The organism is Burkholderia sp. BCC1985 (assembly GCF_905339915.1).
Classification (GTDB): domain Bacteria; phylum Pseudomonadota; class Gammaproteobacteria; order Burkholderiales; family Burkholderiaceae; genus Burkholderia.
The window spans coordinates 1-113,196 of sequence record NZ_CAJPGY010000024.1 but is presented as its reverse complement, the minus strand read 5'-3'; the positions used below and the strand labels follow the sequence as shown (position 1 = coordinate 113,196).

Below are 113,196 nucleotides of genomic sequence, written 5' to 3'. Positions count from 1 at the left end.
CAGATCGTGTGTCGCGTGTCACCGATGCGAAACAACTTCATGCCGGTAGCCCGTAGAACAGTTTCCAGAGCAACTCTTCAACCCTGCGCGCACCGAGCTCGGTCAGCGCGACGTCGAGCGGCGCCCGTCCCTCAAGTTCAGGATGTGGCGTCGACAAAAATTCCCGCGCGTCCTCTTCGTCGTTCCAGACGTAGGTGGTCGTTGCAACGATCCGGGCCAGACGCTCCGTCTTCTCCGATTCGTCTTGCGTTAGTCGATCGCGGCGGCGCTTGTAGGTCGCTTCGGGGATGATGCGGGCGAGGAGCGCGCGCCGAGCATCGGCGCCTTGCGTCGCGTGTTCGACGCCCGCGCGCAGCGCGGACTTCGGCAAACCGCCGCGCACAAGCGCTTCCAGCTCCGCCAGCGTATGCGGGAGCGGCCGCAGCCCCATGACCGCAGCCACGGCTTCAGGGGTAACGAGTGACATGGCGACTCCCATTCAGTATCATTTGATACTTAATTTTAGCGCAAATGATACCGCCCGCAAGGCGTTCTTGAAAGTTGAGACGCGGAGACGCCTCGCAAGCCGACTGTCGCACAACGTGGCCGATTTTGGTGGATCCTTGCGCAGCGTTAGAATAGCGCCCCTTCTCATGGGAGACGACAATGTCCTGGTTCGTTTATGAAGTGCCCGAATACCACGAAGACGCTGCACGCATCGAACCCTTCAGCGAGCTGCGTAACCGTGTGCTGAAAGTCGGTGGCCCGGCCATGGCTGACGACCTGGAAAGCGTTCGCGAGAACGCCGCAGCAACAGCGGACACGCCAGAACGGCCCCTGCGGACGCCGGAGAATCCGCAGGTCTTTCCGATTCCCTACGCCGACTCCATGATCCTGGTCGGGTTCATCTTCGATCTGAAGCGAGAATTCCGGCAACTGGTCGTATCGCCCGTGGAAATGCCCTGGTTGAACGACGCGTAAACGGCGCGTCCGACCGGAAGCCGACGGGAGAGTTGCTTCTGTTCCGGGGCCGGGTCCGACTATCTACTGCACGCTTTCGGATACACATGCGTGGAGTTGGACCCGCGCCAACGCTTATGCGCCCTCCTTCACCAATGCTTACAACACACGCTTCGCGAAGCCACCGAAGAGCGATTTCAATGCGCATCGGCCGCTGCGGGATGACGAGCATCTGGACACAGTGTTGACCTGGCGTGAAACACGTCGGGTATCGAAATCGCCGGCAGTGCTCCACGATCGAGTGCTTTACTTGCTGGATGACACACCGGTAAACCGGAAGCTGATTCACCGCACCGGCTGCCGTCGCTCTTCCTCGCGCGCGTCGGATGCATGATGAAACTCCCGGGAAAGACTCGATGAGGGCGCACCGAAGGTGCGCCGCCGGCACGCCCGTGCGTGCGATGTACTGCCCGACACGTTCATTCTCACGATTGCGGCGCGCACGGCGCCGACCGGCAGATGACGCATTCGAAATCCGCGGCCGCTTCCTTCGGGCCGCGGATAGCAGTTGAAAATCGGGCTCAGTGATGCTCGTACGGCTGCTCCGTATCGAGCGACGCGAGCGATTGCGCGGTCGTCTCTGCGGCGACGCTCGGCCGTGCAGCCACCGATTGCGATGGCTGCGCGGCGATCTTCGCTTCCGCGGCCTGGATGTCGGCGGGATAGTAAGGATCGCTACCGACCGGCTTATAGCCGGCCTTCTCGACCCGCACGAGATCGGCGCGCACGTCGGCCCGCGTGACCGCATGGTCGGTGGTTTGCGCAAATGCGAAGACCGGTGCGCTCAGCGCACAGGACAGCAGGACCGCACGAATCAGGTTGTTCATGATGTTCACCTCTCAAGATGGCATGTTCGCGTCCGCAGATCAGGCCGGACATCCGCTCCGCATCGATGTGATGAAGAGTTGTGTCCATTCTGCGATTCGCGCGCTTTCCGGAAGGTGAGGCTTCGATTACGGTCTTGTCATCTGATCGCGGCCGCATGTCGGTCACGGGCCGGCCTGTCCGGTCGGACACTGCGCACCTGCGCGCCAGCACAGATAACGGTTTCGTAATCCTCGGGTCAGGGTCGGGTCAACGCCGCGCCGGCAGACTGCACGCTCGCCGCATCGCACGCGGCATCCATGCCCTGCTTCGAGGAGCACCATCATGTGGATCGTCCGGCTGGCGTTACGCAGGCCCTACACGTTCGTCGTACTCGCACTGCTGATCTTCATCGCGGGACCGCTTGCGCTGCTGCGCACGCCGACCGACATCTTCCCGAGCATCGACATTCCGGTCGTCAGCATCGTCTGGTCATACAACGGCTTCTCCGCGGAGGACATGGCCAAGCGGATCACGTCGAACTACGAGCGCGCGCTCACGTCCGACGTCGACGACATCGAGCACATCGAGTCGCAGTCGCTGAACGGCGTGTCGGTCGTGAAGATCTTCTTCCACCCGGGCGCCGACATCAATCGCGCGATCGCGGAAGCCGCGAGCAATGCCGCGTCGATCCTGCGCATCCTGCCGCCCGGCACGTTGCCGCCGAACATCATCACGTACAACGCGTCGACGGTGCCGATCCTGCAGCTCGGGCTGTCGAGCGACACGCTCGCCGAGCAGCAGCTGTACGACCTCGGCAACAGCTTCATCCGCACGCAGCTCGCGACCGTCCAGGGCGCGGCGGTCCCGCTGCCGTTCGGCGGCAAGATCCGCCAGATCGTCGTCGACCTCGATACGCGCGCGCTGCAGGCGAAGGGGCTCGCGCCGATCGACGTCGTGAACGCGATCAACGCGCAGAACCTGATCCTGCCCGGCGGCACCGCGAAGATCGGCACGCACGAATACAACGTGCAGATGAACGGCAGCACGCAGACGGTCGCCGCGCTGAACGATCTGCCGGTGAAGACGATCGGCGGCAATGTCGTGTACGTGCGCGACGTCGCGCACGTTCGCGACGGCTACGCACCGCAGACCAACATCGTGCGGGTGGACGGCAAGCGCGCGGCGCTGCTGACGGTCGAGAAGACCGGCAGCGCGTCGACGCTGACGATCATCGACCAGGTGAAGGCGATGCTGCCGAAGATCGCGGCCGGGCTGCCGAAGGCGCTGCACATTTCGCCGCTCGACGATCAGTCGGTGTTCGTGAAGGCGGCGGTCCAGGGCGTCGTGCGCGAGGCGCTGATCGCCGCGTGCCTGACCGCGCTGATGATCATGCTGTTTCTCGGCAGCTGGCGCGCGACGCTGATCATCGCGATCACGATCCCGCTCGCGGTGCTCACGTCGCTGCTCGCGTTGTCCGCGCTCGGCCAGACCATCAACATCATGACGCTCGGCGGGCTCGCGCTCGCGGTCGGGATCCTCGTCGACGACGCGACCGTCGCGATCGAGAACATCACGCATCATCTCGAGCTCGGCGCGCCGCTCGAGGACGCGATCCTGACCGGCTCGGGAGAAATCGCGGTGCCGACCTTCGTGTCGACGCTGTCGATCTGCATCGTGTTCGTGCCGATGTTCCTGCTCACGGGCGTCGCGCGCTATCTGTTCGTGCCGCTGGCCGAGGCCGTGATCTTCGCGATGATCGCGTCGTACTTCTTCTCGCGCACGCTGGTGCCGACCCTCGCGATGGTGCTGATGCGCGCAAAAGGAAACGGCCGGCCGCCGCGCGGCGTATTCGCGCCGCTCGTGCATTTGGCGCGTTTCCAGGCTGCGTTCGAGCATCGCTTCGAGGCCGTGCGGCTGCGCTATCGCGCGCTGCTCTCGGCGGCGATCGCGCGGCGTCGCCGCTTCGCGGCCGCGTTCCTGCTCGCATGCGTCGCGTCGACGGGCCTCTACGCGTTCGCCGGGCAGGACTTCTTCCCGTCGGTCGACACCGGCGAGATCCGCCTGCATCTGCGCGCGCCGACCGGCACGCGGATCGAGGAAACCGCGCGGCTGACCGACGAGGTCGAAGCGAAGATCCGCAGCGTGATTCCGGCGGGCGAACTCGCTGGCGTGCTCGACAACATCGGCGTGCCGGTGAGCGGGATCAACCTCACGTACGATTCATCGGATCCGATCGGCACCGAGGACGCCGACGTGCTGGTGACGCTGAAGCCGAACCACGCGTCGACCGCCGCATACGTCGCCAGGCTGCGCAACGTGCTCGCGCAGTCGTTCCCCGGCGTGACGTTCGCGTTCCTGCCGGCCGACATCGTCAGCCAGATCCTCAATTTCGGGCTGCCCGCGCCGATCGACATCCAGATCGTCGGCAACAAGCTCGACCAGAACCGCGCGGTCGCGAATACGCTGCTCGCGAAGCTGCGCGGCGTGCGCGGGCTCGTCGACGCGCGTATCCAGCAACCCGGCGACGAACCGGCGATCGACGTGAACGTCGACCGCACGAAGGCGATCCAGGCCGGCCTCGAACAGCGCGATGTCGCGCAAAATCTGCTGATCGCGCTGTCCGGCAGTTCGCAGACGACGCCGAACTTCTGGCTCGATCCGCGCAACGGCGTCAGCTACCCGGTGCTCGTGCAGACGCCGCAATACACGGTGAATTCGCTGCAGTCGCTCGCGAACGTGCCGCTGCCAGCCGGCACCGCGCGCCCGCCGCAGACGCCGGCCGGCGGCCCGGCCGCGGGCGCGCCCGCGCAGAACCTGCTCGGCGCGCTCGGCACGTTCTCGCGCTCGACGCAGCAGGCCGTGGTGTCGCACTACAACGTGCAGCCGGTGCTCGACATCTTCGCGTCGGTGCAGGGGCGCGATCTCGGCGGCGTCACGGCCGACGTGACGAAGCTCGTCGACGCCGCGCGCGCGCAGCTGCCGCCCGGCTCGTCGATCGTGCTGCGCGGCCAGGTGCAGGCGATGCACGAGTCGTTCGCGGGCCTGCTCGGCGGTCTGGTACTCGCGATCTCGCTGGTCTACCTGCTGATGGTCGTGAACTTCCAGTCGTGGCTCGATCCGCTCGTGATCGTCGGCGGCCTGCCGGCATCGCTCGCCGGGATCGCGTGGATGCTGTTCGTCACGCGCACCACGCTGTCGGTGCCCGCGCTGACCGGCACGATCCTGTGCATCGGCATCGCGACCGCGAACAGCATTCTCGTCGTGAACGCGGCGCGCGAGCTGCTCGCGGGCGGTGCGTCGCCGTGGCAGGCGGCGCTCGACGCCGGCTTCAGCCGCTTCCGGCCCGTCGTGATGACCGCGCTCGCGATGCTGATCGGCATGTTGCCGATGGCGCTCGGCCTCGGCGACGGCGGCGAGCAGAACGCACCGCTCGGCCGCGCGGTGATCGGCGGCCTCGCGTTCGGCACGTTCTCGACGCTGCTGTTCGTCCCGGTGCTGTTCGGCTTCGTCCACGCATGGCTCGCGCGGCGCCGCGACGCCTCGGCCGCGCGGCGCACGCAGCACGCGCCCGACACGCCGGCGCTGCGTTGAGCTCGGACGGCCGCCCCTTCTCATCATCCTTCGATTCGCCTGACCCCGGACCCATCATGAACGACTCGATCGAACCCGTCGCCCCGCCGCCCGCCGCCGAATCGGCCACAGCAGCCACCGCCGTGACGTCCGCCGCGCGCGGCGCCGCGCCCGACACCCCGCCGGGCCGCCGCGGCCGCAAGCTGGCCGTGCCCGTCGCGGCCGTCGCGCTGGCCGCCGCGCTGCTCGCGCTCGGCATCGTGCCGCGTATCGATGCACGCGCCGCGCAGCGTGCACAGGTTGCCGCGCAACAGGCGCTGCCGGTGTCGGTCATCGTGCCCGGCACGGCGCCGGCCGACCAGACGCTGACGTTGCCCGGTTCGGTGGCGCCGTATGCAGACGCGTCGATCTACGCGCGCACGAGCGGCTACATCGCGCACTGGAGCGTCGATCTCGGCACGCACGTGAAGGCCGGCCAGACGCTCGCGCAGATCTCGGCGCCCGATCTCGACGCGCAGTTGCGCCAGGCGCGCGCCGACGAAGCGAGCGCGCAGGCGAACTACGACTATGCGAAATCGACCGCGCAGCGGTGGCAGGACATGCTGAAAACGCAATCGGTGTCGCAGCAGGACACCGACACGAAGGTCGCCGACATGAACGCGAAACGCGCGATGCTCGCGTCCGCGCAGGCGAACGTCGCGCACCTTGCCGAACTCGTGTCGTACGAGTCCGTCACCGCGCCGTTCGACGGCGTGATCACCGCGCGCAGCGTCGACGTCGGCACGCTGGTCACCGCGGGCGGCACGCCGGGCAGCCCGGGCCTGTCCGGGGAACTGTTCCATCTCGAACAGACGGACACGCTGCGCGTGTTTGTCGACGTGCCGCAGGACAGCGCGACCGGCGTATCGACCGGCACGCCGGTCTACCTGACGACGCCGCAGTATCCGGGGCGGCGCTTTGCCGCGCGTGTCGCGCGCAGCGCGGGCGCGATCGATCCCGTCACGCGCACGCTGCGCGTCGAGATCGACGTCGACAACCGCGACGGCGCGCTGATGCCCGGTGCGTATGCGCAGGCGCATCTCGTCGTGGCGAGCGCGGCGCCGGCGCTCGACCTGCCGGTCAGTGCGCTGTTGTTCCGCCCGAACGGCGTGACGGTCGCCACCGTCGGTACGAACGGGCGAACCGCGCTGAAGACCGTGCAGATCGGGCGCGATTTCGGCACGCGCGTGGAGATCGTCGCGGGGCTCGCGGCGACCGATCGCGTGATCGACAACCCGGGCGATGCGATCACGGCCGGCGAAGCCGTGAAGATCGTGTCGACCGTGCGCGCCGCGGCTCCGGTGGCCGCTTCGTCCGCTTCTTCCGCTTCGTCCGCGCAGGCCGCGCAAACAGGGGCGGCGGCCATTGCCAGCGACGTGCCGCAGCTGCGCGCGGCCGGCACCGCGCCGGCCGCGTCGACGCCCGCTCCTGCGCCCGCCCGCGGCTGACCCATCGATGACGACTCACGAGATACCTGCCATGCGCCTTCCTCACCCGCTCCCGTTCGCCCGCCACGCCGTCGCGCTCGGCGCCGCCGCGGCATTGGCCACGTTGGCCGCGTGCTCGACGTTGCCACCCTATTCACCGCCCGCCGTCGCGGTACCCGCGCACTACGCGGGCGCACCGGCCGCGCAGGCCGGCTGGCACGTCGCGATGCCGGCCGATGCGGCCGCGCGCGGTGCGTGGTGGACCGTGTTCGGCGACGCCGACCTGAACGCGCTCGAAGCGCGCGTCGACGTGTCGAACCAGACGGTGAAAAAAGCCGTCGCCGATCTGCAACAGGCACGCGCGATGGTCGACTACCAGCACGCCGGGTTTCTGCCGACGATCACGGCGGGTGCCGCGCAGAGCCGCGCGCGCGTGTCGCAGAACCGGCTCGGCTCGTCGCTCGCCGGCAAGACGACACCCGACTATCAGGCCGGCGTCGCCGCGAGCTGGGAACCCGACGTGTTCGGCCGCGTGCGCGACGCGGTGACGGGCGCGCAGGCGAACGCCGCCGCGAGCGCGGCCGACCTGCACGCCGTGAAGCTGTCGGTCACGGCCGAACTCGCGACCGATTATTTCGCGCTGCGCTCGCTCGACACGCAGAAGCAGTTGCTCGATGACACGGTGCATGCATACGCGGACGCGCTGACGCTGCTCAAGCAACAGCTCGCGGCCGGTGCGATCGACGCGTCGGCGGTCGCGCAAGCCGAGACGCAACTCGAATCGACGCGCACGCAGGACACCGACATCGACGCGTCGCGTGCGCAGTTGCAGCACGCGATCGCGACGCTCGTCGGCGAAAGCGCGTCGACGTTCGCGCTGCCGCCGCGCGTGCAGGCGTTCCATGTGCCGGCCATTCCGGCCGGCGTGCCGTCGGAACTGCTCGAACGGCGGCCCGACATCGCGGCCGCCGAGCGCCGTGTGGCGGCCGCGAACGCGCAGATCGGCGAGGCGCGTGCCGCGTTCTTTCCCGATCTCGTGCTGTCGGCGAGCGCCGGCCTCGAGAGTTCGTTCTTCGCGCCGTGGCTCGCCGCGCCGAGCCTGTTCTGGTCGCTCGGCCCGCAACTGGCCGGCACGCTGTTCGACGGCGGTCGCCGCAGCGCGTCGTTGCGCGGCGCGCATGCGCAGTACGACGGCGCGGTCGCGGATTACCGGCAGACCGTACTCGTCGCGTTCCAACAGGTCGAGGATCAGTTGTCGACGATCGATGCGCTCGCGTCCGAAGCCGGCAGCCAGCAGCGCGCGACCGACGCGGCCGACCTGTCGCTGCGGCTGACGACGAATCGCTTCAACGCGGGCGCCGTCAGCTATCTGGACGTGGTGACCGCGCAGACGATCGCGCTGACGAACCGGCGCACGGCCGATCAGATCGACGCGCGCCGGATGGAGGCCGCGGTCGGGTTGTTGAAGGCGCTGGGCGGCGGCTGGCAAGCGAGCGCGGATAAGGAATCGAACACCGGCACGCACGAACGCCCGGTCGCCGCGTTACCCGATCCCGTCGTCACGCAGCCGACGGCCGGTTGAACGTGAGCACGAAGCGCGTGCCGCGCGCGTCGCTTTCGACCTGCGCGGTGCCGCCGTGCAGTTCCATCACCGAGCGCACGATCGCGAGGCCGAGCCCGGCCGTGCCGCCCGGCACCCCGCCGCTGCGGGCGGGATCGCCGCGCACGAACCGGTCGAAGATCCGCGGCAGCAGCGCGGAATCGATCGGCTCGCCCGGATTCGCGACGACGACGCGCACCGCGTCGGCGGCGTCATCGACACTCAGCGTAATGACGCCGCCGGCGGGCGTGTAACGCAGCGCGTTCGCGAGCAGGTTGCCGACGGCGCGACGAAACAGCTCGACGTCGGCGGTCAGTTGCCCCCGCCCTTCGACGCGCAACGTCGAGCCCGCTTCGTCGGCGAGCCCCTCGAAATACTCCGCGATGCGCTCGAGTTCGTCGTGCACGTCGAACGCGCGCTGCCGCGTGACGAAGCTCGGATGCTCGGCGCGCGCGAGAAACAGCACGTTCTCGATCATCCGTGCGAGACGATCGTATTCCTCGAGATTCGATTCGAGCAGCGCCTGGTACTCGTCGGCCGCACGCGGCCGCGCGAGCGCGACTTCAGTGGCGCCGCGCATGTTGTTCAGCGGTGTGCGCAGGTCGTGCGCGAGATCGGCGCTGAATTGCGACAGATGCGCGAACGCTTGCTGCAGGCGGCCGAGCATCGCGTTCTGCGCATCGACGAGCGCGCGCAGCTCGCTCGGTGCACGCGACGCGTCGAGCCGTGTATCGAGCTTGTCGACGGTGATCCGGCCGGTGTTGTCGACGATCTCGCGCAGCGGCGCGAGCGCCGTGCGGATCAGCCAGTAACCGAGCAGCAGCGCGAACAGCGCGCCGAGCCCGCCGGCGATCTCGAGCCGGTCGCGGTAGCCGTCGAGCAGGTCGGCGCGGTCGTGCATGTTGCGCGCGATCGCGATGCGGATCGGCGTGCGGTCGCCGAGCGCGGCCTCGATCACGACGCCACGCATCGGCGTGCCGTTGTCGGCCGTCCACGTGACGAGCCGGTCGGCCGTGATCCGCTCGTCCGCCGGAACCGGCGCCGCATGCGGCGCGAACAGCTGCGCGTCGGCCAGCGGAATCGATGCGGCGGCAGGCGCATCGTCGAGCGCGGCGAGCCGCACGTTGTGGCGCGCGAGCACGTCGCCGCGCGCATCGACGGCGGCCATCGACAGCGCCTCGTTGCCGAGCACCTGGCTCGTCAACCGCTCGGCATGCGTGCGGACTGCATCGAGCGACTCGAGCTCGCCCGCGAGCCGGCGCGTGTGGCGCGCGGCCAGCACGATGTCGAGGTCGTCCTGCGTGTTCACCTGCCGTTCGAGGCCCGCATACACGTATGCGCCGACCAGCGCGAACGCGGCGAGCGTGGTCGCGGCGAACGCGAGCGCGAGCGTCGCGGCGAGCGAGCGCGGCCGCGTCATGCGTCGTCCTTCGGTTCGAGCACATAGCCGACGCCGCGCACGGTATGGATCAGCTTGACCGGAAACGCGTCGTCGATCTTCGCGCGCAGGCGCCGGATCGCGACCTCGACGACGTTGGTGTCGCTGTCGAAATTCATGTCCCATACGTACGATGCGATCTGCGTGCGGCTCAGCACCTCGCCCTGCCGGCGCGCGAGCAGCTGCAGCAGCGAGAATTCGCGCGGCGTGAGGTCGATGCGCGTGGCGCCGCGCTTCACGCGGCGGCGCACCACGTCGATTTCCAGATCGCCGACCGCCAGGTGTTCGGTCTCGCGCGGCGGCCCGCGACGCGCGAGCGTCCGGATGCGGGCAAGCAGCTCGACGAACGCGAACGGCTTCACGAGGTAGTCGTCGGCGCCGAGTTCGAGGCCGTGCACGCGATCCTGCACGTCGTCGCGCGCGGTCAGGAACAGCACCGGCGTCGTATGCGTGTCGCGCAGCCGCTTGAGCACGCCCCAGCCATCGAGCACGGGCAGCATCACGTCGAGCACGATCACGTCGTAACGCTCTTCCTGCGCGAGCGTCAGCCCTTCGCCGCCGTCCTTCGCGAGATCGACGCTGAAGCCCGATTCCTCGAGCCCCTTCTTCAGGTACGCACCCGTCTTCGGTTCGTCTTCGACTATCAGGATACGCATGGCCGGCTCCGTCGCTTTCGTGATGACATCCGGCGATGTTACCGGCAAACGGCGACAAGGGATCGCTGCGTGCGGGCGCAAACGCCTTTGATTACAAAACGGTAATCGGGCGGTCAGCGTAGCGTGCGGTTGCGAAACCGTGCACGGCGGAGTGGGTAACCTGCATAAACCCTCCGCCACATCGCCATTCCAGCCGCTAGAGCGCCGCCTTCCTCTGCGTAAATCTAAGGACCAGATAACGGTATGAGAATTTCTTGGTTCTTGGATGCGTTCCACATCCCGAAAATACGAGCTCCCGACAACCGGGCGCGCGATGCGCCGCCCCGCGTCGCTCAAACAACGTTCCTCTTTCCCATGTTCAGCAGATCGTTTCGCACTACGTCGGGCCACGCGCTGTGCGTCGCCGCCCTCCTTTCCGTTTTTTCCGGCGTCGCCCGCGCGGACAGCACGCTCGATCGCATCCATCAACGTCACACGATCACGATCGGCGTGATCCTGTCGGGCCCGCCGTTCGGCTCGCTCGATCCCGCGACGCAAAAGCCGGTCGGCTTCAACGTCGATCTGGCGAACGACGTCGCGAAACGACTCGGCGTCGACGTCGAGCTGACACCGGTTCAGCCGTCGAACCGCGTGCAGTTCCTGCAGCAGGGCAAGGTCGACGCGCTGATCGCCAACATGGAGCTGACGACGGAGCGCGCGGAGATCCTGTCGTATGCGCCGACGCCGTTCGAATCCATCGGCGGCGCGCTGATCGCGCGCAAGGACAGCGGTATCAAGTCCTGGGCCGACTTGCGCGGCAAGCCGGTCTGCGTGTCGCAAGGCAGCAACTACACGAAGCCGCTCGCGACGGAATACGGCGCGCAGGTGAAGGCCTTCCGCGGCCAGCCGGAATCGCTGCTCGCACTTCGCGGCAACAACTGCGTGGCCGCCGTGCACGTCGCGCCGACGTTGCGCATGCTCGTCGCGCGCAACCCCGACTGGAAGGACTATACGACGCCGCTGTCGACCGACCTGATTCCGTCGCCGGCGGTGATCTGGGTCCGCAAGGGCGAGACCGACACGCAGGGCGCGCTCGACCGGATCGTTCAGGATTGGCACCGCAGCGGCTGGCTGCTCGACGTCGAGCGCAAGAACGGCATGACGCCGTCGCAAGCCGTGCTCGACCTGCACGCGAAGCTCAAGGCGCAGCGCACATGACGGTGGCCGCCGCCGTCGATGCGCTCCGCAAGTTCGGCCTCGATTACAGCTTCGTGCTCGCCCCGGACGAACGCGCGTCGTTCGTGCACGGGATGGGCGTGACGCTCGAACTGTCGATCGCGACCGCGGTCGGCAGCCTCGCCTGCGGCGTCGTGCTCTCCGCGTTGCTGGTGTCGCCGAGCGCGGCGCTCGCGCGCCCCGCGCGCGCATTCGTCGAGGTCACCCGCAACACGCCGACGCTCGTGCAATTGTTCTGCGCATTCCTCGTCGTCAACATGCTGATCAGCGCCGCACTGCGCAATCTGGGCGGCAATCCGCTGACGCCGTTCATCTGGAGCGTGATCGTGATCTCGCTGCACAAGGGCGCGTTCCATGCGGAAGCGCTGCGCGCCGGCCTCGAAGCGGTACCGCGCGCAACGCTCGAGGCCGCGCAGTCGCTCGGCTACAGCCGCCGCCAGCGGCTCTGGCACGTGCAGCTGCCGCTCGCGATACGCTTCGCGCTGCCCGCGCTCGTCAACAACCTGGTCGATCTCGTGAAGATGACGACGGTCGCCTCGGCGATCGCCGTCGGCGACGTCACCTATGCGTCGATCATGATCTGGACGCAACGCGACAACGTGCTCGAGTTGATGATCCTGATCCTGCTCTTCTTCGGCGCGCTCACGTTCACGGTCAACCTCGCGGGACGTTGGCTGGAACACCGCCTGAGGATACCCGGCTATGGCCATTGACATGCACGCGCAGCCCGCGCGCCTCGTGCGATGGCGCGCCGTCGCGGCAACCCTGGCCGCGCTGGCCGTCGTCGCGCTGGCCGTCGCGGGCCGCCGTCACCCGACCCTCGTCGCGCTCGCCACGTGGCTGCCGGCGCTCGGCAAGGCGATGCTGATCAACATCGGCATCAGCGCGATCGCGATCGCGATCGGCACGCTCGCCGGCCTCGTACTCGGCCCGCTGACGCTGTCGCGGCTCGGCATCGCGCGCGTGCTGGCGCGCGCGTACGTGCAGTTGTTCCGCAACGCGCCGCTGCTCGTGCTGATCTATTTTTCGACCTACGTGTTCCCGTTCGAAATCAGGTTCGGCCATGCGTCGCTGCCGTTTCCGGACTGGTTCAAGGTAACGCTCGGCCTCGCGCTGCCCGCGAGCGCGAACTTCGCGGAAATCTTCCGCGGCGCGATCCAGTCGATTCCGCACGCGCAGTGGGACGCCGCACGCTCGCTCGCGTTCAGCCGCGCGCAAGTGTTCCGCTGGATCATCCTGCCGCAATGCGTACGCCGCATGCTGCCGCCGTGGATGAACCTGTATGCGAGCATCGCGATGGCCACCGCGCTCGCGTCGCTGGTCGGCGTGCACGACCTGCTCGACACCGCGCAGGTCGCGAGCAACACCGTCGCGCGAGCCGACTTCACCGTCGTCGTCTATTTCACGGTACTCGGCCTGTTTTTCGCGTACTGCTACCCGATCGCCCGTTTCACCCGCCTTCTCGAAAGACGTCATGCATTCCACTGAAACTCCGCGCGGCGCGGACGAGCCGCTCGTCCGCCTGCGCGACGTGCACCTGTCCTACGGCACGACGCCCGTGCTGCGCGGCATCGATCTCGACGTGCACCGCGGCCAGGCCGTGTCCATCATCGGTCCGTCCGGCTCCGGCAAATCGACGATCCTGCGTTGCATCACCGGGCTGTTGCGGCCGCAGCGAGGCCTGATCGAGGTCGACGGCACGCGCGTCGACCTGCTCGCATCGGAGCGCGACGAAATCGCGCTGCGCAAGCGGGTCGGCTTCGTGTTCCAGCAATACAACCTGTTTCCGCACCTGAGCGTGCTCGACAACCTCGTCGTAGCCCCGGTCCGGATTCTCGGCCGCGATCGCAACGATGCGGTGCGCACCGCACACGCGCTGCTCGAACGCGTGCGTCTCGCGGACAAGGCGCACGCCTACCCCGGCGAGTTGTCGGGCGGCCAGCAGCAGCGCGTCGCGATCGCCCGCGCGCTCGCGATGCAGCCCGACCTGATCCTGTTCGACGAAGTGACGTCCGCGCTCGACCCGGAAACCGTCGGCGACGTGCTGTCGGTGATTCGCGATCTCGTGCGCGACGGCATGACCTGCGTGCTCGTCACGCACGAGATGCGCTTCGCCGAGGAAATCAGCGACGTCGTCTACTTCACCGAGGCGGGCGTGATCGTCGAGCACGGGTCGGCCGCGCAGCTGTTCCGCGCGCCGCAAAGCACGCGCACGCGGGCCTTCCTCGCGCATGCACTCGGCCCGGCCGGCAGCCCGCACGCAAGCCGCGACAGCGCGCCGATCGCACTCGACCTGACGCGCTTCGCGGTCTGATTCAGCGCGCTGCGTAGCGGCTCGGCGGGCGCGCGAGCCCGAGATGGTCGCGCAGCGTCGTGCCCTCGTATTCGGTGCGGAACAGGCCGCGCCGTTGCAGTTCCGGCACGACCTGCGCGACGAAATCGTCGAGTCCGCCCGGGAAATACGGCGGCATGATGTTGAAGCCGTCCGCGGCGCCGCCGTCGAACCATTCCTCGAGCGCGTCGGCGACCTGCGTCGGCGTGCCCCACACGATCCGGTGCCCGCGCGCGCCGGCGACGAGATAGTAGAGTTCGCGCAGCGTGAGGTTCTCGCGGCGCGCGAGATCGGTAAGCAGCTTCGCGCGGCTCTTCAGCTGATCGGATTCGGGCAGGTCGGGCAGCGGGCCGTCGAGCGGATACTTCGACACGTCGTGGCCGAGACGGTCGGACAGCAGCGTCAGCGCGCCCGACGTATCCGTCCATTGCTGGAGCTGCGCATACTTGTCCTTGGCCTCCTGCTCGGTGCGGCCGATCACCGGAAACACGCCCGGCATCACGGCAAGCGCGTCCTCGGCGCGGCCGTATGCCGCGAGCCGACCCTTCAGGTCGCGATAGAAGGCCTGCGCTTCCTCGAGCGTCTGCTGCGCGGTGAACACGACTTCCGCGGTGCGCGCGGCAAGCTCCTGGCCGGGGCCCGACGAGCCGGCCTGAATCACGACCGGATGGCCCTGCGGCGGGCGCGACGCGTTGAGCGGCCCCCTCACGTTGAAGAAGCGTCCGGCGTGATCGAGCGTGTGCACCTTCGCCGGGTCGAAATACACGCCGCGCGACTTGTCCCTGACGAGCGCGTCGTCGTCCCAGCTGTCCCACAGCCCCTTCACGACATCGACGAATTCGCCGGCCATCTCGTAGCGCTGCGCGTGATCCGGATGATTGCCGCGCGTGAAATTCGCGGCGGTGCGGTCATACGAAGTCGTCACGACGTTCCATGCCGCGCGCCCGCCGCTCAGGTGGTCGAGCGATGCGAACACGCGCGCGATATGGTAAGGCTCGCTGTACGTCGTGGACGCGGTCGCCGCAAGGCCGATGTGCCGCGTATGCATCGCGAGCGCCGACAGCAGGCTCATCGGCTCGAAGCGCATCGCCATCGACGGATGCGCGTCGGGGCCGCTCGTCAAGCCGTCGGCCAGGAAGACCATGTCGAACTTCGCGCGCTCGGCGGTCTGCACGACGCGGCGCAGCAGATCGAAGTTCTCGCTGCCGGATTCGGCATCGGGATGGCGCCAGCCGGCGACGTGGTGTCCTGCGCCCTGGAGGAACAACCCGAGGCGCATCTGGCGGCGGGAAGGTGTGCTGCGTTCGGTGCTCATGATTGAAGCGACGTAAAGGTGTGGAAAAGTCGGGCAAGATCGGCCGTGCTTCGCATCGTATCGATCAGTTCCGGGACGAACGCGAGTGCGGGATCGTGGGCGGTCGCGTCCGCGAACTTCGCGGCAAGGTCGTCGGCACCGACGAGGCGTTCGGTGCGTTGCCGAAGCGTGTCGCCGTTGCGCAGCGCAATCTCGACGACCGAGAAACGCGTCGCGGGATCGGTCGACGCGCGCGGCGCCGCGGCATCGTGGCGCCGCGTCACGCGTGCGGCGAGCGCGATCAGGTCGTCGCGCACGGGCACGTCGGCGAACGTCGCGACGCCGGGCGGCCCGTGCGTCAGTGCGGCCGCCACCGCGTATTCCACGCTGAAGCGCGCTTCGAGGCCGGTGGCCGGCAGTCGGTCCGACAGCGGCGTGTCGCCGCCCGGCGGGAACGTGACCACGATGCCCTCGATGTCCGCCCGCGCGATGCGGTGGCGCTCGCGCAGATCGAGCGCGGCCTGCACGGCGTAATGGGTTGCCGTGCAGCACGGCCACGGCTTGAAGTACAGGCCGGGCGACACGATCTGCCACGGCGCGCCCCAGTCGGCCAGCACGCGCGCCGGCTGCGACGCGCCGCCGCCGAACACGGCGAAGAATCCTTCCGGGCCGTCGAGTGCGCCCGGTGCGCCGGTCAGTCCGGCCTCGGCGAGCGCCACGGCGAACAGCCCCGCGCGCGCGGCAAGGCCCGCGTGCAACGGCTTGATCTCGCTGCCGAACTGCAGGCGCAGCCCGGCCGATTGCGTCGCGGCGATGCCGAGCGCGTTTTCGGTGGCCGCCGCATCGAGCCCGGCCAGACGCGCCGCGGCGGCGGCCGCGCCGAGCGTGCCGAGCGTCGCGGTGTTGTGGAAACCGAGTTCGTAGTGGCGGCTGCCGAGCGCGAGACCGATCCGCGCCATCGTCTCGACGCCGACGACGTAGGCGTCGAGCAGTTCGAGCGCGCTGCGTGCGCGCACCTGCGCGAGCGCGAGCAACGCCGGCAGCAGCACGGTGCCGGGATGGCCGCGCACGCTGCTGTGCACGTCGTCGTAATCGAGCGCATGGCCTGCATAGCCGTTGAGCAGCGCGGCATGTTGCGGCGACGCCGGTATCGCGCTGCCGATCACCGCTGCGGCGCCGGCCGAATCCCGACCGCACGCCGCCAGCAGCTTGCGGTAACCGTTGTCGCGAGCGCCGGCGAACGCGGCGGCAAGGAAGTCGAGCAGGCCGCACCGCGCGGCAGCGATGGCGGGCGGATTACGCGCGGGCTCGGCGCACGCGATCGCTGCGGCCAGCCGGCGCGTGACGTCGCCGGCCGTGCCGTCGGGATTCAAGTGGGGAGACATGTCAGCCGTTGGAAAATCGCGAAATGCCGCAACGGGCGGCGCAACCGGGAACCTTCCGGTTCCTGCTCGCATGGGAGCGTTGGATACTAGCGAAGCATCCTTGCGTGCCCAACCAAGTATTCGAGCTTTCGATATCGCGTATTCAGCGTTGCTTGAACGGAGGTCGACGAGTTCGCTGCCATGTGCGGCTCCCGGTAAACAGTGCCGTCGTGTGAGCGAGTTTTCGGCGGACTGACCCGGGCCCGGGCCTACAAAACTGCCGCGGTTGAAAGTGAAAAATTCCGGCATGGCGTTTTTATCAACGACTGGACCGCTGCCGAATTGATGCTAAAATTGATGCATAAAGACATCAACGGAGTCATCATGCGTACTACTGTTACCGTCGACGACGCGCTCTATGCGCGCGCACTCGAACTCGCCGAGCCGGGCACGTCGCCGGCCGACCTGTTCCGGGCTGCACTCGAAACGTTCGTGCGTGTTCAGGCCGGACAACGCTTAGCCGCGCTTGGCGGTCGCGCCCCGGACATGCCGGATGTGCCACGCCGTAACCCGGAGGCGGCTACCCGATGAGCGTTCTGATCGACACATCGGTCTGGGTCGAGCATTTCCGGCGACCGCTACCAGCGCTCATCCAGCTGCTGCGTGTCGATGACGTCTTGACGCATCCATTGGTGATACTCGAGCTGACGTGCGGGACGCCCCCCGAACCGCGGGCCCGAACGCTGGGAGATCTCGCGTTATTGCGCCAAACGCGGCTCGCGACGCCAGCCGAAGTAGCGGACTGGATCGAGCGGGAACGGCTGTATGGGCGCGGATGCGGCGCAGTGGATTGCACGCTGCTGGCGTCGGTGCTGTTGACCCCGAGCACGTGGCTCTGGACGCGCGATCGGCGGCTCGCCCAACTGGCGGAGCAATTCGGGGTTCATTACTTACCGCCTGACCTGCGTTGAGCGAAGCCGGTGCCTATGGCTTCCAGTTCGATGTCTCCCACGTCAGGCTCTATTGCCGCTTCTTGAGTCGCTCCTTCGCATCGCCGAATGATGCCTGTGTCTTGCCGACGATCTGTTCGGCCTTGCCCGTCAATCTGTCTGTTGGACTTCCCACGACCTTGCCAACCAGCTCCTTCAGTTTGCCCTTTGCTTCCCTGAGGCGGCCCTTTACCTGATCTTTGTTCATGAGTTTCTCCTTGAGGCTGACGGGTGCGCGAACTGCGAATGCCGATCCGGCACGCTGAGCGAATCGCGATGAAAACGTCGGTGCAGGCACGGCGCTTGCGACGGCTGAAGCGTTCGCGCTTGTGACCAGCGAGTTGACGGTCGAAAGCTGGACGCTCGCCAGGCTCGCGCGTCGGTAGCGGGTGCCGGAGGCAAGGCAGGCTCTGGCCACTCGTTGCCAATCTTGCGGAGGAAGCATGAATATCGTCACTAGCGCCGGCCCGCTGGTTTCGCTGATCGCCGGCATTCTCATCCTCGTGGTACCGCGCCTGCTGAATTACATCGTTGCGCTCTACCTGATCATCATCGGGCTGCTCGGTTTGTTCGGCGGACGTATCCATTGAATGGACATGAGCACGAGATAGCCGGTTATGGACGCGCATCAGTTCCAGTGAGCGCAACGAGCAACGCCTGTGCCGTCTGCATATGGATGAGTGAGCGGGAGAACGACGACCTCGCGCGTCCTTCCTCGATGCAATCACTCGCCGCCTCTGCGCGGAGAACCTTGATGCCGACAAGTGCGCACGCCCTCTCGCAAGGCCGCGCAGGGGCGGACCCTTCGGATCGAAGCGATATTCGACCCGACAATCGGTATGGCGAGAACCGGGTGATTTTCAGCCCCTCGATCGCAAATTCGATTCCCCCTGGTCAGACTTTTCCCCGTTTCCCTCCATTTCGTTTCAATCCGATGTAAGTGTTCCTTTGTCGGATCGGAACCGAAATGACGAGTGCGCCGTACACCTTGTCCGCGTGTGCGTACGCATCGCGTCATCATGCTCTGCACTCCTTCCCTTTAAGCGTCGCACTGTGCCTCGAAGCGATTGCATGTCAAATCCGCAGCGACGATGACGTCGTGCGTGCCGCCGGATGGGTGCTGGCTGCGAAGCGACGCGGGTGGCGTGGTTGAAATGGCAACGAAGCGCTACCGCCCCGTTTGGGAACGAATCGTGCGCGTTCTCGGGTATTGAATGGAGGACAGCGCTATGAAGCCCATGACCATTGCAAACCGCCGAATTCTGGCGACACTCGTGGCAGGCGGCGCGCTCGTCGCGGCCGGCACGGCCTTCGCGCAAACCTACGTCGTACCGCCACCGAGGTACGAGGAGCCCGCCCCGGCGCCGGGTGTGTCGGTCACGATTGGCATGCACGGCGACCGCTACTGGGACGGCCATCGTTACTGGGAGCACGACGCGTGGATGCATCGTCATCCGCGTGAACGTGATCCGTGGCGCGAACACGAACACGAGCATGAACACATGCACGAACACGAGTATCGTGAATAGCGAAGTGCGGCCACCAGAAACGGCAGAGGCCTCTCCGGCTTGACACGCTCGTTGCTTGCGCACGGACTTGCCTGATCGCTTCGGACCATTTCAGTCCTGGTTCGTGTGCACGGCGACTCGTCATCCGTCGCGTTCGCTGAACGATCCACCGCAGGTCGAGCCACCGGCGCGCGGTCGGCATGCACGAAAGCGCCTGTCTCGCGCGTTTCGCGGCAACCTCGGACCGACGATATTCGATTCTCCGCGGTACGAGCGCCTGCGAATCGCGCGGTCTCAGCCGGATTGGATCCGACGTCGCCCGCCGTTGCGTCACGCACTCACGACGATCGCGTGAAGTAACGCTGTGCCAGGGCGACCCAGTAGCGAACGCCGGCCGGAGTGATGTCGTCGTTGAAATCGTACGTCGGGTGATGCAGCGCCGGCGCGGCCGCTCCCGCCGGCGCGTTGCCGATCAGCACGTACGCGCCCGGGCGCTCCTCCAGCATGAAGCCGAAGTCTTCGGACGTCATGTTCGGCGGCACGTCGGGGTGAAGCCGCTCGTCGCCGAACGTGTCGCGAATCACAGCTTCGCAGAGTGCGGTCTCGGCCGGCGTGTTGACCGTCGCCGGATAGTACTGAAAGAACTCGATGTCGACTTGCGCACCATAAGCCGCGGCCAGCCCTTCGCACACGAGCCGGACGTCGCGCTGCAGTTGTTGCTGCAATGCCGACGACAGCGTGCGGATCGTCCCGCGCAACTCGGCGCTGTCCGGAATGACGTTGTCCGTCGTGCCCGCATGGAACATGCAGACGGAAATGACGGCGGGATCCACCGGATCCTTGTGCCGCGCGGCAATGGTCTGACACTGCAGCACCATCGAACAGGCGAGCGGTACGGGGTCGATGCCCAGGTGCGGCTGCGCCGCATGCGCGCCCTTGCCCGTCACCGTGATCCTGAAGCGGCATCCGGCCGCCATGATGGCGCCGGTGCGCAACCCGAACTGCCCGGCCGGCAAACCGGGCCAGTTGTGCATGCCGAACACGGCTTCCGTCGGACATTGCGCGAACAGCCCGTCGTCGATCATCTTGCGCGCGCCCGCGCCGCCCTCTTCCCCGGGCTGAAACACGAAATGCACGGTGCCCGGCAACTGCGGCAGATCCTTCAGGATGCGCGCGGCGCCGAGCAACATGACGGTATGCCCGTCATGCCCGCAAGCATGCATGACGCCTTGCGCGCCCGATGCGTGCGCGAAGTCGTTGGCCTCCTGGATCGGCAACGCATCCAGGTCCGCGCGGAGCACGATTCCGCGGCCCGGGTCCGCACCCGGCAGACTCGCGACGACGCCCGTGCCGCCCAGCCCGCGCGACACCGCATAGCCGAGATCTTCAAGCTCGCGGGCGACGACGTCGGCCGTCCTGTATTCCTCGAACCGCAACTCGGGATGCGCATGCAGGTCGCGACGCAAGGTCGCCCAGTGCGCGCAATGGGCTTTCAGGGACGTCTCGGGGAAATCGGGATTATCCAATGTCGGCACCTTCGGAAAGTAGACGGCTTCCATTCTGTACTGCCTCTGCACTCGCGCGCAGCGGCTGCGTCAATCGCCAAAACCCACGATCGACTTGACCTCCATGTACTCCTCCATCCCTTCGATCCCGTACTCGCGGCCGTTGCCCGACTGCTTGTACCCGCCGAACGGCGCCTGAGGATCCCACGCCGGGTAGTTCAGATGGACCTGACCCGAGCGCAGGCGCGCGGCCACCGCGCGCACGCGTTCCTTGTCGGTGCCCTGCACATGCGCGCCGAGCCCATAGACCGTGTCGTTCGCGATGGCGACGGCCTCGTCGACGGTATCGTAAGGCAGGATCGCGAGGACCGGACCGAAGATCTCCTGCTGCGCGATCGCCATGTCGGTGCGGACGTCGGAAAACACGGTCGGCCGCGCATAAAAGCCGCGGTCGAATCCCGCCGGCCGCCCGGGACCGCCGGCGATCAGTTTCGCCCGTTCGTCGAGGCCCGCGTCGATCATCTGCGCGACCCGGCCGAACTGCGCGCGATTGGCCAGCGGACCATGCGTCGTCGTGTCGGCGAACGGATCGCCGACGACCAGTTGCTGCGTTGCCGCGACGGCCAGCGCCTCGACGCGGCCCAGCACGCTGCGCGGCACGATCATCCGGGTCGGCGCGCTGCACGACTGGCCCATGTTGCGGAACGCGGCGGCAACGCCCGGCGCGATGGCGCGCGACAGGTCCGCATCGGGCAATACGATGTTCGGCGACTTGCCGCCAAGCTCCTGCGCGACGCGCTTGACGGTCGGCGCCGCGGCCTGCGCGACCAGCACGCCGGCACGCGTCGACCCGGTGATCGACACCATGTCGACCTCCGGGTGCGACGCGAGCGCCGCGCCCACTTCGGTTCCGCTGCCGCTCACCAGGTTGAACACGCCCGCGGGCACGCCCGCATCGGCGATCACTTCGGCAAACAGCAACGCGCTGAGCGGCGACAGCTCGCTGGGTTTCAACACCACCGTGCAGCCTGCCGCGAGCGCCGGGCCGACCTTCGCCGTGATTTGATAGATCGGCCAGTTCCACGGTGTGATCAGCGCACACACGCCGATCGGCTCGCGCACGATCGCGGTCGTCCCGCGCCGTGTCAGGAACGGGTAACTGGCCAGATTGTCGCGAGCGACGCGGATATGTTCGGCCGCGAGCGGCACATGGGCGCCGCGTGCGTAATTGATCGGCGCGCCCATTTCCATCGCGAGCGCGAGCGCGAACCGTTCGGCACGCTCCAGCATCAACGCGTGAACGCGGTCGAGCAGTGTGGCGCGTTGCTGCGGCGAAGTCGCGGCCCAGCGCTCGAAAGCATTGCGCGCGGCCTGCACCGCGCGGTCGGCGTCGCGTGCATTGCCGAGCGGGATCTCGCACAGCGTGTCTTCGGTGGACGGGCTGACGACCGCGAACCGGTCGCCGCCGTCAGGCAAGACCCAGTCGCCGTCGATGAAGAAGCGCTCCAGCCTGCCGGCTTCCGTCAGGTGACGAACCGGTGAATCGATGGGTGAATGCATTGCGGGGGGTCCTTGAATCGATACCATGCGCCGGCGAACGGCGGAAGCCCGGAGGCCGCCACCGTCGTCCGCGAGACGGCCTCACACTAGAAATCGGCAACCTTGCCCCAGGCGGAATCGGCGAACCGGCCCGGCTGATACGGTACCGGGTCCACGATCGGCGGCGCGCCGGTGGCGAGATCCGCGATCAGATGACCGGCGCCGGGGCCGATGCCGAAACCGTGTCCGGAAAAGCCTGCCGCCAGGATCAATCCCGGCACGCCCGGCACTTCGCCGATACCCGGGACGCCGTCCGGCGTGCTGTCGACATACCCGGCCCATGCGTGCGTGATCGTGGCTTCGCGCAGTTCGGGCAGCAGTTCGACGGCACGACGATAGGTTTCGGTGACGGTCGGCATGTCGGGCTTCGGATCGAGGATGCGCACCGCCTCCATCGGGGTCGGCGCATCGAGCCGCCACCGCTTGAGCGTTTCATGGCCGCCGCGCATGCCCTCGAGGCCGCCCGGCAGCAGATTGCGCCAGCGCTTCGCGAACATCGGCACGAACTGCGGGGCGAACCGCAGGAACTGCGGCGTCACGTCCACGCGCGCGCGGCCGCTGATGGCCAGTGCGTAGCGTCCGTCGTCGCGGCGCGTGACGGACACGCCGGAGGTGTACAGCGCATCCGGCAAGCGCTGATCGACGGGCGACACGCTCAGGATCGACTGACGGATCGACGCCTGCGGAAAGCGGATGCCGAGCTGGCGGCAGAACGACGACGCCCACGCGCCGCCGGCGAGCACGACCGTCTTCGTCCTGATGACGCCGGCCTCGGTGACCACGCCGCCGACGCGCCCGCCCTCGAGTTCGATCCCGCGCGCAGCACACTGCTGGTGGACGCTGCCGCCCAGCTTCATCAGTGCAGCCGCCACGGCCGGCGCGGCCTTGCCCGGGTCGGCCGTGCCGTCGGTCGGCGAGAACACGCCGCCCTTCCACTGCCGGCCCGTCACGCGCCCGCGCTCGCCGGCCTGCTTGCTGTCGAGCATGTACGTCGTCACGCCCGCGGTCTTCGCGAAGTCGCCCCAGCTGGCCCAGCGGGACAGCTCGGCCTCGTCATTGCTCAGATACAGCAGCCCGCAGCGATGAAAGCCCGTGTCTTCACCGGATTCGGCGGCGAATCGTTCCCACAGGTCGATGCTTTTGCTCGCCATCGGCAATTCGCGCGCGTCGCGGTTCTGCTGCCGGCACCAGCCCCAGTTACGGCTCGACTGCTCGGCGCCGATGCGGCCCTTCTCGACCAGCGCGACCGACATGCCGCGCCGGGCGAGGTAGTACGCGGTAAAGACGCCGATGATGCCGCCGCCGATCACGACGACGTCGGCCGAGGCCGGCAGCGTGGGCGAGGTTTCGATAAGGCGCAACGGAGGGGACATGGTCAGTCTCGTTCGGTGGATACGTGGACGTTCTGCACGACGTAGAATTTCGCCACGCGCTCGCTGCTTTCCCACCCGATCGACGCGCCGCGCGGCACGAACAGCGCGTCGCCGGCGCCGAGCGACAGCACGCTGCCGTCGGGCGCCGCGAACCGGACGCTGCCGGCCAGCAGGAGCATGAACTCGTTCACGCGATGCGGGCGAACGATCCGGTGATACGGCGTCGAATCCCACGTGCCCGCGCAGTACCCGGCGCCGTCGTCGACGAACACGTTGTCGCTGCGGCATTGCGGCGCGGGGCCGAGCAGTACCTCCGGCGGCAGCGTCGCGGACGGCTTGAAGTCGGCGTCGGCGCGCAGCGCGAACACGCCGCGCTGCGTCGGTGTCGCGCACGCGGCCGCGCAGAACGTGAACAGCACGCGCGATGCCGCGGTGACGCGCAGCGCCGTGCCGCCGCCGATCACGGCCCCTTCTCCCGGGCCCAGCACGAGCGGTGCGGCGCCGGCCGCTTCGAGCGTCAGCTCGCCTTCGATGATCGCGATGGTTTCGATGTGCGGAAAGCTCGCCACGTCGAGTTCGCCGGCGAAGGCGATACGTCCGGCGGCCATCGCGTCGGGCCCTTCCCAGGCGATCTCCCGATGTCGCGCGAACGGATCGTTCGCGCCGAACGCCTGCTGGCGAAACGCGGTTGACGAAGGTGCGCCGTCGGCACGGTGCAACACGAAAGCTGCGGTCATTTCTGCTCCTGTGCAATGCGCGGCGGCCGGGTTGAAAACCGTCGCGCGATATCGGAAAGGGTCGTTCGCCGGCGCGCTCGCCGGCCATCCGTCAGGCGTGCCCGTCGCCGTTGCGCCTACGCGGCGTGACACGACGCTGCGCGGCGCTCGGTGTGCGGACGCATCGAAGACGGCCGCGCAGGCGTGCCCGGCCGCGCGACCACGTAATCGCGCGGCGTGATCCCGAGTACCCGCCTGAAATGCCGGCACAGGTGGCTCTGATCGAAGAAGCCGACCTCGGTCGCGACGACCGACGGCGCGAGGCCGGCGCGCAGCAAGTCCTGCGCACGCCGCACGCGCACGAGGCACAGATACCGGTGCGGCGACAACCCGACTTCGCCGCGAAAGCGTGCGGTGAAACGCGACACGCTCAATCCGGCCACCGCCGCGAGCGTGTCGAGGTTCAGCGGCTGCGCGAATGACGCATCGATCGTGCGCAGCACGTCGCCGATCGCCGGCGATACGGGCTGCGGAACACGCGGTGCGCGAGGCGTCGCGCCTTCGTCCGCGTCGTGGAACAGGGTGACCATACTCGCCGTCCTCATGCGGCCGCCTGCGCGGCAGTGCGCGGCGCGGCGCCGGGCGCGCCCGGCCCGGCCATCGTGTCGCCGCCGGTCCCGTCGCGGCGGCCGTTGCCGGCGGCGAGCGGGCAAACGAATCGTGCGGTCATATCCAATCCTCCGGGGGCAGTCGCTTCAGTGCAGGAAATCCTGGATCCGGTAATACGCGCCGACGATCGGCAGAAACCACGCGTGCCCGAAATGGCCGGGCATCGCCGGCCATTCGAGGTCGCGCCACGGATTCGACGCGGCGGCGCCGTACAGCACGTCGGCCATCACGCGGCCCATGTGCACCGACATCTGCACGCCGTGGCCGCTGTAGCCCATCGAGTAATAGAGCCCGTCGTGCTGGCCCGCGCGCGGCAGCCGGTCGGCGGTGATGTCCACCAGCCCGCCCCAGCAGTAATCGAGCCGCACCTTGGCCAGTTCCGGGAAATACTCGGCCATGCCGGCGCGCAGGATGTCGCCGCTTTTCGCGTCGGAGCGCGGGCTCGACATCGCGAAGCGCGCGCGGCCGCCGAACAGCAGCCGGTTGTCGGGCGTCACGCGGAAGTAGTTGCCGATCTGGCGCGACGTCACGTAGGCGCGGCGCTGCGGGAACAGCCGGTTCAACTGTGCGTCGGGCAGCGGCTCGGTCACGACGATGAAGCTGCCGACCGGCGCGATGCGCCGCCGGAACCAGCCGAACGGGCCGTGCTGCGATGCGCCGGTCGCGACCAGCACGCGATCGGCGACGATCCTGCCGCGCGTGCTGGTGATCGCGTGGCGCTCGCCGTCGAGCCGCTCGAGCTGCGTGACGGCCGCATGCTCGTACACGCGTGCGCCGGCGCGCACGGCTGCCTGCGCAAGCCCGACGCCGAACTTGCCCATGTGCATCTGCGCGCCGTTGCGCTGCAGGAGTCCGCCGTAGAAACCGTCGGAAGCGACTTCGTCGCGAATCCGCGCCGGCTCGATCAGTTCGATGTCCGGATCGACATCGCGGCGTAACGCGTCGAAGGTCTTTTCAAGCCCCGCGAAATGCTGCGGCTTCGCGGCGAGCTTCAGCTTGCCCGCCCGCCGGAAATCGCAGTCGATCGCGTGCTCGACGACGATCGTCTCGACGCTCTTCACCGCGCTTTCGTACGCGCGATAGAACTGCTTCGCCGGCTCCGCGCCGATGCGCGCGGCCAGCGACGCGTAATCCTGCGCGACGCCCGTGTTGCACTGGCCGCCGTTGCGGCCGGACGCTTCGCCCGCGACCTGCGCGGCTTCGAGCACGACCACCGATACGCCGCGCTGCGCGAGCGCCAGCGCCGCCGACAGGCCGGTGAAGCCGCCGCCGATCACGACCACGTCGGCGCGCCCTTCGACGGGCCCTTCGCAGCCGGCGCGAAACGCGGGGCGGGTATCCAGCCAGTACGATTCGAATTTCATCGGATTCTTCTCGAGCATGTCGGCGACGACGATCGGCGGCCGTTCATGGGAAATCATTTAATCACCATCAAAAACCGCAGTTGCCGCGTATTCGCGCGCGGCACGCGCACAAAGCGCCGTTTTGCGCGACCGCCGCAGCAGACTATGCGGTGCGCCGTTCGCCGCTTCACTTGCCACGTCGTGCGCGGCGAACTTCCGGCGTGTCGCGCGCTACAGCTGCACCGGCTGCTCGGGCGCGGCACCCGCCGGCGCCGGCTCCGCCTGGAAGCGCGCGAGGTCTTCCTCGCTGCGATGGCACAGCACCTGCGCGCCGTTGCCGAGCGTGCGCAGCGCCGGTGCCGTCCGGTTGCAGACGCCGTCCACGCGCATCGCGCAGCGCGACAGGAACGGACACAGCTCGGCCTCGTTCTCGCGTTCGCCGATCGGCACCAGCGGCCGGTGGCAACGCTCGGCCGCATCGTCGAGCCAGCCCGCGCGCAGCTCCGGCGCGGACGACACCAGCAGATGCGAATACGGGTGATAAGGCGGCGCGCACAGCGCGTCGCGGCTACCGGTTTCGACACGGCGGCCCGCGTACAGCACGACGATGTCGTCGCTGATCGCGCGCACCTTCGCGATGTCGTGCGTGATGAACACGTACGACACGCCGAGCTTCGCCTGCAGGTCGCGCAGCAGATCCATGATCGCGGCACCGACGACCGTATCGAGCGCCGACGTGACTTCGTCGCACAGGATCAGGTCGGGCTCGGCCGCGAGCGCGCGCGCGAGGTTCACGCGCTGCTTCTGCCCGCCGGACAGCTCGCCGGTACGCCGCGAGGCCACCGCGGGCGGCACCCGCACGAGTTCGAGCAGCTCGGCGACGCGCTGCCGCGCCCGCGCGCCCTTGATCCCGTGATAGAACGCGAGCGGCCGCGCGAGCGTGCGCTCGACGGTATGCACCGGATTGAGCGCGGTATCGGCGTTCTGGAACACGATCTGCACGCGGCGGTGCTGCTCCTTCGTGCGCTTGGCGATATCGAGCGCGAGCGGCTCGCCGTCGAGCAGGATCTTCCCGGCCGCCGCCGGGACCAGGCCCGCGATCACCTTGGCGAGCGTCGTCTTGCCCGAGCCCGATTCGCCGATCACGCCGACCGTCTGCCCGCGCCCGATGCGCAGGTCGACTTCGTGCAGGATCAGCTTCGCGGGCCAGCCCTTTGCCGTCCGGCCGCCGTAACCGGCGACCGCACCGCGCACGTCGAGCAGCGGTGCCGGTTCAGCCGGCGCCGGTTTCTCGTCGCGTTGCGCATCGTTCGGCGTGACCGCCGCGATCAGGCTCTGCGTGTACGGGTGCGTCGGCGCATGCAGGATCTGCCCGGTCGCGCCGGCTTCGCGGATCACGCCGTCACTCAGCACGACGATCCGGTCGGCCATCTGCGCGACCACCGCCAGATCGTGCGACACGTACACCGCGCTCATCCCGTAGCGCCGGATCACGCTCTTGAACGCCTGCAGCACGTCGATCTGCGTGGTCACGTCGAGCGCGGTGGTCGGCTCGTCGAGGATCACGAGCTCCGGATCGGTGATCAGCGCCATCGCGGCCATCAGCCGCTGCAGCTGGCCGCCCGACACCTGGTGCGGATAACGCTTGCCGATCGTCTCGGGCTCCGGCAGCGCGAGCGCGCGGAACAGCTCGACCGCCTTCGCCTGCGCGTCGCGCTTCGTCATCGTCTTGTGGATGAGCGCGCTCTCGATCACCTGGTCGAGAATCGTGCGCGACGGGTTGAATGCGGCGGCCGCGCTCTGTGCGATGTACGCGACCTTCCGACCGCGTAGCGCGGTCAGGCCTTGCGCGGACAGCGTGCAGACGTCCGTTCCACCGAGCTTCACCGAGCCGCCGGCGATCCGGCAGCCGGTGCGCGCATGGCCCATCAGCGACAGCGCGATCGTCGTCTTGCCGGAGCCCGATTCGCCGATCAGCGCGAGCACCTCGCCGCGCGCGATCTCGAAGTCGACGCCGTGGACGATCGTCGTTTCCTCGCCGCCCGGCCGGCCGCCGACCACGCGCAGCCCGCGCACCTCGACGAGCGGAGTCGATTCATCTCGCATCAGTGTTCTCCCGCGGCCGCGGCCGCGCCCTTGCGGCGGCCGCGATGCGGCAGGCCGTCGATCAACAGGTTGACGCCCACCGTCAGGATCGCGATCGCGACCGCGGGCATGATCGCGACGGCCGAGCCGTCGCCGAGGCTCGCGATGTTCTCGCGCACGAGCGAGCCGAGGTCCGCGTACGGCGGCTGCACGCCGAGCCCGAGAAAGCTCAGGCCGCTCAGCAGCAGCACGACGAACGTGAAACGCAGCCCGGTATCGGCGAGCATCGGATGGATCATGTTCGGCAGCATCTCGACACAGGCGATGTACAGCGCGCTCTCGCCGCGCGCCCGCGCCACCTGCACGAATTCGAGCGTGCTGATATTGACCGCCAGCGCGCGTGCGATCCGGTACGAGCCCGGCATGTAGCTGACCGCGGCGGTCAGGACCAGCAGCGGCAGCGACGAGCCGAAGGCCGCGACGAACATCAGCGCGAACATCTTCGACGGAATCGACGTGAGCGCGTCGAGCAGCCGGCTCATCGTCTCGTCGACCGCGCGGCCCGACACGGTCGCGAGCAGCCCGAGCGTCGTGCCGGTCAGCGCGGCGAGCAGCACCGCCGCGAGCGCGAGCAGCACGGTCAGCCGCGTGCCGTACAGGATCCGGCTCAGCATGTCGCGGCCGAGGAAGTCGGCGCCGAACGGCAGCTTCGCGCTGAACGGCGCGAACACGTCCGGCGTGACGATCGCGCCGACGTCGTGCGGCGCGAGCAGCGGCGCGAACACCGCGATGAACAGCATCAGGCCGACCATCGACAGGCCGATGCGGCCGCCGGTCGTCAGTCTGATGCGCGCGGCGCGGCGCTTGCGCGGCTGGTCGGGGGACGGCGCGGCGGGCGGCGTCGCGCCTCCCGACGGCGAGCGCGGTTCGCCTGACGGCGGCAGCGCGCTGCTGCGATGAACGGGTTCGGTCGGGTGCATGGTCGGCATCTCGGAAGGTGGGCGGGACGCTCAGGTCCGCAGTCTCGGGTTCGACACGATCGAGCAGAGGTCGGCGAACAGCACGAGCGTCAGGTAGGCGACGCAGAAGATCAGCGTGCACGCCTGGACCAGCGGGAAATCGCGATTGCCGACCGCATCGACCATCAGGCTCGCGAGGCCCGGATAGTTGAAGATCGTCTCGACGACGATCACGCCGCCGAGCAGGTACGACAGGCTCAGCGCGATCGCATTGGCGATCGGCCCGATCGCGTTCGGCAGCGCATGGCGCAGCACGACACGCGCGGGGCTCGCGCCCTTCAGCACGGCCATCTCGACATACGACGCGCTCAACTGCTCGATCACCGCGGCGCGCGTCATCCGCGCCATCTGCGCGATCACGACCGCGCACAGCGTCAGCACCGGCATCGCGTACGCGCGCAGGAAATCGTGCAGGCTCTCGATCGGGCCGCTGTACGACAGTGCGGACAGCCAGTGCAGCTTCACGGCGAGCACGAGCACGGCGACCGTCGCGATCAGGAACTCCGGCGTCGCGACGAGCGCCAGCGTGCCGAGGCTGATCACGCGGTCGACCACCGACTCGCGCTTGACCGCCGCGAGGATGCCGAGCAGCAGCGCGATCGGCACCGACACGGCGGTCGTGATCGCCGCGAGCGCGAGCGACTTCGGCAGGCGCCCGCCGATCATCGCCGACACCGGCATGTCGCCGGACAGCGAACGGCCGAAATCGCCGTGCAGCAGCCCGGTGAGCCAGTTCAGGTAGCGCACGTGGGCCGGCATGTCGAGGCCGAACTGCTGGCGCAGCGCGGCGACCGTCTCGGGCGTCGCCGACTGGCCGAGCGCGGCCTGCGCGGCATCGCCCGGCAGCAGGTTCGTGATCGTGAAGATGATCGCGGACACGATCAGCAGCGTCAGCGCGGTGACCGCGATGCGCCGGCCGATCAGTCCAAGCAGGATTCGATTCATGAAACTTCACTCCCGTAGAGGCCGCGTGCGGCCGGCGCGGCAATCCGCACCGGCCGCACGGCGGCGGCACGCGCCGGCGTCAGGCGTTCCACCACACGTGCTCGGCGAACATGAAGCCCATCATCCCGCCGGTCGGGATCGAGCCGAGGCCCGCGATCCGCTTGTCGTAGCCGTCGAGGAAGCTGATGAAGGCCGGGATGCCGACCCTGCACTGCTGCGCGACGAGCACCTGCATGTCGCCGTACATCTGCTTGCGCTTCGCGTCGTCGGTTTCCGAGCGCGCGGCGAGCAGCAGCTGGTCGAACTTCGGGTTCTTCCAGCCCGACTCGTTCCACGGCGCGTCCGACTTGAAGAACTGCGTGAACAGCACGTCGGCGCTCGAGCGCGGGTTGATGTTGCCGAAGCCGAGCGGATGCTTCATCCAGTGATTCGACCAGTAGCCGTCCGCCGACACGCGGTTCACCTGCAGGTTCAGCCCGATCTTCTGGCCGGCCTGCTGCAGCAGCACGGCCATCTCGATCGACCCGTTCGCGTCGGAGGTCGCATAGATCGGCGGCAGCGCGGCGCCCAGCGCGCCCGCCTTCTGGAACAGGAACTTCGCCTTGTCCGGATCGTACGGCCGCTGCGGCAGCGACGCGTTGAAGTAGCGATGTCCCGGCGGGATCGGCTGGTCGTTGCCGATCACCGCGTAGCCGCGGAACACCGCCGAGCGGATCTGCTCGCGATTGAACAGGTACTTCATCCCTTCGACGAAATCGGGGTTCGCGACGATCGGGTTGTCGCTGCGCATGATCAGGTCGGTATAGAGCCCCGACTTGGTTTCCTGCAGCGCATAGCCCGGCGTCGACGCGACCCGCTGCGTCGAGCGCGGATCGATCGCGTTGATCAGGTGCACGTCGCCCGACAGCAGCGCGTTCAGGCGCGCGGCGCTGTCGCTGATGCCGATCAGCTCGATCTCGTCGAGGTACGGCATCCCCGGCTTGAAGTAGCTGTCGTTGCGCACGCCGACGGTCGACACGCCCGGCTTGAACGACTTCAGCTTGTACGGGCCGCAACCGATGCCGGTGCTGAAGTCGGTCGTGCCGTCCTTGACGATCACGAGTTGCGGCGTCGCGAGGATCACCGGCAGATCGGCATTCGCGCTCGCGAGCACGAGCGTGACCTCGTCCGGGCCGCTCGCCTTCGCGTCGGCGAACTGATCGGCGAGCGGCTTGACCTTCGACGCGGTGGCCGCGTTCTTGTGGCGCATCAGCGAGTACACCACGTCGGCCGGCGTGACCGGTTTCCCGTCGTGGAACGTGACGCCCTTGCGCAGCTTGATGATCCACGTCTTCGCGTCGGTCGTCTGCAACGACTGGGCGAGATTCATCTGCGGAGTCAGGCTCGCATCGAGCTGCGTGAGGCCACTGTAGAACATGAAGAAACGAATGTAGTCGGCGCCCGTCGAGCCCTTCGCCGGGTCGAGCGTATCGGCCGTCGAGCCCGATTCGTTCGCAACCCGAATCTTGCCGCCGCGCTTGGGCGCGGGTGCCGCAAAGGCAGTCCCGGGTTGCATCAGCAGCCCGCCGGCGCCGGCGGCCATCATGCCGCTCGCCGCCATGACCCGCATCATGTCGCGGCGCGTGAAGCCGCCCTTGCTGCCGTTGTCGATATCGTCGCTCATCCGAACTGCTCCTGACTGTGGAAAGTGGGTCCTGGGGTCCAGCGTGGTTCGAGAATCCCGTCGTGCCCGTGTGCTGGTCTCGGGCGCGACGTCGTGCGCATTGAGTTCATTTAAGCATCGCCAAAATGCGGGTTATCGCGATTCGGGGCGGCTGCACGATACGATTCGACCGTTTTGGACCGCCCGCGCAGCATGATTTGCTGCGTGACCACGCGTACCGCCATCGGCTCGATGCCGCGTCGCGACCACTGCGCGATACGTGCGCGACGAAGGAAATCGTAAAGTGATACGCGCGGCAGATTGCGCCGACAAAATTGGCCGCGCGGCATCCGAAACGCGTTCGACGCACGCAAACCGCATGTTTGTGTGGAATGCGTGCTCGCGGCCCGGGGCGCCCGGTGCGACCGGAACGTCGCGCGCGCATCGGACGGCGGGCGCCGGCCGCGAGGACGGCGGGCGCACGAAAGGTCAGGAGATTGCCGCGACGTCGAAGCGGCTTTGCCGGACGACGGGCGGACAACAGGGATGCGGTCGGATGATCCGACGCCGGGCGCGAACCCGCGGGGGGCCGTCGAGCCGCGACTCCCCGCTGCGACGCGGTCGGCGCCGACAGGTTGGTGAGCACCACGCCGAACACTTGCCGGCGTGGCGTCAGGAAAACGAGGTGATGGCGTTGCCGGCGGGTGCGCACGCGGCGGTCAGCAGTCGGGCGATCAGGCGGTCAGGCAGTCAGGCAGTCAGGCAGTCAGGCAGTCAGGCAGTCAGACGTCGAGCAATCAGGCAGCCGGGCAGCCGGGCAGTCGGTCGGGCGGTCACACGGTCACACGGTCTGTCGGTCTGGCGGTCACGCAGTCACGCAGTCACGCAGTCACGCAGTCACGCAGTCACGCAGTCACGCAGTCACGCAGTCAGACAGTCAGACAGTCAGACAGTCGAGCAATCAAGCCGTCAGCCTGAACACCGATACGGCGGCCCTCAACCGTGCCGCCTGTTCATCCAGCGAGGACGCGGCCGCGGCGGCCTGCTCCACCAGCGCGGCATTCTGCTGGGTCACTTCGTCCATCTGCGCGACCGCCAGGCCGATCTGTTCGATGCCGGTACTTTGCTCGGCGGATGCCGCGGTAATCTCGCCCATGATGTCGGCGACCCGGTCGATCGACCGGACGATCTCCGTCATGCGCGCGCCGGCCGTCTCGACGAGCCGGCTGCCGCTGCCGACCTGCTCGACCGACGCCTCGATCAATCCCTTGATGTCTTTCGCGGCCGCCGCGCTGCGTTGCGCGAGCGAGCGGACCTCCGCGGCCACGACCGCGAACCCGCGCCCTTCCTCGCCGGCCCGCGCGGCTTCGACCGCGGCATTGAGCGCGAGAATGTTGGTCTGGAACGCGATGCTCTCGATCACGACGGTAATGTCGGCGATCCGCACCGATCCGTCCGAAATCTGCCGCATCGTTTCGACGACTTCCCGCACGGCCGCGCCGCCGAGTTCGGTCGCCTCCTTCGCGTGGGTCACGAGCGCGTTCGCCTGACGCGCATTGTCGGCATTCTGTTTGACCGTCGACGTGATCTGTTCCATGCTGGCGGCCGTTTGCTGCAGCGACGCGGCCTGTTCCTCCGTGCGCTGGGACAGGTCCAGGTTGCCTTGCGCGATCTCGCCGGTGCCGACGGCAATCGAGCGGGTCGTGGTCTGGATGTCGGCGATGGTTTCGGTGAGTCGCGCCTTCATGTCGCCGAGCGCGACGAGCAGGCTGCCCGGCGCGGCGTGCGCCGTATCGAACTGCACGTCCAGTTCGCCGGCGGCGATGCGGGCCGCGATCCCGGCCGCCTGCGCGGGCTCGCCGCCCAGCGTCCGCCGGACGCTGCGCAACACCCCCCACGCGATCGCCGCGAGCGCCGCGGCGATGACAAGCGTGATGGCGCCGAGCACCTGCGCGAGCCGCGCAAACGCCGCGTTGATGTCGTCGTAGAAGAATCCGGTGCCGATCCACCAGTCCCAGTCCGGAACGGCGACCACGCCCTGGAGTTTCGGCTCCACGTCCGCGTCCGGGCTGCGCTTGATCAGCACGTCGACGAGCGCGAAATGCGCCTGGGCCATTCCGGCGCGGTACGCCTCGCTGTCGGTCAGGCCGCTGGTCGTGCGGTTGCCCTTCGCGCGGGTGCCGATGAACTTCGCGTTCGGATGCACGAGGTTGACGCCGTCGGACGTCGTCACCCAGTAGTAGCTCTTCGAATTCGCATTGAGCGCGGACAACGCGGCCTTGGCCTGCTGCTGGGCCTGCTCCCGGGTGAGCGTTCCGCTCGCCTGCATCGCGCGATACGAGTCGACCAGATGCTCGGCTTTGGTCAGCAGAATGACGATCTCGTCACGACGGCTGTCGATCAGCGCGTCGCGCAGCGTGTGCAGCGACATCGCGGCGAGCAATGCAACGCCGAGCAGCGCCGCGACGACGAGCATCAGCAGTTTCGTGGACAACTTCATGCGGGGGCCTCGCGATATTAACCGTTCGGTACATATATCGGCTCGAGCGGCCCCGCCTTGAATGGCGCCGTATCGGTAATTACCCTCGGTTCGTGCGGTGAGCACACGCGTAAAGGGGCACGGCGGTCACGCCCCCTTGGCCGCCCCGACAGGCCTGCCGGCACGGCGGCGCGCGCAGGGCACGCAGCCGTCCGCCGGCGCGGCGACGCTTACAGCCCGAGCTGCGTCGCGAGGTGGCCGATGTCCGACACCTCGTAATAGTTGTAGAACGGCGTGCCCGGCTCGTGCCCGCGATTGACGAACGCCTTGTGCTTGATGCCGAGATCCTCGGCCGTCATCAGGTCGTAGCGCAGGCTCGACGACACGTGCAGCACGTCCTCGGGCTTGCAGCCGAGCTTGCCGAACATGTATTCGAAGCCCTGCATGCGCGGCTTGTACGATTGCGCCTGCTGAGCGGTGAACACCGCATGGAACGGCGCGCCGAGCTTGTCGACGTTGCTCATGATCTGCTCGTCCATGGCGTTCGACAGGATCACGAGCTTGTACTTCTGCGCGAGCCGCGACAGGCCGGCCGGCACGTCCGGATGCGGGCCCCACGTCGGCACCGCATGATAGAAGCGCTCGGCCTCGGCTTCGTCGAACGGCGTGCCGATGCGCGCGCAGGTGCGCCGGATCGCGTTCACGACGACGTCGCGGTACGGCTTCCACGCCCCGAGCACCTCGTCGAGCCGATAGGCGGCGAACGCGCGCACGAAATCCTCCATCGCGACCGGCGACAGCCGGTCCGCGTAGATCTCGCGCGCCAGGTCCGCCATCTGGAAGCGGGTCAGCGTGCCGTAGCAGTCGAACGTGATGAACTTCGGTTCAAATTGGATCATGGTGAGGTCCTGTCGGTATGAAACCCCGGCAGGGCCGGGGACGGGCTGGGTTCAATGCAATTGAATCAGGGCAAAAAATCCGTCGCGCATCGTTCGACGCCGGTCGAAACGCAGATTCGCCGCGTGTTGCAGGCCGCGGGCAGCACGATCTGCGGCACGGCCGCGCGCGGCGCCGCGGGCCGCCCGGCATGCTTCGCGCAACCGCGGCGCGCCAACTACCCGGCGGCCCCGGCGCGGCTCGCCCGGGCGGCGCCGCTGCAGTTCCATCGTAGTGTCATTCCCACAGCAGAAGCTGTCGGATTGGCGTGCCGCGCCGGCATGAAGCGCGCGTTCGCGCGCGCCGATCGCGCCGGTTTGCGTCGATCTCGCCCGGCCGCCCGCCGTCGCCGGAAAACAGGCGAATCGTCCTATCCGCGCCGCGGTGTCGCTGGCAGAGTCGATATGTCATTCCTACCCATCCGGAGTCCGGCGTGTCCGATCTCAACCCTTCCAGCACGCTCATCTATCGTCCGTTCACCGACACCGACCTGCCCGCCGCGCATCGTCTGTCGGAAGCGGTCAAGTGGCCGCACCGTCTCGACGACTGGCGCTTCGCGCTCCAGCTCGGCCACGGCTTCGTCGCCGAAGACGAAGGCGGCATCGTCGGCACCGCGCTCGGCTGGCGCTTCGGCGACGCGCACGCATCGCTCGGCATGGTGATCGTGTCGCCCGAGCGCCAGAGCCGCGGCATCGGCCGCGAACTGCTCGCGCGCGTCGTCGACAGCCTCGGCGCACGCACGATCTTCCTGCATGCGACGCCGTCCGGCGAACCGCTCTACGTGAAATTCGGCTTCGAGGCGATCGGCACGATCGACCAGCACCAGGGTGCCGCGTTCCAGCCGCCGCTGATCTCGCTGCCGCCGGGCGAGCGCCTGCGCCCGCTCGGCACCAACGACGGCCCGCGCCTCGCGGCGCTCGCCTCGCGCGCGGCAGGTTATCCGCGCGACGCGGTGATCGATGCGCTGCTCGGCGTCGCGAACGGGATCGCGCTCGATCGCGACGGCGAACTGCTCGGCTTCGCGCTGTTCCGCCGCTTCGGCCGCGGCCATGTGATCGGCCCGGTGGTCGCGCCCGACGCGCTGCGCGCGCAGGCGCTGATCAGCCACTGGCTCGCGCTGCACGAAGGGATGTTCGTGCGGCTCGACGTGCCGGGCGACAGCGGGCTGTCGGACTGGCTGCAGGGGCTCGGGCTGCCGCGCGTCGACACGGTCGTCGCGATGGCGCGCGGCGCCGCGCCCGCGCGCGACCCGGCGCTGCGCACGTTCGCGATCGTGAACCAGGCGCTCGGCTGAGCGGCACGCGCGATGAGCTTTCTCTACAAGGCCGACCCGGTGCGCGGCGCGCAATGGGCGCAGCGCTTCGCGCAACAGGCGCCCGACCTCCCGTTCCGGATCTGGCCGGACCTCGGCGACCCTGAAACCGTCCGCTATCTCGCCGCCTGGCAGCCGCCCGACGATCCGGCCGCGCTGCTGCCGAATCTCGAGGTCGTGTTCTCCGTCGGCGCCGGCATCGACCAGTTCGACCTGTCGCGCGTGCCCGCGCACATCCCGGTCGTGCGGATGATCGAGCCGGGCATCGTCGAAGGGATGGTCGAGTACGTGACGCAGGCGGTACTGACGATCCACCGCGACCTGTTCGACTACGCGGCGCAGCAGCGCGCGCAGGTGTGGCGCGAGCGGCCGGTGCGCGCGGCCGCGTCGCGGCGCGTCGGCGTGCTCGGGCTCGGCACGCTCGGCCAGGCCGTGCTCGACACGCTGCGGCGCTTCGGCTTCCCGTGCGCCGGCTGGAGCCGCACGCCGCGCACGCTCGACGGCATCGACTGCTACGCGGGCGACGCGGCACTCGACGCGTTCCTCGCGCGCACCGACATCCTGATCTGCCTGCTCCCGCTCACCGACGGCACGCGCGGGCTGCTCGACGCGCGCGTGTTCGACGCGCTGCCGGCCGGCGCGTCGCTCGTGCAGGTCGGGCGCGGCCCGCAGCTCGACGAGGCCGCGTTGCTCGCGGCGCTCGCGAGCGGCCGGCTCGACAGCGCGATCCTCGACGTGACGGACCCCGAGCCGTTGCCGGCCGGCCACCCGTTCTGGACCCACGCGCGTATCCGGATCACGCCGCACATCGCGAGCGCGACGCGGCCCGATACCGCGGTCGACGCCGTGCTCGCGAACCTCGCGCGCCACCGCGCGGGCCAGCCGATGATCGGCGTCGTCGATCGCGCGCGCGGCTACTGACGCGCGCGTCCGGCCCGGCGGGGCGCGCAGCAGAAAATGCCGAAGCGTCCCGTGCAAACACCGTTTTCATACGTTTCAGGGCGCAAATTGAAGACACGTGCGGATTTCTCGCCCGGTAGCATGAACTCACGCTGACACCCGACGAGAGTCCCTCCCCGCCATGAACCAAGCCGCGCTGATCGAAGCCGATCGTCAACACCTGATCCACCCCGTCGTCAATTACCGCGTGCACGAGGCGCGCGGCGTCACCGTGCTCGACTCCGCGAGCGGCGTGTTCCTGCGCGACGCCGACGGCCATACGCTGCTCGATGCGTTCTCGGGCCTGTGGTGCGTGAACGTCGGCTACGGCCGCGACAGCATCGTGAAGGCCGCCGCCGACCAGATGGCGAAGCTGCCCTACGCGACCGGCTATTTCCATTTCGGCTCGCAGCCGGCGATCGAGCTGGCCGAGCGGCTCGCCGCGCTCGCGCCGCCTTCGCTGAACCGCGTGTATTTCACGCTCGGCGGCTCGGACGCGATCGACTCCGCGGTGCGCTTCATCACGCACTATTTCAACGCGACCGGCCGCCCGTCGAAGAAGCACATGATCGCGCTCGAACGCGGCTATCACGGCTCGTCGTCGATCGGCGCCGGCCTGACCGCGCTGCCGGCGTTCCACCGTCATTTCGACCTGCCGCGCGCGGACCAGCACCACATCCCGTCGCCCTACCCGTACCGCCATCCGCTCGGCGACGATCCGCAGGCGCTGATCGCCGCGTCGGTCGCCGCGCTGGAAGCGAAAGTCGCCGAACTCGGCGCGGACAACGTCGCCGCGTTCTTCTGCGAACCGGTGCAGGGTTCCGGCGGCGTGATCGTGCCGCCGGCCGGCTGGCTGAAGGCGATGCGCGATGCGTGCCGGCGCCTCGGCATCCTGTTCGTCGCCGACGAGGTGATCACCGGCTTCGGCCGCACGGGCCCGCTGTTCGCGTGCGAGACCGAACAGGTCGACCCGGACCTGATGACCGTCGCGAAGGGCCTGACCGCCGGCTACGCGCCGATGGGCGCGGTGCTGATGTCCGACGAAATCTACGAAGGCATCGCGGGCAGCCGCGCGGAGTCGGCCGCGGTCGGTCACGGGCATACGTATTCCGCGCATCCGGTCAGCGCCGCGATCGGCCTCGAGGTGCTGAAGCTCTATCACGAAGGCGGGCTGCTCGCGAACGGCCAGGCGCTGGCGCCGCGCTTCGCGGCGGGGCTCGATGCGCTGCGCGCGCATCCGCTCGTCGGCGACGCGCGTTCGGCCGGCCTGCTCGGCGCGCTCGAGCTGGTGGCCGACAAGGCGCACAAGACGCGCTTCGACCCGGCGCTGAACGTGCCGGACAAGATCGCGGCGGCCGCGTACGCGAACGGCGTGGTGTTTCGCGCGTTCGGCGACGGCGTGCTCGGTTTCGCGCCGGCGCTGAGCTTCACCGCGGGCGAGTTCGACCTGATGTTCGAACGCGTGCGCAAGACGCTCGACGACGTGCTGGCCGACCCGGGCGTGCAGCGCGCGCTCGACGTCGCGCACGCGCAGCCGGCCTGACGGGCCGAGGGAAAGCCGGGCTTGTGGCGGCCATCGTTCGACTCTAAAGTAACCGGACATTCCATTTTTTCCCCTCTCACGTAACCATGACGGACAGCAAGCTGGATCGCATCGACCTGCGCATCCTCTCCCAGTTGCAGAAGCGCGGCCGCATGACCAACGTCGAGCTGGCCGATGCGGTCGGGCTGTCGCCGAGCCCGTGCCTGATTCGCGTGAAGCGGCTCGAGAAGGCCGGCTACATCGGCGGCTACGGCGCGCACATCCAGCTCGAGAAGCTCGGCGACGTGCAGGTCGTGTTCACCGAGGTCACGCTGGCCGACCACCGGCGCGAGGACTTCGACCGCTTCGTCGCGGCGATCCGCAACGTCGACGAGATCGTCGAATGCCACCTCGCGAGCGGCGGCTACGACTATCTGCTGAAGTTCATCACGCGCAGCGTGAGCCATTACCAGACGATCGTCGAAGGGCTGCTCGAGCAGAACATCGGCATCGAGAAGTATTTCAGTTACGTGATCATCAAGTCGCCGTTCGTCAAACGGCACTATCCGCTCGAATCGCTGTTCGGCGAACGGCACTGACCGCAGCACGCGGCACCCTTGAACGCGGCAGCCCGCTGTCCGCGCGGGGTCGTCGCGCGCCGGCGTCGCCGCCGAACCGCCTCACCCAAGGACCTGTCATGCCGCTTACGCTGTCCCGCACCGAACTCGTTCGCACCGCCAACCTGATCGACGGCACGTGGCGCGACGCGCTCGACGGCCGTCGCTTCGACGTCACCGATCCGGCGACGCTCGACCTCGTTGCCCACGCACCCGACAGCGGCGCCGCCGACGCGCGCGCCGCGACCGACGCGGCCGCACGCGCGCTGCCCGGCTGGCGCGCGACGCCCGCGCGCGAACGCGCCGCGATCCTGCGTGCGTGGCACGCGGCGATCGTCGCGCACACCGACGATCTCGCGAAGCTGATGTCGCGCGAACAGGGCAAGCCGCTCGCCGAAGCGCGCGGCGAAGTCGCCTATGGCGCGTCGTACGTGCAGTGGTTCGCCGAGGAAGCGACGCGCACGTATGGCGACCTGATTCCGCAACAGCAGCGCGGCAAGCGGCTCAGTGCGGTGAAGGAGCCGATCGGCATCGTCGCCGCGATCACGCCGTGGAATTTCCCGCTCGCGATGATCGCGCGCAAGATCGCGCCCGCGCTCGCGGCCGGCTGCACGGTTGTCGCGAAGCCGGCGGAGGACACGCCGCTCACCGCGCTCGCACTGGCCTTCCTCGCGCAGGAAGCCGGCGTGCCGCCCGGCGTGCTGAACCTGATCGCCGCGTCGCGCGAACGCGGCATCGACGCGGTGGCCGACTGGCTCGCCGACGGCCGCGTGCGCAAGATCACGTTCACCGGCTCGACGCCCGTCGGCAAGCTGCTCGCGCGCGAGTCGGCCGCGACGCTGAAGAAGCTGTCGCTGGAGCTCGGCGGCAATGCGCCGTTCATCGTGTTCGACGATGCCGAGCTCGACGCCGCGGTCGACGGGCTGATGGCCGCCAAGTTCCGCAACGGCGGCCAGACCTGCGTGTCGCCGAACCGCGTGTACGTGCAGGCCGGCGTCTACGAGGCTTTCGCCGCGAAGCTCGCCGCGCGCGTTGCCGCGCTGAAGGTTGCGCCTGCAACCGACCCGGCCGCGCAGATCGGCCCGATGATCAACGCGCGCGCGGTCGACAAGATCGCGCGCCACGTCGGCGACGCGATCGAGCGCGGCGCGCGCGTGCTGACGGGCGGCACGCGCCTGACCGAACTCGGGCCGCACTACTACGCGCCGACGGTGCTCGCCGACGCCACCGCCGACATGCAGCTGACCTGCGAGGAAACCTTCGGCCCGGTCGCCGCGCTGTTCCGGTTCGATACCGAGGACGAAGCCGTCGATGCCGCGAACGACACGCCGTTCGGGCTTGCCGCGTATTTCTACACGCAGGACGTGCGGCGCATCGCGCGCGTGTCGGCGCGGCTCGAAACCGGCATCGTCGGGATCAACGAAGGCGCGCTCGCGAGCGAGGCCGCACCGTTCGGCGGCGTGAAGGAATCGGGCTACGGCCGCGAAGGCTCGCGCTACGGCCTCGACGACTACCTGTCGATCAAGTACCTGTGCCAGGGCGGGCTCGACTGATCCCGCGTCGGCGCATGCAGCCGCCCGGCGCTGCCGCGGCTGCATGCCCGTTGCGCGGTGCGCCGCTGCCGCACACGTTTGCGGCGCCGGGTGCCGCGATCTCGGCGCGAATCGGCCTCGATTTCCGGGCATACTTGCCGTTAACCCGGATTTGACCCGCGCCGCTGCAGACGCAGCGAGCTTCCCGCACGAGCGCCAGCCATGCCTGCACCCTCTTCGATCGAGAAAATTGCCGACTGGGCCGGCCGCAATTACTTGATCGTCGGCGTGCTGGGCACGCTGATGTCGCTCGCGGCGCTCGGCATCAGCGCGGCCACGCTGTGGGCCGCACGCAGCGAAGTGGTCGAACATGCGCACGAGACGTCGCGCAACGTCGCCGCCGTCCTGGTCAGCGAGATCGGGCGCACCGTCGAAACGTCCAACAATGCGCTCGTCGCACTCGCCGCCAACCTGCGCAACCCCGCGGTCGCGCACATCGACACCGGGCTGCGTCACGACGTGCTGTTCGAGCGCACGACCGCGCAATACATGACCGGCATGGGCGTGACGAACCGCGACGGCCGGCAGATCGATGGATGCTGCGGCCCGCTCCACAACTGGGATTTCAGCGATCGCGACTACTTCAAGGTTCATCGCGATGCGCACAACGTCGGCCTCTACGTGTCCGAGGCGTATAGCGCGCGTTCGCGCGGCGGCACGAGATCCATCGCGCTGTCGCGGCGCATCGAACGGCCGGATCACTCGTTCGACGGAATCGTGGTGGTCGCGATCGACCTGGCCTACTTCGATCACCTGCTGTCGCGCCTGAACGTCGGACCGCACGGCGTCAGCGCGATCCTGCGCGCGGACGGCACGATCCTCGCGAGAAACCCGCCGTTGAGCGATCAGCAGATCAGCCGGCTGCGCCGCACGAAGTCGTTCGCGCAGATGCTGAGCCGCGACTCGGGCTTCTATGCGGCGCGCTCGAGCATCGACGGCGTCGCGCGGCTTTATACGTACCAGCACGTGCCCGGCACGCCGTTGATCGCGGTCGTCGCCCCGGCCGAGGGCGACGTGCTGGCCGGCATCACGCGCCTGACGTGGACGGTCGGCGTGTCGGCGTCCGTCATCGGCGCGCTGTTCTGCGCGGTGGTGTGGCTGCTCGCGTTCGCGCTGCGCGACAACCTGCGCAAGCAGACGCTGCTCACCGACCAGACGCGCACCGATCCGCTGACGGGCCTGCACAACCGCCGCGCGCTCGATGCCGCGCTCGCCGACGAATGGGAGCGGCTGCAGCGCGGCAGCGGCGGCAGCCTGTCGGTGCTGTTCATCGACGCCGACCACTTCAAGCAATACAACGATCGCTACGGCCATGCGCAAGGCGACACGGCGCTGCGCTTTCTCGCCGAATGCATCCGCGCGAACGTGCGGCGGCGCGGCGACATCGCGGCACGCTACGGCGGCGAGGAATTCGTCGCGGTGCTGCCCGATACGGACGAAAGCGGCGCCGCGGAAGTCGCGGAAGCGATCCGGCGCGCGGTCGAACACAGCCGGCTCGACGGCTTCGATGCAACGATTCCGCCGTTCACGGTCAGCATCGGCTGCGCGACCGGCCATCGCGCGCACCCGCGGACCGTGCATGCGCTGTCGCATCAGGCGGACCTCGCGCTCTACGCGGCCAAGCGGCACGGCAGAAACCGCGTGTGCCGCGCCGACGCGGAACCGGCCGCCGAGGCGGCGTGATCGCGCCGGTTATCGTCGTCGTTCCGGGGAACACCGGTCCGGCAGGACGCACGCATGGCCGGCGCGTTGCGATGCGCTGCCGATGGCCCGCTCGCCTCGTCCATCACGTTCAGTATCACGAATTCACCAAATAGTGAGCATTCGCGCGCTTCGACCGCGCCCCGCAACAAATCCTTAACGGCTGCGTCACGATCGCCCATGACAATCCGCCATCTTCAACACACCGGATGGAGTTTTGCATGTTTGCGTCACGAAGCCGTTTCCCGCTGCACGTCGCAGCGCTGTCGAGTGCGATCGTTCTCGCCGCGTGCGGCGGCGGCGACGATGTCGCGTCGACCACCCCGACCAGCGCGGCCATGCCGGCGCCGCCGGCCGACCCCGGCTTCGTCGACAGCGCACCCGTGCCGAGCGTGCCGGCCTTCGTCGACAACATCGCGACCAATCAGCGCGGCGACGCGCGCTATGCGACGCTGTCGACCAACGCCGCGGTACGCGTGGTGAGCCGCTTCCTCGACCTGTGGCAGCCGTCGACGATGCTCGTCGACGCGGGCGTGACCGCGGCCGCGAACGGCGCGTTTCCGGCGATCTCGCCGTCGACCTGCTCGGGCCTGCCCGGCAGCGGCACGCCGTGCGGCACGATCCTGAACGACACGGTGCTGGCGGCCAATGTTCAATACGTGGTCAACGCAACGACCGCCCGCACGCAACAGCAGGCCGATGCCGCCTACTTCGACGACCGCCGCGGCAAGGGCTACAGCGTGACCGACGGCATGGGCCCGCTCACCGACGCGTGGCGCACGGCCGCGCAGCAGACGACCAGCATCACCAGCGTGCCCGCCGACGCCACCACGGTGCTGTACAACGACAGCGGCAACAACGTCGGCGTCGGCAGCAGCGCCAACGCGAACTTCGGGAAAGTCGTCGACCTGCTCAACGAAATGGGCAACAACGCGTCGACCGAACCGTCGAAGCGCTTCTACAAGTACGCACGGCCGTACCGCTGGAGCGCGAGCGTGGTCGTCGCGCCGACGCTCGTGCCGGCGGAAAGCACGACGCCCGCGACCGACGGCGGCTTCATCAGCGGCCACACGGCCGAAGCGATGCGCGACGCGATGACGATGGCGTGGCTCGTGCCGGAGCGCTTCCAGGAGATGGTCAGCCGCGGCCTCGAACTGGGCGAGAACCGGATCCTCGCCGGCATGCACTCGCCGCTCGACGTGATCGGCGGCCGCATGCTCGCGCTGGCCATCAGCGCGGCGAACCTCACCGCGTACGCGAGCGACGCGCAGGCCGCGTACGGTCAGGCTCACCAGGCGCTTCAGCAACTCACGGGGACGACCGGCGCAACCTTCGCCGCGTTCGCGCATTCGGGCACGACGGCCACCGACCGGTTCGCCGATTACGCGACCAACAAGGCCGCTTTCACGCGCCGCATGACGTTCGGCTTCGGCGCGATCGAATCGACCGATGCACCGGCCGTCGTGCCGAAGGGTGCGGAGGTGCTGCTGCAGACGCGCTTCCCGTACCTGAGCGCCGACCAGCGGCGCGTCGTGCTGAAGACCACCGAAGTGCAGTCCGGCTATCCGGTGATGGACGATGCGGAAGGCTGGGGCCGCCTGAACCTGTTCGCCGCGGGCGACGGCTACGGCGCGTTCAACGGCAACGTGATCGTGTCGATGGATGCGTCGCAGGGCGGGCTCAATGCGGCCGACCAGTGGCGCAACGACATCGCGGGCGCGGGCAAGCTGACGCTGCAAGGCACCGGCACGCTGACGCTGGCGGGCGACAACCGCTATACGGGCGGCACGCAGGTCAGCGGCGGCACGCTCGCCGCGGCATCGGCAAGCGCGTTCGGCACCGGCGACGTGTACGTCGGCGCCGGCGGCAGCGTGAAGATCGCGGCAAGCGCACCCGTCACGATCGCGACGCGCTACACGCAGCTCGACAACACGACGCTCGAACTCGACATCGACGGCAACGGCGGCGGACGCCTGCGCGTGGGCGGCCCGCTCACCGTCGCCGGCGGCACGCTGCACGTGAAGTTCGTGAACGGCTATGCGCCGAAGGCCGGCGACACGATCGCGCTGATCGACGGCGCGGCGGCTTCCGCGAAGTTCTCGACGGTGACGGTCGACGGGGTCAAGGCGACGCCGGTTTATACGGCGACGGGGGTGTCGGTCAGGTTGTCGGCGTCGTAACCGGCAGCGGCCATCGATCCTTGCGACGGCGCCGCCCGTGGGCGGCGTCGGCGGGTACCGCTTCGTCGCGATGACCGGGAACAACGGCAGCGTCCGCGATACGGTGCCGGGCAAACGCGATCCGTTCGCACCGTCGTTCACGTCGGACATCGGTGCGGACGCGACGCTTCATTACCCATTCGAGAGCGCGCGCTGAACGACCTGTTCGATCGCGCCACCTCCGTCAGCGCCTGCAACAGCCCGTGGGGCACGCCGGGCGCCTCGCGTAGCCTGTTTGCGTCGCTCGCCTACGCGTTCCAGTTCGATTCGGTTTCCCGTCGGCGGCCAATCGCCATTCTGCTTCGAAGGTCTCGTTTCTCGGTCGTCATGGTCCGAGTGCATGTGTCCACGCGGACACTCATCATGAGCTTTCGCACAGATAATGACAAATTTCACATACTTTTCGCGCAGCAGATTCGCTAGGATCATTTCCCTGCTTTTCCGATTCATATTTTCTCGCAGGGAATGGCGAAAAATGAAGAAACCTGTCCGACGCGCAATCATGGCATTTGCGCTTTTGATAAATGCGCAGCTTTCGCACGGTCAAGCCATTGCGGCTGACACGCCGCAATCCGATGGCGCTCTGCCCGTGACGCTACCTCAACCGGATTACGCTTCGCAGCGCGTGAAAGTCCGTTTGTCGAGCGCAGAAACGACGCTCGTCCTTCCGTGGTTCGTGGAGGAACTGATCGCGACAATCAACACCAGCCATTCACTGAATGAAGCAGCCAGTGATTATGCAGGGCGTTTAAAGCGTGGTCTTTAATCAATAGTCCGTTACCAAACCTGACGGTAACCAGACGCCAGAACGCCCGCTGCGCCGCATCGGGCACTTTCTGTTTCAGTGCGTACGACGGACATCCGTCATATTTTGAATTGTCGACGGAGCCTATAAGCCATTAACCGTCGGCATGATTGCCCGGCGTTGATGCCGGCACCTTTTCATCAGGAGGTAGCGCATGAACCGCATACCGGACGAATCGACCGCGTTCCGGATCGGTGCTCGCCGCGTTCGAACGATGCAGCTGGACGGCGGCATCCTGGCCGCACAGGTGGGTAGCGAACCGCCCGCGGTCATCGTACTGAACGGCGGACAAGCCTTCGTCTCGAAGACGACCAAACGCCGGCTGCGGCGCGACCTGCTCCGCGTCGCCGGTATCTTGCCGCCCGACACGCCATTCGTCCTGCTCGGGTATCCTGACAAGCCCGGTGCGCAATACCGAATCGCCGACATCGTCGAGCATCTCGCGCGCGGCATCGCCGCGCATTGGCAGTGCACGACGCTCATCGGCATCTCGTTCGGCGGCGTCGTGGCGGCGCGCCTCGCCACCGCCCACCCGGAACGCGTCTCGCGACTCGGGCTGGTGTCGAGTGCGCATCGCCTCGCCCCGAAAGGCTACCGGCTCATCGAGCAGCAAATCGTGCATACGACCCGCTCCGATTTCGTCCGTCTGCTCGAAACGATGTCGGGATGCTTCCGCGCCAGCTGGCGCAACATGCTCCTGCGCGCGGCGCTGTTCAGTCGACGCCGCCACGTCGCGTCATCGGTCAACGAACGACACGTCATCGTCCGCACGCTGCGCGCATTGCGTGACGATGCACGCGACGATTCGCCGTGGCCGCGGCGGATCCGCGCGGATACGTTGATCGTCGGCGGCGCCGACGACCCGATCTTCGCCGACGCGGCGCTCGAAACTTCCGCGTGGGTGCCGTCGGTGACCCATCATGCGCTGCCAGGCGAAGGGCACATGGTGATGATCGAGCGCAGGAAGCAGGTTGCGCGACTCGTTCGGACTTGGCTCGCCGCGTGATCCTGATGTTCGTGTCCGACATAGACGGCTGCACACGATCGATCCCTGAGATCTGGCGCACGACGCGGCCGCACCGGGTACGAAATATGCGCACATCCCGGATTGCCGGTTGCCCGGCAGATATTGCAACGCAGGCAACCGGCGTCATGACCCACAATTACAGGAGAAAAGTGATGACCCTGCTTATCTACCTGCTCGGATGGATCGTTTTCATCGCCGGCGTGGCATGGGGCCTGATGACGCTGCATGTGTCGCAGCACATCATCGAGATCGTCGCCGTCATTCTGTTCGGCATCGCGGTAATCACGGGCGCGACGCGCGCGCGCCATCGCGACCGCACGTAGTCGCGGAACGGGCGCCGGATTCCGCTGCATTCAGGCGTCGCGCAGGTCAACGGCCCGTCGCCGGACGCCCGCGCGGGTTATCCGTACCACCCGCGGCGGCGCTTCGTGCCGCCGCCGCGGGCGTGCGTCGATTTCATCGAGGCGCAGGCGCGGTAGAACGCCGCCTCAGCGCCGGTTCGAGCGCGACACCACGTCGATCCACACGGCCAGCACCAGCACCGCGCCCTTGACGATCATCTGCCAGTACGCGTCGACGTCGAGCATCGACATCCCATTGTCGAGGCTCGCCATCACGAGCGCGCCGATCAGCGCGCCGTAGACGGTGCCCGACCCGCCGCGCATCGACGTGCCGCCGATGAAGCACGCGGCGATCGCGTCGAGCTCGCCCATCGTGCCGGCCGACGGCGAGCCGGCCGCGAGCCGCGCGGTGTTGACGATGCCCGCGAACGCGCACATCAGCCCCATCAGCGCGAAGATCGCGAGCTTCACGCGATCGGTGTCGACGCCCGACAACCGCGTCGCCTCCAGGTTCGAACCCACTGCATAGATGCGCCGGCCGAACACGGTCTGCGTCGCGATCCACGAGAACGCGCCGAGCAGCGCGAGCAGCAGCAGCACGGGCACCGGAATGCCGCCGTAGCGGTCGAGCGTCGCGACGAACGCGAACAGCACGGCCCCGGCGCCGACGACCTTCGCGACGTCCTGCCACAGCGGCGCGACGGCGAGCCGGTAGCGGTGCCGCGTGGCGCGCTGCCGCAGCACCAGCAGCGCGACGAGCGCGAACAGCAGCACCGCGAGGCCGTCGCCGGCCGCGCGCGGCAGATAGCCCTGGCCGATGAACACGAAGCCGTCGGACACCGGCGCGATCGTCGAGCCGCCCGTCACGCCGAGCAGGATCCCGCGGAACGCGAGCATCCCGCCCAGCCCGACGATGAACGACGGCACGCGCCGGTAGGTCGACCACCAGCCGTTGAACAGCCCGACCAGCACGCCGAGCGCGAGCACCGCCGGCACCGTCACGGCGACCGGCCAGTGCCGATTGACGTCGAGGATCGCCGCGACACCGCCGAGCAGCCCGAGCAGCGAGCCGACCGACAGGTCGATCTCGCCCGCGATGATCACGAACACCATGCCGCACGCGAGCATCCCGGTGATCGACATCTGCCGCAGCAGGTTCGACACGTTGCGCGGCGTGACGAACGCGCCGTCGGTCAGCACCGAGAAGAACACCCAGATCGCCGCGACCGCGAACAGCAGCGCGAGGACCTTGTAGCGCACGAACACCTGGCGCAGCGGATGGCCGTGCGTGCGACGCGCGTCGGCGCCCGGCGGCACGGCGGGAGAAGAAGACAGTTCGGTATTCATGGCGCACTCGCTGCAATGGGTTCGGACGGCTGCCGCGCGGGTTTCAGCGCGGCGCCGAGGATCTGTTCCTGCGTGAGACCGTCATTGACGAAATCGCCGCGCAGCTCGCCTTCGCCGATCACCAGCACACGATCGGCGAGCCCGAGCACTTCCGGCAGCTCCGACGACACGACGATCAACGCGACGCCGCGTTTCGCGAGCGCGAAGATCAGCCGGTAGATCTCGGCCTTCGCGCCGACGTCGACGCCGCGCGTCGGTTCGTCGAGGATCAGCACCTGCGGGTCGGCCAGCAGCATCCGCGCGAGCACGGCCTTCTGCTGGTTGCCGCCGGACAGGCTCGCGATCGGCAGGAACGGGTGGGCCGCGCGCACCGACAGCCGCTGCATCTCGGTGCGGATCGCATCGAGTTCGGCGGCCGCGTCGATCCTCCCGCGCGCGGCGAACCGGCGCAGCACCGACAGCGTGATGTTGTGGCCGACCCCGAGTTGCGGCACGATCCCGTGGCGCTTGCGATCCTCCGGCACCATCGCGATGCCCGCGCGGATCGCATCGGCCGGCGAGCGGATCGCGAGCGGCTGGCCGTTCATCCGCACGGTCGCCGTGCTCGCCCCCGGATACGCGCCGAAGATCGCCTGCATCAACTCGGTGCGGCCCGCGCCGACGAGCCCGGCGACGCCGAGGATCTCGCCGCGCCGCACGCTGAACGACACGTCGTCCACGCGCTTGCGGCGCGGGTTCGCCACGTCGTGACAGGTCACGTTGCGCGCCTCCAGCACGACGTCGCCGATCTCGTGCGGCTCGCGCGGATACAGGTTGCGGATCTCGCGGCCGACCATCATCGCGATGATCCGGTCGGTGGTCAGCGCACGCATCGGCTCGGTCGCGACATGCCGGCCGTCGCGGATCACGGTCACCGTGTCGCACACTGCGTCGACTTCGTCGAGCTTGTGCGAGATGTATACGCACGCGACGCCGCGGCGCTTCAGGTCGCGCACGATGTCCAGCAGGATGCGCGTCTCGGCGGCACTCAGCGACGACGACGGCTCGTCGAGGATCAGCAGCTTCGCGCGCTTGTTCAGCGCCTTCGCGATCTCGATCAGCTGCTGATGGCCGCCGCCGTAGTTCATCACCGGCTGCGCGACGTTGATCGCGTCGATCCGCAGCTCGCGCAGCAGCGCTTCCGAACGCCGCACCATCTCCGCATAGTGCATGCGCCCGCCGGGCAGCGTGATCTCGTTGCCGAGGAAGATGTTCTCGGCGACCGACAGCTCGGGCACCAGCATCAGTTCCTGGTGGATGATCACGATGCCCGCGCGTTCGGTGTCGCGCACGCCGGACGCCGCGAGCGGCGCGCCTTCCCAGCGGATCTCGCCGTCCCACGTGCCGTGCGGGTAGACGCCCGACAGCACTTTCATCAGCGTCGACTTGCCGGCGCCGTTCTCGCCACACAGGCCGACGCACTCGCCGGGGCGCACGGTCAGGTCGATGCCGTCGAGCGCCTTCACGCCGTCGAATGCCTTGACGATGCCGCGCATCGTCAGCAAGGGTTCGGTCATACGTTCATTGCCTCGCAGTGCGCACGCGGCCGGACCATGTGCGGCCGCACCTCGCCGGCCGCGTGCATCATGCCCATCGAGCGGTTACTGGCTCGCGAGCTGGGCCTGGGTGTAGAAGCCGTCCTTCACGACGACGTCGACGTTGCGCTTGGTCAGGAGCGTCGGCTGCAGCAGCACCGTGTCGACCTTCATCTTGCCGTTGTCGTATTGCGCGTTGAACGCGGGCTTCGTACCCTTCGCGAGATCGACCGCGAGCTTCGCGGCTTCGCTCGCGATCAGCTTCAGCGGCTTGTAGACGGTCATCGTCTGCGTGCCGGCGATCACGCGCTTGACCGCCGCGAGATCCGCATCCTGCCCGGACACGGGCACCTTGCCGGCCAGGTGCTGCGCGGCGAGCGCCTGGATCGCGCCACCCGCGGTGCCGTCGTTCGACGCGACGATCGCATCGATCTTGTTGTTGTTCGCGGTCAGCGCGTCCTCGACGATCCGCAGCGCGGTCGATGCGCTCCACTCCGGCACCCACTGCTGGCCGACGACCTTGATGTCGCCGCGGTCGATCGCCGGCTTCAGCACCTTCAGCTGGCCCTCGCGCAGCATCTTCGCGTTGTTGTCGGTCGGCGCGCCGCCGAGCAGGAAATAATTGCCCTTCGGCTTCGCGTCCAACACGCCCTGCGCCTGCAGCTCGCCGACCTTCTGGTTGTCGAACGAGATGTACGCGTCGACATCCGCGTCGAGGATCAGGCGGTCGTACGACACGACCTTGATTCCGGCCTTGCGCGCTTCGGCGACGACGTTGCCGAGCGTCTTCGAATTGAACGGCACGATCACGATCACGTCGACGCCGCGCGAGATCAGGTTCTCGATCTGCGAGATCTGCCGCGCCTCGCTCGCGTCGGCCGACTGTACGGATACCTTGGCGCCTAGCTTCGTCGCGGCCGCGACGAAATAGTCGCGATCGCGCGACCAGCGCTCGACGCGCAGGTCGTCGATGCAGAAGCCGATCTCGGGCTTGTCCTTGCTCGCATGCGCGAGCGGCGCGCCCAGCGCGAACATCGCCAGCGCAGCGGCGCCGGCAAGCGAACTCAATACGGTACGACGCGTCACGGATTTCATTGTCTCCACTCCTTGTTATCGAACTTGTCGAACTACCTCACGAACATCGGGCGGGCGCATGAGTGCGCCGCCCGCATCGAGTCCTCGCAACGCGCGGCATCGTGCGATGCGAACCGCGCGCGCCATCCGCGCGTCACGCGCCCGTCGCGAACACCGGTTCGAGCGCGCGATAAAGCGCACGAAACGTCGGCCGCCGCATGTCGCGATACCACGCGTGCCGCGCGAGATCGGGCTCGCGCACCGCGACGACCGGCGGTTGCGGGCACACGTCGCCGAGCGGCGTATCCGGTTCGAGCGCGAGGCGAGCAAGGCGCGCGGCACCGAGCGCCGGACCGACCTCGCCTCCCGCGCGCAGCGTCAGCGCGCGTCCGCTCAGGTCGGCGAGCATCTGCGTCCAGTAAGCACTGCGCGAGCCGCCGCCGATCACCGTGATGCCGTCGGGCTCGAGCCCGGCCGCATGCAGCGCATCGATGCCGTCGAGCAGCGCGAAGCCGACGCCTTCGAGCGTCGCGTTCGCGAGATCCGCGCGCCGTGTATCGGGCGTCATCCCATAAAAGACGCCCTTTGCATTCACGTCGTTGTGCGGCGTGCGCTCGCCGCTCAGGTAAGGCAGGAACCACGGGCGGCTCGCGCGCGCGTTCGCCTCGGCATCGGCGAGCAGCGCCGCGACGCCGTCGTAACCGGTCAGTTGCGCGGTGAAGTCGATGCAGCCGGCCGCGTTCAGCATCACCGACATCAGGTGCCACGTATCGGGCAGCGCATGACAGAAGCTGTGCACCGCCGATTCGGGGTTGGCGCGAAACCCGTCCAACACCGCGAAATACACGCCCGACGTGCCGAGCGACAGCAGTGCATCGCCGGGCCGCACGATCCCCACGCCGACCGCGCCGGCCGCGTTGTCGCCGCCGCCGGCCACCACCGGGATCTCGCGCAGCCCGAGTGCGCGCGCGATGGCCGGCAGCAGCGTGCCCGTCACGCGGTTGCCCTCGAACACCGCCGGCATCTGCGCGCGCGACAGCCCGCACGCGCCGAGCAGCGTGTCGTCGTAGTCGCGCTTCGCGACGTCGAGCCACAGCGTGCCGGCGGCATCCGACGGATCGGTTGCGAACGCACCGGTCAGCCGGTAGCGCAGATAATCCTTCGGCAGCAGCACGTGCGCGATGCGTGCGAACACATCGGGCTCGTGCCGGCGCACCCACAGCAGCTTCGGTGCGGTGAAGCCCGGCATCGCGACGTTGCCTGCCACCGTGCGCAGCGCGGGCGCGAGCCGCTCGAGTTCCGCGCACTCCGCATCCGCGCGGCCGTCGTTCCACAGGATCGCGGGACGCAGTACGTCGCCATGCGCGTCGAGCAGCGTCGCGCCGTGCATCTGGCCGGTGAGCCCGAGTGCGGCGATGTCGCGCGGATCGATGCCGCCCGCGCGGGCATCGGCGACGACCGCGGCGAGCGCGCCGCAGGCGGCGTCCCACCAGTCCTGCGGCGCCTGTTCCGACCAGCGCGGCCGCGGCCGGCTCACCGCCAACGGGTGGCTCGCGCTTGCCCGCACCGCACCGTCGCGATCGAGCAGCACCGCCTTCACGCCCGACGTGCCGAGATCGAGTCCGAGATACATGGCGTCAGCGCAGCCCGTAGATTGCCTGGTTCACGATGTTCTCGAGCCGCTCCTGCGCGCCGCTCGCGTGCCGCGGGTCCACGCCGCGCGCGAGCGCGTCATCCGCGAGCGACTGCAGCGTGTAACCGCCCGACAGGATCTTGCGGCCGAACGCGTCGTCCCACTGCGCGTAGCGCTGCCGGCGCAGCGCGTCGAGCCGGTCGTTCTCGACCAGCACCGCCGCGCGTTCGAGCGCGAGCGCGAGCACGTCGATCGCGCCGACATGGCCGTAGAACAGGTCTTCCGGATCGACGCTCTGGCGCCGCACCTTCGCGTCGAAGTTCATCCCGCCGGTCGTGAAGCCGCCGTGGCGCAGGATCTCGTAGAACGCGAGCGTCAGCTCCTCGACGCTGTTCGGGAACTGGTCGGTATCCCAGCCGTTCTGCGGATCGCCACGGTTCGCGTCGACGCTGCCGAACACGCCGAGCGCGAACGCGTTCGCGATCTCGTGATGGAACGAATGACCGGCGAGCGTCGCGTGGTTCGCCTCGATGTTCACGCGGATCTCGTTCTGCAGTCCGTATTGCACGAGAAAGCCGTGCACGGTCGCGACGTCGTAGTCGTACTGGTGCTTGGTCGGCTCCTGCGGCTTCGGCTCGATCAGCAGCGCGCCCGTGAAGCCGATCCGGTGCTTGTGCTCGACCACCATCGACAGGAAGCGCGCGAACTGCTCGCGCTCGCGCTTCAGGTCGGTATTGAGCAGCGTCTCGTAGCCTTCCCGGCCGCCCCACAGCACGTAGTTCTCGCCGCCGAGCCGGTGCGTCGCGTCGAGCGCGTGGCACACCTGGGTCGCGGCCCACGCGAATACGTCCGGGTTCGGGTTCGTCGCGGCGCCCGCCGCGAAGCGCGGGTGCGAGAACAGGTTCGCGGTGCCCCACAGCAGCCGCACGCCGCTCGCCTGCTGGCGCTCGCCGAGATAGTCGACCATCCGCGCGAAGTTGGCCGCGTATTCGCGCAGGGTGTCGCCTTCCGGCGCGACGTCGGTGTCGTGGAACGTATAGAAAGGCGTGCCGAGCTTCGTGAAGAACTCGAATGCCGCGTCCGCCTTCATGCGCGCACGTTCGAGCGCGTCGCCAGGCTGATGCCACGGCCGCCGGAACGCGCCCTGCCCGAAGATGTCGTGCCCCGGCCACACGAACGTATGCCAGTAGCAGACGGCAATCCGCAGATGCTCGGCGAGCGTCTTGCCGAGCACGCGCTTCTCGGCGTCGTAATGGTGGTAAGCCAGCGGGTTGTCCGACTGCGGGCCTTCGTAGCGAATCGCGGGAATGTGTTCGAAATACGACATGGCGTCTCCGTGCAGGGTCTTGTTGCGGCGCAACGCGCGTCGCGACGACGACGCACGCGGCCGAATCCGGTTGGCTGGATCGTGCCCGCGCGCCTGCCGGCCGGCAATTGCGAAATTGCGCACCACGCTTAACGTTTCTTGCCAGCCGCTGCGCGCGGTGCGCGTTCCGGCCTACAATCGCCGGACACCAGAGCATCGCGCGGCACCGTCCGCGCGCCCGGAGACAACGGCAAGACGCCCGAGCGGCGCCCGCCCCGAGACCGACATGACCCGCGCCTCTTCCGCCCAGACACCGCACCGCATCGCGCTGCTGTTCAACGCGAACAAGGTCTACGACCGCGAGATCATCAGCGGCATCGGCCAGTACCTGCACACGACGCGTGTCGTGTGGGACCTGTTCCTCGAGGACGACTTCCGCTGCCGGCTCGCCGGCATCGAACGCTTCGACGGCGACGGCATCATCGCGGACTTCGACGATCCGGCCGTCGCCGACGCGCTCGCCGGCTCGCCGCTGCCGATCGTCGCGGTCGGCTCGTCGTACGAAGATCCCGCGCAGTATCCGCACGGCGTCCCATATATTGCGACCGACAACCCGAAGCTCGTGTCGCTCGCCTATACGCACCTGATCGGCGCGGGGCTCGCGCATTTCGCGATGTACAGCCTGCCGGTCGCGCAGGAGAACCGCTGGGCGCAGCAGCGCGAGCTCGCGTTCGATCGCCTCGCGCGCGCCGACGGGCTCGACGCGCCGATCTACCGCGGCCTGTCGACGAGCGCGTCGGGCTGGAATCACGCGATCGAGCAGCTGATCGGCTGGCTGCATGCGCTGCCGAAGCCCGTCGGCGTGATCGCGGTCACCGATGCGCGCGCGCGGCATCTGCTGCAGGCGTGCCTGATCGCCGGCATCGCGGTGCCGGAACAGGTCGCGATCATCGGCATCGACAACGATCCGCTCACGCGCACGCTGACGCGCATTCCGCTGTCGTCGGTGATCCAGGGCACCGAGGAAATGGGCCGCACCGCCGCGCACCTGCTGCACCGGATGCTGCGCGGCGCGCGTTTTCCCGGACAGCGCATCCTCGTGCCGCCGGTCGGCATCAACGTGCTCGAATCGACACGCCACCAGCCGCTCGCGAGCCCGCACGTGATGCGCGCGCGGCATTTCATCCGGCAGTACGCGTGCCAGGGGATCAAGACCGAACAGGTCGCCGACTACGTCGGCGTGTCGCGCTCGCTGCTCGAAGAACACTTCCGGCGCGAACTGCAGCGCACCGTGCACCAGGAAATCCTGCGTCACAAGCTCGAGGCCGCGCAGGCGCTGCTCGCGAGCCGCAACGCGTCGAGCGCGGAAGTCGCGATCCGCTGCGGCTTCACGTCGTTGCAATACATGTACGCGGTATTCCGCCGCGAACTCGGCTGCACCCCGCGCGAATACCAGGAGCGCACCGCGCCCGCCCACTGAATTCACCGCTCACGAGCGAACCCACTCATGCATATCGACACCGACTCTTCCCGTCCGGCATCCGACGCGGGCCGCATTCCGTCCGAACCGTGGGGCACGCTGCCCGGCGGCGATCCGGTGCGGCGCTACACGCTGCGCAACGCGCACGGGATGCGCGTCGTCGTCAGCGATCTCGGTGCGACCGTCGTGTCGTGGCTCGCCCCCGACCGCACCGGGCGCTTCGCCGATATCGTGCTGGCGCACGACACGCCGGCCGACTACGTCGAGTCGGGCGCCTACTTCGGCGCAACGGTCGGCCGCTGGGCGAACCGCATCGCGAATGCGCGCTTCGCGCTCGACGGCGTCGACCACACGCTCGACCGCAACGAGAACGGCAACCTGCTGCACGGCGGCGCGAGCGGCTTTCACCGCGCGCGCTGGGACGTGGTCGACGACCGTGGCGGGCTGACGCTGCGGCTCGATTCGCCGGAAGGCGATGCGGGATTTCCTGGTAACGTGACGGTGCAGGTACGTTATACGCTCGACGACGACGGCACGCTGACGATCGACTACGCGGGCGTGACCGATGCGCCGACGCCGCTGAACCTGACCAATCACAGCTACTTCAACCTGAGCGGGCGCGCGGGCAGCGACGTGCGCGGGCACTTGCTGCAGATCGACGCCGACGCGTTCGTCGAAGTGGACGATGCGCTGATCCCGACCGGCACCGCCGACGTGACGGGTAGCGCGTTCGATTTCCGGCAGAGCGCGCCGATCGGCGCGCGCCTCGACTGGCCGCATGCGCAGCTCACGCGCGGGCGCGGCTTCGACCATTGTTATGTGCTGCGCGAGCCTGGGCGCGGCGTGCGGCCCGTCGCATCGATCTACGATCCGGAAAGCGGTCGCGAACTCGCCGTGTCGACTGATCAGCGAGGGCTTCAGCTGTATACGGGCAACTATCTGGACGGTGTGCGCGTGAGCGGCGGCGGGTCTTGCGTACGACATGCGGCGCTGTGCGTCGAAGCCGGGTGCTTTCCGAACCAGGTCAACATGGACGCGTTGCGCGACGAAACCATCCTTCGTCCGGGCCGGACCTATCGCCAGACGACGCGGTATCGGGTCGGCGTTCGCGGGTAGCGGTAGCGGACACGTCGGGCCGGGTCGGGTCGCATGCGAACGCGCCAGTCCGCAAACTGCCATGTACACCGGTCGGCATGCCCGCTCCGAAACCACTGGGTCAATCACGTCAACCGGGATACCGAATCGGTCCAGGCAGCGGCCGCCTGAGGTTTATCGTCTATCCGCCGCGATGCGGTCCCAGAGGATCCGGATCCGTCGCTGAACATGGCGCGAGACGCGCCGGTTGGCGCGTCGCGCGAAAGCATCGCCAGCACGCAAACCTGTGTCAGACTCCCATGTGCGATCGAGCGTCCGTGCGCAGTCGGCCGGCGCCGGATTTCATTCAACTCTTGCGGGTTCCTTACGGATGTCTGAAGAATACGAAGTTCATGGCCCTCACGACCATGCGGTGGAACATCATGCGGCTCACGGCGGCGATCAAGGTACGTCGCGCATCGCCGTGCTGACGGCCGTGCTTGCCTGCTTCGGTGCGATATCGGCCTACCAGAGCGGTGCCGACGAAAGCCTCGCGCTGCTCTACAAGAATGACGCCGCGATCCGGAAAACCGAGGCTGCGAACCAGTGGGCCTACTATCAGGCGAAGGGCAACAAGCAGAACCTCGCCGAACTCGGCGCGGCGTTGAGCCCGGACGCGTCGCCGCAGCGCAAGCGGTTCGAGGCGGACGCCGCACGATACCGCGCCGACAAGGAACCGATCCGGGCGCAAGCCGAGGCGCTCGAAAAGGAAGTCGAGAAGAACAACGCGGCCAGCGAGGCGCGGATGCACCGACACCATCGGTGGTCGCAGGCGACGACCGTCATCCAGATCTCGATCGCGCTGGCGGCGATCACGATCCTCACGCGCCGTTCATGGATGCAGGGCCTGTCGATCGGCGTGGCCGCAATCGGCATCGCGATCGCGGGGTTGGCGTTCTTCGGGGTTTGATTGACAGCGAGGCCGTCGCAGTCCGGTCGTATCTCGACCGTGCCGTGTTGTATACGTGAAGCCACGCGCGCATCGTGCCCAACGTGCTCCCGGCGCGGCGATCATCGTCGTGGTCAGCGTGGCTTCATGCAGTCAGACGGCTCAGGATTCGCCACGAACGGCACCTGAGAAAAAGCACGACTCTGCGCCGGGGCGCAAGATTGATCCGCCTGTCTCTCCTCACCGTCCCCACACCTGTCGCCAGATAGTAGGCAACGCACGCGTTCTTTGCGTTGGCATCGGCGGCTGCGCTACGCTCGATCCGGCCTCTCATCGAGGCCGAAATTTAAGCGCTTAAACCGATGAAGCCCGCGATCCTGCGATCGATCGACCGGGCCCGATACTGGAGGATGACGATGAACAGACGATCGATGTTGCGCTGGAGTGTCTCGACCGCGGCGCTCGCGTGCGTCGACCTGGCCGGCGCGTTGCCGGCCGTCGCGCAAGGCGTCGCGCGCGCCGCAGGCAGCGCGGGTATCCCGTTCGCGATGGGCGCCGACGTGTCGACGCTGCCGGAACTCGAGGCGCACGGTGCACGGTACTTCGACCGCGGGCATCCGCGCGACTGCCTGAAGATCCTGCATGCGCATGGCGTCGATTCGATCCGCATCAAGGTATGGAACGATCCCGGCAATCCGGATTTCTTCCCCGCGAACCAGAGCGATGCGGCAGGCTACAACGACGCGGCCCATGTCGTGGCGCTCGCGAAGCGCGCGGCCGCGCTCGGCATGCGCATCCTGATCGACTTCCACTACAGCGACTGGTGGGCCGACCCCGGCAAGCAATACCCGCCGCATGCATGGGCCGGCAAGAATCTCGCCGAAACGTGCGCACTGCTGTCGGCCTATACGACCGACGTGCTGCGCCAGCTTCAGCGCGCCGGCGTGCGGCCCGAGTGGGTGCAGACCGGCAACGAGATCACAGGCGGCATGCTGTGGCCGCTCGGCCGCTACGACCAGTGGGACAACCTCGCGCAACTGCTGAAGACGGGCCACGATGCGGTGAAGGCCGTCGATCCGCGCATCAAGGTGATGCTGCACATCGACAGCGGCGGCGACAACGCGAAAAGCCGCTGGTGGTTCGACAGCGCGACGCAACGCGGTGTCGCGTTCGACGTGATCGGCCTGTCGTATTACCCGCAGTGGCAAGGCGCGCTCGACGACCTGCGCAACAACGCGAACGACCTCGCCGTGCGCTACGACAAGGAACTGATCGTCGTCGAGACCGCGTATCCGTGGACCACCAGCGACGGCGACTCGGAGCCGAATGCGATGACGAACACCGGCTCGACCGCGTTCCCGCCGTCGCCGGCCGGCCAGGCGCAGTTCCTCGCGGCGGTCGTCGACATCGTGAAGGGCGTGCCGGGCAATCGCGGCAAGGGCGTGTTCTGGTGGGAACCGGAATGGATCCCGACACCGGGCGTCGGCTGGAAGCTGGGCGCGGGCGATCAGTGGGACAACAATACGCTGTTCGACTTCCACGGCAATGCGCTGGCGTCGCTCGACGCGTATCGCAAGCGTTGACGCTTCACGGCATCGCCGATTCACCGCACCGGCGCATCGTGCGTCAGTGCGGTGGGTTGAAGCGGTGTCGTGCGGGCGGTGTGGTGTCCCTTGTGTCGCTCATACCGCTCGCTGCGCCGTTCCGCTCACACCGCCCCGCTCGCCGCGCGCATCCAGCGCGAGCAGCACGCACGCCACGAGCGCGAGCCCGCAGCACCCCGCGAACGTCGCGCGATAGCCGAACAGGTCGACGCACGCCCCCGACAGCACACCCGACGCGATCGAGCCGACGCGCGCGGTGCTGAAGAACATCGCGGTCGCGGCACCGGGGCGCGTGGGCATCAGGTCGCATACGCGCGTCATCCCGAGGCACGACGTGATCGCGACCACGCAAGCGCTCAACAGCTGCAGCGGCAGGATCAGGTCGACTCGCGTCACTGTCGCGAGGCCGATGAAATACGCCGCATGCACGACCGCGCATGCGGTCAGCCAGCGTGCCTTGTCGAGCCGCGTCGAGCGGATGCCGAGCCACAGCATCATCGGAATCTCGAGCAACGCGGCCAGACCCAGCGCAGCCGACACGTTCGCCGGCGTGCCGCCGAGCCCGCGCACGATGTACAGCGGCAGCACGATCATCGTCGCGTTCGCGGCGAGCCCCATTAGCGTCAGCGCGACGAGGGTCCGCAGCACGCGCGCGCGCTGCGTGACGACGACCGACGCAGCAACGCCCGACGGCGCCGGAGCGTGGTCGACCGCGCGCACGTGAACGGCGGCCGGTCGCCGCGCTGGCTCCGGAATCCGCGCGACGATCGCCGCGCACGCGACGAAGCCCGCCGAAGCCGCGAGAAAGAGCCCGGTGAAACCCGTCTGCGCGAGGATCATTGCGCCGAGCGCGGGCCCGAACACCCACGCGACCGACAGCATCGTGCGCAGCGCGGCCGACGCGAGCTCGCGCTGTGCATCGTCATCGACCGGCAGCACCGCGCGCGCGAACGAGAAGATCTGCGACAGCGACACGGCCCCCGCGCCGAGCAGGATCGTGCCGGCCGCGATCACCGGCCCGTGCGCGCGCAGCACGCACAGCAGCGCGAAGCCGAGCGCGGCAGCGGCGAGCGATACGACGAGCAACGGCCGGTGGCGGTCGCGGCGATCGGACCAGCGTCCGGCCCACGTGCTGGCGACGACACCGCTCGCCGCGATCAGCGTCATGAATACGCCGGCCAGTGACGGCGACATTGCTGCCGCCTGCACGCCGAACAGCGACAGGTACGGCGCCGTAAACGACATCGCGACGCCGAGCATCAGCGCCGCGCCGGACAGCGGCACGAAATGCGCGATCCCGGCGAGGCGCGCGATACGTGACCGCAGCGACGGCACCGACTGCATCGCGTCAGTCCGGCTCGACCCATGCGGCGACGTCGACCGCGCCGAGTTCGCGGCCGCCGAGCACGAAACGCGCACCGTCCGGCGCGGGCAGCGTGCACGTTGCGTCGCCGTAGTTGAACGCGAACACGACGCGCCCGCGCCGGCGCAAGCGCACGCCGTCCGGCAATGCACGCACCGGCAGTCCGGCATCGCGCGCGCAGCGGCCGACGATCGCACGCAACAGCGTGCGATCGAAGCAGGCGGTCGCCATCGTCACGTGGCCGCGCCGCACGAGTGCGGGCACGCCGTCATCGCAGGCCGCGAGCACGTCGACACCGGTGACCGATTCCATATCGACGTGATCGCGCCATTTCAGCGCGTGGCCGTCGATGCCGTCGAACGCGACGCGCGGGGCGAGCGACGGCCGCAGCGATTCGACCTGGCCGATCCGCACCGGCAGCACGTCACGCAGCTTGCCGGGTGCGAGGCCCGGCGCGATGGCGAATGCCGCCGTACGCGAACCCGTGCGCGGTCCGAACAGCCACTGCGCATCGCCACGCGCGGCCTGCTCGACGATTCGATCCGTGACGACCGGCAGCGTCGGCGCGACGACGAACGCATAACGCGACACGTCCGCACCGGCCGCGACGATATCGACGTCGATCCCGAGTTCGCGCAGCGCGCGATACCAGTCGAACGCATGTTGCTGATAGTCGAAGTCGGCGCCATGCGGCTGGATCCGGATCATCCAGTCCGCCTCGTAGTCGAACAGCAGCGCGACGCGCGCCGGACGCTCCGAACCCGCGAAGCACCCGGGATCCAGCGCAGCCAGTTCACGTGCGACGCGCGCCACTTCGTGGCCGCCCGGCGACAGCCGGTCGTCCGGCGCGTTGAGCCCCGAATGCAGTTGCTCCTGCGCATGCGGATACTGCCGCCACCGGAAATACGATACGAGTTCCGCGCCATGCGCGAACGCTTCCCATGTCCACAGCCGCACGGCGCCGGCGTGCGGCACCGGGTTGTACGGCCCCCAGTTGACGGGCCCCGCCTGTTGCTCCATCACCCACATCCGGCCGTTGCCGACGCCGCGATACAGGTCGTGCGAGAACGCCGACACGTCCGGGTGCCCGGTGCGGGCCCAGCGCCGCTTGTCGGATTCGTCGAGCGGCAGCACTTCGGTGCGCGGCACCGGGTAGCTGTCCCACGCGGCCACGTCGAGGCCGCCGCGCGCGAACGCATAGTGATCGAACTCGGTGAAAAAGCCCATGAAGTTGTGCAGCACGTCGCGGCCCGGTGCGTGCGGGCGGATCGCATCGACCTGCACGGCATGGAACCGCGCGACCTCGTCCGACTGATAGCGGCAGAAGTCGAGCAGATGGGCCGGATTCGCGTCGGTCGGCGTATGGCGCGGCAGTTCGATCTCGTCGAAGCCGCGATACTCCATGCTCCAGAACACGTTGCCCCACGCGCGGTTCAGCGCGCCGATATCGCCGTAGCGCACGGCGAGCCATGCGCGAAAACCTTCGAGCGCCGCACGCGTATAGCTCGGCAGCGTGTTGTGGCAGCCGATCTCGTTGTCGGTCTGCCATGCGATCACCGCCGGATGCGCGCCGTAGCGCCGCGCCATCGCGTCCACGATGCGCACGCAGTGCTCGCGATACACGTGGCTCGCGATATCGTAGTGGCGACGCGAGCCGAACTGCCACACCGCGCCGTCCGCGCCGATCGGCAGGATCTCCGGATGACGATCGACGAGCCATTTCGGCGGCGCGGCGGTCGGCGTGCCGAGCACGATCTTCAGTTGCTGGCCGGTGAGCGTGTCGATCGCCTCGTCGAGCCACGCCCAGTCGTAGCGGCCGGGTTCCGGCTCCATCCGGCTCCACGCGAATTCGGCGATCCGCACGCGGGTCAGGCCCAGTTCGGCCATCCGCCGCGCGTCGCGCTCCCATTGTTCGCGCGGCCAGTGTTCGGGGTAATAGCAAACGCCGAGGTGCATCGTGGATTCCTTGCAGATGAAAGAGGATGGGACGGATCAGCCCTTGGTCGCACCGAACGTGAGCCCCGCGACGAAGTGCTTCTGCATCGCGAAGAACATCAGGACCGACGGCAGCGCCGCGAGCACCGAGCCGGCCGACACGATGTTCCAGGCGGTCGTCCACTGCCCCTTGAGCGCGGCGACGCCGACGGTGATCGGCGCCGCGTCGTCGCCTTGCGTGAGGCACAGCGCCCAGAAATAGTCGTTCCACACGAACGTGAACACGAGGATCGCGAGTGCGGCGAGCGCGGGCCGCACGAGCGGCAGCACGACGCGCCAGTAGATCGCCCACTCCGACGCGCCTTCGACGCGCGCGGCCTCGATCAGCTCGAACGGCAGCTCGCGGATGAAGTTGCGCAGGAACAGCGTGCAGAAACCGGTCTGGAACGCGGTATGGAACAGCACGAGCGCCCACACGGTGTTGTATAGGCCGACGCCGAGCATGATCTGCCGCACCGGGATCATCAGGATCTGGATCGGCACGAAGTTGCCGGCGACGAACAGCCCGAGCAGCACGAGATTGCCGCGAAACCGGTAGTTCGCGAGCGCATGCCCGGCGAGCGACGCGAGCAGGATCGATGCGGCGACCGACGGCACCGTGATCAGGATGCTGTTCGCGAAGTAATGCAGCATCGGCGTCTGCGTGAGCGCGGTGCCGTAGTTGTCGAGCAGCGCGAACTGCTTCGGCCAGTCCCAGTAATGGCCGGCCATGATCTCGTCGGTCGAGCGGACCGACGTGACGAGCACCGCGAGCAGCGGCACGAGCCACAGCGCGAGCGCGCACGGCAGCGACAGGCGGTACAGCAGGCGGGCGGGACGTCCCCAGCGGGACACGGGCATCGGATACATGTTGGTTATCCTTACGACTCGACGCGCACCAGCTTGCGCAGTTGCCACACGATATAGACGAGCATGATTGCGAACAGCACGACCGCGATCGCGGCCGAATAGCCTTCCCGGTAGTACTTGATCGCCTGGTCGACCATGAAGTACGCGAGCACGGTCGAGCTGTCGAACGGGCCGCCGCCCGTCATCACCGAGATCAGGTCGAAGCTGCGCAGCGCGCCGATCACGGTCAGCACCACCGCCATGAAGGTCGCGGGCCGCAGCTGCGGCAGGATCACGTGCCACAGCAGCGTGAAGCCGCGTGCGCCTTCCATCCGCGCCGCTTCGACGATCTCGCCGTTGATGCCGGTGAGCCCGGTCAGGTAGAGGATCATGCAGAACGGAATCTGCGGCCACAGCGCGGCGACGATCACGCCGTAGGTCGCATAGCGCGGATCGCCGAGCACCGGGATCCCGTGTCCGACGATCAGCTTCAGCAGTCCGAACGTCGGATCGTAGAACCACGAGAACACCAGGCCCACGACGACGCCGGGCAACACGAATGGTGCGAAGAACAGCGACTTCACGAGCCGGATGCCGAACACGTTCTGGTTCAGGTACAGCGCGAGCGCGAGGCCGAGCGGCGGCGCGGCGAGGAACAGCGCGAGCCACAGCACGTTGTTCTTCAGCGCGACATAGAACGTGTCGGACTGCAGCAGCTCGCGATAGTTGTCGAGCCCGGCATACGTCATCGGCGTCATCCCGTCCCAGTGATGGAAGCTCAGCCAGATGCTGCTGACGATCGGATACAGCACGAACACGGTGAAAAGCGCGAATCCCGGCAGCACGAACCACAGGGCCGCGCGGTTGCGCCGGCGCGCGAGCGACGCGCGCGCATGCCGCTGCGGGCCGGCTTCGCGGCGCACGGCGCTTTCGGACAGGCTGGTTGACATGAGGTGACCTTCGACGAAACGAACCAAACGAACCCAACGAACGAGACGGTGACAACGACGCACCGGACCGGCATGCGCCGGCCCGGCCGCGCGGCGCGTTATTTCCGGTAGATGCGCTTGCGAGTCTGCTCGAGGCGCTGCAGGATCGCATCGAGCTGCGTCGGGTCGGACAGGAACTGCTGCATCGCCTTCATCCCCTCGTCCGCCATTTCCTTCGTCATGTCGCGATCGTAGAACTGCGCGATGCCGCCGGGCGTCGTCGCGAGCGTGCGGAAGCCGATCTTCGAGATCGGGTCCTGCGGCTCGGGCGCCTTGTTGTTCGACGGCAACTGCCCCATTCCCTTCGCGAACTCGCCGCTCACCGCCGGTTGCCCCATGAACGCGAGGAAGCGACGCGCGTCCGTCTTGTTGTGCGCCTTCGCCGGCACGATCAGCACGTTGACCGGGCCATCTTCCGCAAGCGGCACCGACGCATCGATCACCGGGAAGCGGAAGAAGCCGATCGGGTTGCGCGCCGCACTCAGCAGGCCCGCCGAATACCAGGTGCCCATCAGCGTCATCGCGGCCTGGCCGTTGACGATCAGCGGGCTCAGCGAATCGACGTCGTAGGACAGCGCGTTGTCGATGAAATACTTGTCGTCGATCAGCTTCTTCCATGCCGCGTACACGGCCCGCACGCGCGGATCGGTATACGCGACGTCGCCGGCCATCAGCTTCTGGTGGAATGCATAGCCGTTGATCCGCAGGTCGAGGTAGTCGAACCACGCGGCCAGCGTCCACGCATCGCGCGCGGCCACCGCGACCGGCGCGATGCCGGCCGCCTTCAGCTTGCGGCACGCGTCGAGAAACTGCGCCCAGTCGGCCGGCTCGCCGTGAATGCCGGCCTTCTCGAACAGGTCCTTGCGGTAGAACAACCCATACGCGTCGTAGCCGAGCGGCAAACTATAGAGCTTGCCGCCGTAGGTCGACGACTGCTTCACGGCCGCATACGTTTCGTTCCAGCCGTTCTTCTGCCAGTCCGCGCTCAGGTCCTCGATCAGCCCGCGCTTCGCGAAGTACGCGAGCCGTTCGCCGTTGTTCCAGCTCAGCACGTCGGGCGGATCGGTCGCGAGCCAGCCCGACATCTGCACCTTGTACGCCTCCTCGCCGACGTAGCTGACCTTCAGGTCGATATCCGGATTCGCCTTGTGGAACTGGTCGAACGCCGCCTGCCACGTCGCACGCTGGTTGCCGCGCGCGGCGACGTTCACCTTCAGCGTGCCCGCATCGGCCGTCCCCGCGGCGCATGCCGCGGCAGTCGTCAGGGCAAGCAGCAATCGGCTCGCACGAAGTCTCATCGTTGTCTCCTGGTATTGGTGTGATGGGTGCCGCGTCGCGCGCGGCGGGTCGGCAGTGCGCCGCTACGCGAACGCCGCTTCGACGTGGACGGCCGGCAACGCGATACCGGCCTCGTCGAACAGGTGGCAGCACGACGGCGACACGCGGAATGCATGCCGCTCGCCGCGCCGCAACGCGGCCTGTCCCGGCAGTTTCGCGAGCAGCGGCACGCCGCCGAGCTGGTCGAGATGCACGTACGCGGCTTCGCCGAGCTGCTCGACGAGCGCGACGTCGCGCACGACCGCCGGCAGGTCGGCATCGCCGGACGCGCCGACCGTCAGATGCTCGGGACGAATCCCGAGCGTCACGCGCGCGCCGCTGCCGACGTGGCGCGGCAACGGCCGATCGCGCAGCGTCAGCGTTTCGCCGGTTCCATCCAGGCGCAGCCGGCAGCCATGCGCATCGCCCGCTTCGACGACCGCCGGCAGGAAGTTCATCCGCGGCGAGCCGATGAATCCCGCGACGAAGCGGTTGGCCGGCCGGTGATACAGCTCGAGCGGCGCACCGGCCTGTGCGATGCTGCCGAAGCGCGCGACGTCGTCGCCCGCGTGCAGCAGCACGATCCGGTCGGCCAGCGTCATCGCCTCGATCTGGTCGTGCGTCACGTAGACGGAGCTCGATTGCGTGAAGCGTGCGTGCAGGCGGGCAATCTCGACGCGTGTCTGGCCGCGCAGCGTCGCGTCGAGATTCGACAGCGGCTCGTCGAACAGGAACACGCGCGGCTCGCGCACGATCGCGCGGCCGATCGCGACGCGCTGCCGCTGGCCGCCCGACAGCGCCTTCGGCTTGCGATCGAGCAGCGCGTCGAGCTGCAGCACGCGCGCGGCTTCGGTCACGCGGCGGCGGATCTCGTCCTTCGGCGTGCCGGCGATCCGCAACCCGAAACCGATGTTGTCGAACACGGTCATGTGCGGAAACAGCGCATAGCTCTGGAACACCATCGCTACACCGCGCTCGGCAGGCGGCGTGTCGTTCATGCGCGCACCGCCGATCCGCAGCTCGCCTTCGGTCACGTCCTCTAGCCCGGCGATCATCCGCAACAGCGTGGACTTGCCGCAGCCCGACGGGCCGAGAAACACGCAAAACTCGTGCGACGCGATCTCGAGGTTCACGTCGCGCAGCACCGGCGCATGGTCGCCGTAGCGCTTCGAGACGTCCTTCAATGAAATGGCGGTCATCGCGCTCTCCTCTCCCGGTCAGGCGCTTCGGATCGAAAAATTTAATCGCTTAAATTTTGGTGGTGCAGTTCGTCCGGTTCGCCGTACCATGTCGTCTCCTTGTTGATGTGTCGAGAAATTAGCGTATCGCCTGTCCCTGTGCAACTAGTGGGACGCACTCCCAAAATATGAGCAGACACTCCCCCGCTTCGCTTCCGTCGCGCCTCTTCTCCCGACCACCCGGAGGCCGCGCATGGTGACGCTCGCGCAAGTCGCGCAGCGCGCGAACGTCACTGCTGCGACCGTCTCGAACGTGCTGCGCAATCCGCAGAAGGTGAAGCCGGCGACCGTCGAACGCGTGATGGCCGCGATCCGCGAACTCGGCTATCGGCCGAACCTGACCGCGCGCGCGCTGGCCGAGGGCCGCACGTCGACGCTCGCGCTGATGCTGTCGAACATCACGAACCCGTTCTATCCGGAGTTCGTGCTGGCCGCCGAGCGCGAGGCGCGCAAGCGCGGCCATTACCTGCTCGTGTCGAATACCGACGACGATCCGGCCATCACGCGCAACTACCTCGAGCGGATCGCGGGGACGCTCGCCGCCGGCGCGATCGTGATGAACACCGACCTCGCCGAAGCCGAGCTGGCCGACATCGCACGCCACGGCGCGTCGATCGTGCTGTGCATGTGGGAGCACGTGCATGCGTCGCGCACGCTGCCGTGCGTGACGGTCGATTTCGCGGCGGCGGGGGCGCTGGCGGCCACGCACCTGTCCGGGCTGCGGCATCGCGCGTTCGGCGCGCTCGTCGGCAGGGGATCGGGCGGCCCGCAGTCGGTGCGGCTGCGCGGCTTCGCCGACGAACTCGCGGCACGCGGCCATCCGGCGGACGCGTTGACGACCGTGTCGGCGCACGACTCGATCGAAGGTGGCTACGAAGCGGCTGCTGCGTTACTGAGGGCGCAGCCGGGCCTCACCGCGCTGTTCGCGACCAACGACCTGATGGCGATCGGCGCGATGCAGGCGGCCGCCGATCTCGGCTTGCGCGTGCCGGTCGATCTGTCGGTGATCGGCATGACCGATATCCAGCTCGCGCACCAGTTCCGCCCCGCGCTGACGACGGCGCGGTTTCCGACGTCGCAGATCGCCGCGCGGGCGATCGCGCTGACGCTCGACATGATCGACGGGATCGAACCGGCTGCCGCCGTGCATACGATCGGGGCGCCGGAGCTGGTCGTGCGGGAGTCGACGGGGGTGGCGCGGGGGTGAGGGTTCGATTCGGCCGGCGGAGCCATCTGTTCGCCGGCGCAGGTGGCGAACGTGCCGCCTCGATGTACAGCCTGATCGGCACGGCACGACGAGGCGATTCGGGAACGTGCGTCGTGCCGGCCAATCGTCGCCGAACGCCTGCTGCCACTTGACGGCCTCGGCATCGTCGACCCGGCGACGGCAAGATCCACATGCCGGACCGATCTTCGAACCATCAAACCGCAACGTGCCCTCGTACGCGTCGCGGTTGTCGAGATAATCGTGACGGGTCAGTGGTTCAGTTCCTCGAGCCGCACACCATTGGTCTTCGGTCCAAAGAGGCCGATTGACACCGCGACCATCAGCATACATGCCGTGATGCCGGCAAATACCCCTGGCACGCCGAAATCACGGAGAAGAAATGCGATCAAAAAGCCCGACATCATCGCACCGACCCGGCTGGCCGAATACACGATGCCGTTGGCCCGGCCCCGTATCGCTGTCGGGAACAACTCTGCCTGGTACGCGTGATAGCAGACCGAGATGATCTGGCCGGCGAAGCTGATCAACACACCGAGGATGATCAGCGGTGCCATCGTCCTGGCATGTGCGAACGCCATCCCGCATAGGATCACGATCAACGCACCGCCAACGATCAGGTATTTGCGCTGGATCCTGTCGGCGACCGCCATCGCCAGCAGCGGCCCGATCGGCAACGCGAACGCGATGATGAACGAATAGAGCAGGCTTTTCGTGACGGTGATGCCCTGGCTGATCAACAGCGTCGGCACCCAGCTCGCAAAACCATAGTAGCCGATCGCCTGGCAGAAGTTGAAGACAATCAGAATCACCATGCGTGATCGATAAGGTTGCTGCCACAACTCCGCAAGCGATGCACGTCGATGCTTCGGCTGCACCACGACCTGCGACGGGAGCGGCAGCGACCGCCCCGACTGACGCTCGACGATCGCCTCGATGTTCCGCACGATCGCGTCGCTCTCGTCGAGTTTTCCGCGTATGGCGAGCCACCGCGGGCTCTCGGGCACACCGCGCCGGATGAACCACACCAGCAACGCGCCGGCCGCGCCTGCGAGCACCACGACCCGCCACCCTTCGATACCGAACACCGTGGTCGGTACGAGCCAGTACGACAGGATCGCGGCGACTGGAGCCGCCGCGAACATCACACTCTGGTTGAACGCCATCGCGCGGCCGCGCATGTGTTGCGGCACAACCTCCGTCACATAGCTGTCGATCGTGATGATTTCGACCCCGACGCCGATGCCGGTGATGAAGCGCCAGAAAATCATCCCCTCCGGGGTGGTCTGGAAGGCCATGATCACTGAACCGACCGAATACCAGAGCAGCGAGACCGTGAACACCGAGCGCCGGCCGTATCGATCGGGCAGCCAGCCCAGTCCGAACGTCCCGACGAACAGGCCGGCGAATGTCGCGGCGATGAAGCCGGCGATCCCGGTGAAGCCGAAAAACGCGTGCGTGGTCGTTTGCAGCACCCCGCTCTTCGTCATGCCCGGCGCGATGTAGCCGGTGAAGATCAGGTCGTAGACTTCGAAAAAGCCACCCAACGAGATCAGCAGCACCAGCATCCATAGATGGCGGGTGATCGGAAGGCGATCCATACGCGCGGCGATTGCGGCACCCGGCGAGTTGTCGACGTTGACGACGAGTTGATCGTGCGGACGGGAATCCGCGGTTGCTGTGGAATGCATGTATGTCTCCTGAATACGGCAAATGTCGACGGCCTTGTTGTTGGATCGTGGTCCGTCTGCCGGTGTATCGCGCTCCGCGCACGTCATGCGTGGAGCGCGTTGTTCAACTGTGTTTCCCTACGACACCTCGGCGGATCTGATCGCGCTCGATAGATAAAGCGGTGCGCCACCGATACCCTTGATGGCAGGCAATCGCAGCCACGGGCCATGCGAACTCGACGAATTCAAATCCCGTCAACCCCATTGGGTTATCAAACAAATCTGCCATCTCTGTATCTCCGAAGTGATCAGACGGCCAAACCGACCTGATCGGGACGGTGGCGATGAACGTTGGCGCGGCGCACGTCATCCGCCGCGTTATCGAGCAGGTTCGCAACCTGTTCGTCCATCGGTTCCCGCACCGCTTACGCGAGTGCGCCTGGAAGGTCATGCGTTCGCTCGTCCGCGCAGTCGCGAAAGAATCTCGTGCGTGTGTTCGCCGACCCGGGCGAGCGCCTGCCGTACGCCCGGCCGCCGACCTCCCATCGTCAGCGGCAACAAGACAACATCGGTCATCGTGCCGTCGTCGGTCTCCATCGGCACGAGTCCGCCGCTGGCCTTCAGATGCGGGTCGTCGAACAGCTGCTCCGGTCGCACGATCGGCGCGTACGGAATGCCCGCGGCCTCGAGCTTCGGCATTAGTTCGTCGACACGGTGGTCCTTGAGCACGGCGCCGAGCGCTTCGAGCAATTCGGGCCGAACCGCCACACGCAATGCGTTGCTCGCGAAGCGCGGCTCCGCGGACAGATCCGGGCGGCCGAGGACGTCGCACAGCGTGACGAACTGCTTGTCGCTGACGGCGCCGATGAACAGCTGTTCGCCGTCGGCAAGCGTGAACACGTCATACACGCTCCATGCGGACACGCGCGCGGGCATCGGCGGCGGCGCTTCATGCGTCATTGCATACTGCTGCATGTGCTGCGCGGAGAGGAACACGCAGTTTTCGAAGAGCGCGCTTTGTACTTCCTGGCCGCGTCCGGTGACATCCCGTTCGCGCAACGCGGCCAGCACGCCGATCGCGCCGAACATGCCACCCATGATGTCGTTGACCGATGTTCCCGCACGCAACGGCCGGCCCACCGGCCCCGTCATGTACGACAGTCCACCCATCATTTGCACGACTTCGTCGAGCGCGAGACGCTTCTCGTAGGGGCCGGGCAGGAACCCCTTGTGCGACACGTAGACGAGCCGTGGAAACGCATTCGAAAGCGTGTCGTAGTCGAGACCGAGCTTCGTCATCAAGCCCGGGCGGAAGTTCTCGAGCATCACGTCGCACGTGCCGATCAGCGCGAGCGCGGCGTCCCTGCCCTCCGGTGTGTTGATGTCGAGAACGACGCTCTTCTTGTTGCGGTTGAAGGTGCGGAAGAAGCCGATGCCGAGGCCCGGCAGCTTGCGCGTCTTGTCACCGCCGGGCGGCTCGATCTTGATGACCTCCGCGCCGAGATCCGCGAGGATCATCCCGCACGTCGGCCCCATGACCATGTGTGTAAACTCGATCACTCGCACACCGTCGAGCGGAAGTCTTGCGTTGGTTTCCATGAGGTCCTCAGGCATTGAGCGCCGTCGATGCAAGATGCGTTTTCGGCAGACCGGCACGCCACAGCGCGCCATGCAGCATTTCGCCGTCGAGCCAGCGCGCGACCTTGGCGCGCAGCGCCAGCAGCGCCGTCAGGTCGATGCCGGTGTCGATGCCCATCTCGTCCAGCATGAACGCGAGGTCCTCGCTCGACGCGTTGCCGCTTGCGCCCGGTGCATGAGGACACCCGCCGATTCCTGCGAGCGTCGCGTCGAAACGCGCGACACCGGTTTCCAGCGCGGCATAGATGTTGGCGAGCGCGAGGCCGCGCGTGTCATGAAAGTGGCCGCAATAGAAGCGCTCGCCTGCCATGCGGCGCGCACGCTCGAACAGGTCACGAACGGCCGCGGGCCCCGCATAGCCGACCGTATCGGCGATGCTGACGCGATCCGCGCCCGCATCGAGCAGCGCCTGCATGCAACGCAAGACCTCGTCCGGTTCGACACGCCCCTGGATCGTGCAGCCGAATGCCGTGCCGATGCCGCCTTCGATCAGCGTCGTCGATCCGGCGGCGTCGCGCGCGGCGCGGATATGCGCAACCTCGGCGATCACTTCGTCGGGCGTCTTGCGCAGGTTCGCGAGGCTGTGTTCGCGGCTCGCGGACACCGGCACGAGCAGCAAGTCGGCGCAAGTCTCGATGGCGCGCTGCGCGCCTGTCAGGTTGGGCACCAGCACCGACACGGTGAGGCCCGGTAGCGTTTTCGCGTAGGCGATGAGTTCGGCCGTATCCGCAAGTTGCGGCAGAAGCCGTGCCGGCACGAAGGAACCGACTTCGATCTCGCGCTGGCCGGCTGCGTACGCATCGGCAATCCATTCGATCTTGCGCTCGGTCGGCAGAACGGCCTGGATGCTCTGCAGGCCGTCACGCAATCCGACCTCGCGAATCACGACATGGGAGGGAAAAGAAGGCATGGGGTCGCTGTCTCCGCAATCTGTGGCCGGTCATTGCACGCCGGCGATAGCCCTTACTCTATAGATTCCAAAAGCGACGTAAAGTATCGATCTGGAAGCTATAGCGTTCCGAAACGGAATCTCAGAAATGTCGCCGCGTCCGCGTCGCGACCGGGCCGGCCGTCGTCACGAAATCTTCTGAAGAAAACCCGCACGGCGCGCCTGCGGGACGTCGTCGTGGTAATTTCCGACGTTCCCGGAGAACACGGATACCGGCCGAAACGGGCAGAAAACTTCCGACCCGGAACGTATCGACTCATGGAGACAGCACCGTTGCGCGACCTCGACCTCAAGACACTCCGACTGTTCGTGGCCGTGTGTGATCACGGCAACATCGCGCGAGCCGCGAAGGAAGCGCATATCGAGCCATCGGCGATCAGCAAGCGCATCGCGCAGCTCGAGAGCGACCTCGGCGCGCCGGCGCTGACGCGGTCGCGACGCGGCGTTACGCCCACGCCGGCCGGCGTCGCGCTGCTCGAGCATGCGCGCAGCATGCTGTTCACGATGGACCGGATCGCGGCCGACGTCACCGCGATCGGCGACGGGCTGCAGGGGCGCGTGAGCATCTGCGCGTCGGCGTCCGCGATCGCGGAAGTGTTACTGGACGACATCGCATCGTTCATGCGCGACCCCGCCAACCGGAACATCAAGGTCGACGTGGAAGAGCGGCTGTCGCGCGACCTCGTCCGGCAGGTACGCGAAGGAGCATCTGCGGTCGGCGTGTGCTGGGACAACGTCGACTTGCAAGGACTGCAGGCGCGTTCATATCGGCACGATCGGCTGGCGCTCGCCGTGCACCCGGAGCATCCGCTTGCCGGGCTTCAATCGGTCGGTTTCGACGACACGCTCGACTTCGATCACGTCGGACTGCCGCCCGCCACGGCGGTTCACACGATGCTCAGGCGAGCAGCCGCGGATCGGGGCCGGACCGTGTCGTATCGCGTGATCGTGTCGAGTTTCGACGCAGCCTTTCGCGTCGTGGCCGCCGGTTTGGGGATCAGCGTCATCCCTGTCGAAGTTGCAGCCGCTTACCGGCAGTCGCTCGGCGTACGCGTCATCCCCCTCACCGATTCATGGGCCCGGCGCCGCTTCGTCGTCTGTTTCAAGACCTTTGACACTATCCAGCCCGCAGCACAAAGAATGGTCGAACATCTAGCGAAACGCGCCGAGTCGGAAACGAAGGTCGGTGAATAACGACCGCTCCGGCCATGCAGGGGCAAGTCCACCGCGTGGCCGAGGTGCAGATTGTCCCGACGCCGCGACCACATCCGGCAATGAACTCGCGACGATGCCTGTGACCGGGCGAACACCCGCAGCCCCGAATGACAGCATTTGCCGGCAGGCTCCGGCCGCGGGCCGTACGTGGCATTGGTGAGCGACGTGTTCGCCCGTCGCATCGCCGGCTGGCGCGTGGCGGCAGCTACGATAACGCGCTGGCTGAAACGATCAACGGTTTGTACAAGACGGAACTGACCTGATCGATTTCTCGTGTTCGTGTCGAACGTGCATGCCAATGGAATCGCCCGCTCACGAATACAGCGTCGCAAGCGGCCGAAACGACGCGCGAGGATTCCGTGTATCGACAAGCTGAAAAAACAGAACGTTGACGCGGGCTATGAGGCGGGGATGCTGCCCACCGGTTCACGCATGACGCGGCGAGTCCTTGCCGGAATGCGCCGCTTGTGCGGGCGGGCGACGCCAGGCCGGCCGCCCATCCCGCCCTTCGCCCCCTCGATCCCGATCCGGTCAGAACTTATGCCGGATCCCCGCATGCACCATCAACTGCTTCGACGTCGACGACAGATCGGCCGCCCCCGGGACATACGCCTGATCGAGCGCCGAGCCCGTCGCATCGCCGGCAACCCGCTGGTACGCGCCCATCAGGTAGACGTCGGTGCGCTTCGACAGGTTGTAGTCGGCCATCAGCCCGATCGAATGGATCTTCGGTTTCGCGCTGCCGGTGGTCGCTTCATAACGCACGGTCGTATACACATACTGCGCGCCCACGAAGAACGCCGGCGTGAACTGGTATTTACCGTTCACTTCGAAGTTCTGGTACTTGATCGCCGTGACCGTGCCGCCCGCGAGCGGCCCCGTGACGGGTTCGATCGTCTCGTCGCCGAACAGGTAGCCGACGTTCGCGGTCGGCCGCGTGACGTTGCTGTTGGTATACGCGAACCCGACCGTCGCGGGCCCTGCCGTGTAATTGACGCCCGCCCCGAAAATCCGCAGCCGCGCCGACGCGAAGTTCGCATCCGCGCCGACCGACCCCGAGCCAGCGATCGCGCCGCCGCCCGTCGCGCCCGGGTTGTCCGCGTTCAGGAACGCCGCGCCGACGAGCAGGCCGCCCTGCTCGTACTGCGCACCGACACTCCACTGCCGGTTGTTCGCGAACCCGGTGTCGTTGCTGAAGCTGTACGTGCCGCCGAACGAGAAGCCGGCAAAATCCGGGCTCGCATACTTGACCGTGTTGTTCACGCGGAACGTGTTGCCGGTGTTGTCGTTGTCGAGCGGATGCGAGAACGGATAGGTGCCCCAGCTGCCGTTCGCGGTCGTCGGCGCGAGATAGTCGACGACCGAGTCGTATTGCCGGCCGAGCGTGAGCGTGCCGAAGCGCGTGCTGCCGAGCCCGACGTAAGCCTGCCGCCCGAACATGCGGCCGCCCTGCGCGAGCGTGCCGCTGTTCACGTTGAAGCCGCTCTCGATCTGGAACAGCGCGCTGTAGCCGCCGCCGAGATCCTCGGTGCCCTTCAGCCCCCAGCGGCTGCCCTGCGCGAAACCGCTCGCCATCTGCCAATCACTGTGGCCGCCGACGTTGTTCGTATAGTCGATGCCCGCATCGATCAACCCGTACAACGTGACGCTGCTTTGCGCAAACGCCGGTGCCGCGCACAGTGCCGGCATCGCGACGAAAAACAATCTCCAGTTCATTCGTTTTCCTTATTGATATCGTTATCCCAACCCTTGCGATACGGGTCGGCGCTGCTTACTTCGTGCCGTAGATGTCGAAGTCGAAGTACTTGCGGTTGATCCGCTGATACGTGCCGTTCGCGAGAATCGTCGCCAGCGCGCGGTTGAATGCATCGCGCAGCTCGGTGTCCTGCTTGCGCAGCCCGAGGCCGTCGCCCTGTCCGAAGTACTTCGCGTCGTCGATCGCCGCACCGACGAACATGAAATCCTTGCCCTGCGGCTTCTTCAGGAAGCCGTCGCTGGCCGCGATCGACGCCTGGAACGCCGCGTCGAGCCGCCCGCTCACGAGATCGGCATAGACCTGGTCCTGGTTCTGGTACGACTCGATCTGCACGCCGGCCGGCTGCCAGTTCGCGATCGCATAGTCGGCCTGCGCGGAACCCTGCTCGACGCCGACCCGCTTGCCCTTCAGCGACGCGGCCGTCGGCAGCAGCGGCGAACCCTTGCGCGCGACCAGCCGCGCCGGCGCGTTCGAGATCCGGTTCGTGAACGCGATCTGCTGCATGCGCTTCGGCGTGATCGTCATCGACGACGCGATCACGTCGAACTTGCGCGCGAGCAGCCCCGGAATCATCCCGTCGAAACTCGACTCGACCCACACGCAGCGCGCGCGCAGCTCCGCGCACAACGCGTTCGTGATGTCGATCCCGAAGCCGGTCAGCGTGCCGTCGGGCTGCTTGTATTCGAGCGGCGGATAGGTGGGATCGACCGCGAGGCGGATCTCCTTGCCCGTCCAGTCGCCCGCATGCGCGGCGCTTGCCACCGTCGTTGCCGTCAGCGCCACCGCGAGCGCCGCCATCCATTGTTTCATTGCCAGTCTCCTTGTTGCCGTCGTTGAAGGTAAATCGAATCGGTCCGACCGCGCGTCACGCAAGATAGCGCTCGGCAAGCGCGATCCAGTAGCTCGCGCCTGTCGCGAGGCACGCATCGTTGAAATCGTAGCCGGGGTTGTGCAGCCCGCAGCCGGCCGCGCCGTCGCCGTTGCCGATCGACAGGTAGCTGCCCGGGCACGCGTCGAGCATGAACGCGAAATCCTCGCTCGCCGCGATCGGCCGCAGATGCGGAATCAGCGCATCGTCGCCGCCCCATTCGCGCGCGACATCGCGCGCGAACGCCGTTTCCGCCGCGTGATTCACGAGCACCGGATAATCGTGGCGATAGTCGATCTCGGCCGTCGCGCCATAGCTGTCGGCCTGGCCGTGCACGATCGCGCGAATGCGCCGTTCGAGCAGCGCGCGCACGTCCGGCGACAGCGCCCGCACGCTCAGTTCGAGATCCGCATGCGGCGGAATCACGTTCGATGCGGTGCCCGCGTGGATCGAGCCGGTCGTGACGATCGCCAGTTCCTGCGGATTGACGTTGCGCGACACGACCGTCTGCAGCGCCATCACGATCGACGCGCAGACGACCACCGGATCGATCGTCGTGTGCGGCGCCGCGCCGTGGCCGCCGCGCCCGGTCACGCGAACGCGTACCTCGTCGGCCGACGCCATCGCCGGGCCGTCGCAGAAGCCGAGCACGCCGGCCGGCAGGCCCGGCACGTTGTGCATCGCGAACACGGCATCGCACGGGAACTGCGTAAACAGCCCGTCGTCGAGCATCCGCTTCGCGCCGCCGAGCCCTTCCTCCGCCGGCTGGAAAATCAGGTTCAGCGTGCCGCTGAAGCGCCCGCGCTGCGCGATGCAACGGGCGGCGGCGAGCAGCATCGCCGTATGGCCGTCGTGGCCGCACGCGTGCATCACGCCGTCGTGCCGGCTCGCATGCGGCAGCCCGGTCGTCTCGCGGATCGGCAGCGCATCCATGTCCGCGCGCAGCCCGAGCCGCTTCCCGGCGCCGCGCGTGAGCGTGCCGACCACGCCGGTGCCACCGAGGCCGCGCGTGACCCGATAACCCCATGTTGTCAGGCAATCGGCGACGAGCCCGCTCGTCGCGTGTTCGTCGAAACCGAGTTCCGGATGGGCATGCAGCCGGCGGCGCAGCGCGATCATCTCCGTCTCGATGGCCGCCATTTCAGGCGGAATGCGTACTCGATCCAACCCCGTTACTCCTTTCCAGGTGCCGCGTGGCGACTGCCGGAATGGCAGGTCGTGGGCCAGATCGTAGGCAGCGAAAAAGCCGGCGAACAGCCGCAGTTTCGTTATGATGACAACCTTTCGTTGTCGGCTATCACACCCTTTCGCACCCTTTCACACCATGAGCACGATCAAGCTGCATCAGTTGCAGGCGCTCGTCGCGAGCGCGGAGGCCGGGAGCATCCGCGGCGCGGCGCGCACGCTCGGGCTGTCGCAGGCGGCCGTCACGCGTGCGTTGCGCGAGCTGGAGGCCAGCGAGCGCCTGCCGCTGCTGGTGCGCGCGCCGGAAGGCATCGGCTTCACCGAATACGGGAAGACCCTGCTCACGCACGCGAAACTCGTGCTCAAGCAGCTCGAGCACGCGCAAAGCGATCTCGAGCGGATGCGCGGGCGCGTCGAGGGGCGGCTGAGCGTCGGCGTCACGCCGTGGCTGACGATGACCTTCCTCGCGGAAACCGTGCTGCAGTTTCGCGAGCGGATGCCCGACGTGCGCCTCGAACTGTACGAAGCGCTGATGGCCGTCGCGCAACCGCTGCTGCGCGACGGCAGCATGGATTTCGCGCTCGGCCACGTGCAGGCCGGCAGCGGCGCGCAGGAGTTCGCGTTCGAGCCGCTGCTGCGCTACGAGACGTCGGTGATGGTGCGCGCCGGGCATCCGCACGAACGCGCGACGTCGGTGCACGACCTGCTCGATTGCGACTGGGTGCTGAATTCGTCGGCCGACGGCCAGGCCGCGCTCGTCGACTACCTGTTCACGCGGCACGGCGCGCAGATCGACGAGCGGCGCATCGTGCGCGCGCAGTCGGTCGCGATGCTGCAGACGATGCTCGAACAGGCCGGCATGTGCACGTGGTGCCCGACAATCCTCGCGGCAGTGCCGCCGTTCGGCGAGCGGATGCGCGTGCTGTCGCTGAAGGAGACCTTCGAGCCGAGCGAACTCGGCGTCGTCACGCGCCGCAGCAGCACGCTGAGCGACGCCGCGCGCTGCTTCATCGACTGCCTGCTGCAGGTGATCAGGCGGCATGCGCGCTCGGCGCGCAAGGACGATCTCGCGCTGTTCCGCACGCTTTCGCTGCTGATCTGACGCCGATCGCGCGCCGGTATCGGGAACCCTGCCGGCGGAGGCACTGCGGCATCCGGGCACGACCGGGTATACCTCCGGCACCGCATTGTTCTATACTGCCCCCCAGTATCCGGAAACCACGATCCCATGCCGCATTCCCCCGCAGAGAAAAAACGCGTCCTGACCCGCGTGCGCCGTGTCCGCGGGCAGCTGAATGCGCTCGAGCAGGCGCTCGAGGAAGGCGCCGACTGTGGTCCGGTACTGCAGCAGCTGGCGGCGATCCGCGGCGCGATCAACGGCGTGATGGCCGGCGTGCTCGAAAGCCATCTGCGCGAGGAATTCACCCAGCTCGCGGAGGCCCCGCGGCCTGCTTCCGAATCGATCGACGATATCGTGACCCTCGTCCGGTCCTACCTGCGTTGACCGGCGCAGGATCGTCGACGCTCCGCTCCATTCGATGATTTTTTCAACAGGATTGTCATGAAATCACGTGCCGCAGTTGCGTTTGAAGCGGGTAAGCCGCTCCAGATCGTCGAAATCGACGTCGAACCGCCCCGCAAGGGCGAAGTGCTCGTCAAGATCACCCATACCGGTGTCTGTCACACCGACGCGTTCACGCTGTCGGGCGACGATCCCGAAGGCCTCTTCCCCGCCGTGCTGGGTCATGAAGGCGCCGGCATCGTGGTGGAAGTCGGCGAAGGCGTGACCAGCGTCAAACCCGGCGACCACGTCATTCCGCTCTACACCGCCGAATGCGGCGAGTGCCTGTTCTGCAAGAGCGGCAAGACCAACCTGTGCGTGTCGGTGCGCGCCACCCAGGGCAAGGGCGTGATGCCCGACGGCACCACGCGGTTCAGCTACAACGGCCAGCCGGTCTATCACTACATGGGCTGCTCGACGTTCAGCGAATACACCGTCGTCGCCGAAGTGTCGCTCGCGAAGATCAACCCGGACGCGAACCCCGAGCAGGTCTGCCTGCTGGGCTGCGGCGTCACGACGGGCCTCGGCGCGGTGAAGAACACGGCGAAGGTGCAGGAAGGCGACACCGTGGCCGTGTTCGGCCTCGGCGGCATCGGCCTCGCGGTGATCCAGGGCGCGAAGCTCGCGAAGGCCGGCCGCATCATCGCGATCGACACCAACCCCGGCAAGTTCGACCTCGCACGCGTGTTCGGCGCGACCGACTGCGTGAACCCGAAGGATCACGAAAAGCCCATCCAGCAGGTGATCGTCGAAATGACCGGCTGGGGCGTCGACCACAGCTTCGAGTGCATCGGCAACGTCAACGTGATGCGCGCCGCGCTCGAATGCGCGCACCGCGGCTGGGGCCAGTCGGTGGTCATCGGCGTCGCCGGCGCCGGCCAGGAAATCTCGACGCGCCCGTTCCAGCTCGTCACCGGTCGCCGCTGGCTGGGCACGGCATTCGGCGGCGTCAAGGGCCGCTCCGAACTGCCGGGCATGGTCGAGGAAGCGATGGCCGGCACGATCCAGCTGGCACCGTTCGTCACGCACACGAAGCCGCTCACCGGCATCAACGAAGCGTTCGACCTGATGCACGAAGGCAAGTCCATCCGGACCGTCGTGCATTTCTGAACCACACGCGAGGGAGCCGGTTGCCGCAACCGGCCCGTTGCGCGCGTGCGCCGGCAAGCCGCATCGCTTGGCCGGCGCGATGCATGCTCCAACCCCATCCTCTGTCCAGCCGGTAACGATCGCCGTTGCGTGATCCGTCGCCCGGCGCGCGACTCGGCTTTCGACCGCGAGCCCGTGTCGCGGCTGCCCCGTCAGCACCGCACGCGCCGCATCCGGAGCGTGGCCGACGGCGATTCCCCGAACGCGCGCTTGTAGTCGATCGCGAACCGTCCGAGGTGCGCGAAGCCCCATTTCAGCGCGATGTCCGTCACCGACGCGAGCCCCGGTGTCGCATCGTCGAGCAGTTCGTCGCGCACACGTTGCATCCGCAACTGGCGCACGAATGCCATCGGCGTGATGCCGTGGCGATTGCGGAAGCCGGCGAACAGCGTGCTCGGGCTGACGCCCGCGAGTTCGGCGAGCCGTTCGATCGTCAGCGGCTCGTCGAGATGCGCGCGGATGTATTCCTCGACGCGCCGCACGTAGAACGGCGCGAGCGGCGCCGGCGCGTGGCGCGTGCCGTTGCGCGCGGTGTTCGGGTGGCCGTACAGCAACAGGTTGAGCAGCGTCGATTCGAGCTGCTCGAACGCGAGCGGATGGCGCAGCGGATGCCCGTCCGTCGCGATCGCGTCGGCCAGCATCGGCAGCATCTGCGCGAGGCACGCGCCCTGCTGCGACGACAGGCTGAATTCCGGCTCGAACTCCACCGGCGCGCGCCGCTCGTCGCCGAAATGCCGCTGCGCATGCCGCTCCATCACCTCGCGCTCGATCCGCAGGATCACTTGCGGGCACGCCTCGCCCCACCGCATCCTGAGCGACAGCGTCGGCGACAGCAGCGACGCGGTGTCGGGCGACGACACGAAGCGCGTCGCGCCGCACTCGATCTCGGCGTCGCCGCGCAGCGGAATCTGCAACAGATAGAAGTGCTCGAGCGGCCCCGGTTCGATCGACACCTCGCCACCATAGTCGAGCAGATTCAGCGACAGGTTGCCCCAGCGAGCATGGTGCATGCGGCTGTGCAGCGCGCGCGAATCGCCGGTCGGTGTGAGCCGGTGCGGCTTGAACACGTCCGCTACCCGCGCGCGCACCTCGTCGACGTCATCCGACTGCAGCAGCAGCGTGTCGTGATTGAAACAGGCGGCGTCACCCAGCCAGCCCGCTCCGGAAAATTGCCCCATCGAAGTTCTCCCGTCGTGCTCGATCGCACTTGCGCTGTGCACGCGTTCCCGATTCCGGGGAATCCCGTCGCACGATCCGGATAGCGGCCGGAGTATCCGGACAGTCCGCCTCGTTACACTACGCAAGCCCAGCGCACCCGATGCAAGAAGCGGACCGTTCGCGCATCGTAGAAAACTGTGCGGCGCTTCCGCATCCGCACAAACCCGCAGAGCGGCGTGTCCCGGCCCCGCTGCGGCGGGCCGGTCCGCAGGTTTCCGGAATTCGCGGATACCGGTCGAAGAAAGCGGATAGAAGCGCGCGTTTCGTCCGCCAATACTGCGCCCATGCCAGTCACGAACAGAATGGAGAGACACATGCAAGGACGACACATCGAGATCCCGTCGCCGGACGGCGGCGCGTTTCGCGCGTACCTGAGCACGCCGGCCGGCGGCACGGGACCGGGCATCGTGCTGTGCCACGAGATCTTCGGCGCGAACGCGACGATGCGCGACGTGGCCGATTATTACGCCGAAGAAGGCTACACGGTGCTCGTGCCCGACCTGTTCTGGCGCCAGGCGCCCGGCATCGAACTCGGTTACACCGCCGCCGACTTCGAGCGTGCGATGGCGCTGTACCGCGAATACGACGAAAACAAGGGCGTCGAGGACATCGCCGCCGCGCTGGCCGTGCTCACGCAACGGCCGGAATGCACGGGCCAGGCCGGCGTGCTCGGCTACTGCCTCGGCGGCAAGCTCGCGTATCTCGCCGCGTGCCGCCTGCCGGACGTGGCCGCCGCGGTCAGCTATTACGGCGTGGGCATCGAACACGCGCTCGACGAGGCCGCGCATCTGCGCGGCCGGCTCGTGCTGCAGATCCCCGCGCAGGACCGCTTCTGTCCGCCCGACGCGCAGCAACGCATCGCCGCGGCGCTCGCGGGGCGCGACGGCGTGGAAGTGTATGTCTACCCGGGCGTCGATCATGCGTTCGCACGCGTCGGCGGCGATCATTTCGACAAGGCGGCCGCGGTGATGGCGCATCAGCGCGCGATCGCCGCGTTCCGCGCGGCGCTCGGCCCGCGCTACGACCTGTCCGCGCTGTGGGAAGAACATCTCCGGCACGAATTCGACACGCGCAACGTCGACGCGACGATGGACACGATGGTTGCGCAGCCCTACGTGAACCATATTCCGACACTGACGGGCGGCGTCGGCTACGACGAACTCAAGCGCTTCTACACGCATCACTTCGTGCATGCGAACCCGCCGGACACCACGATCACGCCGATCTCGCGCACGATCGGCGCGAGCCAGATCGTCGACGAACTGCTGTTCTGCTTCACGCATACGACCGAGATCGACTGGATGCTGCCCGGCGTCGCGCCGACCGGCAAGCGCGTCGAGATCCCGCTCGTCGCGATCGTCAAGTTCCGCGGCGACAAGCTGTATCACGAGCACATCTATTGGGACCAGGCGAGCGTGCTCGTGCAGATCGGCCTGCTCGACGCGGCCGGGCTGCCCGTCGCCGGTGTCGAAACGGCGCGCAAGCTGCTCGACGAAACCGTGCCGTCCAACGGCCTGATGCAGCGCTGGCGCGACAGCGCGTAATCGACGGATACCCGGGCGGCACGTCGAACGCGCGCCGCCTGCGCTCAATCATTCCAGGAGACTCCCCATGACTGCCCTTGCTGGCAAAGTCGCGATCGTCACCGGCGGCGCCACGCTGATCGGCGCCGCCGTCGCGCAGGACCTGAGCCACGCTGGCGCGTGCGTCGCGATCCTCGATCTCGACGCGGAGAACGGCGCGCGCGTCGCCGCTACACTCGGCGAACGCGGCACGTTCATCGCGACCGACATCACCGACGACCGCGCGATCGAGCGCTCGGTATCGGCCGTCGCCGAACGCTTCGGCTCGATCGACCTGCTGATCAACCTCGCGTGCAGCTACGTCGACAACGGCATCCAGGCCACGCGCAACGACTGGCTCGCGGCGATGGACGTCAACGTCGTCTCGGCCGCGATGCTCGTGAAGGCCGTTCATCCCTACCTGACCCGGCGCGGCGGCGGCGCGATCGTGAACTTCAGCTCGATCTCCGCGCAATGCGCGCAGACCGGCCGCTGGCTCTATCCCACATCCAAGGCGGCGATGCGCCAGCTCACGCGCAGCATGGCGATGGATCTCGCCGCCGACCGGATTCGCGTCAACTCGGTGTCGCCGGGCTGGACGTGGTCGCGCGTGATGGACGAGCTCACGCACGGCGACCGCGCGAAGACCGATCGCGTGGCCGCGCCATTTCATCTGCTCGGGCGCGTGGGCGATCCGTCGGAAGTCGCGCAGGTCGTCACGTTCCTGTGCAGCGATGCGGCAAGCTTCGTGACGGGCGCCGACTACGCGGTGGACGGCGGCTACTCCGCGATGGGCCCCGAGCAGGCGGTGCCGGCGATTCCGCGGCTGGCCGAATAACCGCCGGCCGTTCGTTCCCGCCCACATTCATTCCATTTAATTCGTCATGCAAAGGATTGCATCATGAAACGCATCGCTATCGTCGGCGCCGGCCAGTCCGGCCTGCAACTCGCCTTCACGCTGCTCGACCAGGGTTATCACGTCACGCTCGCGACCAATCGCGACGCGCAACAGATTCGCGCCGGCAAGGTCATGTCGAGCCAGTGCATGTTCCATACCGCACTGCAGATCGAACGCGATCTCGGCCTGAACGCCTGGGAAGAAGCGTGCCCGTCCGTCGACGGCATCGGCATCGCGGTGCCGCATCCGCAAGGCAACGGTCGCAAGGCGATCGACTGGTCGTCGCGGCTGACCCGCTACGCGCAATCGGTCGACCAGCGCGTGAAGATGGCCGACTGGCTCGACGCGATCCGGCGCCGCGGTGCCGACGTGCGCATCTGCGACGTCGGCGTGCCGGAGCTCGAGGCGCTCGCACGCAGCCACGATCTCGTGCTGCTCGCGGCCGGCAAGGGCGAAATCGTGAACCTGCTCGGCCGCGACGACGCACGCAGCGCGTTCGAGCGCCCGCAACGCGCACTGGCCCTCACCTACGTGACGGGCATGACGCCTAGCGAGCCGTATTCGCGCGTGCGCTTCAACCTGCTGCCCGGGATCGGCGAATACTTCGTGTTTCCGGCGCTGACCACGACGGGCCCGTGCGAAATCATGGTGTTCGAAGGGATCCCCGGCGGCCCGCTCGACTGCTGGGCCGACATGAAGACGCCCGAGCAGCATCTCGACCGCAGCCTGTCGTTCCTGCAGCAGTACGTGCCGTGGGAATTCGAGCGCTGCCGCGACGTTGCGCTGACCGATCCGAACGGCACGCTGTCCGGGCGCTTCACGCCGACCGTGCGCAAGCCGTTCTTCCGCCTGCCGTCGGGCCGTACCGTGTTCGGCATGGCCGACGCGGTGGTCGTCAACGATCCGATCACCGGACAGGGTTCGAACAATGCGGCGAAATGCGCGAAGGTGTACGGCGACGCGATCCTCGCACGCGAAGCCGAGCCGTTCGACGAAGCCTGGATGCACGACACGTTCGAACGCTACTGGGCCTACGCGCAGCACGTCGTGCGCTGGACCAACTCGCTGCTCACGCCGCCGCCGCCGCACATCCTCGAGCTGCTCGGCGCCGCCGGCCAGCTGCCGTCGCTCGCCGCGACGATCGTCGACGGCTTCGACGATCCGCGCCGGTTCGCGCCGTGGTGGTTCGAGCCGGCGGCCTGCGCCGCGCTGATCCGCGAACACGCCGCCCGTTCGGAGTAAGCGACATGAACACCACCGCTTCCAGCAATCCGGGCCTCGACCCGCTGCAATTGCGCGCCGCGTTCGGGCAGTTTCCGACTGGCGTCACCGTGATCACCACGCGCGCGCCGGACGGGCGCAAGGTCGGCCTCACCGCCAATTCGTTCTCGTCGCTGTCGCTCGACCCGCCGCTCGTGCTGTGGAGCCTGCGCAAGGTCGCGCCGAGCCGTCCGGATTTCGTCGCGGCCACGCACTTCGCGATCAATATCCTCGCGCACGACCAGATCGAACTGTCGCGCCGTTTCGCGACGCCGAGCGCCGACAAGTTCGACGGCGTGCCGCACGTGGATGCCGATGCGGGCGGCGTGCCCTGTCTCGACGGCGCAAGCGCGCGTTTCGTGTGCCGCCATGTCGGCCATTACGAAGGCGGCGACCACCTGCTGTTCATCGGCCAGATCGAGGCATTCGATGCGTTCGGCCATGCACCGCTCGTGTTCCATGCGGGCCAGTATCGCGCGATCTCGGCACACCCCGATCTTTCTCGTGCCGCTTGATTAGTTATACAAACAAATATTCAGGAGGTGGTGATGATGAAATGCGGCTCTCGCCTGCTTGCGATCGCAGGCCTCGTGTGCTTCGGCCTGACCGGGCACGTGCCGGCGCATGCGACCGACCTGCCATCGGTCAACCTGGGGATGACCAGCTTCCTCGACGGGATGCCGCCGGCCGGCGCCGGCTGGTACGGCACGCAGTATCTCGAGTACTACACGGCCGGACGCGTCAACGACAATGCCGGCAACAAGGTCGGGCTGCCGAAGCAGGACATCGACCTGTTCGCGGGGCTGAGCCAGCTCGTCTACCAGTCGCCGCTGGCGTTCGGCGGCATGCATCCGGGGCTCGACGTGATCCTGCCGTGGGTGGCGTCGGTGCACACGAACGACGGAATCGGCAACGTCGCGCTGAATTCGCGGGCCGGGTTCGGCGACCTGCTGATCGGCCCGTTCATCCAGTTCGATCCGGTGATGGGCCCGCAGGGGCCGCGCTTCGCGCAGCGGGTGGAATTCCAGTTCATCGCGCCGACCGGCGCATACGACCCGGCGCGGGCAATCAATCCGGGCAGCCATTTCTGGTCGTTCGATCCGTACTGGGCCGCGACGTTCTGGGTCACGCCGAAGTGGACCGTGTCGTGGCGCCTGCACTATTTGTGGAATGCGACCAATCACGAGCCGGCGACCGCGCTCGGGCCCGACGTGACGTCGACGCAGGCCGGCCAGGCCGTTCATGCGAACTTCGCGACCGAGTACGAAGTGCGGCCCGGGCTGCGGTTGGGGCTCAACGGCTACTGGCTGCGCCAGACCACCGACATGAAAGTGAACGGGCAGGACGTGTCCGGCACACGGGAATCCGTGCTCGCGATCGGGCCCGGTGCGATGGTCAGTTTCTCGCCGCAGGATCACCTGCTGTTCAACGCGTACTTCGAGGTCCTTGCGCGCAACCGGCCGCAAGGTTCGCGGATGGTGTTGCGGTACGTGCATCATTTTCAGTGACGCGCAATCCCGGCCGGCCTGGCCGGCCGATATCGTATGATGAATGCATCGCACACCTTCGGCGCCCGGTTGCGTGTCCTATAGTTTCGGGGATGCAAGGAGACCACTTAAACACAACAAGGAAGGGAACACGCGATGGCGACCTCTGCTCCTCCCCGGCTTTACCCGCGCGCCGCGCAGCGGCTGGTGCATCACCTGGCGACGGTTGCAACGGCGCTGGCCGTCGGCATCGCCGTTTCCGCCTGCGGCGGCGACAGCTCGCTGAACAGCGACGAGCCTGCCTACGCCACCCAGGCACGCCCGCAGATCGATGCGCTGCTCGCGAGCACGATGACGCCCGGCGCGGTCGTCTACGTGCAGTCGCCGCAAGGCAACTGGCTCGCGTCGTTCGGCACGGCCGTGCGCGGCACGAACTCGCCGATCCCGACGAACGCGCACTTTCGCATCGGCAGCGTGACGAAGACGTGGACGGGCACCGTGATCCTGCAACTCGTGCAGGAAGGCAGGCTGCGCCTGACCGATCATGTCAGCCAGTACGTCGCGAACGTGCCGAATGGCGACACGATCACGATCGAGCAGTTGCTGACGATGCGCAGCGGTCTCTACAACTACTCGACCAGCCTTGCGTTCAACCAGTCGCTCGACGCGCAGCCGGACAGGGTGTGGGCCGTCGACGAACTGCTGGGTATCGCGGAGAACCAGCCCGTCTATTTCGCGCCGGGCGCGGATTTTCGCTACTCGAACACGAATACGGTGCTGCTCGGCCTGATCATCGAGCAACGCACCGGCATGAGCGCCGCCGATGCGATCCGGACGCGGCTGTTCGCGCCGCTCGGGCTGACCGAGACATCGCTGCCGCCGCAGGACAACACGGCGCTGCCCGCGCCGGCGCCGCGCGGTTATCAATGGGGCACCAACGTGGAGACGATCGATGGCGACGCGCTGTCTCCCGCGCGCCAGGCCGCCGCGAAGAACGGCACGCTGCAGCCGACCGACGTGACGACGGTCAATACGTCGTGGGCATGGACGGCCGGCTCCGGCATCTCGACCGCGGCCGAACTGGGTGCGTACGTGCAGCGGATGGTCGGCGGCGGCTACCTGAATGCGGACCTGCAGGCGCAACGCCTCGCGAGCTGCACGCCGATCGATCCGTCGAATCCGGCGTCGGCGAGCTACTGTATGGGGCTCGCGAAGTTCGGCACGTTCTACGGGCACACCGGGGAAATACCGGGTTTCAATACGTTCGCGGGCTACGATCCGGCAACGAAGACGACGATCGTCACGTGGGCGAACACGGCGTCCGGCCCGGACGGACGCGCACCGGCCAACGAGATCGCACGGATCATCATGGGCGAGCTCAGCAAGGCGGCCGATGTGCCGAGCGAGGGGCGGCCTTGAGGGGAAGCCGTAGGGGGCCACCCGCGCGGGCAGTGGACTACGGCTGCGTCCAGGGTCGACCATGGGTCCGGGTTGCGTTGACGCCGCTATGATCGACCTGTCTCGCGGCGCCGCCCGGGGGGAGAAGGAGCCTCCCATGAAGACGGTGACCGTGCCGCCAGGCGACGCCGGGCCGGCACGCACATCCGGTTCGCGCGGCACCCCCGCCGCTTACTGCCCGATGCTGGTGAAGGTCGGCAGCAGCACGCGATACACGTGAATCATCGCCGGCCCGAGCAACACGCACATCAGCGCCGGGAAGATGCAGAAGATCAGCGGGAACAGCAGCTTCAGCGCGATCTTCGCGGCACGCTCCTCCGCGCGCATCCGCCGTCGCGTGCGCAGCATGTCCGAGAGCACGCGCAGCGATTCCGCGATGCTCGTGCCGAAGCGATCGGCCTGGATCAGCATCGCGCAGAACGATTCGATATCCTCGACGCCGGTCCGCAGCGCCAGGTTGCGCAGCGCGGTATCCTTCGTGAACCCGGAACGCATCTCGAGCAGCAGCAAGTCGAGTTCGCCTGCGACCACTTCGCTGCGAAAGCGCAGTTCCTCGCTCACCCTCATCAGCGCCGCATCGAGCCCGAGCCCTGCTTCGACGCATACGGTCAGCAAGTCGAGCGCATCCGGGAAGTCCTCGAAGATCACCTGCTGACGCTTCGCGATCCGGCGCCGGAGGATCACGTTCGGCACGTAGTAGCCGATCCCGGCGAGCGCCACGAGGAGGAACGACAGCAGCATGCGTTGACCCGCGAGGCGGGTCGTGGCGAGCGCCAGCAGCGCAGCGCCCGGCAGCGCCAGCGCGAGTACCGTCTTCGCCGCGAAGTAAAGCGCGCCCGCGTTTGCATCGCGCCAGCCGGCATTCATCAGCCGGATCCGCAGCGGCGAATTCTCCCAGCCCTCCTGCGGCAGCGATAGCCGGGAAATCGGTTTCGACAGCTCGACGAGTTTCGCGACCCAGTGCGATGTTTGCCCGCCGCCGTCGTTCGCACCGGTGCCGATGCCTACGCTTGCTCCGCTCGCCTGCTGGATCCGGCGCTCGATATTGCGCGGCGCAAACAGCAGCATCGCGACCAGCACGCCGCCGGCGACGAAAAGGAACAAGCCGGCCAGCATCACGGTGTGTACTACGCTCAGGTTTTGCATGACAGCCTCGAATCGGTTCGTGAAGCCCGGGACACGCGTCAGACGCGAATGCGGATGATGCGGCGAATCCACAGCAGGCCGAATGCCATCGACCCCAGCATCACGCCAACCATCTTGATGCCGGCCGGATCCTCCCAGAGCACCGACAGGAACTCGCGGTTCAACACCGCCATCATGCCCGCGGTACCGAACGGCAGCAGGCCGAGGATCCAGGCCGACAACCGCCCTTCCGCGGACAGCACGCGGACCTTGTCGAACAGCTTGAAGCGTTCGCGCACCAGCGACGCGATGCTGTCGAGCAGTTCGGCCAGGTTGCCGCCGGTCTCGCGCTGGATCAGCACCGCGATCACGAAGTAGCGCAGGTCATGGGCCGGCACGCGCGTGGCGAGGTTCACCAGCGCATCGTGCAGCGATACGCCGTAATTGATCTCGTCGAACGTGATCCTGAATTCACTGCCCATCGGATCGGGAAACTCCTCGCCGACCATCCCGAGCGCGCTCGTAAACGAGTGGCCGGAGCGTAGCGCGCGCGCGATCATGTCGCAGACATCCGGCAGCTGGCGCTCGAGCTTGAGCATCCGCCGGTTGCGATGCCGCATCACGTACATTACCGGGATGCATGCGGTCAGCAGCGCAATCGGCACCACGATGATCAGCGGCAACACGGTCAGGGTCAGGGCCAGCATCGTCGCCACCGGGAATGCGGCGCAGAGCGTGACCAGTTTCGCGACCGTCCAGTCGAGCCCGGACTGCTGCAGCAGGAGGTCCAGCGACTGCACGCGCGGCATGCGCAACAACAGCCGGTCGAACGGCTTCGACTCGTCGAGCATCCGCTTCTTGAGAATCGACAGCCGCTCCTGCTGCACGCTGCCGCCGGCCGACATCGCGCGCAGGCGCGACTCGATCCGGCGCGCCGCGGCACCGTGGCGCGTGTTCCACCATTGATAGACGCCTTCGATCGCGAGCACGACCGCGACGAAGGTGAGAATCACAAAACCGTAAAAGATCGAGTCCATGAGGCCTCCCCGGAATCAGACGACCGCGCGTCGTCACTTCGTCTCGTAACGCTGCGCCGGGTCGTACAGCGAATCCGGCAGGTTGATGCCGAACGCCTGCAGCCGCTCGGCGAACTTCGGCCGCACGCCGGTCGCGCAGAAGTGTCCGCGCACCGTGCCGTCGCGATCCATGCCGGTGCGCTTGAACGTGAAGATCTCCTGCATGTTGATGATGTCGCCCTCCATCCCGGTCAGCTCCTGGATGCTGACGATCTTGCGCTTGCCGTCGGTGAGCCGGGTGGCCTGAACCACCACCGAGATCGCCGACGCGATCTGCTGGCGCATCGTCTTCGGCGGCAGCGTCAGGCCGCCGACGCTGATCATGTTCTCGAGCCGGGTGAGCGCATCGCGCGGCGTGTTGGCGTGGATCGTCGCGAGCGAGCCTTCGTGGCCGGTGTTCATCGCATTGAGCATGTCGAGCGCTTCCGCGCCGCGCACTTCGCCGAGAATGATCCGGTCCGGCCGCATCCGCAGCGCATTGCGCACGAGCGTGCGTTGCGTGATCTCGCCCTTGCCCTCGATGTTCGGCGGCCGCGTTTCGAGCCGCAACACGTGCGGCTGCTGGAGTTGCAGCTCGGCGGCGTCCTCGATCGTCACGATCCGTTCGGATCGCGGAATGAAGCCCGACAGGATGTTGAGCAGCGTCGTCTTGCCGCTGCCGGTGCCGCCCGACACGAGCACGTTCACTTTCGCCTGGGCCAGCGCATCGAGCAGTTCCGCCATCGGCGGCGTGAGGCTCTGGTAACTCACGAGGTCGTCCATCTTCAGCGGGTTGACCGCGAAGCGCCGGATCGACATCAGCGGCCCGTCGATCGCCGACGGCGGAATGATCGCGTTCACGCGCGAGCCGTCCGGCAGACGCGCATCGACCATCGGGGTCGATTCGTCTATGCGGCGCCCGACCCGCGACACGATCTTCTCGATCACCTTCATCAGGTGCGCGTCGTCGTAGAACGTCACGTCGGTCAGCTCGAGCTGGCCGGCGCGCTCGACGTAGACCTGTTTGTACGTATTCACGAGGATGTCGGAGATGCCGGGGTCGCGCAGCAGCGCCTCGAGCGGGCCGAAACCGAACATCTCGTCGTACACGTCGATCGCGAGCTGGCGCCGCTCGATGTCGTTCGCGAGCAGGCGCTCCTCGTCGAGGATGCGCGAGATCAGCGCCGAGATTTCCTGCCGGACCTGTTCCTGCGGCAGGCGCGACAGACGCTCCAGCTCGACGCGTTCGAGCACCGCCAGGTGAATTTCGCGGCGCAGCTTCTGGTAGGCGTTGCGTACCGACGAATGCGTCGCACCTGCCGGTTCGGTGCCCGCCGCCTGCGGCTGCGTCCGGTACAAGGACATCTGTTCGCGCAATGACATGATGGTTTCCCCGCAAGATTCACATGGACTTGAGCTTCGGCGTGGCCTTGCGGCCGAACAGCCGGGACATCAACGGTTCGCTGCTGGACGTGCCGTGCCTGGTGCGCACGTCCCCTTCGACGATCTGCTTCGCACAGGCCTGCAACGCACGCGTGACCGCCGCGCCGCGTGCGACGCGCGAGGCCGGATGCCCCAGGTCGAGCGCTTCGCGCACGGTGTCGGCGTCGTCGGGTATCGTGCTGCTGGCGTGCAGGCCGAGCACTTCCTCGAGCGCGGCGCGGGACCGCTCGCCGGCGCGCGTCATCCGGTTCACCACCAGCCGCAACTGGTCGGTCGGGTAGCCGAGCGACACGAGAATCTCCAGCAGCCGGCGGCCCGCGCGCACGTGCGGCATCGTGGGCTGCAGCACGAGCTGGATCTGGTCGCTTCGATCCAGTGCGATCATCGACAGCGGATTGATGCTGACGCCGACGTCGAAGATCACGAAGTCGTAGCGTGGCGCCGCGACGCCAAGGATCCATTCGAGCGCGTCCTCCCGCATCTCCGCGGCCTTGACCGGGTCGCCCGCGCCCGCGAGCACGTGGAACGTCGACGTCACGTGCGCGACGCTCGCGTCGAGAAACGCGCCGTCGAGCCGTTCGATCTGCGCGCACAGCTGCGGCAGCGTCGACGGCGGCGTCTCGTCGCTGACGAGGAACGCGGCATCCGCGAACTGCTGGTTCAGATCGACCAGCAGCACGCGGCGCTTGTGGCCTTCGGCGATCTCGTACGCGACGTTGCTCGCGGCGAAGCTCGTACCCGCGCCGCCCTTGCACGACATGAACGACACGAAGCGCGTATCGTCGCTGTCGCGCCGCGTGCTCTGCGCGGCTGCGCGTTCGAGCGCGCGGGCGAGCGCCGCGGGGTCGATCGGCCACTGCAGCACGTCGCGCGCGCCGGCGCGCATCGCGTCCAGCAGCACGTGCGGCGCCGCATCCGCGGTCACCAGGATGCCGGTCAGGCCCGGGTGCAGCCGGCAGATCCGCTCGAGCGCCGACAGCTCGGCCGCGTCGGTCGTCGCACCGTCGATCAGCAGGATATCGAACGAATCGAGCCCGTCGGTTCGATGCTCGATCTGGGACGGCCGTCCGTGCGCGCGCGTCACGCGATAGTGTCCGCTGTCGGTGACCAGGCGCGCGATCTGCGTGAGCCGGGCGGTATCGTCGGCAGCTACGAGGATATTGATCATGACTGTGCCTCGTCGGTTCGATTATTGACAGGCGCTTCCGCCCGTCGACGAATTCAGGCTTTCCCGCGACAGCGTGGTGGTGAACGACGGCATCGTGATCGCGACGTTCGCGATCGGAATCATCGTCCTGACCGTCACGTTGGTGATGCTGACCGTCACGAACGAACAGGAACTCACGTCGCAGCCCGACGGCGTGTAGCTCACCGACACGTTCGCGTTCGACAGCATCGGCATCAGCGACTTCACGCGCTTCACGACGCCGGCGGCGTTCACGTCGCAGACGATCGCCGTGCGTGCGCCGAGCCGGATCGCCTCGGTCGCGGTGTTCCAGTAGAACAGCACGCGCCCGAATTCGAACACGCCGATCAGCAGCATGATCAGGATCGATGCGATCAGCGCGAACTCGACGATCGTCGCGCCGCGTTGAGTGCGCCGGCGCAACAGCGGAAAGGGGCGCGCGTTCATGACACTTGCCTCATCACGGTGACGATGTTGCCGAAGGTGATCGAGGACAGCCCCGGGTAGGCCGGAATCGGCTGGTACTGGTAGCCCTTCACCTTCACCTCGACGACGTTGATGCTGCCGGTCGCCGTGCCGCTTGCCGCATTGTTGGTCGAGTCGTACGTCGGCAGGTTCGCGAACTGCGGCGGGTCGGACGCATCGGCGCAATCGGTCGAATGCGCGGCGTCGCAGACGATCACCATCGATGTCGTGAGCCCCGGCACCAGCTCGGTGCCGGCGGAGCCGCACGTGGTGCTGCCGTACACGACCAGGCACTGCGCCTCCGCGAGCGGATACGCGCTGTCGGTCGGCAGAAAGACCGACAGGTAGCGCGCCGCGTTGCGCGTCGCCTTGGTGAGGGTCTCGTACTGGTAGATCGCGCGGCCGAACTCGGCCACGCCGGTCGCGAGCACGATCATCGGCATCAGCACGAGCGCGAATTCGACCGCGGCGACACCGCGCATGCGTGACCGGCGAATCGGGAGCCTTTTCATGATCGCGTCTCCACTATTGAACGAGCATCGGCACCTTGATGCCGGCCGAACTTCCGGTACCCGGCAAGCCGTGCGTCGCGCAGGGCGTCGTGCCGGATGCCGTCGTGCCGAGGTATTCGAGGTGTGCCGTCACCCCGCCTGCGCCCGGGCTGAACGGCAGCGGATCGAGCATCAGCACGCAGTCCCACTGCGTGACGTGAAGCTTGCTGCTGCTGCCCGACAACGTCGAGCAGTCGCCTTCCGGTGCAAGCGCGAGCCGGCGGTCGCCGCCGAACGTCTGGTAATTGCTCGCCGTTGCCGTCCCGTTGGTCGAGATGCCGCTGCCGGTGGGCGGTGCGCCGTCGCCCTGGTAGGACTTGAAGCTTGCGCGGTCGAGCACGAACTGCGTGTATGCGTCGCCGACGATGCCCGCGGTTCCCGGCGGCCCGTAGTTGGGGCCGACGTACGCGTAGCCGGTGAAGTCCGGCTGGCCGCTCGAGCCGTTGGCGCCGTTCGTGTAGATCCCGAAGCGGGTGTTCCAGGCACGCAGCGACGCGGACTTCAGGCCCGTCGACCCGAGGTCGGGCGGCGACGTGATGTTGCAGCTATTGCCCGACAGTTCGCTGGCGATGGTCGGCTCGTTCGTCGAACCGTCGAGCGCCGCCCAGCCGAAGTTGCCGGGCCCGTAAGTCGACGACGAGCCGGACGGCGACGAGATCCAGTCGCCGACCTTGTAGGGCGCGGCGGCAGCCGCACGGCACACGAACACCGGAATCGCGCAGGCCGTCTGCCCGGCGCCGACCGTCGCGATCGCGCTCGCCGCGACCTGGGCCGCGTTCGCGACCCGCACGCCGGGAATCGTGTTGAGCACCTCGATGAACCAGTGCGCGATGTTGCTCAACTGCGCGGTGCACTTCACGTACTTGATGTTCGCCGGCGTGGTAACCGCCGTCTTGGTCAGGAACGGATTGGTCAGCGAATCGCTGAACGTGACGTTCGAATCCGTCTGCATCTGTACCGCGTTCTGCTGAAAGAACGCGAAATTCGAGTGGCCGGCGGCGATGCCATCCGCTTCCGAGACCTGCAGGCTGATGGCCGATGTAAGGTCGCGCGCAGCGGACAGCGCGCATGCGTCGGCGCTGTTCTGCAGTTCGCTGCGCGTGACGTACAGCTTGCCGAGGTCCAGCGCGAGACCGACGAACCCGATCATCACCGCCAGTGCGAGACCAACGATGATCGCGACGGCGCCTCGCTGGCGATGCATACCGCGACGCGTGAGATTCGGATGACGAGCTGCGCTGGACATGGCGTTCTCCCTGAGCTTGCCTGCGTGTTACTGCGCCGACTTGCCGATCCCGATCACGAATGCATTGGCTTTCGGCTCGGGCTGCTTGAACGACTTTTCGTAGTTGTCGAGTGCGGACGCGGCGGCGCTGCCGTTGACCCCCGGGTTCGATGCCGCGTGTTCGGCGGCATGCGGATCGATGATCTGGGCTTGCGTGACGGCGCGGACCGAATCGCCGAAGCGGGTGTCCCACACCGGCGTCGACGACATGCAGCCGGCGAGCGCGAACGCGAGCGGGACGGCGAGCGCCGCGCGGCGCACGAATACGAGGTAGGCGGATTTCATGAGCTTCCCCTTGAATGGCTTCAACGATCGGTGGACTGGGGTTCCGTGCCCGCCCGCGCGATCTGCGCGTGCGCGGCGGCCGGCAAGCCGTGCTTCGGACGCGGCGCGGGTTTTGCCGGCGCGGAGGAGCCGGCGGCCGCGAGACGCGCGGCAGCCGCTTCGATGCGCGCGATCCGCGCCGCGGTAGCCGCGGTGGCCGCTTCGGCCTGCGGCTGCGACTGCTGTTGCGGCTGCGACTGCGGTTGCTCTTGCGGCTGCGCGGCCGGCGCCGGTTCGGCGCTCACCGTCCCAGCCGCGTCGGCAGCCGCGGCCTTCTGCGGCTCCGCCGGCACCGGCGCCGGTGCATCGGCGGGCTGCGGCGCACGCGGTGCGGGCAATGCGGCGGCCGGTGCGGCCGGCTCAGCCGATTGCGGCGCCGGAGCAGGTGCGGGAGCCGGCGTCTGCGGTGCATCCATCGCGCCGCTCGCCGGTTGTGCGCCCGCCCGGCGGACACCCTTGCGGCCTTCCATGTTGCCGGTCGCATACACGTCGGCCTCGTTCGGCTTCGAGAAGCTGTCGGTCGGCAGCGGCACGTCGGCGGTCTGCAGCGGCCTCACCAGGTGCGGCGTGATCACGAAGATCAGCTCGGTGCGATCCTGCTGGAACGACGTGCTGCGGAACAGCGCGCCGAGCACCGGTACTTCACCGACACCCGGGATCGCCTTCAGCGCACCGGTCCCGTTGTCCTTGATCAGCCCGCCGATCGCGAACGACTCGCCGTCGCCCATCTGGACCGTCGTCGACGCGCGCCGCGTCGTGATCAGCGGCAGGATCGACGTGCCGCCGATGTTGGACGCGCTCAGCGTCACGCCCGTCTGCGACAGTTCCGACACTTCCGGCGCGACCTTCAGGCTGATCCTGCCGTTCCCGAGCACCGTCGGCGTGAACTTCAGCGCGACGCCGAATTCCTCCTCCTGCAGCGTGATCGACGACGTGCCGTTGCCGCTGCTCTGCGGCACCGGGATGAAGATCCTGCCGCCGGCGAGGAACGTCGCCTCCTGGCCGCTGATCGTCACGAGATTCGGTTCCGCGAGGATCTTGACGAGGTTGTCGGTGTTCTGCACATCGGCCGCGATGCTGAACGGCCTGTTGTTCGCCTTGTTGAACACCGCGCCGCTTGCGACGCCCGCGAGCAGGTTGCTGACGAGCGCACCGCTCCACGAGCCGAAGCCGCCCTGGATGTTGAACGCGCTGCCCATCTGGTTGATCAGCGTCTTCGACACTTCGGCGACCTTCACCTCGAGCATCACCTGCTGCGGCGACGTGACGGCCAGCATGTTCAGCACGCCGGCGCCCTTGCCGCCGCCGTCGCCGGCGCTGTCGCTGTACGCACGGGCGATCTGCACCGCCTGCTGCGCGGCCTGCGAGTTCGATACGTTGCCTGCCAGCACGATCGTGCCGGCGGCGGTCGATACGTGAATGTCGTGTTCGTTCGGCATCAGCTGCATCAGCGACGCCTGCAGGCCGCCGGCGTCCGCGCCGACCGCCACGTCGATCACGCGGCACGCACCGCTGCGCCCCTGCACGATCATGTTGGTCGTGCCGACCGACAGCCCGAGGATGTACAGCGTCTGCGGCGACACCATCGTCGCCTGCGCGACGGCCGGGTTGCCGATGGTCCGGTTGCGGACCGGCTCCGGCATCGGCACCAGCAGCGACTTGCCGAGCGGCACGCTGACGCTGGTCGACTCGCGTACCGCGCCCACGCAGTTCGGCCCGCGCAGCGGCCCCGGCGCCGCGGCGGGCGCGGCGGCCGGAGTCGGCGTCATGCTGATCGTCATCTGCATCGGCCCCTTGGCGGCCGCCGCCGGCGCAGCGGCACCGCCCTTCATCAGCGCGGCCGATTCGGCGGCTTCCTGGGCCAGTGCGCTGTATACGGTCAGCGTTCCGGCACAGAGGATCGCGGCCATCATCGCGCCCCGTGCGATACGCGTGCGCACCGGGCCGGTACCTGAATGTTGCGGATTGATCTTCATTTCGTCTGATCCCCCGAGTGACCGGCGAGGCGCCGGTTGTCGACTTTCAAGGCCGCCGTGCCCTGACGGCGGCCGATCTGGTTAATGTGGTTATTTGCACGTGTTCTACGAATTCAGAAACATTCGACGCTGCCGTGTACCCCGGTCAGCACGCCGACGCAATCGCGGCGTGCTCCCGGTGCCGCATGGGATGCGACACGCACGCGCACGGTCTTCACCGGCGCGGGTGCGGGCGCTTCGGGTACCGGTGCCTTGCCGAGCAGCGTGAGCTTGGTCGCGCCGTCGGTGGTCAGCGTCTTCTGGTCGACCTGGTTGCGCAGCACGAGCGACAGCGTGCCGACGCTGCGCGCGAGGTCGAGGCGCTCGGCCTGGTCGGGCGTGACTTCGAGCGTCACCGCGTTGACGACCTTCGGTGCGGTGTCGTCGCGGCTGACCTGCTGCGCGACGGCCAGCACGAGGATGTGCTCGAGCACGATCTTGGAGATGCTCTGCCCGTCGGTCTTGCCTTGCTGTTCCTGCGTGTTGACGATCACGTCGACGTAGTTGCCCGGCAGCGCGAAGCCCGCGACGCCGACCACGTCGTTCACCCGCACGGTGATCGCGCGGCTGCCGTCGGCGATCACCGCGGACAGCCCGCCCTTCGTGCCGACCGGCGCGAGCTTCGACTCGATCACCGGCTCGCCGCGGGCGAGGCTCGTGCGTACGACGCGCCCTTCGAGTTCCTTCGTGTCGGTGAACGCGCCGGTCGGCACGCTGCCCGACGGCCAGCTCACCATGTGGATCTGGTTCGGCCCGAGCGGCTCGCCCAGGTTCAGGTCGGTGGTCGCCACCGCGACCGACGTGATCGAGCTGCTGGAGGTATTCATCAACCAGCGGGACGCGAACACGACCGCGGCAAGCCCCGCGACCATCGCGACGATCAGCATCATGAGCGCTCGACTGTTTTTCATGGCAATGCTCCTCAACGAATCGTGAAAGAAACGGCTCAACCTGTTACGTGCGTGCGACCGCCGTGGTCGGCAGGCGGCAGATACACGCCGTCGCGCTCGGGCGCCGTGCCGAAATAGCTGGCCCATGCGTCGTGCAGCGCGTCGTGCGTCACTTCGAGCGGATCGCCGCGATACCGCGCGCCGGCGGCGACGAGGCGCAGCAGATCCATCGGGAAGCATGCGAGATAGGCCTTGCCGGTCGGCAGGTGCAGCCGGTGCAGCAGATAGTCGAATGCGTCCTGCGTCGATACCAGGCCGAGCGACGCACATGCGGCGTCGAACACCGCGCGGTAGTGGTCGATCGACAACGCGCCGACGTGAAGCTTGGAGCCGAGCCGGCGCAGGAACGCGTCGTCGGCGAACTGCTCCGGCGCCAGGTTGCTCGAGAACACCGGCCAGACGTCGAACGGCAGCACGAAGCGGTTGCCGGACTCGAGCGTCAGGAAATCGACGCCGCGATCGAGCGGGCGCAGCCAGCGGTTGAGCAGGTCGCGCGGCTCGACACGCTGGCGGCCGAGATCGTCGACGATGTACATGCCCATGTTCGCCTTCATGTGCGGCGGCGCCTGGTAGAAGCCCGCCGCGTCATCGCGGCGCAGGTCGAGCTCGTCGAGCGTCAGCTCGCCGCCGGACATCACGACCGGCCGCTCGCACAGGCGCCAGCGGCGATCGACCGATTGGCCGTCCGCTTGCGCTGCCGCATCGACATGCACGAGTGGGTCGTAGATCTGGATCACTTCGCCGGCGGCGCAAATGGCGTACGGCACCGGCACGTGGCCGCCCATCAGCGCGCCGAGCCGCTCCGCGAGGAACGTCTTGCCGCTGCCGGCCGGGCCGTAGATCAGAAGCGGACGGCCGGAGTTCAGCGCGGCGGCCGCCGAATCGAGGATCGCCGTATCCATGACGACGCCGTCGAAGATGGCCCACACGTCGTTCTGGGCCACGCGCAGCTTGCGCACCGAATGGGTGGACACGCAGTCGAGATACGCGTCGAGCGTCACCGGCGCAGGGCCGCTGTAGCTGCTGCGCGCGCGCTCTTCGAGCGCGGCCAGGCGGCCTGCCTCGGTCAGGCGGAACGTCACGTCGAGGTCCGTCTTGCCGCGATGGGTCAGTTCGACCAGATGCTCGCGCACCAGGAACGCGAAGATGTCGTCGAGCACGGCGAGCGGGAGACAGTGACGCTCGATCAGGTCGCCGTAGGACGGGCGGCCGAGCACCAGCGTCGACTTCAGCACGAGCCCTGCGATGAACGCCTGGCTCAGTCCGGTTTCCTCGAGCGAGCGCGGCGCCGCCGGCAGTTGCGCGCCCGGCTTCGCGTGCGCCTCCCGCATGGGCGACGGAAGCGGCAGGTGTGCAACCTGCGCGTCGCGTCTCGGTTCGGTGGGATTCGTGTTCATGTTCGGTCCATCCTCGTTGCAGGTTCGGCGCGCTACGCGCACGATACGAACAGCATGCCCAGCGTGCCGGCGGCAATCGCCACGCCATACGGCAACGCACCGACCGACGCGAACTCCACGGGGCCGTCGGTTGCCCCTGCACGCGCCCCGGACGCGCGACGCGCGATCAGCGCCACGACGTTCGCCCACATCTGGCGCACGCGTCCGCGCAGCAGCGCGAAACCGATCGCGCCGATCCCGCCGGCCAGAAAGGCGGCCAGCACGATGTAGAACGTCATCTGGGCGCCGACCCACGCGCCGATCGCGAGCATCAGCTTCACGTCGCCTGCAGCCATCCCGCGCAACAGATAGAACGGCAGCAGCAGGCCGCAGCCGGTCGCGGCGCCGGCAAGCCATGCGAGCGCGCCCGCCTGGATGCCGTGCAGCGCGCACTGGGCAACCAGCGCACCGGCCAGCCCGAGCGCGACGAGCCGGTTCGGGATGCGTCGGCTCGTGATGTCCGTGCTGGCCGCGACGACGACGAGCAGCGTCACGCACAACGGGACCGGGTAAGGCAGCGCGGCAGGCAACATGGCGAACCTCGACGGGATGTAATGATCAGGATCACTGACCCAGTGCGGTATTCACCGCCGCGGTCACGATCGACGCGATCGCGTTGTACATGTCTTCAAGCGAACCCTTCAGTACGACCACGCTTCCCAGCACGATGGTGGCGAATACTGCCGCGATCAGCGCATATTCGATCGACGTCACCCCCTGCTCGTCGGCGATCCATCGCGATACCGCTACCGCACATCCCCTGGTCCGCATGACGACCTCCGATTCGGTTGATCAAGAGAGCGGGGGAGACTCGAGCAGTGCACCGGCCGAGTCATCCGCCGTTCGGTTCATTCGACATCCGTTGGTTGGGTGTCCGGCCCTGATCGAGCGACGGGATGACGACGAACGGGCCGGACTCACCGTTCGCCGCCCCGCCATTCAGATGGCCGCGTTGAGGTCGTCTGCGATCGTGTTGAACACGGTCTTGAGATCGTTTCCGACCAGCGTCAATGCTGCAACGAGGCCGACTGCGATCAGCGCGGCGATCAGGCCGTATTCGATGGCCGTCACACCTTGCTCGTCTTGGACGAAACCGCGGACTTTCTGGATGAACGTGGACATGGCTAATCTCCTTTCGCACTACTATTGAAATCCCGTTGTCGGGTATCGACGCGGGGAGCTGGCACTACCGGCACAACGGCACAACAAATGGATTCGGATGCGGTGCTCAGCGACGGATACGGCAGCGTACGAGCCTGGCCGGTCGAACGATTGTCGGTGGGCTGATGCGTGCGATATCCATGCGCGCTGCGATCTGGCGAATGGCGCGATCGAGCAGAGCGAGAACGGCGCAACGACCGCCCCGTGCATGGATACGGATTGAACGGATGACGCAAGCGCGTCGATGCTGCTGCGGATATGCTTCGCGGCATGCGAGCCGCGACGTGCTCTGGTCTTTCATTTTTATTCCCCAAATGCTGTCATGTGATTCTTGTTGCGCGGACGATGCCGTCGCCTATTCGCTCGGTCGACGTTTCCGGCGGTTTTCACGGCCTGGGCGGCGTATTCCCCGACGCGCCCTCGATCCGTTGCTTTCCGCAGGTGATTGAGTCCGGTCTTGTCAGCCTGTTGCTTCAACCGGTCGTTCATCACGTCGTCGACTTTCGTGCGGACCTTGACGCAAAGAGCAGGCCAGCCAGAAGGAAATCCAGACGCAGCAAGGGTTCCGGCGATCCCCCCGTCAGTCGTGTTTCGGCGCGCTGCACAAAATGTTTCAGATTTGATATACGCACGCAGGCCGGCCCGGGATGCCGGCGGGGCGCCGCCGTGCTGTGCAAGGGCACCCAAAAATTTTCTCGGGATTTTCCCGAATCCATGCAGCCCGTCGCCCGACACGAATTCCGCACACCGCCGGACCGGCGAAAAACCCGGAATGTTTCAAGCGAGAAACATCATTTGCGCCGCTACGGTTTTCTCAGACGTGAAAACCCGGTTTTCCGCGCTGTCGCTGCCGAATCGATATCTCACGATTCAGCCCGCGGTTTGCGTCACGCGATTTTTTCTCCAACAATGCATTCACCGGACAGCGCCATCGAACGCGATTCGATCCGGATACACAGCAACACAAAAAGGCTGCGGCAGAGAAGCAGCCTTCACCGCAAACGGGGCATCATGTACACAGCCAATCGTGGAGTGCGCTATCGCGCCAAACGCTGTGCTCAATGGCTGACAGCCGACCGGATCATTCCGTACAGCTGCATCATGCTGATGCTGTGTGTTGGATTCCTGATCACCTGGGGCTTCGTGACGGATGCCTTCACGTCACAGACCACCGCACGGCCGGGTGTCGACTTCTCCGTCTTCTGGACCGCGTCGCAGCTCGTGCTGCAAGGTAATGCCGCTGCGATCTACGATCCGGTCCTCTTCTCCCATGCCGAGGTAGCGCAATTCGGTGCCTACATTGGCCACCAGTCGCTGCCCTGGCTTTATCCGCCGACGATGCTGCTGTTCATCGCGCCGGTCGCCCTCGTGCCTTTCCTGCCCGCGTATTTCCTCTTTTTTGCGGGCAGTCTTTTATGCTATGCGTACGCAGTCCTGCGACTGTCGGGTCTGCGTGCGCACCTGCCCGCTCCGCGCGCCGCCGCGCTTGTCGTGCTCGCCTACTCGGGCGTGTTCGCGTCCGTCCTGTACGGGCAGAACAGCATCCTGACCGCCGGCATCGCCGCATTCGCGCTGCATTTCCTCGGCCGACGCCCGATCGTCGCCGGCGTGCTGATCGGGCTGCTCGCCATCAAGCCGCAGCTTGCGGTGGTGTTTCCGTTCGTGCTGGTCGCGACCCGCTCGTGGCGCACCTTCGCGTCGGCAGCGATCACCACGGTGCTGTTCACCGTGGCCGGCATTGCGCTGACCGGCACCAGCTCCCTGCACGGCCTGGCTCAGGCGATGTCGATCGTGCGCGGCATGCATTTCACCCTTCCTGCCTACTGGTTCGTTTCGCCCACGACGTTCGCGGCGCTGCGGCTTGCGGGCGCATCGATTCCGGTCTCGCTCGCCGCCCAGGCCGCCGTCGGGCTGCTCGCAATCGCCGCCGCCGTCCAGGTGTGGCGTCGCACGGCCGACATTCGGCTGCGCGGCGCGGCGCTGGTGATCGCCACGCTGTTGACGACCCCCTATCTGTGGCATTACGAACTCGCGTGGCTCGGCATCGCGTTCTTCTGCGTGATCGCCCACGGGCTCGACGAAGGCTGGCTGCCGGGAGACCAGATCGTGATCGTGCTCGCGTGGCTGCTGCCCATATTCGAGATATTCAACCGGATCACGAAGCTGCCGCAGATCGGCCCGGTCGTGCTGCTCGCCGTCCTGTTCGTCGTCGTGCGGCGCTCGACGCTTGCATCGGGGAATGCGTGATGAGATCGCCGCGCTCCCTTCTGCACGGCGATTCGGTGCTAGACGCACACCCGGAACTGCCGATCGCCGGCCCGCGCCGGTTCCCGCATTGGCTCAATCGCGATCGGGTACGCGTCTATGCGGCAGCGGTACTGCTGACCGAGTTGCTGTTCCTCTGCGTCTACCTCGCACGCGTGCATGCGTCGCATACGTCCGTGCCCGGGCCGCTCGCGCAGGATCTCGCGCCGATCTGGAGCGCTGCACGGCTCGCCGCGCACGGCCACGCGATCGACGCGTGGCATTTCCCGTCGCTCTTCGCGATCGAGAAACTCGCGATTCCGACGATGAATGCCGCGGACGGCTCGCTGCCGTGGCTCTACCCGCCCACGATGCTGCTGTTCGTGCTGCCGCTCGGCTGGCTGCCGTACATGTTCGCGCTCGTGCTGTGGATCGGCGTCACCTACGCGCTGTTCGCGGTGACGATCCGCGCGACCGTGCAGCGCGATGCGGCGCTGCTCTGCGCGCTCGCGTTCCCCGGCGCGTTTCTCACGGTGATCGTCGGGCAGACGAGCCTCCTGAGCGCGACGCTCGCCGGCTGCGGGCTGCTGATGCTGAATCGTCGTCCCGTCATCGCCGGCATCTGCTTCGGATTGCTGACGATGAAGCCGCAAATGGCGATCCTGTTCCCGCTCGCGCTACTGTGCGCCGCTCAATGGCGCGCGCTGGCCGCGTGGGCGGCAACGATCGCCGGCGGCTTCGCGCTGTCGACGCTCGCGTTCGGCCTCGGCGCGTGGTTCGCTTTCGCACACGGAATTCACGACGCAGCGCAGCTCGTCGGCGCCGGCCACGCACGGCTCGCGCGCATGCCGACCGTCTTCGCGCTCGCCACCCTCGCCGGCTGGCCCGCCTACGTCGCGCGCGGCCTGCAGCTGCTGTCGGCCGCGGCCGCCGCGATCGCCGTGGTGTACGCATGGCGCGGCGCGTGTTCGTACGCGCTGCGTGCCGCGACGCTCGCCTGCGCGTGCCTGATCGTCAGCCCCTATCTGTACGACTACGACCTGACCTGGTACGGGCTCGTGATCGCATGGTACGCACGCTATGCGTGGACGCACGGCTGGCGGCGCTTCGATCGCGAATGGCTGCTGCTGATGTGGGTGATGCCGCTCGCCGGCCTCGTGCTGGTGCCGCATCTGTCGTTCCAGTTCATGCCGCTGGTCACACTGGCCTCGCTGGCACTGCTCGTCAGCCGGATTGCACAAGAAAGGCACGACGTGCCGTCGATGCCCGACGCACGCGACAACTCGACCGAGACCGGCTTCCCGCATCCGGTCCGCTCACACCACCGCCCGGCGCACGGACTGCGCCGCAGCGGCCGCCCGACCTTCGGCGTCGGCCGCTGACACGTCATCACAGGGGACCCATCATGCGCGAACCGCTCTACACACCGCTCGTCTCGCTGGTCGTACCGTTCTACAACGAAGGCGAAGCCGTCGAACGCTTCTTCGACGTCGTGATCCCGCTGATGGCCAGCCTCGACGCGATCCGCTTCGAGATCGTCTGCGTGAACGACGGCAGCCGCGACGACACGCTCGACCGCCTGATCCGCGCGAGCCTGAACGACCGCCGTGTGCGCGTGATCGATCTCACGCGCAACTTCGGCAAGGAAGCGGCGCTGACCGCCGGTCTCGACGAAGCGGCCGGCGACGCGGTGATCCCGCTCGACGCCGACCTGCAGGATCCGCCGAGCCTGATTCCGGTGATGCTCGAGCACTGGCGCGACGGCGCGGAAGTCGTCGCCGCGAAGCGCAGCAACCGCGCGTGCGATTCGTTCGCGAAGCGCACCGCCGCCGCGATCTACTATCGCGTGCACAACGTGCTGTCGGACGTGAAGCTGCCGGAGAACGTCGGCGACTTCCGGCTGATGGACCGCAAGGTCGTGAACGCGCTGCGCAGCCTGCCCGAGCGCCATCGCTTCATGAAGGGGCTGTTCGCATGGGTCGGCTACCGGACCGTGATCGTCGAGTACCAGCGCGACGCGCGCAGCGCCGGGCATTCGAAGTTCTCCGGATGGAAGCTGTGGAATTTCGCGATCGAAGGAATCACGAGCTTCAGCACCGTGCCGCTGCGCAGTTGGACCTACATCGGCCTCGGCATCGCCGCGCTCGCGTTCCTCTACGGCGCGTTCATCGTGGGACGCACGCTGCTGTTCGGCAATCCGGTGCACGGCTACGCGTCGCTGCTGTCGGTCGTGCTGTTCATCGGCGGCATCGAGCTCATCGGCATCGGCGTGGTCGGCGAATATATCGGACGCATCTACGACGAATCGAAGCAACGTCCCGTCTATCTGATCCGCCGCCGCTACCAGACGCAAGGCAAGGTGGTCGAGCTGCCGGTCGCGCGCGATACGCGCCGCGCGGCCGCACGCCGCCGCGTCCAGCCGGCCCGCATGCGGGTCGGCGCCCGCTGATCGGTGCAGCCTGCGATGTTCGCACTGCTCTACGCCGAGCGCGTGCGGCTGGCGCGCTTCGGCCTGTCCGGGCTCTGCTCGACCGCGCTGCACGTGCTGATCGCGTCCGCACTGTACGCACTGTTCGATGCGACGCAAGTGATCGCGAACGCCGTCGCGTTCGTCGGCGCGACGGCGTTCTCGTATCTCGCGAATACGCTATGGAGCTTCTCGTCGACGGTGCATTCGCGCAACCTGGTGCGCTATCTGACCGTGGCGCTGGCCGGCTTCGCCGAAACGATGGCGCTCGCGCGCGCCGCCGAACTGCTCGACGTACCGCGCGGCTGGGCCATCGTCGCGATCGCGCTGCTGATCCCGCCGACGATGTTCGTACTGCACCGGGTGTGGACGTATCGGTGAATCCTTCACGCCGGCATCGCGACATGTGATTCCGGCGATTGCAAACGCGCAATCGATACAAGGTCCGCCGGCGCGGCCGGCCGCATGCCGTCGTGGCATCGCCGACCCATTCCACGCATCGCGACGAACGCATCCGCATCGGATTGCGTCGTCGGGGAGCAGGCCCGGTTCATCGCGAAGCCGGTCGCCGAATGCACATGGACGATGTCGAGCATCGCGTTCGGGACGGCCCGCGGTAGGGTCGAAGCATTCATCGATCCGTCACGGAACCATCGCACCCGAGACGAGCGATGCCTGCTAGCATGGCGCGTGGCCTGTCCGAATCGCGAGGCTGCCGGCAACATGTCGCGCGGCGGTGCGGGTCGCGCCGTCGCCTCCGTGCCGGTCATGCCGCGGCACGTCGACGCGGACGCTTCCCGCGGCACGCATCGTGCGCCGCCATCATTCGCCTTCCACCCGACGGCCGGCTTCGCCGCATGCTGTCGCGCGCGCCGCCGGCACGAGATCCGTCCATGCCCAGGAAAAAATCCAGCCTCTGGCTACGGCCTTTCGACCTGTTGACCGCCGCGACGCGCGCGCGGCCCAAAAGGAAGACCGCCAAGCCGGCGCCATCGGCGAAACGCCCCGCCACCGCACGAACCGCGCGTCCCGCCCGCGCACCGGCGCCCGCCGCCCGCACATCGCCGCGCCAGGCACCCGGCACGTGGCTGCGCTCGTTTCATTCCGCGCGCCCCGCCGCCGGCCAGCTCGTCAACCATCTTGCGTACGCGCTGTACCTGCCCGCCGCACCGGCGACGACCGACGGCCTGCCCGTCGTCGTCATGCTGCACGGCTGCAAGCAGACCGCCGAGTCGTTCGCCGCTGGCACCCGTATTTGCCGTGTCGCCGAGCGCGCCGGATTTGCCGTGCTGTTTCCCGAACAGGCGAAGACCGCCCACGCCCATCGCTGCTGGAACTGGCATGGCGATGCGTCGCAGTCGGAGGCCCCGGCGATCGCATCGCTCGTCGACGCGATCGTGCGGGAGCGCGGGTTCGATCGCGACCGTGTCTATCTGGCCGGCGTCTCGGCCGGCGCCGGGCTGGCCGCGCGTCTGGCGCTCGACTTTCCCGATCGCTTCGCGGCCGTCGGCCTGCACTCCGGGCCGGCCATCGCGCCGCCGTTGTCGACGATGGCCGCGATGAGCCTGATGCGCCGCGGTCTGCGCGACGATCCGATACGCGTCGTCGATGCCTGCGTCGACGGGCGCGCTTATCCGGGCATGCCGGCACTCGTCGTGCACGGCGGGCTCGATACGGTCGTCGCCGAGCAGAATGCGCTGCAGCTGGGAGTCGCGTTCGCGCGGATCAATCGGCTCGTCGACGCACAGGGTGAGCTGCGCGTCGGCGAGCAACATACGTACGCGCACGACGATGCGGATTACACCGACTATCTGCGCGGCGGCACGCTGATCGTGCGGGTCTGCATCGTGCGCCGCCTGGCGCACGCGTGGAGCGGCGGCGATCCGCGCGAAGCATTCCACTCCGCGACCGGGCCGGACGCGACCGCGATGTTCTGGAATTTCTTTCGAAGGCGGCGGCGCAAGCGGTAGCGGAGCGACGCGTCGCCTGTCATTCACACGCGTTGCCCGACTGCCGCCGCCGCGTCCGCATGGCCCTGCGCGCGCCGGATCGGCAGTCGAACGCGGAACGTCGTGCCGCGCCCCGGCTCGCTCGTCACGTCGATTGTGCCGCGATGACGCTCGACGATCCCGTGCGGCACCGACAACCCGAGCCCCGTTCCCTGCCCGACCGGCTTCGTCGTGAAGAACGGATCGAAGATCCGCCGGACGATATCGGGCGTCATGCCGGTTCCGGTATCGCTGATCGCGATCGACACCTGCTCGCCGTCGCTCGACGTGCGGATCGTGATCACGCCGCGCGTCGGCATCGCATGCGCCGCGTTGACGAGCAGGTTCATGAACACCTGGTTCAGCTGCGATGGAAGACATTCGACCAGCGGCAGGTCGCCGTACTCGCGCACGATGTCGGCCTTGTACTTGAGTTCGTTGTGGACGACGTTGAGCGTGCTTTCGAGGCCCGCGTGGATATCGGCCACGCTCCACTCGCCGCTGCCCGGCCGCGAGAAATCGCGCAAGTCCTGCACGATCCGGCGCACGCGCACCGCGCCGTCGATCGATTCGTCGATCAGCGTCACGATCTCGTCGCGCACGTAGTCGAGATCGGCCGCGCCGCGCAGCGCCGTCAGCGCGTCGCGCGCCGCGGGTTCCAGCTGCGGCAGCACGGCTTCGTGCGCGGCGATCACGTCGAGCAGGCTGCGCACCCATGTCCTCAGCGTATTGAGGTTCGCGCTGATGAAGCCGATCGGATTGTTGATCTCGTGCGCGACGCCGGCCGCGAGTTGGCCGATCGACGCGAGTTTTTCCGATTGCAGCAGCTGCACGTGGGTTTCCTCGAGCGCGCGCAGCAGGCGCCGCTGTTCGTCCTTCTCCTGTTCGAGCCGACTCTGCGCCGCGCGGCGCTCGTCGATCTCGCTCGCCATGTTCTCGCGCGTGCGTTGCAGCATCGCCGTCGTCTGCTCGTAGCGCCGCAACGCCGTTTCGAGTTCGGCGGTACGCAATCGCACCAGCCGTTCGAGCGTGTCCGTCATGCCGCGCAGAAAGGTCGTGCGTGCATCGAAGCGGCAGACGAGCAGCGTGACGATCAGCGTCGCCGTCGTGAACAGCGCGATGGTCGTCGCGAGCCACGGCGCATCGATGCCGTTCGCGGCACCGCAGCGCGCGTCCGGTGCGAAATGCGCGGCCGCCATCGCCGTGTAGTGCATGCCCGTGATCGCGATGCCCATGATCAGCGCGGCGCCGATGCGTTGCGCGGTCGCATGGCGCGCCTGTTGCGCGCGCAACGTCTGCGCCATCCAGAGCGCGGCGGTCGACGCGATCACGGCCACGCCGATCGATGCCGCGAACAGCGCGGGCTCGTAGCGGATGCCCGGCGCCATGCGCATCGCGGCCATGCCCGTGTAATGCATCCCGACGATCCCGGCGCCCATCAGCGCGCCGCCCGCGAGCAGGTGCCGGCGGCTCAATCGCGCACGCGTGACGACGTTCAGCGCGAAATACGACACGAGCACCGCGATCGCAAGCGACGCGCCGGTATCCGGCAGCGCATAACCGAGCGGAATCGGCAGCGACAGCGCCAGCATCCCGACGAAATGCATCGACCAGATTCCGGTGCCCATCGCGGCCGCGCCGCCGGCCAGCCACGCGCGCTTGAGCCGCGGGTCGTCGAGCAGCGAGATGAACGCGGCCAGGTCGAGCGCCGTATAGGAGGCCAGTGTCGCGATGACGAGCGACAGCAGGACCAGCAGCAGGTTATAGGTGCCATGCATGATCGGCGTCCCGGTCGAAATGAACGCGGTGCCGCGGCGCGCGGTCGCGCGCCCGCCGCGGCGGTGCGGCTCCGTGCAGCGTCACGCGGGCGGCGCGGCGGCGCTCGCCTGCGTCGACGCGGCCGCGCCGGTCTGCACGAGAATGTCGAACGACGTGCCCTCGCGTGCTTCGAAGCGCCGCACGAGCTCGATCTGGTGCGCCGACATCACGCTGCCCTTCGTCATCAGCAGCACGCCGCGATGCGTGCGCAGATCGTCGGCGAGCTGCATCCCTTCGCGCAGTTGTTCGGACCGGATCTCCGCGACGGACGCAGCGATGCGCAGGCTCGCCGGATCCCGCACCAGCTCGATGAAGCGCGCGACGAGCAGCGGGTCGTAACGCACGCCGGCCTGCGAATGCAGCACGTCGATCGCCTGTTCGACCGAATGCGGCGAGCCGATCTCGCCGTTTCGCAACCCCTCGAAATCGCGCGCGATCGCGACGATCCGCGAGCCGAGCGGGATCGCGTCGCCCGCCAGCCCGTCGGGCGTGCCGCGGCCGTTGAAGCGCTCGTACTGGTGCAGCACGATCGACGCAACCTTGTGCAGCTGCGCGACCGGCGTGAGCACCATCTGCGCGCGCAGCGGATGCTGCTGGAACAGGCTGTGCTCGTCCGTCGTCATCTTGACGAGCGGCTTGTGCAGCAGTTCGTCGGGCAGCGACAGCTTGCCGATGCCGTGCAGCAGTCCCGCGTAATACGCGTCCTGCGCGTGCAGGCTGCTCATCCCGGCCGACAACGCGAGACGGCGCGCGATTTCGCCCACGCGCATCGCATGGCCGCTCGCCGATCCGCAGCGCATTTCGATCATGCTCGCGCAGACCTGGACCATCGCGGTGAAGCTGCTTTTCAGGTCGTGCTGTGCGGCTTCGAGGAACATCACGGTTTGGCCGAGTTCCTCGGTGCGCGCGCGCACCTGCGTTTCGAGTTCCGTATTGAAGCGGCGCAGCGCTTCGTTCTGCGCTTCGGTCAGCGCTGCCAGTCGCGCTGCTTCGCCGCGCAGGCGCCGCTGCTCGAGCGCCTGCTCGAGGGTCATCAGCAGATCGTGATCGTCCCACGGCTTGTTCAGGTAGCGATACACGCCGCCTTCGTTGACGGCCGCCACGATCGATGCGATGTCGGAATAGCCGGTCAGCAGGATGCGCATCGTGTCCGGATACAGCGCGCGGGCGCGGGCGAGAAACGCCGCGCCGCTCATGTTCGGCATGCGCATGTCGGACACGATCAGGTCGACTTCGGTCGACGCGAGGATCTCGAGCGCGGCTTCGCCGCTTTCGGCGGTCAGGATCTGGTAGCGCGCAGGCCGCAGCACGCGCCGCAGCGCGGACAGCACGCTCGGCTCGTCGTCGACCAGCAGGATCGATGGGGCGGCGGCGGGGGTGTCAGATGCGGCGTCGGCGATCGATTCGCGTGGTGTAACGTTCGTTCCGTTTGTCGCGGATGTCGTCATGGCAGGCCTCGGATTGTTTATCTTCACTACCTCTGTGACATCGGCGCGTGCCGCGTATTCCGTATTGGGGAAAACGCTGATTCGTATGAACCGAAGCGGCATGCGACGCACGCCCGGCAGCGCGGGAGCCGGTCATCCGGAACGCGCGACCACGACTTCCGGTATCGTTGCGGGACGCGTCGATCGCGGCGCCCCGTCGCATCGCGATCCGTTCGCCTCATTCACTCCACAGGAGCATTCATGATTCTGGAAATGGCATCGCTCGAAATCGATCCGTCGCAGGCCGAGCCATTCGAGGCGGCGGTTCGCCAGGCCCTCCCGCTGTTCGCCCGCGCGCGCGGCTGCGGCGGCGCCGAGCTGCATCGCGTGATCGAGCGCAGCGGCGGCTACCTGCTCGTCGTCAAGTGGGACAGCGTCGACGATCACATGGTGCATTTCCGGCAATCGGACGACTTCCAGGCGTGGCGTCAGCTGGCGGGCCCGTTCTTCAAGAGCCCGCCGCAGGTCGTGCATACGGAAGTTGCGGTGAAGTAAGCGCGGTGAAGCAACCGCCGCAACGAGCCAACCGATCCATCGCGGATGACGCTGCGTCGGCGCCCTGACCGTCCGCCGCGCCAGCGCACCCGCATTCCCAACGAGCCCTTTCATGACCGTCGACCCTTCCGTCCTCTCCGCGTTCACGCCGACCGGCAAGCTGCGCGCGTCGATCAATCTCGGCAACCCGATCCTCGCGAACCGCGACCCGGCGACGGGCGAGCCGTTCGGCGTGTCGATCGACCTCGCGCGCGCGTTCGCCGAGCGGCTGTCGGCCGAGCTCGAACTCGTCGTGTTCGATACGGCCGCCAAGTCGGTGCAGGCGCTGACCGAGGAGCGCGCCGATTTCGGCTTCTTCGCGGTCGATCCGCTGCGCGGCGAAACGGTCGCGTTCACCGAGCCCTATGTGCTGATCGAAGGCTTCTATCTCGTGCGCGACGCTTCGCCGATCCGCGGCAACGCGGACGTCGACCAGCCGCACAACCGCGTGGCGGTCGGCAAGGGCAGCGCGTACGACCTGTTCCTCACGCGTGAGCTGAAGGCCGCGCAGATCGTACGCGCGCCGACGTCGCAGGCCGTCGTGCCGACCTTCGTCGAGCAGCAGCTCGAAGTCGCGGCCGGCGTGAAGCAGCAGCTCGAGGCCGACGCGGCGAAGACGCCGGGCCTGCGCCTGCTCGGCGAGCGTTTCATGGTGATCCGCCAGGCGATGGGCGTGCCGAAGAGCCGCGGCGAAGCGGCCGCGGCGGTGCTCGGCGAATTCGTCGAGGCAATGAAGGCGTCGGGCTTCGTCGCGGAGTCACTGCGGCGGCATCGCATCGCCGGGGCGTCGGTCGCACCGCTGGCCTGATTCGCACACCCGTCAAGTGTTGACGACGACGCCGTCATGCTAGGTCGGCGCGGGCCGTCGACAACCCGGCGTCACCTGGCACTCGACACTTCGCTCGCGCGGCTGAACGTCGTCATCGGCGGGAATCGTCGCGGCACGGGGTTTTGCGAACGGCTGCCGGTGCGCGCGTTCATGATGCGGCGCGATGTCCCGCTGCTGTTGCGCCGGCGGGCGATCGAGGTGCTGCCGTCGCGGGGTGCGCGGACGATGGGGACGCCGCGGCGCCCGGCCCGGCAGGCGGCTGCGGCGCGGAAGCGGAAGCAGGCATCGGATTCGGCGGCGACGAGGCGGGTTGGCTTATGTGGGCACTCCCTGCCGAGC

The 113,196-nt window shown here is 67.7% G+C and carries 103 protein-coding genes and 1 pseudogene (1 of these 104 only partly in view); 46 read left to right on the top strand and 58 right to left on the bottom strand.

What is annotated here, in order from left to right:
* Together U4Z31_RS23920 and U4Z31_RS23915 are read right to left on the bottom strand one after the other, a co-directional pair.
* Positions 1–41: the 5' portion of an RES family NAD+ phosphorylase gene (locus tag U4Z31_RS23920; RefSeq protein ID WP_321811530.1), read on the bottom strand. The gene continues 433 nt to the left of window position 1, outside the view; the window shows 41 of its 474 coding nt (coding positions 1–41); it begins with the start codon at positions 39–41; the stop codon falls past the left edge of the window.
* On the bottom strand, positions 38–466 hold the full coding sequence (locus U4Z31_RS23915; protein WP_124487254.1) for an antitoxin Xre/MbcA/ParS toxin-binding domain-containing protein: 429 nt from the start codon (positions 464–466) through the stop codon (positions 38–40). The genes U4Z31_RS23920 and U4Z31_RS23915 overlap by 4 nt, the downstream gene beginning before the upstream one ends.
* 179 nt (positions 467–645) lie before the next feature.
* On the opposite strand from U4Z31_RS23915, the gene U4Z31_RS23910 reads away from it, so the two are divergent.
* Both U4Z31_RS23910 and U4Z31_RS23905 read left to right on the top strand, forming a co-directional pair.
* A complete protein-coding gene (locus U4Z31_RS23910) occupies positions 646–960 on the top strand; it encodes a hypothetical protein (RefSeq protein WP_044849157.1) in 315 nt (104 codons plus the stop codon).
* A gap of 106 nt (positions 961–1,066) precedes the next feature.
* A pseudogene (locus U4Z31_RS23905) lies at positions 1,067–1,291 on the top strand (ISNCY family transposase); the annotation flags it as partial.
* Between the two features lie 229 nt (positions 1,292–1,520).
* On the opposite strand, the gene U4Z31_RS23900 reads toward U4Z31_RS23905, so the two are convergent.
* On the bottom strand, positions 1,521–1,826 hold the full coding sequence (locus tag U4Z31_RS23900; protein ID WP_124519845.1) for a DUF4148 domain-containing protein: 306 nt from the start codon (positions 1,824–1,826) through the stop codon (positions 1,521–1,523).
* Between the two features lie 322 nt (positions 1,827–2,148).
* On the opposite strand from U4Z31_RS23900, the gene U4Z31_RS23895 reads away from it, so the two are divergent.
* Genes U4Z31_RS23895 through U4Z31_RS23885 form a run of 3 tightly spaced genes read left to right on the top strand, consistent with a single transcriptional unit; the run spans position 2,149 to position 8,424 of the window.
* Positions 2,149–5,397 (top strand): efflux RND transporter permease subunit, encoded by a 3,249-nt coding sequence (locus U4Z31_RS23895; RefSeq protein WP_321811529.1) that lies wholly within the window; start codon positions 2,149–2,151, stop codon positions 5,395–5,397.
* A gap of 56 nt (positions 5,398–5,453) precedes the next feature.
* Positions 5,454–6,863, top strand: a complete 1,410-nt coding sequence (locus U4Z31_RS23890) for an efflux RND transporter periplasmic adaptor subunit (RefSeq protein ID WP_321811528.1) — start codon at positions 5,454–5,456, stop codon at positions 6,861–6,863.
* A gap of 31 nt (positions 6,864–6,894) precedes the next feature.
* A complete protein-coding gene (locus U4Z31_RS23885; RefSeq protein WP_321811527.1) occupies positions 6,895–8,424 on the top strand; it encodes an efflux transporter outer membrane subunit in 1,530 nt (509 codons plus the stop codon).
* Here the strand turns inward: U4Z31_RS23885 and U4Z31_RS23880 are convergent.
* Together U4Z31_RS23880 and U4Z31_RS23875 are read right to left on the bottom strand one after the other, a co-directional pair.
* Positions 8,402–9,862 (bottom strand): heavy metal sensor histidine kinase, encoded by a 1,461-nt coding sequence (locus U4Z31_RS23880; protein ID WP_321811526.1) that lies wholly within the window; start codon positions 9,860–9,862, stop codon positions 8,402–8,404. The genes U4Z31_RS23885 and U4Z31_RS23880 overlap by 23 nt on opposite strands.
* A complete protein-coding gene (locus tag U4Z31_RS23875; RefSeq protein WP_027786146.1) occupies positions 9,859–10,536 on the bottom strand; it encodes a heavy metal response regulator transcription factor in 678 nt (225 codons plus the stop codon). Before U4Z31_RS23875 ends, U4Z31_RS23880 begins: the two co-directional genes overlap by 4 nt.
* A gap of 354 nt (positions 10,537–10,890) precedes the next feature.
* On the opposite strand from U4Z31_RS23875, the gene U4Z31_RS23870 reads away from it, so the two are divergent.
* From U4Z31_RS23870 to U4Z31_RS23855, 4 genes are read left to right on the top strand one after another with little or no spacing between them, the layout of a single operon-like run.
* Positions 10,891–11,733, top strand: a complete 843-nt coding sequence (locus U4Z31_RS23870; RefSeq protein ID WP_044844255.1) for a transporter substrate-binding domain-containing protein — start codon at positions 10,891–10,893, stop codon at positions 11,731–11,733.
* A complete protein-coding gene (locus U4Z31_RS23865) occupies positions 11,730–12,464 on the top strand; it encodes an amino acid ABC transporter permease (protein ID WP_321811525.1) in 735 nt (244 codons plus the stop codon). The genes U4Z31_RS23870 and U4Z31_RS23865 overlap by 4 nt, the downstream gene beginning before the upstream one ends.
* A complete protein-coding gene (locus U4Z31_RS23860; protein WP_082088471.1) occupies positions 12,454–13,239 on the top strand; it encodes an amino acid ABC transporter permease in 786 nt (261 codons plus the stop codon). Before U4Z31_RS23865 ends, U4Z31_RS23860 begins: the two co-directional genes overlap by 11 nt.
* Positions 13,226–14,065 (top strand): amino acid ABC transporter ATP-binding protein, encoded by an 840-nt coding sequence (locus U4Z31_RS23855; protein WP_321811524.1) that lies wholly within the window; start codon positions 13,226–13,228, stop codon positions 14,063–14,065. The genes U4Z31_RS23860 and U4Z31_RS23855 overlap by 14 nt, the downstream gene beginning before the upstream one ends.
* Position 14,066: 1 nt before the next feature.
* Here the strand turns inward: U4Z31_RS23855 and U4Z31_RS23850 are convergent, their stop codons facing one another.
* Complete coding sequence (locus tag U4Z31_RS23850) at positions 14,067–15,398, bottom strand: LLM class flavin-dependent oxidoreductase (RefSeq protein WP_321811523.1); 1,332 nt, start codon at positions 15,396–15,398, stop codon at positions 14,067–14,069.
* Positions 15,395–17,050, bottom strand: coding sequence for an MmgE/PrpD family protein (locus U4Z31_RS23845; protein ID WP_321811522.1), 1,656 nt, complete (start codon positions 17,048–17,050; stop codon positions 15,395–15,397). The genes U4Z31_RS23850 and U4Z31_RS23845 overlap by 4 nt, the downstream gene beginning before the upstream one ends.
* Positions 17,051–17,125: 75 nt before the next feature.
* On the opposite strand from U4Z31_RS23845, the gene U4Z31_RS23840 reads away from it, so the two are divergent.
* Positions 17,126–17,332 carry a type II toxin-antitoxin system VapB family antitoxin gene (locus U4Z31_RS23840; protein ID WP_044844336.1) on the top strand — a complete coding sequence of 69 codons (207 nt, stop codon included), beginning with the start codon at positions 17,126–17,128 and terminating at the stop codon, positions 17,330–17,332.
* A complete protein-coding gene (locus U4Z31_RS23835; protein ID WP_321811521.1) occupies positions 17,329–17,712 on the top strand; it encodes a type II toxin-antitoxin system VapC family toxin in 384 nt (127 codons plus the stop codon). Before U4Z31_RS23840 ends, U4Z31_RS23835 begins: the two co-directional genes overlap by 4 nt.
* Before the next feature lie 49 nt (positions 17,713–17,761).
* Here U4Z31_RS23835 and U4Z31_RS23830 read toward each other — a convergent pair whose 3' ends face one another.
* Positions 17,762–17,938: a CsbD family protein gene (locus U4Z31_RS23830; protein WP_044844262.1), complete on the bottom strand. Its 177-nt coding sequence runs from the start codon at positions 17,936–17,938 to the stop codon at positions 17,762–17,764.
* Positions 17,939–18,173: 235 nt separating this feature from the next.
* Between U4Z31_RS23830 and U4Z31_RS23825 the strand changes: the two genes are divergently transcribed.
* Entirely contained in the window at positions 18,174–18,320 is a 147-nt protein-coding gene (locus U4Z31_RS23825) for a DUF3096 domain-containing protein (RefSeq protein ID WP_082088472.1), read from the top strand.
* Positions 18,321–18,959: 639 nt separating this feature from the next.
* Positions 18,960–19,259 (top strand): hypothetical protein, encoded by a 300-nt coding sequence (locus U4Z31_RS23820; protein ID WP_321811520.1) that lies wholly within the window; start codon positions 18,960–18,962, stop codon positions 19,257–19,259.
* 317 nt (positions 19,260–19,576) lie between these two features.
* Here the strand turns inward: U4Z31_RS23820 and U4Z31_RS23810 are convergent, their stop codons facing one another.
* From U4Z31_RS23810 to U4Z31_RS23750, 13 genes are all read right to left on the bottom strand, one after another.
* On the bottom strand, positions 19,577–20,797 hold the full coding sequence (locus U4Z31_RS23810; RefSeq protein WP_415750298.1) for a M20 aminoacylase family protein: 1,221 nt from the start codon (positions 20,795–20,797) through the stop codon (positions 19,577–19,579).
* A 36-nt stretch (positions 20,798–20,833) separates the two neighbouring features.
* Complete coding sequence (locus U4Z31_RS23805) at positions 20,834–22,303, bottom strand: aldehyde dehydrogenase family protein (RefSeq protein WP_321811519.1); 1,470 nt, start codon at positions 22,301–22,303, stop codon at positions 20,834–20,836.
* An 86-nt stretch (positions 22,304–22,389) separates the two neighbouring features.
* Positions 22,390–23,715, bottom strand: coding sequence for an FAD-binding oxidoreductase (locus tag U4Z31_RS23800; protein ID WP_321811518.1), 1,326 nt, complete (start codon positions 23,713–23,715; stop codon positions 22,390–22,392).
* A gap of 2 nt (positions 23,716–23,717) precedes the next feature.
* Positions 23,718–24,452, bottom strand: coding sequence for a cupin domain-containing protein (locus U4Z31_RS23795; protein ID WP_321811517.1), 735 nt, complete (start codon positions 24,450–24,452; stop codon positions 23,718–23,720).
* Positions 24,453–24,568: 116 nt separating this feature from the next.
* Positions 24,569–25,021, bottom strand: coding sequence for a helix-turn-helix domain-containing protein (locus U4Z31_RS23790; protein WP_044844267.1), 453 nt, complete (start codon positions 25,019–25,021; stop codon positions 24,569–24,571).
* 11 nt (positions 25,022–25,032) lie between these two features.
* Entirely contained in the window at positions 25,033–25,161 is a 129-nt protein-coding gene (locus tag U4Z31_RS23785; protein WP_268906936.1) for a hypothetical protein, read from the bottom strand.
* Positions 25,162–25,186: 25 nt separating this feature from the next.
* Positions 25,187–26,521, bottom strand: coding sequence for an FAD-binding oxidoreductase (locus tag U4Z31_RS23780; RefSeq protein ID WP_321811516.1), 1,335 nt, complete (start codon positions 26,519–26,521; stop codon positions 25,187–25,189).
* Between the two features lie 153 nt (positions 26,522–26,674).
* A complete protein-coding gene (locus tag U4Z31_RS23775) occupies positions 26,675–28,549 on the bottom strand; it encodes an ABC transporter ATP-binding protein (RefSeq protein ID WP_321811515.1) in 1,875 nt (624 codons plus the stop codon).
* Positions 28,549–29,508 (bottom strand): ABC transporter permease, encoded by a 960-nt coding sequence (locus U4Z31_RS23770; RefSeq protein ID WP_124487274.1) that lies wholly within the window; start codon positions 29,506–29,508, stop codon positions 28,549–28,551. Before U4Z31_RS23770 ends, U4Z31_RS23775 begins: the two co-directional genes overlap by 1 nt.
* Positions 29,509–29,538: 30 nt before the next feature.
* Positions 29,539–30,492: an ABC transporter permease gene (locus U4Z31_RS23765; protein WP_044844269.1), complete on the bottom strand. Its 954-nt coding sequence runs from the start codon at positions 30,490–30,492 to the stop codon at positions 29,539–29,541.
* Positions 30,493–30,571: 79 nt separating this feature from the next.
* Positions 30,572–32,155 (bottom strand): ABC transporter substrate-binding protein, encoded by a 1,584-nt coding sequence (locus U4Z31_RS23760; protein ID WP_044844270.1) that lies wholly within the window; start codon positions 32,153–32,155, stop codon positions 30,572–30,574.
* A 940-nt stretch (positions 32,156–33,095) separates the two neighbouring features.
* Entirely contained in the window at positions 33,096–34,634 is a 1,539-nt protein-coding gene (locus tag U4Z31_RS23755; RefSeq protein WP_321811536.1) for a methyl-accepting chemotaxis protein, read from the bottom strand.
* A 209-nt stretch (positions 34,635–34,843) separates the two neighbouring features.
* Complete coding sequence (locus tag U4Z31_RS23750) at positions 34,844–35,512, bottom strand: haloacid dehalogenase type II (protein ID WP_044844272.1); 669 nt, start codon at positions 35,510–35,512, stop codon at positions 34,844–34,846.
* A 470-nt stretch (positions 35,513–35,982) separates the two neighbouring features.
* Here U4Z31_RS23750 and U4Z31_RS23745 point away from each other — a divergent pair, with 470 nt between their 5' ends.
* The 10 genes from U4Z31_RS23745 to U4Z31_RS23700 all read left to right on the top strand — a co-directional run bounded on the left by U4Z31_RS23745 (position 35,983) and on the right by U4Z31_RS23700 (position 47,606).
* Positions 35,983–36,843: a GNAT family N-acetyltransferase gene (locus U4Z31_RS23745; RefSeq protein WP_044844273.1), complete on the top strand. Its 861-nt coding sequence runs from the start codon at positions 35,983–35,985 to the stop codon at positions 36,841–36,843.
* 12 nt (positions 36,844–36,855) lie between these two features.
* Positions 36,856–37,782 carry a glyoxylate/hydroxypyruvate reductase A gene (locus U4Z31_RS23740; RefSeq protein ID WP_321811514.1) on the top strand — a complete coding sequence of 309 codons (927 nt, stop codon included), beginning with the start codon at positions 36,856–36,858 and terminating at the stop codon, positions 37,780–37,782.
* Between the two features lie 160 nt (positions 37,783–37,942).
* A complete protein-coding gene (locus U4Z31_RS23735) occupies positions 37,943–39,343 on the top strand; it encodes an aspartate aminotransferase family protein (protein WP_321811513.1) in 1,401 nt (466 codons plus the stop codon).
* An 86-nt stretch (positions 39,344–39,429) separates the two neighbouring features.
* A complete protein-coding gene (locus tag U4Z31_RS23730; protein WP_006749694.1) occupies positions 39,430–39,921 on the top strand; it encodes an Lrp/AsnC family transcriptional regulator in 492 nt (163 codons plus the stop codon).
* 98 nt (positions 39,922–40,019) lie between these two features.
* On the top strand, positions 40,020–41,492 hold the full coding sequence (locus U4Z31_RS23725; RefSeq protein ID WP_321811512.1) for an NAD-dependent succinate-semialdehyde dehydrogenase: 1,473 nt from the start codon (positions 40,020–40,022) through the stop codon (positions 41,490–41,492).
* 201 nt (positions 41,493–41,693) lie between these two features.
* Positions 41,694–43,214 (top strand): GGDEF domain-containing protein, encoded by a 1,521-nt coding sequence (locus tag U4Z31_RS23720; RefSeq protein WP_321811511.1) that lies wholly within the window; start codon positions 41,694–41,696, stop codon positions 43,212–43,214.
* A 239-nt stretch (positions 43,215–43,453) separates the two neighbouring features.
* Positions 43,454–45,412 (top strand): phosphatase PAP2 family protein, encoded by a 1,959-nt coding sequence (locus tag U4Z31_RS23715; RefSeq protein ID WP_321811510.1) that lies wholly within the window; start codon positions 43,454–43,456, stop codon positions 45,410–45,412.
* A 514-nt stretch (positions 45,413–45,926) separates the two neighbouring features.
* A complete protein-coding gene (locus U4Z31_RS23710; protein WP_321811509.1) occupies positions 45,927–46,217 on the top strand; it encodes a hypothetical protein in 291 nt (96 codons plus the stop codon).
* Between the two features lie 193 nt (positions 46,218–46,410).
* A complete protein-coding gene (locus U4Z31_RS23705) occupies positions 46,411–47,262 on the top strand; it encodes an alpha/beta fold hydrolase (protein ID WP_321811508.1) in 852 nt (283 codons plus the stop codon).
* Entirely contained in the window at positions 47,259–47,606 is a 348-nt protein-coding gene (locus U4Z31_RS23700; RefSeq protein ID WP_321811540.1) for a hypothetical protein, read from the top strand. The genes U4Z31_RS23705 and U4Z31_RS23700 overlap by 4 nt, the downstream gene beginning before the upstream one ends.
* Positions 47,607–47,771: 165 nt before the next feature.
* Here the strand turns inward: U4Z31_RS23700 and U4Z31_RS23695 are convergent, their stop codons facing one another.
* The 5 genes from U4Z31_RS23695 to xylA form a co-directional block, all read right to left on the bottom strand.
* Positions 47,772–48,971 (bottom strand): sugar ABC transporter permease, encoded by a 1,200-nt coding sequence (locus U4Z31_RS23695; RefSeq protein ID WP_044844279.1) that lies wholly within the window; start codon positions 48,969–48,971, stop codon positions 47,772–47,774.
* Positions 48,968–50,527: a D-xylose ABC transporter ATP-binding protein gene (gene xylG / locus U4Z31_RS23690; RefSeq protein WP_321811507.1), complete on the bottom strand. Its 1,560-nt coding sequence runs from the start codon at positions 50,525–50,527 to the stop codon at positions 48,968–48,970. The genes U4Z31_RS23695 and xylG overlap by 4 nt, the downstream gene beginning before the upstream one ends.
* Positions 50,528–50,611: 84 nt before the next feature.
* Complete coding sequence (gene xylF, locus U4Z31_RS23685; protein ID WP_321811506.1) at positions 50,612–51,640, bottom strand: D-xylose ABC transporter substrate-binding protein; 1,029 nt, start codon at positions 51,638–51,640, stop codon at positions 50,612–50,614.
* 133 nt (positions 51,641–51,773) lie between these two features.
* Positions 51,774–53,252, bottom strand: a complete 1,479-nt coding sequence (xylB, locus tag U4Z31_RS23680) for a xylulokinase (RefSeq protein ID WP_321811505.1) — start codon at positions 53,250–53,252, stop codon at positions 51,774–51,776.
* Between the two features lie 4 nt (positions 53,253–53,256).
* Positions 53,257–54,579 (bottom strand): xylose isomerase, encoded by a 1,323-nt coding sequence (gene xylA, locus U4Z31_RS23675; protein ID WP_321811504.1) that lies wholly within the window; start codon positions 54,577–54,579, stop codon positions 53,257–53,259.
* A 265-nt stretch (positions 54,580–54,844) separates the two neighbouring features.
* Between xylA and U4Z31_RS23670 the strand changes: the two genes are divergently transcribed.
* The 4 genes from U4Z31_RS23670 to U4Z31_RS23655 all read left to right on the top strand — a co-directional run bounded on the left by U4Z31_RS23670 (position 54,845) and on the right by U4Z31_RS23655 (position 59,644).
* Positions 54,845–56,038 (top strand): XylR family transcriptional regulator, encoded by a 1,194-nt coding sequence (locus U4Z31_RS23670; protein WP_044844283.1) that lies wholly within the window; start codon positions 54,845–54,847, stop codon positions 56,036–56,038.
* 27 nt (positions 56,039–56,065) lie between these two features.
* Positions 56,066–57,154, top strand: coding sequence for an aldose epimerase family protein (locus tag U4Z31_RS23665; RefSeq protein WP_321811503.1), 1,089 nt, complete (start codon positions 56,066–56,068; stop codon positions 57,152–57,154).
* A 349-nt stretch (positions 57,155–57,503) separates the two neighbouring features.
* Positions 57,504–58,082 carry a DUF4337 domain-containing protein gene (locus U4Z31_RS23660; protein ID WP_321811535.1) on the top strand — a complete coding sequence of 193 codons (579 nt, stop codon included), beginning with the start codon at positions 57,504–57,506 and terminating at the stop codon, positions 58,080–58,082.
* A 395-nt stretch (positions 58,083–58,477) separates the two neighbouring features.
* Positions 58,478–59,644 carry an arabinogalactan endo-1,4-beta-galactosidase gene (locus tag U4Z31_RS23655; RefSeq protein ID WP_321811502.1) on the top strand — a complete coding sequence of 389 codons (1,167 nt, stop codon included), beginning with the start codon at positions 58,478–58,480 and terminating at the stop codon, positions 59,642–59,644.
* 99 nt (positions 59,645–59,743) lie between these two features.
* On the opposite strand, the gene U4Z31_RS23650 is transcribed toward U4Z31_RS23655, so the two are convergent.
* The 6 genes from U4Z31_RS23650 to U4Z31_RS23625 form a co-directional block, all read right to left on the bottom strand.
* Positions 59,744–61,009: a sugar efflux transporter gene (locus tag U4Z31_RS23650; protein WP_321811501.1), complete on the bottom strand. Its 1,266-nt coding sequence runs from the start codon at positions 61,007–61,009 to the stop codon at positions 59,744–59,746.
* Positions 61,010–61,013: 4 nt separating this feature from the next.
* Positions 61,014–62,984, bottom strand: coding sequence for a beta-galactosidase (locus tag U4Z31_RS23645; RefSeq protein WP_321811500.1), 1,971 nt, complete (start codon positions 62,982–62,984; stop codon positions 61,014–61,016).
* Between the two features lie 36 nt (positions 62,985–63,020).
* Entirely contained in the window at positions 63,021–63,872 is an 852-nt protein-coding gene (locus U4Z31_RS23640) for a carbohydrate ABC transporter permease (RefSeq protein WP_321811499.1), read from the bottom strand.
* A gap of 11 nt (positions 63,873–63,883) precedes the next feature.
* Entirely contained in the window at positions 63,884–64,801 is a 918-nt protein-coding gene (locus tag U4Z31_RS23635; protein ID WP_321801951.1) for a sugar ABC transporter permease, read from the bottom strand.
* Between the two features lie 98 nt (positions 64,802–64,899).
* Positions 64,900–66,138, bottom strand: a complete 1,239-nt coding sequence (locus U4Z31_RS23630) for an ABC transporter substrate-binding protein (protein ID WP_321811498.1) — start codon at positions 66,136–66,138, stop codon at positions 64,900–64,902.
* Positions 66,139–66,201: 63 nt separating this feature from the next.
* Entirely contained in the window at positions 66,202–67,356 is a 1,155-nt protein-coding gene (locus tag U4Z31_RS23625) for a sn-glycerol-3-phosphate ABC transporter ATP-binding protein UgpC (protein WP_321811497.1), read from the bottom strand.
* 232 nt (positions 67,357–67,588) lie between these two features.
* On the opposite strand from U4Z31_RS23625, the gene U4Z31_RS23620 reads away from it, so the two are divergent.
* Entirely contained in the window at positions 67,589–68,602 is a 1,014-nt protein-coding gene (locus tag U4Z31_RS23620) for a LacI family DNA-binding transcriptional regulator (protein ID WP_321811496.1), read from the top strand.
* A 269-nt stretch (positions 68,603–68,871) separates the two neighbouring features.
* On the opposite strand, the gene U4Z31_RS23615 is transcribed toward U4Z31_RS23620, so the two are convergent.
* The 4 genes from U4Z31_RS23615 to U4Z31_RS23600 all read right to left on the bottom strand — a co-directional run bounded on the left by U4Z31_RS23615 (position 68,872) and on the right by U4Z31_RS23600 (position 72,838).
* On the bottom strand, positions 68,872–70,311 hold the full coding sequence (locus U4Z31_RS23615; protein WP_321811495.1) for an MFS transporter: 1,440 nt from the start codon (positions 70,309–70,311) through the stop codon (positions 68,872–68,874).
* 103 nt (positions 70,312–70,414) lie between these two features.
* Positions 70,415–70,579, bottom strand: a complete 165-nt coding sequence (locus U4Z31_RS23610; RefSeq protein ID WP_321811539.1) for a hypothetical protein — start codon at positions 70,577–70,579, stop codon at positions 70,415–70,417.
* 158 nt (positions 70,580–70,737) lie between these two features.
* A complete protein-coding gene (locus U4Z31_RS23605; RefSeq protein ID WP_321811494.1) occupies positions 70,738–71,889 on the bottom strand; it encodes a CaiB/BaiF CoA-transferase family protein in 1,152 nt (383 codons plus the stop codon).
* A 7-nt stretch (positions 71,890–71,896) separates the two neighbouring features.
* On the bottom strand, positions 71,897–72,838 hold the full coding sequence (locus U4Z31_RS23600; protein WP_321811493.1) for a hydroxymethylglutaryl-CoA lyase: 942 nt from the start codon (positions 72,836–72,838) through the stop codon (positions 71,897–71,899).
* A gap of 312 nt (positions 72,839–73,150) precedes the next feature.
* Here U4Z31_RS23600 and U4Z31_RS23595 point away from each other — a divergent pair, with 312 nt between their 5' ends.
* Positions 73,151–74,071, top strand: a complete 921-nt coding sequence (locus U4Z31_RS23595; protein WP_321801945.1) for a LysR family transcriptional regulator — start codon at positions 73,151–73,153, stop codon at positions 74,069–74,071.
* 128 nt (positions 74,072–74,199) lie between these two features.
* A complete protein-coding gene (locus U4Z31_RS23590; protein ID WP_321811538.1) occupies positions 74,200–74,355 on the top strand; it encodes a hypothetical protein in 156 nt (51 codons plus the stop codon).
* Positions 74,356–74,623: 268 nt separating this feature from the next.
* On the opposite strand, the gene U4Z31_RS23585 is transcribed toward U4Z31_RS23590, so the two are convergent.
* From U4Z31_RS23585 to U4Z31_RS23575, 3 genes are read right to left on the bottom strand one after another with little or no spacing between them, the layout of a single operon-like run.
* Entirely contained in the window at positions 74,624–75,808 is a 1,185-nt protein-coding gene (locus U4Z31_RS23585; protein WP_321811492.1) for a porin, read from the bottom strand.
* Positions 75,809–75,863: 55 nt separating this feature from the next.
* The gene (locus tag U4Z31_RS23580; RefSeq protein WP_321811491.1) at positions 75,864–76,658 is read right to left on the bottom strand and encodes an ABC transporter substrate-binding protein; all 795 of its coding nucleotides are present in this window, start codon (positions 76,656–76,658) and stop codon (positions 75,864–75,866) included.
* 55 nt (positions 76,659–76,713) lie between these two features.
* Positions 76,714–77,883: a M20 aminoacylase family protein gene (locus U4Z31_RS23575; RefSeq protein WP_321811490.1), complete on the bottom strand. Its 1,170-nt coding sequence runs from the start codon at positions 77,881–77,883 to the stop codon at positions 76,714–76,716.
* A 157-nt stretch (positions 77,884–78,040) separates the two neighbouring features.
* Between U4Z31_RS23575 and U4Z31_RS23570 the strand changes: the two genes are divergently transcribed.
* The 3 genes from U4Z31_RS23570 to U4Z31_RS23560 all read left to right on the top strand — a co-directional run bounded on the left by U4Z31_RS23570 (position 78,041) and on the right by U4Z31_RS23560 (position 80,572).
* Positions 78,041–79,003: a LysR substrate-binding domain-containing protein gene (locus U4Z31_RS23570; RefSeq protein ID WP_044844289.1), complete on the top strand. Its 963-nt coding sequence runs from the start codon at positions 78,041–78,043 to the stop codon at positions 79,001–79,003.
* A 126-nt stretch (positions 79,004–79,129) separates the two neighbouring features.
* Positions 79,130–79,405 (top strand): formaldehyde-responsive transcriptional repressor FrmR, encoded by a 276-nt coding sequence (gene frmR / locus U4Z31_RS23565; protein WP_044844290.1) that lies wholly within the window; start codon positions 79,130–79,132, stop codon positions 79,403–79,405.
* 57 nt (positions 79,406–79,462) lie between these two features.
* A complete protein-coding gene (locus U4Z31_RS23560) occupies positions 79,463–80,572 on the top strand; it encodes an S-(hydroxymethyl)glutathione dehydrogenase/class III alcohol dehydrogenase (protein WP_124487304.1) in 1,110 nt (369 codons plus the stop codon).
* Positions 80,573–80,763: 191 nt separating this feature from the next.
* Here the strand turns inward: U4Z31_RS23560 and U4Z31_RS23555 are convergent, their stop codons facing one another.
* Entirely contained in the window at positions 80,764–81,789 is a 1,026-nt protein-coding gene (locus tag U4Z31_RS23555) for an AraC family transcriptional regulator (protein WP_321801942.1), read from the bottom strand.
* 354 nt (positions 81,790–82,143) lie between these two features.
* Between U4Z31_RS23555 and U4Z31_RS23550 the strand changes: the two genes are divergently transcribed.
* From U4Z31_RS23550 to U4Z31_RS23525, 6 genes are all read left to right on the top strand, one after another.
* On the top strand, positions 82,144–83,373 hold the full coding sequence (locus U4Z31_RS23550) for a dienelactone hydrolase family protein (RefSeq protein ID WP_321801941.1): 1,230 nt from the start codon (positions 82,144–82,146) through the stop codon (positions 83,371–83,373).
* A gap of 67 nt (positions 83,374–83,440) precedes the next feature.
* The gene (locus U4Z31_RS23545; RefSeq protein WP_321811489.1) at positions 83,441–84,229 is read left to right on the top strand and encodes an SDR family oxidoreductase; all 789 of its coding nucleotides are present in this window, start codon (positions 83,441–83,443) and stop codon (positions 84,227–84,229) included.
* A gap of 63 nt (positions 84,230–84,292) precedes the next feature.
* Positions 84,293–85,531 carry a styrene monooxygenase/indole monooxygenase family protein gene (locus tag U4Z31_RS23540; RefSeq protein ID WP_321811488.1) on the top strand — a complete coding sequence of 413 codons (1,239 nt, stop codon included), beginning with the start codon at positions 84,293–84,295 and terminating at the stop codon, positions 85,529–85,531.
* A 5-nt stretch (positions 85,532–85,536) separates the two neighbouring features.
* Entirely contained in the window at positions 85,537–86,064 is a 528-nt protein-coding gene (locus U4Z31_RS23535; RefSeq protein ID WP_321811487.1) for a flavin reductase family protein, read from the top strand.
* Between the two features lie 33 nt (positions 86,065–86,097).
* Positions 86,098–87,057, top strand: a complete 960-nt coding sequence (locus tag U4Z31_RS23530; protein WP_044844297.1) for a transporter — start codon at positions 86,098–86,100, stop codon at positions 87,055–87,057.
* A gap of 135 nt (positions 87,058–87,192) precedes the next feature.
* Positions 87,193–88,455 (top strand): serine hydrolase domain-containing protein, encoded by a 1,263-nt coding sequence (locus U4Z31_RS23525; protein ID WP_321811486.1) that lies wholly within the window; start codon positions 87,193–87,195, stop codon positions 88,453–88,455.
* 210 nt (positions 88,456–88,665) lie between these two features.
* On the opposite strand, the gene U4Z31_RS23520 is transcribed toward U4Z31_RS23525, so the two are convergent.
* The 14 genes from U4Z31_RS23520 to U4Z31_RS23455 all read right to left on the bottom strand — a co-directional run bounded on the left by U4Z31_RS23520 (position 88,666) and on the right by U4Z31_RS23455 (position 101,451).
* Positions 88,666–89,640, bottom strand: a complete 975-nt coding sequence (locus tag U4Z31_RS23520) for a type II secretion system F family protein (protein WP_321811485.1) — start codon at positions 89,638–89,640, stop codon at positions 88,666–88,668.
* Positions 89,641–89,678: 38 nt separating this feature from the next.
* Entirely contained in the window at positions 89,679–90,656 is a 978-nt protein-coding gene (locus tag U4Z31_RS23515) for a type II secretion system F family protein (protein WP_044844298.1), read from the bottom strand.
* Between the two features lie 33 nt (positions 90,657–90,689).
* Positions 90,690–92,057, bottom strand: coding sequence for a CpaF family protein (locus tag U4Z31_RS23510; protein ID WP_257774246.1), 1,368 nt, complete (start codon positions 92,055–92,057; stop codon positions 90,690–90,692).
* 19 nt (positions 92,058–92,076) lie between these two features.
* Positions 92,077–93,285: an AAA family ATPase gene (locus U4Z31_RS23505; RefSeq protein WP_321801935.1), complete on the bottom strand. Its 1,209-nt coding sequence runs from the start codon at positions 93,283–93,285 to the stop codon at positions 92,077–92,079.
* Positions 93,286–93,306: 21 nt separating this feature from the next.
* A complete protein-coding gene (locus U4Z31_RS23500) occupies positions 93,307–93,750 on the bottom strand; it encodes a TadE/TadG family type IV pilus assembly protein (protein ID WP_124646146.1) in 444 nt (147 codons plus the stop codon).
* Positions 93,747–94,280, bottom strand: a complete 534-nt coding sequence (locus tag U4Z31_RS23495) for a TadE/TadG family type IV pilus assembly protein (RefSeq protein WP_124487327.1) — start codon at positions 94,278–94,280, stop codon at positions 93,747–93,749. The genes U4Z31_RS23500 and U4Z31_RS23495 overlap by 4 nt, the downstream gene beginning before the upstream one ends.
* 13 nt (positions 94,281–94,293) lie before the next feature.
* Complete coding sequence (locus U4Z31_RS23490) at positions 94,294–95,565, bottom strand: pilus assembly protein TadG-related protein (protein ID WP_321811484.1); 1,272 nt, start codon at positions 95,563–95,565, stop codon at positions 94,294–94,296.
* A 27-nt stretch (positions 95,566–95,592) separates the two neighbouring features.
* Positions 95,593–95,889 (bottom strand): hypothetical protein, encoded by a 297-nt coding sequence (locus tag U4Z31_RS23485; protein ID WP_044844304.1) that lies wholly within the window; start codon positions 95,887–95,889, stop codon positions 95,593–95,595.
* A gap of 20 nt (positions 95,890–95,909) precedes the next feature.
* Positions 95,910–97,904: a type II and III secretion system protein family protein gene (locus U4Z31_RS23480; RefSeq protein WP_321811483.1), complete on the bottom strand. Its 1,995-nt coding sequence runs from the start codon at positions 97,902–97,904 to the stop codon at positions 95,910–95,912.
* A 113-nt stretch (positions 97,905–98,017) separates the two neighbouring features.
* On the bottom strand, positions 98,018–98,854 hold the full coding sequence (gene cpaB, locus U4Z31_RS23475) for a Flp pilus assembly protein CpaB (protein ID WP_044844306.1): 837 nt from the start codon (positions 98,852–98,854) through the stop codon (positions 98,018–98,020).
* Positions 98,855–98,889: 35 nt separating this feature from the next.
* Complete coding sequence (locus U4Z31_RS23470) at positions 98,890–100,290, bottom strand: ATP-binding protein (RefSeq protein ID WP_321811482.1); 1,401 nt, start codon at positions 100,288–100,290, stop codon at positions 98,890–98,892.
* A 32-nt stretch (positions 100,291–100,322) separates the two neighbouring features.
* Positions 100,323–100,862, bottom strand: coding sequence for a prepilin peptidase (locus U4Z31_RS23465; protein ID WP_321811481.1), 540 nt, complete (start codon positions 100,860–100,862; stop codon positions 100,323–100,325).
* Positions 100,863–100,893: 31 nt separating this feature from the next.
* On the bottom strand, positions 100,894–101,100 hold the full coding sequence (locus U4Z31_RS23460; protein ID WP_044844309.1) for a Flp family type IVb pilin: 207 nt from the start codon (positions 101,098–101,100) through the stop codon (positions 100,894–100,896).
* A 168-nt stretch (positions 101,101–101,268) separates the two neighbouring features.
* Positions 101,269–101,451, bottom strand: a complete 183-nt coding sequence (locus tag U4Z31_RS23455) for a Flp family type IVb pilin (RefSeq protein WP_011880534.1) — start codon at positions 101,449–101,451, stop codon at positions 101,269–101,271.
* Between the two features lie 1,050 nt (positions 101,452–102,501).
* Between U4Z31_RS23455 and U4Z31_RS23450 the strand changes: the two genes are divergently transcribed.
* The 4 genes from U4Z31_RS23450 to U4Z31_RS23435 are packed head-to-tail and all read left to right on the top strand — an operon-like array spanning position 102,502 to position 106,582.
* Positions 102,502–103,737: a glycosyltransferase family 87 protein gene (locus U4Z31_RS23450; RefSeq protein ID WP_321811534.1), complete on the top strand. Its 1,236-nt coding sequence runs from the start codon at positions 102,502–102,504 to the stop codon at positions 103,735–103,737.
* The gene (locus tag U4Z31_RS23445) at positions 103,737–105,116 is read left to right on the top strand and encodes a glycosyltransferase family 87 protein (protein ID WP_321811480.1); all 1,380 of its coding nucleotides are present in this window, start codon (positions 103,737–103,739) and stop codon (positions 105,114–105,116) included. Before U4Z31_RS23450 ends, U4Z31_RS23445 begins: the two co-directional genes overlap by 1 nt.
* Before the next feature lie 23 nt (positions 105,117–105,139).
* The gene (locus U4Z31_RS23440) at positions 105,140–106,183 is read left to right on the top strand and encodes a glycosyltransferase family 2 protein (RefSeq protein ID WP_044844312.1); all 1,044 of its coding nucleotides are present in this window, start codon (positions 105,140–105,142) and stop codon (positions 106,181–106,183) included.
* A 15-nt stretch (positions 106,184–106,198) separates the two neighbouring features.
* On the top strand, positions 106,199–106,582 hold the full coding sequence (locus U4Z31_RS23435; RefSeq protein ID WP_124519900.1) for a GtrA family protein: 384 nt from the start codon (positions 106,199–106,201) through the stop codon (positions 106,580–106,582).
* A gap of 5 nt (positions 106,583–106,587) precedes the next feature.
* Here U4Z31_RS23435 and U4Z31_RS23430 read toward each other — a convergent pair whose 3' ends face one another.
* The gene (locus tag U4Z31_RS23430) at positions 106,588–106,797 is read right to left on the bottom strand and encodes a hypothetical protein (RefSeq protein WP_148094672.1); all 210 of its coding nucleotides are present in this window, start codon (positions 106,795–106,797) and stop codon (positions 106,588–106,590) included.
* 297 nt (positions 106,798–107,094) lie between these two features.
* Between U4Z31_RS23430 and U4Z31_RS23425 the strand changes: the two genes are divergently transcribed.
* On the top strand, positions 107,095–108,171 hold the full coding sequence (locus U4Z31_RS23425; protein ID WP_321811533.1) for an alpha/beta fold hydrolase: 1,077 nt from the start codon (positions 107,095–107,097) through the stop codon (positions 108,169–108,171).
* A gap of 23 nt (positions 108,172–108,194) precedes the next feature.
* On the opposite strand, the gene U4Z31_RS23420 is transcribed toward U4Z31_RS23425, so the two are convergent.
* Positions 108,195–109,967: a histidine kinase gene (locus tag U4Z31_RS23420; protein ID WP_321811479.1), complete on the bottom strand. Its 1,773-nt coding sequence runs from the start codon at positions 109,965–109,967 to the stop codon at positions 108,195–108,197.
* Positions 109,968–110,048: 81 nt separating this feature from the next.
* On the bottom strand, positions 110,049–111,455 hold the full coding sequence (locus tag U4Z31_RS23415; protein WP_321811532.1) for an HD domain-containing phosphohydrolase: 1,407 nt from the start codon (positions 111,453–111,455) through the stop codon (positions 110,049–110,051).
* A 240-nt stretch (positions 111,456–111,695) separates the two neighbouring features.
* Here U4Z31_RS23415 and U4Z31_RS23410 point away from each other — a divergent pair, with 240 nt between their 5' ends.
* Positions 111,696–111,989 (top strand): antibiotic biosynthesis monooxygenase family protein, encoded by a 294-nt coding sequence (locus U4Z31_RS23410; protein ID WP_044844322.1) that lies wholly within the window; start codon positions 111,696–111,698, stop codon positions 111,987–111,989.
* A gap of 112 nt (positions 111,990–112,101) precedes the next feature.
* Positions 112,102–112,836 (top strand): ABC transporter substrate-binding protein, encoded by a 735-nt coding sequence (locus U4Z31_RS23405; RefSeq protein WP_321811478.1) that lies wholly within the window; start codon positions 112,102–112,104, stop codon positions 112,834–112,836.
* Positions 112,837–112,907: 71 nt separating this feature from the next.
* Here the strand turns inward: U4Z31_RS23405 and U4Z31_RS23400 are convergent.
* A partial coding sequence (locus U4Z31_RS23400; RefSeq protein WP_321811477.1) for a hypothetical protein occupies positions 112,908–113,196 on the bottom strand: 289 nt, incomplete at its 5' end.

What these genes read in the sequence shown, in the direction of transcription:
- U4Z31_RS23665 (WP_321811503.1), top strand. Translation starts at nt 56,066, where the DNA reads ATGCATATCGACACCGACTCTTCCCGTCCGGCATCCGACGCGGGCCGC.
- U4Z31_RS23715 (WP_321811510.1), top strand. Translation starts at nt 43,454, where the DNA reads ATGTTTGCGTCACGAAGCCGTTTCCCGCTGCACGTCGCAGCGCTGTCG.
- U4Z31_RS23755 (WP_321811536.1), bottom strand. Translation starts at nt 34,634, where the DNA reads ATGAAGTTGTCCACGAAACTGCTGATGCTCGTCGTCGCGGCGCTGCTC.
- U4Z31_RS23805 (WP_321811519.1), bottom strand. Translation starts at nt 22,303, where the DNA reads ATGCATTCACCCATCGATTCACCGGTTCGTCACCTGACGGAAGCCGGC.
- U4Z31_RS23420 (WP_321811479.1), bottom strand. Translation starts at nt 109,967, where the DNA reads ATGCATGGCACCTATAACCTGCTGCTGGTCCTGCTGTCGCTCGTCATC.
- U4Z31_RS23840 (WP_044844336.1), top strand. Translation starts at nt 17,126, where the DNA reads ATGCGTACTACTGTTACCGTCGACGACGCGCTCTATGCGCGCGCACTC.
- U4Z31_RS23545 (WP_321811489.1), top strand. Translation starts at nt 83,441, where the DNA reads ATGACTGCCCTTGCTGGCAAAGTCGCGATCGTCACCGGCGGCGCCACG.
- U4Z31_RS23780 (WP_321811516.1), bottom strand. Translation starts at nt 26,521, where the DNA reads ATGATTTCCCATGAACGGCCGCCGATCGTCGTCGCCGACATGCTCGAG.
- U4Z31_RS23785 (WP_268906936.1), bottom strand. Translation starts at nt 25,161, where the DNA reads ATGACCGCACGATTCGTTTGCCCGCTCGCCGCCGGCAACGGCCGCCGC.
- U4Z31_RS23450 (WP_321811534.1), top strand. Translation starts at nt 102,502, where the DNA reads ATGTACACAGCCAATCGTGGAGTGCGCTATCGCGCCAAACGCTGTGCT.
- U4Z31_RS23430 (WP_148094672.1), bottom strand. Translation starts at nt 106,797, where the DNA reads ATGCTCGACATCGTCCATGTGCATTCGGCGACCGGCTTCGCGATGAAC.
- U4Z31_RS23795 (WP_321811517.1), bottom strand. Translation starts at nt 24,452, where the DNA reads ATGACCGCAGCTTTCGTGTTGCACCGTGCCGACGGCGCACCTTCGTCA.
- U4Z31_RS23490 (WP_321811484.1), bottom strand. Translation starts at nt 95,565, where the DNA reads ATGTCCAGCGCAGCTCGTCATCCGAATCTCACGCGTCGCGGTATGCAT.
- U4Z31_RS23460 (WP_044844309.1), bottom strand. Translation starts at nt 101,100, where the DNA reads ATGCGGACCAGGGGATGTGCGGTAGCGGTATCGCGATGGATCGCCGAC.
- U4Z31_RS23440 (WP_044844312.1), top strand. Translation starts at nt 105,140, where the DNA reads ATGCGCGAACCGCTCTACACACCGCTCGTCTCGCTGGTCGTACCGTTC.
- U4Z31_RS23645 (WP_321811500.1), bottom strand. Translation starts at nt 62,984, where the DNA reads ATGCACCTCGGCGTTTGCTATTACCCCGAACACTGGCCGCGCGAACAA.
- U4Z31_RS23730 (WP_006749694.1), top strand. Translation starts at nt 39,430, where the DNA reads ATGACGGACAGCAAGCTGGATCGCATCGACCTGCGCATCCTCTCCCAG.
- U4Z31_RS23485 (WP_044844304.1), bottom strand. Translation starts at nt 95,889, where the DNA reads ATGAAATCCGCCTACCTCGTATTCGTGCGCCGCGCGGCGCTCGCCGTC.
- U4Z31_RS23580 (WP_321811491.1), bottom strand. Translation starts at nt 76,658, where the DNA reads ATGAAACAATGGATGGCGGCGCTCGCGGTGGCGCTGACGGCAACGACG.
- U4Z31_RS23855 (WP_321811524.1), top strand. Translation starts at nt 13,226, where the DNA reads ATGCATTCCACTGAAACTCCGCGCGGCGCGGACGAGCCGCTCGTCCGC.
- U4Z31_RS23480 (WP_321811483.1), bottom strand. Translation starts at nt 97,904, where the DNA reads ATGAAGATCAATCCGCAACATTCAGGTACCGGCCCGGTGCGCACGCGT.
- U4Z31_RS23860 (WP_082088471.1), top strand. Translation starts at nt 12,454, where the DNA reads ATGGCCATTGACATGCACGCGCAGCCCGCGCGCCTCGTGCGATGGCGC.
- U4Z31_RS23630 (WP_321811498.1), bottom strand. Translation starts at nt 66,138, where the DNA reads ATGAGACTTCGTGCGAGCCGATTGCTGCTTGCCCTGACGACTGCCGCG.
- U4Z31_RS23640 (WP_321811499.1), bottom strand. Translation starts at nt 63,872, where the DNA reads ATGTATCCGATGCCCGTGTCCCGCTGGGGACGTCCCGCCCGCCTGCTG.
- U4Z31_RS23500 (WP_124646146.1), bottom strand. Translation starts at nt 93,750, where the DNA reads ATGAACGCGCGCCCCTTTCCGCTGTTGCGCCGGCGCACTCAACGCGGC.
- U4Z31_RS23465 (WP_321811481.1), bottom strand. Translation starts at nt 100,862, where the DNA reads ATGTTGCCTGCCGCGCTGCCTTACCCGGTCCCGTTGTGCGTGACGCTG.
- cpaB (WP_044844306.1), bottom strand. Translation starts at nt 98,854, where the DNA reads ATGAAAAACAGTCGAGCGCTCATGATGCTGATCGTCGCGATGGTCGCG.
- U4Z31_RS23425 (WP_321811533.1), top strand. Translation starts at nt 107,095, where the DNA reads ATGCCCAGGAAAAAATCCAGCCTCTGGCTACGGCCTTTCGACCTGTTG.
- U4Z31_RS23530 (WP_044844297.1), top strand. Translation starts at nt 86,098, where the DNA reads ATGATGAAATGCGGCTCTCGCCTGCTTGCGATCGCAGGCCTCGTGTGC.
- U4Z31_RS23625 (WP_321811497.1), bottom strand. Translation starts at nt 67,356, where the DNA reads ATGACCGCCATTTCATTGAAGGACGTCTCGAAGCGCTACGGCGACCAT.
- xylA (WP_321811504.1), bottom strand. Translation starts at nt 54,579, where the DNA reads ATGTCGTATTTCGAACACATTCCCGCGATTCGCTACGAAGGCCCGCAG.
- U4Z31_RS23570 (WP_044844289.1), top strand. Translation starts at nt 78,041, where the DNA reads ATGAGCACGATCAAGCTGCATCAGTTGCAGGCGCTCGTCGCGAGCGCG.
- U4Z31_RS23865 (WP_321811525.1), top strand. Translation starts at nt 11,730, where the DNA reads ATGACGGTGGCCGCCGCCGTCGATGCGCTCCGCAAGTTCGGCCTCGAT.
- U4Z31_RS23495 (WP_124487327.1), bottom strand. Translation starts at nt 94,280, where the DNA reads ATGAAAAGGCTCCCGATTCGCCGGTCACGCATGCGCGGTGTCGCCGCG.
- U4Z31_RS23750 (WP_044844272.1), bottom strand. Translation starts at nt 35,512, where the DNA reads ATGATCCAATTTGAACCGAAGTTCATCACGTTCGACTGCTACGGCACG.
- xylG (WP_321811507.1), bottom strand. Translation starts at nt 50,527, where the DNA reads ATGACCGAACCCTTGCTGACGATGCGCGGCATCGTCAAGGCATTCGAC.
- U4Z31_RS23555 (WP_321801942.1), bottom strand. Translation starts at nt 81,789, where the DNA reads ATGGGGCAATTTTCCGGAGCGGGCTGGCTGGGTGACGCCGCCTGTTTC.
- frmR (WP_044844290.1), top strand. Translation starts at nt 79,130, where the DNA reads ATGCCGCATTCCCCCGCAGAGAAAAAACGCGTCCTGACCCGCGTGCGC.
- U4Z31_RS23885 (WP_321811527.1), top strand. Translation starts at nt 6,895, where the DNA reads ATGCGCCTTCCTCACCCGCTCCCGTTCGCCCGCCACGCCGTCGCGCTC.
- U4Z31_RS23610 (WP_321811539.1), bottom strand. Translation starts at nt 70,579, where the DNA reads ATGGCAGATTTGTTTGATAACCCAATGGGGTTGACGGGATTTGAATTC.
- U4Z31_RS23410 (WP_044844322.1), top strand. Translation starts at nt 111,696, where the DNA reads ATGATTCTGGAAATGGCATCGCTCGAAATCGATCCGTCGCAGGCCGAG.
- U4Z31_RS23770 (WP_124487274.1), bottom strand. Translation starts at nt 29,508, where the DNA reads ATGCACCCGACCGAACCCGTTCATCGCAGCAGCGCGCTGCCGCCGTCA.
- U4Z31_RS23910 (WP_044849157.1), top strand. Translation starts at nt 646, where the DNA reads ATGTCCTGGTTCGTTTATGAAGTGCCCGAATACCACGAAGACGCTGCA.
- U4Z31_RS23810 (WP_415750298.1), bottom strand. Translation starts at nt 20,797, where the DNA reads ATGGAAGCCGTCTACTTTCCGAAGGTGCCGACATTGGATAATCCCGAT.
- U4Z31_RS23550 (WP_321801941.1), top strand. Translation starts at nt 82,144, where the DNA reads ATGCAAGGACGACACATCGAGATCCCGTCGCCGGACGGCGGCGCGTTT.
- U4Z31_RS23540 (WP_321811488.1), top strand. Translation starts at nt 84,293, where the DNA reads ATGAAACGCATCGCTATCGTCGGCGCCGGCCAGTCCGGCCTGCAACTC.
- U4Z31_RS23585 (WP_321811492.1), bottom strand. Translation starts at nt 75,808, where the DNA reads ATGAACTGGAGATTGTTTTTCGTCGCGATGCCGGCACTGTGCGCGGCA.
- U4Z31_RS23445 (WP_321811480.1), top strand. Translation starts at nt 103,737, where the DNA reads ATGAGATCGCCGCGCTCCCTTCTGCACGGCGATTCGGTGCTAGACGCA.
- U4Z31_RS23635 (WP_321801951.1), bottom strand. Translation starts at nt 64,801, where the DNA reads ATGTCAACCAGCCTGTCCGAAAGCGCCGTGCGCCGCGAAGCCGGCCCG.
- U4Z31_RS23705 (WP_321811508.1), top strand. Translation starts at nt 46,411, where the DNA reads ATGAACCGCATACCGGACGAATCGACCGCGTTCCGGATCGGTGCTCGC.
- U4Z31_RS23405 (WP_321811478.1), top strand. Translation starts at nt 112,102, where the DNA reads ATGACCGTCGACCCTTCCGTCCTCTCCGCGTTCACGCCGACCGGCAAG.
- U4Z31_RS23735 (WP_321811513.1), top strand. Translation starts at nt 37,943, where the DNA reads ATGAACCAAGCCGCGCTGATCGAAGCCGATCGTCAACACCTGATCCAC.
- U4Z31_RS23725 (WP_321811512.1), top strand. Translation starts at nt 40,020, where the DNA reads ATGCCGCTTACGCTGTCCCGCACCGAACTCGTTCGCACCGCCAACCTG.
- U4Z31_RS23590 (WP_321811538.1), top strand. Translation starts at nt 74,200, where the DNA reads ATGACAGCATTTGCCGGCAGGCTCCGGCCGCGGGCCGTACGTGGCATT.
- U4Z31_RS23525 (WP_321811486.1), top strand. Translation starts at nt 87,193, where the DNA reads ATGGCGACCTCTGCTCCTCCCCGGCTTTACCCGCGCGCCGCGCAGCGG.
- U4Z31_RS23615 (WP_321811495.1), bottom strand. Translation starts at nt 70,311, where the DNA reads ATGCATTCCACAGCAACCGCGGATTCCCGTCCGCACGATCAACTCGTC.
- U4Z31_RS23835 (WP_321811521.1), top strand. Translation starts at nt 17,329, where the DNA reads ATGAGCGTTCTGATCGACACATCGGTCTGGGTCGAGCATTTCCGGCGA.
- U4Z31_RS23890 (WP_321811528.1), top strand. Translation starts at nt 5,454, where the DNA reads ATGAACGACTCGATCGAACCCGTCGCCCCGCCGCCCGCCGCCGAATCG.
- U4Z31_RS23660 (WP_321811535.1), top strand. Translation starts at nt 57,504, where the DNA reads ATGTCTGAAGAATACGAAGTTCATGGCCCTCACGACCATGCGGTGGAA.
- U4Z31_RS23850 (WP_321811523.1), bottom strand. Translation starts at nt 15,398, where the DNA reads ATGAGCACCGAACGCAGCACACCTTCCCGCCGCCAGATGCGCCTCGGG.
- U4Z31_RS23560 (WP_124487304.1), top strand. Translation starts at nt 79,463, where the DNA reads ATGAAATCACGTGCCGCAGTTGCGTTTGAAGCGGGTAAGCCGCTCCAG.
- U4Z31_RS23800 (WP_321811518.1), bottom strand. Translation starts at nt 23,715, where the DNA reads ATGTCCCCTCCGTTGCGCCTTATCGAAACCTCGCCCACGCTGCCGGCC.
- U4Z31_RS23520 (WP_321811485.1), bottom strand. Translation starts at nt 89,640, where the DNA reads ATGCAAAACCTGAGCGTAGTACACACCGTGATGCTGGCCGGCTTGTTC.
- U4Z31_RS23875 (WP_027786146.1), bottom strand. Translation starts at nt 10,536, where the DNA reads ATGCGTATCCTGATAGTCGAAGACGAACCGAAGACGGGTGCGTACCTG.
- U4Z31_RS23415 (WP_321811532.1), bottom strand. Translation starts at nt 111,455, where the DNA reads ATGACGACATCCGCGACAAACGGAACGAACGTTACACCACGCGAATCG.
- U4Z31_RS23455 (WP_011880534.1), bottom strand. Translation starts at nt 101,451, where the DNA reads ATGTCCACGTTCATCCAGAAAGTCCGCGGTTTCGTCCAAGACGAGCAA.
- U4Z31_RS23820 (WP_321811520.1), top strand. Translation starts at nt 18,960, where the DNA reads ATGAAGCCCATGACCATTGCAAACCGCCGAATTCTGGCGACACTCGTG.
- U4Z31_RS23870 (WP_044844255.1), top strand. Translation starts at nt 10,891, where the DNA reads ATGTTCAGCAGATCGTTTCGCACTACGTCGGGCCACGCGCTGTGCGTC.
- U4Z31_RS23710 (WP_321811509.1), top strand. Translation starts at nt 45,927, where the DNA reads ATGAAGAAACCTGTCCGACGCGCAATCATGGCATTTGCGCTTTTGATA.
- xylB (WP_321811505.1), bottom strand. Translation starts at nt 53,252, where the DNA reads ATGTATCTCGGACTCGATCTCGGCACGTCGGGCGTGAAGGCGGTGCTG.
- U4Z31_RS23880 (WP_321811526.1), bottom strand. Translation starts at nt 9,862, where the DNA reads ATGACGCGGCCGCGCTCGCTCGCCGCGACGCTCGCGCTCGCGTTCGCC.
- U4Z31_RS23600 (WP_321811493.1), bottom strand. Translation starts at nt 72,838, where the DNA reads ATGCCTTCTTTTCCCTCCCATGTCGTGATTCGCGAGGTCGGATTGCGT.
- U4Z31_RS23655 (WP_321811502.1), top strand. Translation starts at nt 58,478, where the DNA reads ATGAACAGACGATCGATGTTGCGCTGGAGTGTCTCGACCGCGGCGCTC.
- U4Z31_RS23765 (WP_044844269.1), bottom strand. Translation starts at nt 30,492, where the DNA reads ATGAATCGAATCCTGCTTGGACTGATCGGCCGGCGCATCGCGGTCACC.
- U4Z31_RS23915 (WP_124487254.1), bottom strand. Translation starts at nt 466, where the DNA reads ATGTCACTCGTTACCCCTGAAGCCGTGGCTGCGGTCATGGGGCTGCGG.
- U4Z31_RS23435 (WP_124519900.1), top strand. Translation starts at nt 106,199, where the DNA reads ATGTTCGCACTGCTCTACGCCGAGCGCGTGCGGCTGGCGCGCTTCGGC.
- xylF (WP_321811506.1), bottom strand. Translation starts at nt 51,640, where the DNA reads ATGAAATCCGTGACGCGTCGTACCGTATTGAGTTCGCTTGCCGGCGCC.
- U4Z31_RS23470 (WP_321811482.1), bottom strand. Translation starts at nt 100,290, where the DNA reads ATGAACACGAATCCCACCGAACCGAGACGCGACGCGCAGGTTGCACAC.
- U4Z31_RS23845 (WP_321811522.1), bottom strand. Translation starts at nt 17,050, where the DNA reads ATGCCGGAATTTTTCACTTTCAACCGCGGCAGTTTTGTAGGCCCGGGC.
- U4Z31_RS23515 (WP_044844298.1), bottom strand. Translation starts at nt 90,656, where the DNA reads ATGGACTCGATCTTTTACGGTTTTGTGATTCTCACCTTCGTCGCGGTC.
- U4Z31_RS23650 (WP_321811501.1), bottom strand. Translation starts at nt 61,009, where the DNA reads ATGCAGTCGGTGCCGTCGCTGCGGTCACGTATCGCGCGCCTCGCCGGG.
- U4Z31_RS23505 (WP_321801935.1), bottom strand. Translation starts at nt 93,285, where the DNA reads ATGATCAATATCCTCGTAGCTGCCGACGATACCGCCCGGCTCACGCAG.
- U4Z31_RS23760 (WP_044844270.1), bottom strand. Translation starts at nt 32,155, where the DNA reads ATGAGCGACGATATCGACAACGGCAGCAAGGGCGGCTTCACGCGCCGC.
- U4Z31_RS23695 (WP_044844279.1), bottom strand. Translation starts at nt 48,971, where the DNA reads ATGAATACCGAACTGTCTTCTTCTCCCGCCGTGCCGCCGGGCGCCGAC.
- U4Z31_RS23830 (WP_044844262.1), bottom strand. Translation starts at nt 17,938, where the DNA reads ATGAACAAAGATCAGGTAAAGGGCCGCCTCAGGGAAGCAAAGGGCAAA.
- U4Z31_RS23900 (WP_124519845.1), bottom strand. Translation starts at nt 1,826, where the DNA reads ATGAACAACCTGATTCGTGCGGTCCTGCTGTCCTGTGCGCTGAGCGCA.
- U4Z31_RS23535 (WP_321811487.1), top strand. Translation starts at nt 85,537, where the DNA reads ATGAACACCACCGCTTCCAGCAATCCGGGCCTCGACCCGCTGCAATTG.
- U4Z31_RS23740 (WP_321811514.1), top strand. Translation starts at nt 36,856, where the DNA reads ATGAGCTTTCTCTACAAGGCCGACCCGGTGCGCGGCGCGCAATGGGCG.
- U4Z31_RS23670 (WP_044844283.1), top strand. Translation starts at nt 54,845, where the DNA reads ATGACCCGCGCCTCTTCCGCCCAGACACCGCACCGCATCGCGCTGCTG.
- U4Z31_RS23510 (WP_257774246.1), bottom strand. Translation starts at nt 92,057, where the DNA reads ATGTCATTGCGCGAACAGATGTCCTTGTACCGGACGCAGCCGCAGGCG.
- U4Z31_RS23605 (WP_321811494.1), bottom strand. Translation starts at nt 71,889, where the DNA reads ATGGAAACCAACGCAAGACTTCCGCTCGACGGTGTGCGAGTGATCGAG.
- U4Z31_RS23790 (WP_044844267.1), bottom strand. Translation starts at nt 25,021, where the DNA reads ATGGTCACCCTGTTCCACGACGCGGACGAAGGCGCGACGCCTCGCGCA.
- U4Z31_RS23895 (WP_321811529.1), top strand. Translation starts at nt 2,149, where the DNA reads ATGTGGATCGTCCGGCTGGCGTTACGCAGGCCCTACACGTTCGTCGTA.
- U4Z31_RS23720 (WP_321811511.1), top strand. Translation starts at nt 41,694, where the DNA reads ATGCCTGCACCCTCTTCGATCGAGAAAATTGCCGACTGGGCCGGCCGC.
- U4Z31_RS23775 (WP_321811515.1), bottom strand. Translation starts at nt 28,549, where the DNA reads ATGCGAGATGAATCGACTCCGCTCGTCGAGGTGCGCGGGCTGCGCGTG.
- U4Z31_RS23620 (WP_321811496.1), top strand. Translation starts at nt 67,589, where the DNA reads ATGGTGACGCTCGCGCAAGTCGCGCAGCGCGCGAACGTCACTGCTGCG.
- U4Z31_RS23825 (WP_082088472.1), top strand. Translation starts at nt 18,174, where the DNA reads ATGAATATCGTCACTAGCGCCGGCCCGCTGGTTTCGCTGATCGCCGGC.